This window comes from Vibrio sp. PID17_43 (assembly GCF_002608565.1).
In the GTDB taxonomy this organism is placed as follows: domain Bacteria; phylum Pseudomonadota; class Gammaproteobacteria; order Enterobacterales; family Vibrionaceae; genus Vibrio.
This window is the reverse complement of the sequence record NZ_LIXM01000001.1, coordinates 230,686-312,882: the sequence shown is the minus strand read 5'-3', so window position 1 is coordinate 312,882 and position 82,197 is coordinate 230,686. Positions and strand designations below refer to the sequence as shown.

65 protein-coding genes and 4 pseudogenes (1 of these 69 only partly in view) are annotated in these 82,197 nt (G+C 43.2%); 30 read left to right on the top strand and 39 right to left on the bottom strand.

The window, feature by feature from the left end; translation table 11 throughout:
* Positions 1–224: 224 nt before the first annotated feature.
* Both AK965_RS01415 and AK965_RS01410 read right to left on the bottom strand, forming a co-directional pair.
* Entirely contained in the window at positions 225–866 is a 642-nt protein-coding gene (locus AK965_RS01415; RefSeq protein ID WP_099077918.1) for a murein L,D-transpeptidase catalytic domain family protein, read from the bottom strand.
* A gap of 477 nt (positions 867–1,343) precedes the next feature.
* A pseudogene (locus AK965_RS01410) lies at positions 1,344–2,259 on the bottom strand (IS5 family transposase).
* 755 nt (positions 2,260–3,014) lie between these two features.
* Here AK965_RS01410 and AK965_RS01405 point away from each other — a divergent pair.
* Together AK965_RS01405 and AK965_RS01400 are read left to right on the top strand one after the other, a co-directional pair.
* Positions 3,015–3,773, top strand: a complete 759-nt coding sequence (locus AK965_RS01405; RefSeq protein ID WP_099077917.1) for a 5'-methylthioadenosine/adenosylhomocysteine nucleosidase — start codon at positions 3,015–3,017, stop codon at positions 3,771–3,773.
* A gap of 77 nt (positions 3,774–3,850) precedes the next feature.
* A pseudogene (locus AK965_RS01400) lies at positions 3,851–4,083 on the top strand (transposase); the annotation flags it as partial.
* A 43-nt stretch (positions 4,084–4,126) separates the two neighbouring features.
* Here the strand turns inward: AK965_RS01400 and AK965_RS01395 are convergent.
* The 3 genes from AK965_RS01395 to AK965_RS01385 form a co-directional block, all read right to left on the bottom strand.
* On the bottom strand, positions 4,127–4,282 hold the full coding sequence (locus AK965_RS01395) for a DUF3012 domain-containing protein (RefSeq protein WP_099077916.1): 156 nt from the start codon (positions 4,280–4,282) through the stop codon (positions 4,127–4,129).
* Positions 4,283–4,657: 375 nt separating this feature from the next.
* Positions 4,658–5,044: a Cu(I)-responsive transcriptional regulator gene (gene cueR, locus AK965_RS01390; RefSeq protein WP_099077915.1), complete on the bottom strand. Its 387-nt coding sequence runs from the start codon at positions 5,042–5,044 to the stop codon at positions 4,658–4,660.
* A 204-nt stretch (positions 5,045–5,248) separates the two neighbouring features.
* Positions 5,249–5,491 (bottom strand): YgjV family protein, encoded by a 243-nt coding sequence (locus AK965_RS01385; RefSeq protein ID WP_099077914.1) that lies wholly within the window; start codon positions 5,489–5,491, stop codon positions 5,249–5,251.
* Between the two features lie 317 nt (positions 5,492–5,808).
* On the opposite strand from AK965_RS01385, the gene AK965_RS20355 reads away from it, so the two are divergent.
* Positions 5,809–5,952 (top strand): hypothetical protein, encoded by a 144-nt coding sequence (locus tag AK965_RS20355; RefSeq protein ID WP_172438034.1) that lies wholly within the window; start codon positions 5,809–5,811, stop codon positions 5,950–5,952.
* A gap of 329 nt (positions 5,953–6,281) precedes the next feature.
* Here AK965_RS20355 and AK965_RS20350 read toward each other — a convergent pair whose 3' ends face one another.
* Together AK965_RS20350 and yccS are read right to left on the bottom strand one after the other, a co-directional pair.
* Entirely contained in the window at positions 6,282–6,443 is a 162-nt protein-coding gene (locus tag AK965_RS20350; protein WP_172438033.1) for a hypothetical protein, read from the bottom strand.
* Positions 6,444–6,595: 152 nt separating this feature from the next.
* Positions 6,596–8,749, bottom strand: coding sequence for a YccS family putative transporter (gene yccS / locus AK965_RS01375; protein ID WP_099077912.1), 2,154 nt, complete (start codon positions 8,747–8,749; stop codon positions 6,596–6,598).
* Between the two features lie 291 nt (positions 8,750–9,040).
* Between yccS and helD the strand changes: the two genes are divergently transcribed.
* Positions 9,041–11,110, top strand: a complete 2,070-nt coding sequence (helD, locus tag AK965_RS01370) for a DNA helicase IV (protein ID WP_099077911.1) — start codon at positions 9,041–9,043, stop codon at positions 11,108–11,110.
* 57 nt (positions 11,111–11,167) lie between these two features.
* On the opposite strand, the gene AK965_RS01365 is transcribed toward helD, so the two are convergent.
* Entirely contained in the window at positions 11,168–11,623 is a 456-nt protein-coding gene (locus AK965_RS01365; protein ID WP_099077910.1) for a methylglyoxal synthase, read from the bottom strand.
* A 64-nt stretch (positions 11,624–11,687) separates the two neighbouring features.
* Positions 11,688–12,731: a TMAO reductase system periplasmic protein TorT gene (gene torT, locus AK965_RS01360; RefSeq protein WP_259343741.1), complete on the bottom strand. Its 1,044-nt coding sequence runs from the start codon at positions 12,729–12,731 to the stop codon at positions 11,688–11,690.
* Positions 12,732–12,780: 49 nt separating this feature from the next.
* On the opposite strand from torT, the gene torS reads away from it, so the two are divergent.
* The gene (torS, locus tag AK965_RS01355; RefSeq protein ID WP_099077908.1) at positions 12,781–15,744 is read left to right on the top strand and encodes a TMAO reductase system sensor histidine kinase/response regulator TorS; all 2,964 of its coding nucleotides are present in this window, start codon (positions 12,781–12,783) and stop codon (positions 15,742–15,744) included.
* A gap of 112 nt (positions 15,745–15,856) precedes the next feature.
* On the opposite strand, the gene AK965_RS01350 is transcribed toward torS, so the two are convergent.
* The 4 genes and pseudogenes from AK965_RS01350 to AK965_RS01335 form a co-directional block, all read right to left on the bottom strand.
* Complete coding sequence (locus AK965_RS01350) at positions 15,857–16,048, bottom strand: hypothetical protein (protein WP_099077907.1); 192 nt, start codon at positions 16,046–16,048, stop codon at positions 15,857–15,859.
* Positions 16,049–16,066: 18 nt separating this feature from the next.
* Positions 16,067–16,455 (bottom strand): annotated as a pseudogene (locus tag AK965_RS01345) (fatty acid cis/trans isomerase); the annotation flags it as partial.
* Positions 16,427–16,591 (bottom strand): fatty acid cis/trans isomerase, encoded by a 165-nt coding sequence (locus AK965_RS01340; protein WP_253252643.1) that lies wholly within the window; start codon positions 16,589–16,591, stop codon positions 16,427–16,429. The pseudogene AK965_RS01345 and the gene AK965_RS01340, both read right to left, overlap by 29 nt.
* Before the next feature lie 309 nt (positions 16,592–16,900).
* The gene (locus AK965_RS01335) at positions 16,901–18,472 is read right to left on the bottom strand and encodes an arylsulfatase (RefSeq protein WP_099077905.1); all 1,572 of its coding nucleotides are present in this window, start codon (positions 18,470–18,472) and stop codon (positions 16,901–16,903) included.
* 344 nt (positions 18,473–18,816) lie between these two features.
* Here AK965_RS01335 and AK965_RS01330 point away from each other — a divergent pair, with 344 nt between their 5' ends.
* From AK965_RS01330 to AK965_RS20585, 11 genes and pseudogenes are all read left to right on the top strand, one after another.
* A complete protein-coding gene (locus tag AK965_RS01330; RefSeq protein WP_099077904.1) occupies positions 18,817–20,364 on the top strand; it encodes an arylsulfatase in 1,548 nt (515 codons plus the stop codon).
* Between the two features lie 158 nt (positions 20,365–20,522).
* Positions 20,523–22,829 (top strand): multiheme c-type cytochrome, encoded by a 2,307-nt coding sequence (locus tag AK965_RS01325; RefSeq protein WP_099077903.1) that lies wholly within the window; start codon positions 20,523–20,525, stop codon positions 22,827–22,829.
* Positions 22,830–22,928: 99 nt separating this feature from the next.
* Positions 22,929–23,912, top strand: coding sequence for a MoxR family ATPase (locus tag AK965_RS01320; RefSeq protein ID WP_099077902.1), 984 nt, complete (start codon positions 22,929–22,931; stop codon positions 23,910–23,912).
* Positions 23,913–23,924: 12 nt separating this feature from the next.
* Positions 23,925–24,887, top strand: a complete 963-nt coding sequence (locus AK965_RS01315) for a DUF58 domain-containing protein (RefSeq protein ID WP_099077901.1) — start codon at positions 23,925–23,927, stop codon at positions 24,885–24,887.
* Positions 24,888–25,439 carry a DUF4381 domain-containing protein gene (locus AK965_RS01310; RefSeq protein ID WP_099077900.1) on the top strand — a complete coding sequence of 184 codons (552 nt, stop codon included), beginning with the start codon at positions 24,888–24,890 and terminating at the stop codon, positions 25,437–25,439.
* Positions 25,432–26,523, top strand: coding sequence for a VWA domain-containing protein (locus tag AK965_RS01305; protein WP_099077899.1), 1,092 nt, complete (start codon positions 25,432–25,434; stop codon positions 26,521–26,523). Before AK965_RS01310 ends, AK965_RS01305 begins: the two co-directional genes overlap by 8 nt.
* A complete protein-coding gene (locus tag AK965_RS01300; RefSeq protein WP_099077898.1) occupies positions 26,516–28,267 on the top strand; it encodes a VWA domain-containing protein in 1,752 nt (583 codons plus the stop codon). The genes AK965_RS01305 and AK965_RS01300 overlap by 8 nt, the downstream gene beginning before the upstream one ends.
* Positions 28,264–29,583: a BatD family protein gene (locus AK965_RS01295; RefSeq protein WP_099077897.1), complete on the top strand. Its 1,320-nt coding sequence runs from the start codon at positions 28,264–28,266 to the stop codon at positions 29,581–29,583. Before AK965_RS01300 ends, AK965_RS01295 begins: the two co-directional genes overlap by 4 nt.
* Positions 29,584–29,717: 134 nt before the next feature.
* Positions 29,718–30,143, top strand: coding sequence for a bifunctional diaminohydroxyphosphoribosylaminopyrimidine deaminase/5-amino-6-(5-phosphoribosylamino)uracil reductase RibD (locus AK965_RS01290; protein WP_099077896.1), 426 nt, complete (start codon positions 29,718–29,720; stop codon positions 30,141–30,143).
* 138 nt (positions 30,144–30,281) lie between these two features.
* The gene (locus tag AK965_RS01285; protein ID WP_099077895.1) at positions 30,282–31,184 is read left to right on the top strand and encodes a LysR family transcriptional regulator; all 903 of its coding nucleotides are present in this window, start codon (positions 30,282–30,284) and stop codon (positions 31,182–31,184) included.
* A gap of 52 nt (positions 31,185–31,236) precedes the next feature.
* Positions 31,237–31,398, top strand: a pseudogene (locus tag AK965_RS20585) (lipid kinase YegS); the annotation flags it as partial.
* Positions 31,399–31,454: 56 nt separating this feature from the next.
* On the opposite strand, the gene AK965_RS01275 reads toward AK965_RS20585, so the two are convergent.
* The 3 genes from AK965_RS01275 to AK965_RS01265 all read right to left on the bottom strand — a co-directional run bounded on the left by AK965_RS01275 (position 31,455) and on the right by AK965_RS01265 (position 34,475).
* Positions 31,455–31,790: a YgiW/YdeI family stress tolerance OB fold protein gene (locus AK965_RS01275; RefSeq protein ID WP_099077929.1), complete on the bottom strand. Its 336-nt coding sequence runs from the start codon at positions 31,788–31,790 to the stop codon at positions 31,455–31,457.
* A 159-nt stretch (positions 31,791–31,949) separates the two neighbouring features.
* On the bottom strand, positions 31,950–33,647 hold the full coding sequence (locus tag AK965_RS01270; RefSeq protein WP_099077894.1) for an alkaline phosphatase family protein: 1,698 nt from the start codon (positions 33,645–33,647) through the stop codon (positions 31,950–31,952).
* Between the two features lie 39 nt (positions 33,648–33,686).
* Positions 33,687–34,475: an SUMF1/EgtB/PvdO family nonheme iron enzyme gene (locus tag AK965_RS01265; RefSeq protein WP_099077893.1), complete on the bottom strand. Its 789-nt coding sequence runs from the start codon at positions 34,473–34,475 to the stop codon at positions 33,687–33,689.
* A gap of 176 nt (positions 34,476–34,651) precedes the next feature.
* Between AK965_RS01265 and AK965_RS01260 the strand changes: the two genes are divergently transcribed.
* A complete protein-coding gene (locus tag AK965_RS01260) occupies positions 34,652–35,974 on the top strand; it encodes an anaerobic sulfatase maturase (protein ID WP_099077892.1) in 1,323 nt (440 codons plus the stop codon).
* 10 nt (positions 35,975–35,984) lie between these two features.
* Positions 35,985–37,037, top strand: a complete 1,053-nt coding sequence (locus tag AK965_RS01255) for a tetratricopeptide repeat protein (protein WP_099077891.1) — start codon at positions 35,985–35,987, stop codon at positions 37,035–37,037.
* A gap of 2 nt (positions 37,038–37,039) precedes the next feature.
* Here AK965_RS01255 and AK965_RS01250 read toward each other — a convergent pair whose 3' ends face one another.
* From AK965_RS01250 to AK965_RS01235, 3 genes are all read right to left on the bottom strand, one after another.
* Complete coding sequence (locus AK965_RS01250; RefSeq protein WP_099077890.1) at positions 37,040–38,674, bottom strand: VRR-NUC domain-containing protein; 1,635 nt, start codon at positions 38,672–38,674, stop codon at positions 37,040–37,042.
* Positions 38,675–38,770: 96 nt separating this feature from the next.
* Positions 38,771–40,003, bottom strand: a complete 1,233-nt coding sequence (locus tag AK965_RS01245; protein ID WP_099077889.1) for an OFA family MFS transporter — start codon at positions 40,001–40,003, stop codon at positions 38,771–38,773.
* Between the two features lie 612 nt (positions 40,004–40,615).
* Positions 40,616–41,740, bottom strand: coding sequence for a fatty acid desaturase (locus AK965_RS01235; RefSeq protein ID WP_099077888.1), 1,125 nt, complete (start codon positions 41,738–41,740; stop codon positions 40,616–40,618).
* Between the two features lie 271 nt (positions 41,741–42,011).
* Between AK965_RS01235 and AK965_RS01230 the strand changes: the two genes are divergently transcribed.
* Positions 42,012–42,560, top strand: coding sequence for a GNAT family N-acetyltransferase (locus AK965_RS01230; RefSeq protein WP_099077887.1), 549 nt, complete (start codon positions 42,012–42,014; stop codon positions 42,558–42,560).
* A gap of 68 nt (positions 42,561–42,628) precedes the next feature.
* Here AK965_RS01230 and ylqF read toward each other — a convergent pair whose 3' ends face one another.
* Positions 42,629–43,573, bottom strand: a complete 945-nt coding sequence (gene ylqF, locus AK965_RS01225) for a ribosome biogenesis GTPase YlqF (protein ID WP_099077886.1) — start codon at positions 43,571–43,573, stop codon at positions 42,629–42,631.
* A gap of 396 nt (positions 43,574–43,969) precedes the next feature.
* On the opposite strand from ylqF, the gene AK965_RS01220 reads away from it, so the two are divergent.
* From AK965_RS01220 to AK965_RS01175, 10 genes are all read left to right on the top strand, one after another.
* A complete protein-coding gene (locus AK965_RS01220) occupies positions 43,970–44,176 on the top strand; it encodes an AlpA family transcriptional regulator (RefSeq protein WP_099077885.1) in 207 nt (68 codons plus the stop codon).
* A 134-nt stretch (positions 44,177–44,310) separates the two neighbouring features.
* Positions 44,311–44,652: a hypothetical protein gene (locus AK965_RS01215; RefSeq protein WP_099077884.1), complete on the top strand. Its 342-nt coding sequence runs from the start codon at positions 44,311–44,313 to the stop codon at positions 44,650–44,652.
* Positions 44,653–46,420: 1,768 nt separating this feature from the next.
* Complete coding sequence (locus AK965_RS01210) at positions 46,421–47,158, top strand: integrase domain-containing protein (RefSeq protein ID WP_172438032.1); 738 nt, start codon at positions 46,421–46,423, stop codon at positions 47,156–47,158.
* 106 nt (positions 47,159–47,264) lie between these two features.
* Entirely contained in the window at positions 47,265–48,278 is a 1,014-nt protein-coding gene (locus AK965_RS01205; protein ID WP_099077882.1) for an integrase domain-containing protein, read from the top strand.
* A 3-nt stretch (positions 48,279–48,281) separates the two neighbouring features.
* Positions 48,282–48,584: a hypothetical protein gene (locus AK965_RS01200; protein ID WP_099077881.1), complete on the top strand. Its 303-nt coding sequence runs from the start codon at positions 48,282–48,284 to the stop codon at positions 48,582–48,584.
* 398 nt (positions 48,585–48,982) lie between these two features.
* Positions 48,983–49,324 (top strand): hypothetical protein, encoded by a 342-nt coding sequence (locus AK965_RS01195; RefSeq protein ID WP_099077880.1) that lies wholly within the window; start codon positions 48,983–48,985, stop codon positions 49,322–49,324.
* 8 nt (positions 49,325–49,332) lie between these two features.
* Complete coding sequence (locus tag AK965_RS01190) at positions 49,333–50,271, top strand: DUF726 domain-containing protein (protein WP_099077879.1); 939 nt, start codon at positions 49,333–49,335, stop codon at positions 50,269–50,271.
* Between the two features lie 265 nt (positions 50,272–50,536).
* Positions 50,537–51,660 (top strand): IS3 family transposase gene (locus AK965_RS01185; RefSeq protein ID WP_099077878.1). Its coding sequence is split into 2 segments (ribosomal slippage): positions 50,537–50,789 and positions 50,789–51,660, totalling 1,125 coding nucleotides; the frame shifts between segments, so codons are not numbered across the junction.
* A 278-nt stretch (positions 51,661–51,938) separates the two neighbouring features.
* Positions 51,939–52,727, top strand: a complete 789-nt coding sequence (locus AK965_RS01180; protein ID WP_253252641.1) for a Hachiman antiphage defense system protein HamA — start codon at positions 51,939–51,941, stop codon at positions 52,725–52,727.
* The gene (locus AK965_RS01175) at positions 52,717–55,884 is read left to right on the top strand and encodes a DEAD/DEAH box helicase (RefSeq protein WP_099077876.1); all 3,168 of its coding nucleotides are present in this window, start codon (positions 52,717–52,719) and stop codon (positions 55,882–55,884) included. The genes AK965_RS01180 and AK965_RS01175 overlap by 11 nt, the downstream gene beginning before the upstream one ends.
* A 724-nt stretch (positions 55,885–56,608) precedes the next feature.
* Here AK965_RS01175 and AK965_RS01170 read toward each other — a convergent pair.
* The 3 genes from AK965_RS01170 to AK965_RS01160 form a co-directional block, all read right to left on the bottom strand.
* The gene (locus tag AK965_RS01170) at positions 56,609–60,547 is read right to left on the bottom strand and encodes a WD40 repeat domain-containing protein (RefSeq protein ID WP_099077875.1); all 3,939 of its coding nucleotides are present in this window, start codon (positions 60,545–60,547) and stop codon (positions 56,609–56,611) included.
* A gap of 3 nt (positions 60,548–60,550) precedes the next feature.
* Positions 60,551–60,913, bottom strand: a complete 363-nt coding sequence (locus AK965_RS01165; protein WP_099077874.1) for a hypothetical protein — start codon at positions 60,911–60,913, stop codon at positions 60,551–60,553.
* A gap of 1,196 nt (positions 60,914–62,109) precedes the next feature.
* Positions 62,110–63,342, bottom strand: a complete 1,233-nt coding sequence (locus tag AK965_RS01160) for a tyrosine-type recombinase/integrase (protein ID WP_099077873.1) — start codon at positions 63,340–63,342, stop codon at positions 62,110–62,112.
* Between the two features lie 1,357 nt (positions 63,343–64,699).
* Here AK965_RS01160 and AK965_RS01155 point away from each other — a divergent pair.
* Positions 64,700–65,506 carry an RbmA protein gene (locus AK965_RS01155; protein WP_099077872.1) on the top strand — a complete coding sequence of 269 codons (807 nt, stop codon included), beginning with the start codon at positions 64,700–64,702 and terminating at the stop codon, positions 65,504–65,506.
* A gap of 62 nt (positions 65,507–65,568) precedes the next feature.
* Here AK965_RS01155 and AK965_RS01150 read toward each other — a convergent pair whose 3' ends face one another.
* The 16 genes from AK965_RS01150 to AK965_RS20875 form a co-directional block, all read right to left on the bottom strand.
* Entirely contained in the window at positions 65,569–66,699 is a 1,131-nt protein-coding gene (locus tag AK965_RS01150) for a glycosyl hydrolase family 28-related protein (protein ID WP_172438031.1), read from the bottom strand.
* 457 nt (positions 66,700–67,156) lie between these two features.
* Positions 67,157–67,600 (bottom strand): low molecular weight protein-tyrosine-phosphatase, encoded by a 444-nt coding sequence (locus AK965_RS01145; protein WP_099077870.1) that lies wholly within the window; start codon positions 67,598–67,600, stop codon positions 67,157–67,159.
* Positions 67,593–68,915: an O-antigen ligase family protein gene (locus AK965_RS01140; RefSeq protein ID WP_367379297.1), complete on the bottom strand. Its 1,323-nt coding sequence runs from the start codon at positions 68,913–68,915 to the stop codon at positions 67,593–67,595. Before AK965_RS01140 ends, AK965_RS01145 begins: the two co-directional genes overlap by 8 nt.
* A gap of 275 nt (positions 68,916–69,190) precedes the next feature.
* A complete protein-coding gene (locus AK965_RS01135) occupies positions 69,191–69,652 on the bottom strand; it encodes a hypothetical protein (RefSeq protein WP_099077868.1) in 462 nt (153 codons plus the stop codon).
* A gap of 80 nt (positions 69,653–69,732) precedes the next feature.
* Positions 69,733–70,152, bottom strand: a complete 420-nt coding sequence (locus tag AK965_RS01130) for a VanZ family protein (RefSeq protein ID WP_099077867.1) — start codon at positions 70,150–70,152, stop codon at positions 69,733–69,735.
* Positions 70,145–70,777 (bottom strand): hypothetical protein, encoded by a 633-nt coding sequence (locus tag AK965_RS01125; RefSeq protein ID WP_099077866.1) that lies wholly within the window; start codon positions 70,775–70,777, stop codon positions 70,145–70,147. The genes AK965_RS01130 and AK965_RS01125 overlap by 8 nt, the downstream gene beginning before the upstream one ends.
* 171 nt (positions 70,778–70,948) lie before the next feature.
* Complete coding sequence (locus AK965_RS01120) at positions 70,949–73,111, bottom strand: choice-of-anchor A family protein (protein WP_099077865.1); 2,163 nt, start codon at positions 73,109–73,111, stop codon at positions 70,949–70,951.
* An 83-nt stretch (positions 73,112–73,194) separates the two neighbouring features.
* Positions 73,195–73,929, bottom strand: coding sequence for a WecB/TagA/CpsF family glycosyltransferase (locus AK965_RS01115; protein WP_099077864.1), 735 nt, complete (start codon positions 73,927–73,929; stop codon positions 73,195–73,197).
* Positions 73,916–75,100 (bottom strand): aspartate-semialdehyde dehydrogenase, encoded by a 1,185-nt coding sequence (locus AK965_RS01110; protein WP_099077863.1) that lies wholly within the window; start codon positions 75,098–75,100, stop codon positions 73,916–73,918. The genes AK965_RS01115 and AK965_RS01110 overlap by 14 nt, the downstream gene beginning before the upstream one ends.
* Positions 75,100–76,173, bottom strand: coding sequence for a glycosyltransferase family 4 protein (locus AK965_RS01105; protein WP_099077862.1), 1,074 nt, complete (start codon positions 76,171–76,173; stop codon positions 75,100–75,102). The genes AK965_RS01110 and AK965_RS01105 overlap by 1 nt, the downstream gene beginning before the upstream one ends.
* Complete coding sequence (locus AK965_RS01100) at positions 76,173–77,513, bottom strand: phenylacetate--CoA ligase family protein (protein WP_099077861.1); 1,341 nt, start codon at positions 77,511–77,513, stop codon at positions 76,173–76,175. The genes AK965_RS01105 and AK965_RS01100 overlap by 1 nt, the downstream gene beginning before the upstream one ends.
* Before the next feature lies 1 nt (position 77,514).
* Positions 77,515–78,015, bottom strand: coding sequence for a serine O-acetyltransferase (locus AK965_RS20825; RefSeq protein ID WP_099077860.1), 501 nt, complete (start codon positions 78,013–78,015; stop codon positions 77,515–77,517).
* Between the two features lie 37 nt (positions 78,016–78,052).
* A complete protein-coding gene (locus AK965_RS01090; protein WP_099077859.1) occupies positions 78,053–79,255 on the bottom strand; it encodes a VpsF family polysaccharide biosynthesis protein in 1,203 nt (400 codons plus the stop codon).
* Entirely contained in the window at positions 79,248–80,678 is a 1,431-nt protein-coding gene (locus AK965_RS01085; protein WP_099077858.1) for an oligosaccharide flippase family protein, read from the bottom strand. The genes AK965_RS01090 and AK965_RS01085 overlap by 8 nt, the downstream gene beginning before the upstream one ends.
* Positions 80,671–81,819: a VpsD family glycosyltransferase gene (locus AK965_RS01080; protein WP_099077857.1), complete on the bottom strand. Its 1,149-nt coding sequence runs from the start codon at positions 81,817–81,819 to the stop codon at positions 80,671–80,673. The genes AK965_RS01085 and AK965_RS01080 overlap by 8 nt, the downstream gene beginning before the upstream one ends.
* Positions 81,820–81,827: 8 nt before the next feature.
* Positions 81,828–82,197, bottom strand: the 3' portion of a protein-coding gene (locus AK965_RS20875; protein WP_099077928.1) for a serine O-acetyltransferase. The gene runs 167 nt beyond the window's last position; only the last 370 of its 537 coding nucleotides appear in the window; the start codon falls outside the window, past its right edge; it ends in the stop codon at positions 81,828–81,830.

Here is an 82,197-nt window from a genome sequence, read left to right as displayed (position 1 = left end):
CAGCGGTTCTAGAAAGTCTATCTGGAAACAAGAGTTAATAACGTGGGTGGGTCAGTTTTACTTCGGCGATAACGTCGATAAGTGGATCAAATTTAAACTGGCGTTGACAAGATATCATCATAAAGGGTATTCCTCAGACAACATTTGCAAAAAAGGCGCTATCACAGCGCCTTTTTATTCATCCTGTTTGCCTAGGTTTCTGACTTGATGACACGAGCCGAGGGTTAGGCGCTAGCGTAAATCACGCTGCCACCTTTGATGGTATCGATGATCTGGCGTGATAGATGTTCAGGTAATGCAGGGCAGCCCCAACTGCGGCCTAAATACCCATTCTTTTTAATAAATGACGGGTTGGCGTAATCCGCACCATGAACAACGATATAACGTTCACGAGCCTTATCGTTCACACCAGAAGTCAGACCGTCTAGGCGAAGTGAGTAGCCGTTAGAACCATAATAGGTGGTATCGGTCAAAAACGTACCTAACGAAGTTTTACGTGAATTCACAATGTTAGAAAACTTAGTAGCGGTCTTCAAACCACTGTTTACCCCATGAGAAACGTAAGTGTTATAGATCAGCTTATTTTTCTCAAGGTCGACCACGTAAAAGCGTTTTTCAGTCGATGGCTTGCTATAATCGATGATGGTTAGCACCTGCTTTTTTCGATTTGGTGTTTGGTTATAAGCCTTAAAAGCATCACTAAATAGCTCATAGTCAATGACACCGTTCAATTTGGCTTCTTTATATGTATTTTCAACAAGTTGTTGAGTGAGGTTATTTTCCGTCTGCTTCCCTGTCTGTTGCGCAAAAGCAAAAGGTGAAACTGATACTGATACCCATATCAATAATAAAAATAGCTTTTTCATTTTTACTAATATAACTCTTGGTGTTACAAACTTATCGATTGCTTCATGCATTCTTTAATACAACATGCACATCAAATTAATTTTATTCTCGGTGTTTCTTATCATCTGAACGCATAAATTCCACGATGGACAGAGTACTTTTGCTGTTCGTTGATTTAAATTACTGATTTTAATCAATATTGAGGCGTTAATCGAAGAATATAAAAACTTCAGAGCAAATACTATCTTATTTGGTTAATTAATAAAACTGTGTTTAACGACATTTACTTAAACTGACAGTTAATAAAACAATGTGTAATTAACATTTCGCCGGAAATTTCATTTTATTCCAAAGAGATTAGGGGTGATTTTTAAGGAAAAAATAATTTTCATCTCGCGATCTGACTTGTAACAAAATGTTGCATAAAAAAGAGGGGCTAAACAGGCTTTGTGGCGGAACTCAGCTTCAGAGCGAACGCTAGCTAATTCGTTTGCATTTTAAACGACATACTGAGTATCAGGCATGCCTATCCCAGTCATGTTGAGTGCGTTGATCATGGCGTAAGTCTCCCCAACTTATGCGTTGTAATTGCGAAGCGTGAGTGACGCCCGAGTAGCGGTTTTACACGATACATAGCGGTATCCGACAATGAACGGTTATGGTAACCATACTTCTGTTTCTACTTTTTGTTCGAGCCGTAGAGTTTTTGGCAGCCAACCGCTCGATTACGTGGATGCCCCTTTTCCCAGAAAGCTGCCCCTTCACGTGGAGGGATTTAGAGGTGTCGCTTTCTTAACCCTAATCGCCCTGTGGTACTCCCTTGTATCGTACGCACCATCTCCTGAAATTTCTTTGATGGTTCGGCGTGTTTGCTTAAGTAAATTAGGGAGTACTTCCACATCTGTCACGCCTGAAAGTGTCAGTTCCGCTGCGATAATTTCATGAGTACCAGTATCAACAGCAAGATGGAGTTTACGCCAGACTCGACGCTTACCATCGATTCCGTGCTTTTTTACTTTCCATTCACCCTCACCGTATACCTTGAGCCCAGTTGCATCGATAGCTAGGGGCTAGATAGCATCTCGTGATGAGGCTTTGAAATTAACCTCAACATCCTTAGCTCGGCGACGGATGCAAAAATAGTGGGGACAAACCAGTGGGACGTCTGCCAATCTAAAAACAGAATCGATGAAGCCTTGTAGGGCTCTTAAAGTAAGGAAAGGACGCGCTTTACCATCGAGCGGTTGTGATAGTGAGGTCACTAAACAATCGTGCTCGACCACGTCTATTCTGTCTGGGTTGCTTCCACTCAGCTATCGCTTCTTCGTCAATCCAAAAGGCGAGTGAGCCTCGGTTGACCAAGGCGTTATTGCACTTGCGCCAGTGATTGGTTTTGTCGCGAGGCTTCGGCATGAAATCAACGTCAGTGAATGAATGTTACTGATCTGATCGTAATATTCTGATTTAGTTCATTCGATTTCTGCAACAAAGCTCCATTGCGTTGCTAAATCAAAAAAATGGATATTGGAGTGATATTATTTTTCTTGATTGAAATTAGTAAGAGGTGTCCAATGATGAATGTTATATTTCACACCTAAATAAATTATATCAATGAAATTAATGGTCAGTGCTTATTGAATTGGAATTGGGTTGGTGAAATTTAAAAACAATATTAACGCTTAAACTTATTAAGTATGACTTTTTATTAATTAATAGGTTTGCAGTTGGTTTAGTTATTATTGTGCATTGTTATTTTATGATTCAAGTTCAATTGGTTTTTAAAATTATACTAATTTTTATATTTTTCATGTTCTTATGGGAATGGTTAGATTGATAAGAAAGATGCACGCGGATAAACTAAAATATTCACGATTTGAGCGTTCTGAGTGGAGTCCTGAGATGTTTATAAGACGTGACTTTACTAGGAGTGGGCAGTTATCGCTTATGTATGCGTCAATAAAGTGAGGCTGAAATATCACCAATGCAACGCAGTGTACAGAGCTGTTTTTAAATCAAGAGCGATGGTGATTAAATAATCATCATGGATTGAAAGTTATTTAATCAATCAGTCTTGAATATTCAAAGCAAACGATTGCTCTTGTTTTGGGGTGTTGTATAATCTGAGCTGCGTCACAAATTGGTGGCTCGTATTACATTTCAGGACTCATATGTTGAAGAAATCACTTGCTCTTATGCTTGCAGCTTACTCTCTACCTTCCATTGCAGCATCAACCATTGGTATCGTCGGTGCAATGGATGTAGAAGTTGAAGCTCTATTACCAAAAATCCAAAATCAACAAGTAAAACAAATTGGTAGGCACAGTTTTTACACGGGTCAGTTAGAAGGCAAATCAGTAGTCGTAACTAAGTCTGGCGTTGGTAAAGTGAATGCCGCTATGACAACCACATTGCTTATTGAGTCATTCGGTGTAGACCAACTGATTTTTACTGGTATTGCAGGTGCAAGCGATCCTAAATTGGATCCGTTGGATGTGGTGGTATCAACACGCCTTGTTCAACATGATGTCGATTTAACACCTTTTAATATGCCGAAAGGTCTATTACCAGACTATCAAGAGCGTTACTTCTACGCAGATAAAACGCTACAAAAATACGCGTTTGAAGCTGCGGTCGATACGTTAGGTAAAGAGAGTGTTTATCGAGGCATTATCGCTTCAGGTGACCAGTTCATAGCAAGTAAGGTAAAAGTGACCGGAATATATCAAGAGTACAATGCCATGGCGGTGGAAATGGAAGGGGCCGCACTTGGTCAAGTCGCAGATGCATTTAAAGTTCCATACGTCGTGATCCGTACGATTTCGGACAAAGCGGATGGATCTGCAGAGATGGTATACTCTGATTTGAAGAAAGCCACGGCTGACAACTCAGCGAACATTACATTGAATATGCTAAAACGCATGCAGTAGCATTACAAATCAAAGCAGCGCCAAGAGTGCTGCTTTGTTCTGCAAGGACAAAGATTGCGGGCTTCTATTCTCTTTTTTGGAGGACGCATTGGGAGAACCTTAATACCCTGTTTAACTACCCAGAGGATATACGTCGAGCAATTTACACGACTAACGCCATTGAGTCACTCAACAGCGTTATTAGAAAAGCGATTAAGAAACAAAAAACTGTTCCCAACAGATTAGTCAGCTCGAAAGGTGATTTACCTAGCGACAAGCACTGAACCGCTTTATGATTATGTTCGAAGACCGACTCACTGAATATATGTAACGCCGACAGTTACACAGAATTATTTACAGGGTCTAAGGTATTGTTAGAACACGCAATGTTTAGCGAAGTCTGACGCTTCGTTGGCCGTCCATTCGCCTTTTGGTTTTTCTTTCATATCGTTACACCATGCTTCGCTGCCTACTTCAGTACACGCCATCAGTTGAGCTGTAACAAACACGATCAATGCTAACTTTTTCATTTTCCATACCTTTTAAAGTTGTCCTTTTCATGAAGTATAAACATTCAGTTACTGAAGTAATGTCAAAATTAAAAATTTGAGCGAATGATCTCACTTTAGAAGGACGTGCAACTTGAAACTTTGAAGGCGTGGAGAAGCCTCGAAACTGGCCTGTTTTGATTGCTCGGATGATGGTTATTTAACCTCAACTCGGGACAAGAAAGTCTACATAGCCCAATTCATGAGTCACTTAAGCTGATATAGGAGTCAGTACAGCTATTTTAGATGAATAACAAGGCAAAATGACAAGTCAATAGTGAGTCTATTGCGGTCATTTTAACGACGTTAGGCGCTAAAAGCGCTGTGCTGAATGGCTTAGATTGTCTCGAGCTGAGGTTATTTAGTGAGCTCATCAATAATTGGGCAACAGCTTGTGGCGTCACCAGGGCAGGAAGTAACCCAACTCTCAAGTTGCTTTTTGATTTCGACAAGGTGAGCTATCTTGTTTTCAACTTCTTGTAGTTTCCCCATGGTTCGAGCTTTAACTTCTCTGCTTTTTCGGTTTGGATTATGCGCCAACTGCACAAACTCTTTACATTCTTGAAGAGAGAATCCTGCATTTTTTGCTCGAGAAATTAGATTTAACTCTTGGATGTGCTTGTCTGAATACTCTCGATAACCCGAGTCATTGCGTGCTGGCGGTGTGATGATGCCTTTATCTTCATAAAGTCGGATAGATTTGGAAGAAAGCCCTGTCAATTCAGCAGCCACACCAATATTCATAGATAGCCTCTACATTCGAGATGATGTTATCGCGAGTATATACCGAACGGGCGTTAAGGTGCAGTACTGAAGAGACTTTTACTTATCCGTGTTCGTGTTCATGACCTTTCATATCTAAGTTGTGTTAAGTAAGTTTTTGAATAATTAAGAAAAAGCCCGAAAGAACAGTACTTTCGGGCTTTCGTTATTCAATATATTTAGACATTACTCAGTGGCGAAACTTTTTTTTTCACGCTGCATTTTTGCTAGGAAATACACGTTTACACAAGCAATAAACCCGTTAGTTAGCACAACTGGCCATGAGTCAATCATCAGACCGTATGCAGTGAACAGACCACAGCCGATAAAGTTAAGAATACGTAGCTTAACGATATCTTTCATTGTAAGTGAAATCGCGACCATGATTGAGGCAGCGTAGCCTAGGATTTCAACCATATTCATCTCCATAATTTGACCCTCTTAAATCTGCCGATTGTTGTCGGTACCAATTCTTCTCTTCTTGAGATTAGTGAGGAAGCTCCATGCCTCGAATGGTCTTTTTCGTTTTGATGGGTTAACTATATCAATGGAAAAACCGTGATGAAAGCCTCAAAACAAGGTTAAGAGAAGGTTAGCGATTACGCAAACGTTTAGGTCGCCAATTGTTGAAAATTTACTTATAAGTCTGATTGATGATAACGATGATATTGATGGGCAAACGCGGACGGACGAGCGCATGGAATGGCATGCCATAATAAGGATAATCGTTACTGTTGGGCAAGGCTATGCTTGGTGTCTCTTTCCAAATCATGGACTTGAACGACTCAGCGATCGATATGGATGAGTTACTGATTCAAATTCAGGTAGATTATGACCCATCAATGGAGGCTGTTTCATTAAATATCACGACTGATGTCAATGTGCATTAAACGATTTTGGTTGAGAACTATTTCAACGGTATGTCATCAAATGATATTGCGGAGTCGCAATTGCATAATAACGTAATAGCTAATGGTGAGTTTGGCTAAGCAAGCCTGAACTGACATTCAAAAAACGTGGCAGTCTATCAACTGTCGCGCTTTTTTACAGTGCCTTGTTGAATGTCATGCGCAGCATCGTCAGCCACCTTCTGTGATAACTGAATCCGTTGATACCCAGACCGAATTCCAGACATAGACATGGCATTACACTCTTCATTATGCTTTCTTGAGCATAAAAGTGTTGAAAAATGTTCGAGTGTTTTTGTTCAACGGCTTGACTAAGTAAACAGTTTTGACAACATTTCTTGTTCTTCACTCGACAAAATTGGCGCACTCTTCTTGCTGAGTGTTTGGCTAATTTGCCCTTGCAACGAACGCAGTTGGCTTGCCGTTAACTCATTGATTTTTTCTTTTAAGTCGTTAAATTGCTGAGCAGTCATTGTTATCTCCGCATCTTGATTGGGCTTTTCCATCATTAACCCGCTGCGCGGCTCTCATCGCCACTGAAAACCCGATACGTCTAGCTTAGATTTTGACTGGTGTTTTTTTGTCCGAGTAATGTCAGTTAGTGTTTAACAATTGGTAAGAGCTTCTAGTTTACGCGGACTGCAAATTTGGAAGCCAGTGAATGGAGTTCTGGCAACATGCGATAGATCAGATGAAGCTGCTGCAGTACCATCCTAGCTGAGTGATCATCTTCTTCACGCCATTCATTCAGTCTTTGTTCCAGATCAGCATCATCCATTGACGATAAATCATACTCTTCACAATGAGGGTGTAGCTGACGATGCAGTACATCCAAATGTTGATGAATACAGCGATGTGCATCAAGTACGAGTTGGTGAATCGCTTCGTCCTCAATTCTCGTACGGTGAGCGCCAAGCGCAGAGATGTAGCTCAGCATTGCGTGGTTAAGGGTTAAAAAACGGAAGCTTTCATCCACCGCAGTACGATATTTACCAGGCTCAGCCAACATAGTACTGATTGCTAAAGATAGGTTCGCATCATTGTTGTGTGCCTGACGTCGAGCGATACGATAGCTTAGATTATCTTTCTTGCCGATACGGTATTGACCGATGATTTGCCCAAGATACTGTTTGTTAGCGTCAATCGCATCAGACATCACTTTGTGCAATCGTTTAGATTGCCAATCGGGCAATATCACCATCACTGCCGCAACAGCTAACACACAACCAATTAAGGTATCGGCTAAACGAGGTAATACGACGGCATGGCCTTCTCCTAATTGGTTAAATAGAAACAGAACCAGTAGTGTGATAAAGCCCGTAGCATAACCGTAATTGTTGATTCTAAATGCAAAAAACATGACACCAGAGAGGACGATAAATACTAGCTGACTTTCTTGAGAAGGGAAGAAGGTCAGTAAGGGAACACCAATTAACAGGCCGGCTAAGGTGCCGATAACACGCGCCGTTAATTTTTGTCTGGTAGCGCTGTAGTTGGGCTGACATACAAACAGGGTGGTGAGCAAAATCCAATATCCACGGTCGATATCAAACATCTGAATGATACCGTAGCCTACGGTCAGTGCGATGGACATGCGCAGGGCGTGACGAAACAGCATTGAGTCTTTGTTTAGATTTGCTGTTATTCGTTGCCACATCGCTTTGAGAGTGTGTGGATTGGTGTCGTCAAGTGTCCCTTCTTCTAAACGCTCTGCGTCCGGGTTGTTGATGTTACTCAACTGCTTTTCTACCGTTGCTAGGTTATTGAAGAGGTAAGTCAGTTGCGTGAGCAGGCGTTTCCAATGGTTTTGTTGCTGCTCTTCTAAATAGGCTAGTGAGTTTTGCAGTTCGGCCAAAGCAAGAATGGATTGATCCGTATGGACATATTCATTTCCAAGACGAATTGCATGCGCGATATCACGACAAGCTTGCGCTTGTGATTCAAGCAAATATTTAAAGCGAAATAGCACATCAGAGCGTTCAAACTCGGTGGCGAGATCTTGATAGCGGTAGTGACTTGAACTGACACGCTCATGAATATCTTGAGCAATAAAGTAGATATTCAGGAACCGGTCACTTGGGCCATCGATATGGCCACGTTTAGAGCGGCTGAGTAGGGTCGCTTTACAAGCGTTCAACGAATTCACTGTCGCAGCATTGAGTTTGGCGGCTTCAATACGAATGGGTTGAGGCACCAAATTCGTCACCGGGTGAAATAGCTTTGCTTTCGCATCAAGATAATTAGCGATCTGGAGGAATACGGCTGCAAGACTCTGCTGAACGGGTTGTAGCGGCCAAAATATCTGCCATATCATCGACATGAAGTAGTACCACGCCGCCCCTGCGAGCAACAGTGCGGGTTGGAACCAAAGGTTAGTACTCTCATGGGCGCCCAGCATGGCATAAATCGCGATGAGTAATGATCCAAAAGCGATGCTAGCATATTTAGGGCCGATGGCGCCGAGCATAATAAAACCAAAGGTAGAAATGAACAGCCCGATAGCGAACGCCCAAGGAATGTTAAATAAGATTTCTATCGAAAGTGCGGCAACGGCAAAGCAGAGAAAAGTGAGGAGCAGTGCTTTGATGCGTCCTGTGAAACTGTCATCACTTTCAGCCAATGCAGCAGCGATTACACCTAAAATTAAAGGGGTAATTAACGTATTTTGTTCAAAATACCAAGCCGGGACGACTACGCCTAGTAAGGTGATCAAAATGAGAATACTGTAGTTGATGGTTTTGTTTGCCCAATAGAGGCGAAGTTTTAAAGCAGTTTGCACAGTGCGCCTTTCGTTGCCAGTAAAAACGACAGAATTTTAACAAACTCACTATAGCGCGTTTATGACCTAATTTAATAAATATTGTCATTTGGTTAGAAATTAAACAGGTGCGTCATTGACTTACAGTGAGTGTACTCATTAGATCGCAAATTATTGTTTGCAAATTCAACAGTAATGTAATTTTTAATTGAGAATACCGAAAGAAGCGCATTTTGTCTCAATCCCCTGCTACAACTTGGCCGTCTAAAATGATATAAAATGAGAACTTCTCTATCAAAAGGCGCCTCTTTCATGCTGCTCACAGCCTCTAATAAAGCACAGTTTTTTATTCAAAATGAGTATTTCCAAGTTGAAATAAAAGAAAACAGCGTTTTATTAACATCAATTGGCAGCGAAGAGCACATTCCGTTCACGATTTGGAACGGAAAAGTGAGCGTTAAGCGTGGTTTACTTTGGAGCTCGCTGCAGTTTTTTGCTCACGAACAAGGTGGCAAGCAGCAAAGCTGGTTAGTACAAGGTTTGCCATGGCCCCAGTGTCGTAAGTTTGCACTTGAAGCCGTACGCCAGTATCAAGACTGGCACAATAGCCAGTGTCGTAAACTCGCTGAATATTTACCTCGGTGGGAAGATGAGCTGTATCAGCTCAAACATCTACCAGCTTATTTATCTCACTCAAAAGTTCAAAGCTGGGCTGACCAACTTAATAGTGAACTTTTTGACATCAAAACCAGTTTGGCTGAAGCAAAAATGCGTATGCCGAATCGTATGGCTGAGATAGAACCTTGGTTGTCGGAGACTTCGGCAACACTGGCTGAACGTAATCATGAGTGGCTGGAAAATGAGCGTCCGAACTGGGAAGTGCTATTTAATCGTATTGAATCTTCTCCATTGAACCTTTCGCAGCAGCATGCGGTGCTACTTAATGACGATCATAATTTAGTGTTAGCAGGTGCAGGCTCGGGTAAAACGAGTGTTTTGACTGCGCGGGTGGCCTATTTACTTCAAAGCCATCAGGCTCAGTCGGAAGAGCTGCTGTTGCTGGCGTTTGGCCGCGATGCAGCAACCGAGATGAAAGATCGATTAGTAGACAAAGTGGGTATGGCTGCGGAAGGCGTACGTGTAAATACCTTCCATCAACTTGGCCTACGCATTTTGAACCAAGTTGAACCACAAGCCGTAGAAATTAGCCCGGCCGCTTTGGATGACAACCAACGTACTGCTTGGTGCATTGATTGGTTGAAAAAACATTGGATGACGCCGACTAACTTTAAACGTTGGCAGAAACATTTGGATAAGTGGCCTATCGCGTACTTAAAAGGGGATGACGAGCTTGGCAGTCACTCAGAGAACCCCAAGCTGATTGCATGGTTAGATTCACAGATATCTCAACTGGCCTTGGTCGGGTTAACCAAGAAACAAGTACAGGAAAAGTTGGTTAATCATCAAGATTACACACGCTTGAATAGTGAACTTGCGTTGTGTTGGCCGTGCTATAGCGCTTGGCAAAAAATGCTAAAAGACAGTAACCAAGTGGACTTTCCAACCATGATCAGTCGCGCGACAGATTATGTGAAGTCTGGAAAGTTTGTTTCACCATGGCGTTTTGTGATGGTTGATGAATATCAAGATATTTCGCCAGATCGTTTGGCTTTAATTGAAGCACTGTGCGAATCGACAGACAAGCAGTTAGGAGCAACCTTGTTCGCTGTAGGGGATGACTGGCAGGCGATTTACCAGTTTGCCGGGGCAGACGTAGATCTGACCACCGGTTTCCAAACGCGTTTTCAACACTCGACGGTTCATTATCTCGATACCACTTACCGTTTTAATAATCAGATTGGTGAGGTAGCGAATACCTTTGTGCAGCAAAACCCTTCGCAGTTGCCAAAAATATTGAATAGTCATAAGCAACGTAAGCAGAAGAGTGTGCATACTGCGCCAAGCAATCAGGTTGAGAAAATCCTTGATCAGTTGAACCAACAGGCGAAGAAAATTAAGTCTGTTCTGCTACTTGGTCGCAATCATTACCATAAGCCAGATTTGTATGATGACTGGGTGAAGCGTTTCCCAAATCTGGACATTCGCTTTATGACTTGCCATGCGAGTAAGGGAAGGGAGGCAGATTTTGTTATTGTACTCTCTGTAGATGAAGGGCAATTCCCAGCGAAGAAGAAGCATGCACACATTGATGGAGCCTTGACTGAGTCGAAAGACAAATTCCCATATGCAGAAGAGCGTCGTTTATTCTATGTTGCAATGACACGAGCAAAAGAGAAAGTGTGGATTACGCACACGGGGGCAGGATCTGGTTTTGTTCAAGAATTGGTCAGCGGTGATTATCCAATCGTTAGCTCAAAATAAGCACAACAAAGGCGATACAGGGTATCGCCTTTGTTTTCTATGCTTTACACACCAAGATCAAGTGCGCTCGGCTAAGTAAGCTTGATAGTCAGGTACTTCAATATCGACTTCTTGATCAATCAGCGGAGAGGCGAAAAGAAATTTTGCACTTGCGCGGTTAGTCGCGACTGGAATGTTCCAAACACTGGCGATGCGAAGCAGTGCTTTTACATCGGGGTCATGTGGAACGGCGTTAAGAGGATCCCAGAAAAACACCAAAACATCGATATCGCCTTCAGAAATCAGGGCGCCAAGTTGTTGATCGCCGCCCATTGGGCCGCTTATCAAACTCTTAATGGCTAAGCCCGTTTCTTTGCTTAGCATGTGACCTGTTGTACCTGTCGCGTATAAGAAATGGCTTTGTAGCTTTTCTTTGTTCTCTTTAACCCAACGAAGTAGTTCGGGTTTACAGTTATCGTGGGCAACCAATGCCACATGTTTGTGCGCTGGCATGGTACGGGTTGTTTTTTGCATCAAGTGATTTCCGTTTTTATGATTTTAAAGTAGCAATCATCCAATAAAATACGTTTTTTATTGATCAATCAACAGCCTTAACACTGAATGTCGGTCTATATTTTGATGGAGATAACGATTCTTGAATTGTGCCATCATGAAGCGTGCTAGGTGTCAGTGGTTTAATGCCTGGAGACGCGTGCTTTTCGTATGGTAGTTGACGTAAATAGTGAACGGCTTGTCTCACAGATAAACGGCCTTGTTGAACCATTTTGTCGGTTGGGGCGAACAATACCTTGTGGCGAAGTAAGCCTCGGTAAACGCCATGACTGAGATAAATAGAAACCAAGCCGATTTCTTTCGTTTTACCAACACTGCGCAATTCACTGATAGCCGCTTCAATAGCAACAGCGTTACCTACGATATAGTCAATATTATCCAAATCAATGACACGCTGAATAAGGTTTCGCTGTAACTCCTTGTCATTGTCGGCCCAGAATGAGTCAACAATGTGAATGTCGCTACCTTTGATGGCATCGTAAAATCCCGTAGTGACCGGTTTTGTTCCGCCACTGGTACGTGGGCCAAGTAGTAGAGCAATATTGGTTTTACCAGATCCTTTAGGGTGCTTCTCTGCTAAGAATTTCCCCGCTTCATATCCCATCCAGTACCAATCAACCCCAACGACACCTTTGAGCAATTCGTTTTGCTCTTTATCGAGATCAAGTTGATTTACCGTTGCAAACACCGGGGTGTTACCCACCCAGTTCTTGAGGTTGTGCTCGTAAGCTTGCGGCTCTACCGTACCAAGAATGATGGCATTGGCTCCCCATTGAGTACACAGAGCCAGTTGTTGCTTTTGGCGGTCATTATTTAAATAACCACCAGCCTCAAGAACGCGCAGATTAACACCGAGTTTTTTCGCTTCGGAAACCATTCCATAGTTTACTGATAGCCAATAGGAGTCCTTAAGGTGGGGGTAAATGGCACAGATTTTCTCTGCCGCAAAAGATGGCACTGAAGCGAAAAGTGACATTGTGAGTACAGAGTGCTTGAAAATTGTACGAAATGAACGCTGATTTATAACCATGAATAAAGTTCGTTGGCATAGATTAAGTAAACACTGCAAAATATAACGTAATATGTCGCAGAACACGAATATTAAGGTTAGGAAAAATATGTTGCTAGCTACCGCAAGCATCGGGCGAAAACTGTTGTTGTCTTTTATTGCCATGGCAATGTTGGTTATGTTGTCGGTGCTTATCGGTGTATCAGGCTTTTCACTGGTAGCAAAAACAGAAAGGAATGTTGTGGATTCAGCCATCCCGGCAATGATTGAAGCAAGGCAAGTTTCCGAGCTAAGTACACGTATTATTTCCTCAGTCCAGATGCTATTAAACGCTCAGAACGAACTTGAGCGCAAAGAGGCGGGCCGTATACTGTTTGAACAATTGGAATCTCTGCTTGCCCACATAAAAGCGCTAGGAGGAGAGTCGTTCGATTCTAAGTTACTTGAAACTTTGGAAAACAATGTTCAGAACGTGATCAACAACTTAGCTGAGTTGGGGGTAACGGTTGAGCGGAAGCTATGGTTAGCAAAAGAGATCGATACACGTGTCGAAGAGATGCGTTTGTTGAGTGAAGAACTAGAGCAACTCACGCGGACTCAAGTGCAGAATACCGCCACCATTGCGGTCGCTAATGTCACACACATATACGATCTATTGGAAACGGATAAAAAAAATCAAGTATATCAAGCGCTCGATGGGTTAGTGGAAGTCGATCTCGATCTGATCGAAAGGCTCCATGAATTACATCTCCTTGCGTTTAAAATGCTCAACCAAATTGAAGAAGCACGCACGTTGAGCAACGTAGAGCGTATCCAGCAAATCCAAACCGCATTTGAAGATAACCTTAGGATAATGAAACGTCGGGTGTTGGCAGTAGAGGATCCAACTCGTTCAAAACAGATGGGCCAGTTATTGACCGAGCTTGGCAAACGCCAAGTGGTTTTTACGATTTTGCTTCAACAGCAAGAGAACAATGAACAGTCACAAGAACTCATGCATGAGACGTTAAATCTGTTTTCTGGATTAAATAGTACGGTAAACAAGCTCGTTGATGACTCAAACAAGACGACACATGTTGCGGTTGAACAGCTCACCAGTACCTTGAAGTTTGCTCAATGGTCACTGACTCTTATTTCCATTATAGGTTTAGTGGTTGTGGTCTTGATCTTATGGCGTGTGGTTTACGTGTCGGTGGTGAAGCGTTTGGGGGAATACTCTGCAGCGTTGCTTTCTGTGGCTCAAGGTAACCTTGCTGTGGAGCTTGAAGTGAAAGGGAAAGATGAACTGGCTCATATGGGGCAGGCCATTATTACCGCGCGCAACACCGCACAAGCGTTAAAAGTTGTTGCCGAAGGTGAAGCACAAGCGAAGCGTGATCTTGAAGAACACAAAGAACACCTAGAAGAGCAGATAGAAAGACGCACATCTCAGTTAAAACAAGCAAACCGTCGACTCAATGAAGAGGTCCTTAACCACGCGGAAGCACGAAAACAAGCGGAACAAGCGAATCGTGCTAAATCGGCGTTTTTAGCAACGATGAGCCATGAAATCCGTACACCGATGAATGGGGTTCTGGGTACAGCCCGTTTACTGATTGATTCTGGTTTGAATTCAACACAGAAGCGCTATGCCGAAATCATAAATCGTAGTGGTAAAAACCTATTAGCGATTTTGAATGATGTATTGGATTACTCGAAAATTGAGGCCGGTCATTTGGAAATTCGTAACTTGGGGTTCGATTTGCACCAAATGACCGAAGACACCTTCCAGCTCATGAATGGTAAAGCGCAAGAGAAAGCATTGTTGTTCTCTTACCACATTGAAAGTGATGTAGGGCGCTACTGGAAAGGTGATGTGACGCGAATCAGTCAAGTACTTAATAACCTGGTTGGTAACGCAATTAAGTTTACCGACGAAGGTGAAATTGATATCTATGTCAGCCTAAATCCAGAGGATGAATCGCAAGTGCTGTTTGAGGTATCGGATACGGGCATTGGCATTGCGAAGCATGATCAAAAACGCCTGTTTGATGCTTTTACGCAAGCAGAAAGCGGGCTAAGTCAAGCTGGTGGGACAGGCCTAGGCTTGGCGATCAGTCGCCGTATTATTGAAGCAATGGGTGGACAATTGGATGTGGATTCTGATGAGGGCGATGGCAGTCGCTTTTGGTTCTCAATTCCGCTGGAGGAAAGCGAACCTGTGGAAACCGTTTCGATTGCGAGTGCACGCTGCAAAATAAAAGTTAAAGTACTGCTTGTCGAAGATAATCCGGTAAACCAACTGGTGGCGGAAGGTTTCTTAGAAAGCATGGGACATGAAGTCGTGATCGCCGAAGACGGTCGACAAGCTGAACACATTATCGACAGGCAAGATTTTGATATCGCCTTGGTTGACATTAACCTGCCTGACTGTAACGGTGTGGATTTGATTCATCGCTTAAAATCTATTGAACTCAAAAAATCTGCAGATAAAGGATTGATGCCAACCCCAATGATAGCGGTCTCTGCACACGTATTTGCTGAAGAAGTTGAAAGCTATTTAGCTGCCGGTTTTGATGGTTATCTACCCAAGCCAATGGAAAAAGAAGCACTAGCCGCGATAATCCTAGACATGTTAGACGGAAAGCAACTTTTGTTGCCACAAAATGAACAGCGTGTACTGCAAGAAGAAACAATGACCACGAGTCAAACTAGTGAAACGTTGGTCGAGAAGGGAGAGAGAGCAGAGGAGCCAGTAATGGTTATCATCAACCCGAGTGTGATTCAATCTGACATGAAGATTCTAGGCAGAGAAAAAATGCTGTATATCATTAACTTATTCAGACAAACCAGTGCTGAGGTACTAGAGCAGATGGAAGCAAACGCAAAGCGAGGGGATAGTCGCGAGATTAAGAGCCTAGCGCATAAGCTAAAAGGCAGTGCCGGGAGTTTGGGATTACCTGCTTTGATGGATACTTGTCAAAATATTGAGATTGCACCGGAGCCATTAGATATTTACTCGCAGAATCAACTTACGCTCAAAGAGCAAGTGAGTGACTCGGTGAAAGCCCTTGATAATCTGATGAATGTGTAAGCATTTTGACTCGATATCCAAGCCATTCCCCCTGAATCAAACATCTTGAGGTTACTTGGGTATACTCTCATTTAATTAAACAAAAACCTCCGAATTAAGCCGGAGGTTTTTTCTATCGGGTCGTATCGTCTTCCCACTCGAACCGAGTGTCTAGCGCATAAGGATCATCATCTAAAGGATGCTCAACCCTGCCACGTAAGTATTCGAGTTGGTGTTCAAGCATATTGACTGTATCGTAGTCTCCCTCTGAGCAAGCGACATAAATTTGTTGCTCAAGAGCGGCAATGTTGTCTCGGATACTCATGAGAACCCCCTTCAATCATCATCGATTCTCAAAACGATTATAGTCAAGTAAACCAAATTCGATCGGTTGTTTTTTACGATACCAATCGTGGACGCGCTCGCTAAATGGCCAAAACATTTCAGAGCTTCGACGAATTGCAAAACTATCCAACAACTTAACGTAATCGGACTCTGTCCTAAAGGTAGTAAACTGAGTGACAAAATCTTTTACTGTGTTACTTCTATCGAAAACAATGCGACGGGATAACTTCCAACCACGCCTCGAACAATGGTGATGCCATCTTTAGCAAAGTCGCGATTGCTCTCTTCATTGAATAAGCTCGAGATATTGGTATGAGCGTTATTGTGCAGCAGGGTAAACAGCTCATCCTTACCTGACTTACTGCGTACCATTAGCATGTTGATCTGAGAAATCAATAAACGCTGTCATTGGGCTCGCGGCGACTTCAGGTTCATAGTTTGGTAGGTTTTCAACTTGATAATCGGCTTCGATAAACCATTTCTTCCAGTTGGTGATACGTGTCACATCAAGCGTAAGCGGCATATGAGTCTTGTCCACAATCGTACCTTGCTCAGTCGGTGGCAAGTGCGCATTCACGTACGTATTCGGGGCCAAACGGTGAAACGTAGTTTAGTCCTGCGTATGCAGCGCAACCCGCAAATATAGAGGCCATACATACAAAGAAAATTAATTACAAAATCATAGGGTTATTTTAAGTAAATTGAATTTACTTTAATTAAAGCAAAATAAGTCGACAAATACCAAACAAAGGTCAACACGGCCGGGTGGCGAACAGATAAAGGAAACCCACCAAGGCTGGCTGGTGGGCTTTTTCGGTAGCTGAAAAAGAAACTATTTCATTTTATTCACTTCTTGTTGAAGTTGATTGAGCTGTTGCATCTTTCCTTGGAGACCAAGTGACTGGTAGTTTATGCCCGCTGGGTTTATCTGAAGACCTTCTTGCATTGGGTACTGATGAATGGTGCTGAAAAAGTTGGCCAGAACATCCTGAACAGGTACGAACAACCACATATTGTCGGCCATCCAACGCAGATACATGCCTGATTCGTGTGGCGCTTTCTCGAATGGGTCAGCTCGTAAATGGATGATTTGAGGCCAGTTTGGTTCGAAGCGAACGGCATCGGTGATGTTGCCTTCAAATGTAGCGAAGTGTAGCTTCCAATCGTTCCAGCGAATCGCGTTCAACTCACCATTGGCTGTAAAGTACATGAGTTCTTCGCGTGGACCATTTTCTGTCTTACCTTCGAAGTAAGGTAGGAAATTGTGCCCATCAATGTGCACGCGCCAATCTTTTCCGTTAGCGTGGTAACCTTTGTCCGACGCGAGTTTTTCTTTGATGTTCGGTTCACCAGCGGCTGCCAATAGCGTTGGTAGCCAGTCTTGGTGTGCCATCATGTCATTGATGCGAGTGTTCGGCTCAATAACGCCAGGCCATTTTACTAACTGAGGTACACGGAAGCCACCCTCCCAAGTTGTACCTTTCTCGCCGTGGAATGGTGTCGCCCCACCATCTGGCCATGATACGGTTTCCGCACCATTGTCGGTTGTGTAGATAACGATGGTGTTATCAGCGATTTTTAGTTCATCAAGCTTGTCGAGAAGTATTCCGACATGTTCATCGTGCTCTAACATTCCGTCAGCATAGATGCTGATCCCCGATGCGCCTTGCCATTTCTCTTGTAAGCGAGTCCAGACGTGCATACGCGTTGAGTTGTGCCAGATAAAGAACGGCTTATCAGCTGCGACTGCGCGCTCCATGAAGTTCAGTGTGGATTCGAGAAATTCTTCATCCGCCGTTTCCATGCGCTTACGAGTCATTGGACCCGTATCTTCGATCTTGCCATCAGCATAAGACTTGATGACGCCACGTGGACCGTAGTTTTTACGGAATTCAGGGTCTTTAGGGTAGTAGTAAGTCTCTGGTTCTTCTTCAGCGTTTAAGTGATAAAGATTGCCAAAGAACTCATCAAAGCCATGCTCAGTAGGTAGATGTTGGTCTTGATCACCAAGGTGGTTTTTACCAAACTGACCAGTCATGTAACCTTGTTCACGTAGTAGATCAGCGAGAGTTGGTGCCCAATCAGGAATGCCATGTGTTGACCCCGGTAGGCCGACAGTGAGTAGACCAGTTCGAAATGGCTCTTGGCCTAAAATGAATGCTGACCGACCGGCTGTACATGATTGCTGGCCGTAATGGTCAGTAAATAATGCCCCCTCGTTTGCGATACGGTCGATGTTCGGGGTTTCGTAACCCATCATACCTTGGTTGTATGCACTAATATTCCAGTACCCAACGTCATCACCAAAAATTGCTAAAATGTTTGGTTTGTCTGCCGCCGTCACTGCGCTAGAGGTTGCCAGTACGCCGAGACCGACAGCCAGCTTACTCATTTGGTTAGCCATAAAAACTCCAAATTGGTTGAAAGTTGGAAGAGAAGCAAAGAGACCGCCTACGCTTCGTTGGTTATTAAGTTAATGATGTACCTGAAGAATGTCGCTTTATAGTGTTTATAACCATAAGTTATGTGGCGACTTAATTTATTGTTTTGTATGGATTTTCATTAAGTTTTTATCAATGAAAGAAAAACTGAAGGGAGACTCAGGCCACGTTAATTCATCACTGCTTTGTGGATGCAAGGCATTAGTTTTTTGCGTGATTTATTTATGCATATTGATTCGCATTAAACTGTTTTGTGAGCTATACGTTTTTGTGCAGGAAGCACTTTTTAATACAGACAGAGGTTTATATGACAGCGAATTATGGCGTGAAACGCCGTCTAGCGATTCTTGCCGCTGCTTTAGTTGGCGCGACAAGTACTACTGTCGCAGCAGAAAAACCGAATATTCTGGTCATCTGGGGGGATGACATTGGCCAATCCAACTTAAGCGCTTATACCTTCGGCCTAATGGGGTATAAGACCCCAAATATAGATAGCATTGCGAAAGAAGGTATGATGTTTACCGATTACTATGGGGAACAATCTTGTACGGCAGGGCGTTCAACGTTTATTACGGGTCAGTCGGTCTTGAGAACGGGTTTGAGTAAGGTTGGCCTTCCCGGTGCCGATCTTGGTTTGCAAGCCGAAGACGTAACGATTGCTGAACTTTTGAAGCCTTTGGGTTATATGACAGGGCAGTTCGGGAAAAATCACTTGGGTGACAAGGATGAACACCTTCCAACCAACCACGGTTTCGACGAATTTTTTGGCAACCTTTATCACTTGAATGCCGAGGAAGAACCTGAGAATGTGGATTACCCTAAGGATCCGGAATTCCGCAAGAAATTTGGCCCACGAGGTGTTATTAAATCTTATGCTGATGGCAAGATCGAAGATACGGGTCCGCTGACACGTAAGCGTATGGAAACGGTCGATGAAGAAACGTTAGATGCGGCACTGGACTTTATGGAGCGTGCGGTGAAAGCAGATAAACCATTTTTTGTCTGGTGGAATGCAACGCGAATGCATTTTCGTACACACGTGAAAGAAGAAAACTTAGGCAAGACGGGCATCAGTTACTACGCAGATGCAATGGTTGAACACGATAACCAAGTTGGTCAATTGTTGAAGAAAGTCGATGAGCTAGGCGTAGAAGATAATACGATTGTCTTTTATTCGACGGATAATGGTCCTCACATGAACACTTGGCCAGATGCAGGGTTGACGCCATTCCGTGGTGAAAAGAACACCAATTGGGAAGGCGCTTACCGAGTGCCTGCGATGGTTCGTTGGCCAGGTAAGATTGCGGCGGGTTCAGTCTCCAATGAAATCATGCACCATATGGACTGGTTACCAACGCTGCTAGCGGCAGCGGGCGACGACAAAGTAAAAGAGAAACTGTTTAAAGGCGAATCAGTTAATGGTACAGATTACAAAGTGCACCTAGATGGTTACAACTTCTTGCCATATCTCACAGGTAAGGAAGAGAAAGGCCCTCGTGAAGAGATATTCTACTTTTCCGATGATGGTGACTTGACGGCGTTACGTTATAACAATTGGAAAATTGTTTTTATGGAGCAGCGTGCTGAAGGGACGTTACGCATTTGGGCCGAACCTTTTACTGAACTTCGCTTACCAAAAATTTTCAATTTGCGTATGGACCCGTATGAAGTGGCAGATATTACATCAAATACCTACTATGACTGGATGTTAGACCGTGCTTACATGCTGGTTCCTGCACAGGCTTATGTTGGTCAGTTTTTGGAAACATTTAAAGAGTTCCCACCAAGACAGAAAGCCGCGAGTTTTTCTCTTGAGCAAGTAATGGAAAAACTACAAGAGAATCCAAATAAGTAACTGGAATTGAATTGATTGCAACTAAACGTGGGGCTCTTCGGAGCCTCTTTTTTGCGCCTCGTTTCAGTTTTTCTTAAAACTCATGTAATTGCTTGTCTAAAAAGAAAAAAGACTTCTATCTTTGAACAGAGAATAAAAAGAATCACACAAGGACAGTTATGACTCACTGGGCAAGTTGGCAGCAAACCTTAATTGGTCTTGCAGCGCTCGTCAGTTTTTCTCTGTTTGCGCAGGAAACGCCGCAATCAACCGAATCATCAATGCTGACTTACGTAGGCAGTGAAGCTTGCGTAGATTGTCACCAAAAAGAAACCGAAGCATGGCAAGGATCTCATCATGATATGGCGATGAGACATGCTGATGTAGAGTCTGTATTGGGTGACTTTAACGATTACACGTTTACATTCAAAGGAAAGCCAAACCGTTTTTACCGAAAAGGGGACGAGTATTGGGTCAATATCCAGGGCCCAGATAGTGAATGGCATGACTACAAAATCAGCTACACCTTTGCGTGGGAGCCGCTTCAACAATATATGGTTGAGTTTGAAGATGGACGACTCCAACTCATTCCTTTTGCATGGGATTCCAGAGCCAAAGAACAAGGCGGTCAACGCTGGTTCCACCTTTATCCAGACACCACGCCAACCGACGAATTCTACTGGACCAATACCGGTCAAAACTGGAACTTCATGTGTGCCGATTGCCACTCAACCAATCTAGAAAAGAACTACGACGCCAAAGCGAATACGTATTCGACGACTTGGTCTGAAATCAATGTCGGTTGCGAAGCGTGCCATGGCCCGGCCAGTGAACACGCAGAGCTTGCCAAACAAGCGGAAAAATCTGGGAATGCCTTCGCCGCAACGAACCATTATGGTTTTGACCGAGATATTGGCATGGCAGTAAAAGAGTGGATCTACCAAGAAGGGCACAGCACGCTCCAGCCAAAAGAAATTGCGATGACTCATCAAGTTCAGACTTGTGCGCAGTGCCATAGTCGTCGTACACAATTAAATGAAAGTGCAGACCACGTTAAAGGCTCTTTCCTAGATAAATACCGCCTCAGCTTAATCACTCCAGAACTCTATTATCATGATGGTCAGATTTACGATGAAGACTACGTTTACGGTTCATTTTTGCAGTCTGACATGGCAGAAAAAGGTGTAACTTGTACCAACTGTCATGACCCTCATACCGCAGAGTTAAAAATTTCTGAAGAAGCCGTTTGCGCGCAGTGCCATATTGCGTCTGACTACATGCCAGAGAATCACACTTTCCATGAGGCAAATACCGAGGCATCCAAGTGCACCACTTGTCATATGCCAGAAACGACTTACATGCAAGTTGACCCACGTCGTGACCACAGTTGGCACGTGCCGCGTCCAGATTTGAGTCAGCACATTAATACGCCAAACGTCTGCACGTCTTGCCATGAAGATGAAGCTAACCAATGGGCAGATAAGAAGATAAGCGAATGGTTCCCGAATTCGAAATACCGTAATCAACAACACTTTGCTGTCGCGTTTTATGCCGATGCCATTGGTCACCGCGGCGCGTCTGATGCCTTGGCGTATACTGGTCAAGACGCATCGCTAAGTGACATTGTTCGTGCCTCTGCGTTAGAGCGCATGGGCGGCAATACTGGACAAAACACCTTGGTATCACTAGCTCGCGCAGGAAAGCATGAGAGCGACATGATTCGTCTGGGCTCAATCGCAGGATCTTCTGGCTATGACTTCAGTGACCGTTGGCAAATTCTTGAACCATTACTAAATGACCCAGTGTTATCCGTTCGCGCCGAAACTGCGGGTGCTTTGGTTCGCCACTACTCGGAAATGAATCCGCTGCAACGTGACAAGATTAAAAAGCCGTTGGAAGACTATATGGAAATCCAGCGTTTCAATGCGGATCGAGGCTTTGGGCGAACCAATATCGCCAACGTGTATCGAGACTTAGGCGAAACGGACAAAGCAATAACCTCTTACCAAAAGGCAATAGAGATTGAGCCTTATTTCGAGAACAGCTACGCTAACTTGGCGGATTTATATCGTGTGCAAGGCAATGACATTAAAGCGTTGGAAACGTTGATGGTTGGTATTGAAGCGCAACCGAAATCCAGTGCTTTGCCATATAGTGCGGGGTTAGCTTGGCTTCGGGTGGGTAATAACGTTAAAGCGAATCAATACCTGAAAAAAGCGGCCGAAACGGCAGAGCGCAATCCGCAGTATTGGTATGTTTATGGCCTGGCGTTAGAGAAGACCGATACTCTTGCCGCTAGCAAGGCTCTAAACATGGCGTATACCGTGGGTGGAAATCCGCAGCATTTATACGCCGAGTGTGAGGTGTTGGCGCGTAACTACCAGCAAGGATCAATCGCATTCGCGTTTGAACAGTGCGTTGAGCAGTTAAAGCAAGTGGCGCCAGATGAAGTGATTCAACAATTAAGAACTCAGATCAGACGTTAATACTTGTCGCTATGCCTAGGCATGAAGTCTATAACCAATAGTTATGGTGTTTATGGGTAGGATGTATAAAGCAATAGATTGAACCTTTGAGGAAACCTTATGAACCATGCACAGCAGGCAATCAATGAGCTCATTAGACAAACAGAACAGAGTGTTATCGGTCAAAGTCATGTGGTTCAGGCGTTAGTTGTAGGCCTGTTGACCAATGGTCATGTTTTGCTAGAAGGCTTACCGGGTACGGCGAAAACCCGCTCAGTGAAGTCGCTTGCCAACCTACTTAACACCAGCTTTGGTCGTATTCAGTTTACTCCCGACTTATTACCTTCAGACGTAACGGGCACCGAAGTGTACCAAGAGTTAGATGGTAAGCCACAGCTTCACTTCCAACCGGGTCCAATCTTCAACAGCATTGTATTGGCGGATGAGGTGAACCGTGCTCCAGCAAAAGTACAAGCCGCACTGCTAGAAGCCATGGCAGAAGGTACGATTACGGTAGGTGATAAGACGCATGTATTGCCTGAGTTGTTCATGGTGCTTGCAACGCAAAACCCAGTTGAACAAGAGGGTACTTACCCACTGCCAGAAGCGCAGATGGACCGCTTTATTATGAAAGTGACCGTCGACTATCCAGAAGATGAAGCGGAACGTGACATCATTCGTCTTGTTCGTAGCGAAGAGTTGGGTTCAGAAACCAGCAGCGAATTGGTCACGCCAAAACACATTGAGCCAGAGCTTGTGATTGAAGCTCGACGTCAGTTACCGAACATCATAGTCTCTGATTTGGTAGAGAGCTACATCGTGGCACTTGTCATGGCGACACGTAAACCAGAGCGTTACGCAGATTCTCAGCTGCAAAAATGGATTGAAATTGGCTCAAGTCCTCGAGCATCAATTTCGTTAGACAAATGTGCTCGTGCTTATGCGTGGTTACAAGGGCGTGACTATGTAACGCCTGATGATGTGCGTGCAATGGTGCCATCGGTGCTGGGACATCGCTTCTCACTTTCTTACGATGCACTTGCTGATGGTGTCGATCACCAACGTGTGGTGCAAGAGCTGCTTGATTGTGTAGAAATCGGATAAATAGGAGGGACGATGGCAAAGCCAACGCTTGCTCCTAAATCCCAAGGGCTCGACCCTCGCTTGTATTGCGATTACTCCCGCTTAGTACGTTTACAAGCGCAAGCCGAATCCTTCAGTTTACTGCCTCATCTAAAAGCGGGCAGTGTACTTTCTGGTCGTCATAACTCATTATTTCGTGGGCGTGGCTTGAACTTTGAAGAACTACGTCATTACCAACTAGGGGACGACATTCGAAACCTAGATTGGAAAGTCACCATGCGCACAGGCAAGCCTCATGTGCGCAGTTACACCGAAGAGAAAGACCGCAATGTGATTGTATGTGTTGATCAGCGCAGTGCGATGTTTTTCGCCTCTACCGAGGTCATGAAATCCGTAGTCGCTGCGGAAGTCGCGGCTATGTGCGGCTGGCGAGTATTGAAAGACGGTGACCGGGTTGGATTTGTTATCGCATCTGACGCTGCTCTATACCACAGCAAAGCCCAGCGTTCGCAAAACGATCTACTCGCTCAACTGAAACGACTCTCTCAAGCCAACCAGCGCTTGAATGCGGACTCGTTGGATTCAGACAAAGTAACGTTCAGTAAATGGATTGAACTCATCAAACGCATGAAGCTAAAACAATCCACGCTGATTTTCATCAGTGATTGGCGCGATTGTGAAGAACACCACCTTGATCATCTCAAGCAACTTCAACAACACAACGATCTGCTTGCGGTGATGGTGAGCGATCCGTTAGAGCAGTCGCTTCCTCAAGATTTAGCGAAAGTGAAATGGGTGATTGGTGACGGCCGTTACCAGCTCAACTTAGACAGTAAAGCCAAAGTCGATGCAGCCAGTGCTAGCTTGGTTGAGAAAGCGCAGTTAAAACGTCAATCACTGGCTCAGTTAATGGCAATCAAAAAGCTCCCTCACATCGAAATCGATACATCAGGTGACCACATTACCCAATTCCAAAAACTCGTTGGAGGTCGATAAATGACAGACTTACACACGCCTCCAAGCACGTATATTCTGCGTGAGCTGCATGACGTCGCGGTGCCAGAAAGCGTAAGTTGGGTACCACAAACCATTGGTTGGAAGATCCTTGCCGTCATTGGTGCGATTGTACTTATGTATCTGGGCTATCGACTGGTGCACCATTGGTGGGATAACCGCTACCGTAAAGAAGCTATTGAAGCCATTTCTCGCTTGAATCCAGATGACGCGAGTATGCCCAAAGCACTGTTCTCGATTTTGAAAATGGTATTGATTCATCTCGATAGCCGTACTGCTCGCTTGTTTGATACGGCGTTTCTGCGCAAGTTAGATGCGCTTAATCCCAAGCATAAAATGTTTGATGACGAAGTCTCCAAACGATGGCTGCAAAGCATCGTTGACCCAAGTGTTGAACTGGAAAAAAAAGAGCGTTTACAACTGATTGAGCGCGCCACTAAGTGGGTGAAAGAGCACGACGAGAACGCTCACAACATTGAGAAGCGCACGCTTGCCTACAAAGCGCGCGCGTTAAAAGGAGGTCGCCATGGGTGATCTTCTTGCTTCATGGCTTGGCATGAGCCGTTTTGAGTTTGAACATCCGCTGTGGTTCATCATCTTGCCGCTGCCTTTAGTGGTGTATTTCGTCGTACCTGCTTACCGCACTAAGCAAATGGCCATCAAAGTGCCTTTCTTTAGTCAGCTCGTGGATGCCATCGGTGAAACGCCATCAGAAGGTGCAAGCCAACTGACTCCGAACTGGTGGCAGCGCGCGACGCTGATTATTTCTTGGCTTTTGGTCGTGACCGCAATGGCAAAGCCGACAGTACTTGGCGAGCCACAGGTGCGTGAAAGCTTAGGACGTGATGTCATGGTTGTGGTCGATTTGTCTGGCTCAATGGCAGAGCAAGATTTTACTTCCAAAACCGGAGAAAAGATCACTCGCCTTGATGCAGCCAAAGAAGTGTTGAGCGACTTTGCTAAAACGCGCAAAGGCGACCGTTTAGGTCTGATTTTGTTTGGCGATGCGGCATTTGTGCAAACCCCATTCACGCCCGATCAAAAAGTGTGGTTAGCGCTCCTTAACCAGACGGATGTGGCGATGGCTGGGCAAAGCACTCACTTAGGTGATGCAATTGGTTTGGCGATTAAAGTGTTTGAGCAAAGCGAACAGTCACGTACCGACGTAGAAGAGAGCAAAGAGAAAGTCGCCATTGTGCTAACGGATGGCAATGACACGGGAAGTTTCGTGGAGCCGATTGATGCTGCGAAAGTCGCGAAAGCTAAAGATGTACGTATCCACGTGATTGCCATGGGTGATCCACAAACGGTGGGTGAAACCGCACTCGATATGGGTACTATAAAACGCATTGCGAAAGAGTCCGGTGGGTCGGCGTTTGAAGCGTTGAACCGTGACGAACTTGCTCAAGCCTATGATGAGATTGGTAAGTTGGAGCCACAGCTTTATGAAAGCACCACGTACCGTCCGAAGCAAAGCTTGCATCATTATTTAATGGCTTTGGTCGTTGCGATGTACTTAACCGCGTTCACGTTGGCGACATTTAAGCGTCGTCGACTATCAGTAACCAGTGAAGCTTCTACACAAGCAGAAAACGGAAAAGGAGAGCGCCATGTTTGATTCTCCTTTCTCTAGTATGGGTCTTGAACAGTTTTTCACACAGTTCCATTTCATTCGTCCAATGTGGCTATTGGCGTTCATCCCAATGTTTCTTTTGCTTTGGTTAAGATGGCGAGAAGAATCCAAACCAAGCTGGAAAGACATTCTTCCAGAGCACTTACGTAAAGCCCTTACGATTGGCGACTATGGTTGGCGAAAGCAACTGCCGCTCAAGCTACTTATGGTGATAGTGGCGATTGCCATCATCATCTGTGCAGGACCTTCGTGGGAGCGCCAAGCTTCTCCATTTGGCGAGGATAAAGCCTCCATGCTGGTGGTGTTGGATAACAACGATTCGATGTTGCAAAAAGACCTTCCGCCAAGCCGTTTGGAACGCTCTAAGCAAAAGATCCGCGACCTCTTGGCAGCAAGAAAAGGCGGCAGCACTGGGTTGGTTGTCTATGCGGGCTCTGCACATGTAGCGATGCCTGTGACGCAAGACAGTAAAGTATTCGAACCGTTTCTTGCGGCGATAACACCAGAAATCATGCCGGTTGAAGGTAAACTTGCTGAAACGGCGCTGCCTTTGATTGACCAACAATTACAAGGTCAACCGGGCTCTACGGTTCTGTTGGTCACGGATGGGGTTAATCCTGCAACCATCATCGCTTACAAACACTACTTTGCAGACAAGCCGTATCAATTATTGATCTTGGCCGCGGGTAACTCGAGCATTGTTTCTGATAACCCTGTCAATTTGGATTCGTTGAACAATCTTGCCAATGCGACAGGAGGACGCCTTGTTGAAGTGACGGTAGACAATAGTGACATAGAGAAGCTGAATCGCTTTGTTGAGCGAAACATGCAACTCAATGGCGAATCATCAATGCCTTGGAAAGACATGGGCTATCAACTGTTGTTCCCAATTGCTCTCATCATGATGCTTTGGTTCCGCAAAGGGTGGCTAGTGCAATGGTGTGTTGTCGCGATGGTGTCAACGTCTTTGTTTATGACGCCAAAAGCAATGGCGGAAACCGTCTCGCTCAAAGCGGATAAGTCTGAAGTGGTGCAAGAGGTCACGGTTTGGGATAAAGCGTCTCAATGGTGGTGGGATCTGTGGCTCACGCCAAATCAGCAAGGTCAGCGCCTGTTCAACAAAAACGAATACCTTGAGGCAGCAAAGCACTTTACGGAGCCGTTGCGAAAAGGGACGGCTTATTACTACGCAGGCGAATACAAACTGGCTCATACGGCTTTCTTGGAGATGCAAAACGATCCATCAGATGCGGTAAAAGACTATGGCTTGTACAACGCTGCGAGTGCGTTGGCGCGTCAACGTGAATACCTGGCGGCGCGTAATTTGTTGCAAACACTGGCAGACAAAGACACCTTGAGCGAGCAATTGCGACCAGACGTTGAACATAACCTAAAAGTCATCGGCAGCATTGTTGAAGAGATTAACCGCACCAGTGAAAGTCAAGCAGGGACAACAGATGGACCCGAAGAGTCGTTTGAACTGGGTGACAACCCGCAAACGGCAGATGGAGCGGACGAAAAAACCGCCGCTGAATTAATGCTGAAAGAGAAGCTCAATGCGAATGAAATCCTCGGCAGTCAAGAACTGGCCGATAAGTGGTTAAAACGCGTAGAGGCCGATCCTAAGTACTTCTTGCGCGCTAAATTCCAAATTCAACTGCGTGAGCCTGTGAAAACGGAGCCGAAGCCACAACCGCAACTACAACAAGAAGAGGAGCAAGCACAATGATGAATGTATTCAAACTTGGCGCTGACTCTATGATTGGGCGTCTGAGCACTATATTGATGATGTTCGCTTTGTTTTTTACTGGTTTGGTGAACGCACAAGATATTCAAGACTTGCAGCGCAGCAATAACGTTGAGCTGTTAGCGTGGGTTGGCAAGCAGGGTGTAGATGCAGATACGAAAGAAGCGCCTAAGTTCAGCGTGAATGAACAGGTGATGTTGTACATCGAAGTCGCAACGCCTCGCTGGTTCACAGGTGGTACACGCATTGGCAGCGTAGAAGTCCCCAACGTGATTGCGAAGCAGCGTAACCAATTAGCGACCAACTATACTGAGCGCAAAGGGGGGCAAACGTGGTCTCGGCAGCGCTGGGAAGTTACCTTGTATCCGCAAGTATCAGGGCAATTCGTGATTCCACCTGTCGCTGTAGGTGTGCAAGTTTCTGCGCCGGATGGTTCGAAAGTGGCTGGTACGCTTTATACACCGCCAATTAAGTTCGGAGCGTCTATACCTTCTGGCTTGCTCAGTGATGAGTCTGCATGGTTTACCGCGACGAAAGTGAGTGTGGATCAGAAATGGACAACGTCTAACGATGAACTGAAAGTCGGAGATGCGATCACTCGCACCATTACGATCAATGCACAAGACAGCTTATCTGTGCTACTTCCAGACTTGTTATCCAATGATTCAACCGCCAGTTATCAAGCATACCCTCAACCAAACCGCTTAGATGATAAGCAAACACGTGGCGATTACCAATCGAGTCGCATTGAAGAAAGCGCGTACGTTATCCAACAGGGCGGTGAGTTCACCTTGCCTGAACACAAGTTCCAATGGTGGAATAGCAAGAATAAACAGCTGGAAACGGTGGTAATTGAGGGTAAGAGCTTCAAAGCCAAGCATACATTTCAATCGTTTGTTAGAGCTTATTCTGGCTGGTTGATTGGCAGCGCAGTGACGCTATTGGTTCTCGTTATCGCCGCCTTGAGCATTCACCGTTATTATCGTTCTCGTCCTTCGCCGCCATGGTTGGTGTTCAGAAAAATGGTGAAAGCGAAACGATGGAGCGCAGCTCGAGCAAGCTTGTATAAGCAGTTGAGGAGTAACACAGGCAAGCTCGAAATGAGTAAAGCAAGTAGCTCTGACGTTTGGCAGAAGCGTTCTCAGCGATTGCAAGAGGGGCAGGAGGACGCAAGCTTGATGAACGCATTGTGGAGAGCGATACAAGCATTTAAGTCTAAACGCTTCAAGTGGGGGATACCCAAAACGCTACCGCAATTGGATGAGCAGCGAAGTAGGAAGTCAACACAGGCTAGATAAACACTAGTAAGAAGAATCAGCTCAGCTCTCTGCATTTTACAACGTGAAGTCATTTGTCAATCTTTGTATGGAAGCGCAAGCATGCTAGCGCTAGAATCGACTATCAAAATTTTTTTAATTGAGAATCCTAGCCAATGAATGAAAAATTTATGCTGCGTGCGTTGGAAGTATCACGTAATGCGCTTCCTGCTTGTCAACCAAATCCACCCGTCGGCTGCGTACTTGTCAAAGATGGTCAAATCGTATCAGAAGGGCATACGCAAGCCATTGGCGGTAACCATGCAGAAGTCGAAGCACTAAATGCTTATGTTGGTGATATGAGTGAAGTGACGGCGTATGTGACATTGGAGCCGTGCTCATTTGTTGGTCGTACGCCAGCTTGTGCTAAAACCTTGGTCACTTACGGAATTAAAAAAGTGGTCGTAGCGATGCTGGATCCAGATCCTCGTAACGCTGGTCGTGGTATCGATATCCTCCAAGAAGGAGGTGTTGAGGTGGAAGTCGGCTTGTGTGTTGAAGAGGTGAGCGCATTTTTAACCCCTTACTTAGGAAAATCCTGAGTTGTTTTGACACACTTCTCGTCAGTATAAGGTCAATTCTCACGAAAACATGCATTGACGCTCAAATCCGATGTTCTGAGTCGTTAAAGATCAAACTGTTAGCTAAAATAGTCTCATCTCCTGTTTTATGTGAACAAAATGAAGAGCACCGACTTAAACCTCATCCCGATTTTTGTGGCGATTTACGAAGAGCAGAACCTATCTAAGGCGGCTGCTCGTCTTGATATTAGCCAGCCAGCTGTGAGCAAAGCACTTGCTCGTTTGCGTGATATCTATGACGAACCACTGTTTCACCGCAGCACATCGGGCGTAGAGCCAACCAGTTTTGCCATAGATATCTATCCGGCGATGGTCGCAGCACTGAAAAACTTCACGTCTACTTTATCCGCTTCTAGTAGCTTCGATCCTAAAGTGTCTAATCGTATTTTTTCGATTGCTTGCGTCTCGCTGGCGAGCTATGAGTTTATGCCTCAACTTCTGCGTCGAATCCGCAAGATAGCACCAAATATTGGGTTGGAAGTACACCCCTTATTTACCGAAGATTATGAAAGTGATCTGCGTTTGCAAAGGTACGACTTGATCATTGATATGGCACCGCGAGGACGAACGGTATTGAAAGTGGAACCAGTGTTTTCTGAGCGTCTTATGGTGGTGTGCAGTGCGGACCATCCTCGCATTCATGACACCTGTTCTGTCGAGCAATTCTTGGCAGAAGAGCATGTGGTAGTCTCGCGTTGGCATGCACGTAAGAGCCTGATGAGTGAAGAAGATATCGAAGATCTAGCGAAACGTAACATCGTTTATCGAGCGTCCGGGGCGATGGAAATGTTACCTGTGATACACGATAGTGACTATATCGCCATGCTACCATTTTTCACCATCAAGCACTTCTCTAAAACGTATAATATTAAAGCGGTGCCGCTTCCTTTCAGTGACAAAATTCATGATCTTTGCGCGATTTGGCACTCTAGCCGTCACAATGAAAGTGCTCATCAATGGTTAAGAACGCAAATCAAGCTAGTAGGTAAAGCGATTAATTAAACGGGAGCCGGTATGAAGACAATACGCACTATTCAAGACGGTAAGAAAGCGGGAGTATACTCAGGCAAGTTGGTTGGAATTTAATTTCCCCAAAACATTGCTGTTGAATCTAGATGGTGAACCGTATCGTTCCAATAAGATCCGCTTTGAGGTTCAACCAAAGCGCATACGTTTGTTTCTTCCTCCAAACTGCTCTTGCTTAGCGGTACATTAACCTCATACAGAAAAGCCACCAAATATGTGGTGGCTTTTGTTTAATAGATATCTCTATTACAGTTTTTGAACGGTATCAGCATCGATTTGTGATGTTGTCCACTCTGAATCGACTTCACCACGGATGACGACTTTATCTTGTGGGGAGACTTCTTGCCCCTTCCAGTCTTCGTTGTCGATTTCAACTTCGATTGCACCAGTATCATCTTTAAACAGGTAAGTTTCGTTACCCAATGATTGCACAATATTGCCTGTCAAAAGAACAAAACTATCATCTGACGCGTTTTGTGCTTCTTTCACTGAGCTAATTGCAGCGGTTTCTGGGCCATTAAAAGCGGCCAATGCTGAGCCTGAAAGTAGGGTAAGCATGGACGCAAGAATCAGTTTGTTCATGCTTGCTGCTAGGGCTGATTTGTTCATTTAATTATTACCTCTTGGAGTTGATGAGAGGCATTTTGAGCGTAGAGCCGTGAAGCAATCGTGAAAAATCGAGGACAAATTGAGAAAACTAATAATAACTCCCCGTGTTGGGGAGCTTTAATAGCCTGAATTTTAGTGGGTTGACTGAACGATTTCTCTTAGTACATCCCCGGTTGCTCCGCTTGGTTGGGTGATACCGAGCTTGTTGGATAGTGTAGGAGCGATGTCGTATGGAGTAATAGGGCGAGCGGTTTTCTTCGCTTTAATATCAAACCCAGCAAAGAGTACAGGCACATGCGTGTCGTAACGCCATGGTGAGCCATGAGTTGAAGCTATGGTAAGCCCATCCATATCATTGATATATGAACGAGGCCCAAAGATCACATAGACATCCCCGGAACGCTGAGGGTGATAGTTGTTTTCAACCAATTTCATTACACGAGTGTTTTGAATGCGGTTATGTTGAACATCAGCACTTGTTACCGCATAAGCTACCCCTTCTACTTTTGACACTTCATCAGCAATTACCGATTGTACGGCATCGAGGTCGATCTTTTTCTCTGCGATGAGTTCATGGTTGAGATAGATATAAGGCTGAGCGTAGAGGCGAATTACTTCTTTATCCAAACCAAACTCGGTTTTTAGTCTTTGTTCTAAGCCTTGGGATAGCAGTGTATTTACATCGAAGTATTTTGCTTGTCGTAAACCAAGTTTGTTGGCTACGGGAGAGGCTTCTGGAACACCATGGTCTGCCGAAAGCACAATCAGAGTGTTCTCTAAACCAACCTCCTGATCGACAGACTTAAATAAATTGGCTAACGTTTTGTCCAAACGAATCAAGTTGTCTTCGGTTTCTAAGCTATTTGAGCCGTACATGTGGATAACATAGTCATTTGAAGAGAAGCTCACTGCGAGATAATCGGTGAATTTGCCTTTGCCTAGCTGTTCTTGTTTAAGTAAGGTTTGAGCGAAGTCTGCAGTGATTTCGTCGCCTGCCGGGCTGAGTGTTAACATGGTCGAATAGTACTTAAAGCTCGACGGACCATACGGGTGGGGGAAAGTTCGAGCGAAACCAGCAAGATCAACTTTATAGTCTTCACCAATCTCTTTCAAAGTGTATTGCTCACGAGGAAGTGATAGCTCCCAGCGCTGTCCGGAGTATTGATTCGGAATCTTTTTTTCGTTCCAGCGCATCACCCAGTTTGGATATTTATCGTAATAGTAATCACTTGTGGCAAATTCTGAAGTCGCTTTAGAGAACCAAAATGCCTTACCGGAATGACCACCAAGAGAGATCGCACCACGATCTTTTACTGAAACTGAGAAGATTTTCGATTTACCATTGCTGGCCATTGCCAGCTCATCACTAAATGTCGTGGTGAGAATGGGGGCAGGTGAACGCCCATCCTTTTGTGCCGTTTTTTGTGTTGGGTCTATTTCGGTCGATTTATCTACCCCTGCACCACTGGTCAACATGGTGTAGTTTTCATCTTCTACGTTATAAACCAAGCGTTCTTTTGCTCTGTCATACCAAACATTTCCTACCATACCATGTACAGCTGGCGGGGCGCCTGTTGCCAGGGATACATGTCCAACAATCGTTTCGGTATTTCCATGCTGGTAGTTGGCATTGGTATAGTAGACCCCTTGTTCCATGAGATATCGAAATCCATCATCACCAAAATTATGTTTATAGCGTTCGAGCAGATCTGCGCGCAATCCGTCAACGGTGATTTGAAGAATAAGGGTCGGTTTAGATTGCTCTGCAGCAAAAGAAACCGGTGTAACCAAGCATAAAAGTGTGGCACTTGCTAGCCAGACTGACTTCATATTTCATCCTTCTTATTTTTGGTTCGGGATAAGAACTGGTTATTGCGAATCTTTGGCGAGTCGAAGCCCCATGTCCGACATAATTATAGACTGGCTGGCGAAGTCTCGACGGAAATTCTCTGATTCATCAGAGTGATAGGCAAAACTGCCGCCTCGAACTGACTTGTGCGCCAAACCTGTTTTTTCATCTTTTGCGTTATTTGGATTATCGGTTGGACCGAAGCGGTAGAAGGTGTCGTCGTAAGCGTCGATAACGAACTCACCGACGTTACCCGTCATGTCATAAAGACCAAGTTCGTTAGGTTGCTTTTGACCCACAGGGTGCGCTTGGTTCTTTGAGTTGTCGGCGTACCAAGCAACATCAGCAATGTTGTTTGAGCCTGCGTAAGTAAAACCTTGGCTCTTATTTCCGCCTTTTGCAGCAAACTCCCATTCAGCTTCTGTTGGTAAGCGGTAGCGCTCACCAGTAAGTTCGTTCAACTTCTCGACGAAGTAGTTCGCCTGTTGCCAACTCAAGTTATTAACCGGAATGTCTGCGCCTTGGAAATAACTCATCGAAGAGCCCATGACCGATTCAAACAACGCTTGAGTGACTTCAAATTTGGAGATGTAGAAGCCGTTTACGGTGACTTCGCGTTCCGGAGTTTCTGCCTTCTTGGCGGAGTCGATGTTTGATCCCATGATAAATGAACCGCCTTCAACCAACACCATGTCTTGATTAATATCGAGCGCGATAGGGTGAGGTGATTGAGTCGCACAACCACTCATTAATACACTGAATGATAGAATGGAAAGTGCAGATAACGATTTGCTTTTAAATGATTTCATCAATAGTTTCTCGCCAAAAAAGTCACGGAATAGATTAGCAAAGATCGTTATGAAAAAAGGTTATAAATGGTATAACAAGCCACAGTCATTAATGAGATTTATGATTGAGTAATCAAGATGGGAATGGCACTACTATAGTCTGATTCAGCGAAATTCTACTCACGAAAAGGTGACTTATGCATATTACTCAAGGTCCTCAATTCAATGGTAAAGCGTCTAAGCGTTTACATGTCATGGCAAAGCCTATCGGGGCGGCCTGTAACATTGATTGCACTTACTGCTACTACCTCAGCAAACAGGATTTACTTGAGTACAAAAAAGGCTGCACGCCAGTGATGGATGAAGAAACACTGGAAACCTACATTCGTCAGTACATTGAAGGGCAGAATACACCGGAAATCATCTTCTCATGGCAGGGAGGTGAACCAACAATGTTGGGTTTGGAGTACTTTCAGAAAATTGTCGAATTTCAAACCAAGTACAAGCCTGAAGGCGTGATCATTTCTAACGACTTACAAACCAATGGTACATTGCTTAATGACGATTGGTGTGCATTTCTCAAAGCGAACAATTTCTTAGTCGGGCTGAGTATCGACGGGCCAGAAATGATGCACAATGCCTACCGAACCAACCGCGCAGGTCGTGGAACGTTTAACCAAGTGATGAAGGCTGTTGAGTTGCTACACAAGCATGAAGTGAAGTTCGCAACACTGACCTGTATAAACAACCTGACCAGCCGTAATCCACTTGAGGTGTACCGATTCCTGCGTGATGAAGTGCGATCACCACAAATGCAGTTTATTCCCATTGTGGAACAGAAAACTTTCCGCACGACTGCGCCGCAAACATGGCAACCACAAGAGCAGTTAAAGCAGGGGGACAAGCGCCTGACCCCCGGGCATAAAGATTCAGTCGTTGAGCCTTGGTGCGTGGCTGATGAGGCATGGGGTAACTTCCTTATCGCGATTTTTGATGAGTGGATTCAGCACGATATTGGCAAAGTCTTTGTTCAATATTTTGAAGCGAGCGTAGAAACTTGGATGGGGCGAAAGAACCCGCTTTGTACGCTAGGCGAGATTTGCGGGAAGGGCTTGGCAATGGAGCCAAATGGCGATGTATTTGCCTGTGACCACTACGTTTACCCTGAATACAAGATTGGCAATATTCATCATGAAAAGCTTGATGACTTAGCGTATAGCCCAGAGCAGCAAAAGTTTGGTTTTGCAAAAACGCGCACTCTGACCAAGCAGTGTCAACAATGCGAATATCAGTTCGCTTGTTACGGCGAGTGTCCGAAAAACCGTTTTATTCGCACTAAAGATGGCGAGCCGGGTTTGAACTATTTGTGCGCAGGTTGGAAAAAGTTCTTCTCTCATGCTGATAAGGCAATGGCATACATTCTTCGTGTAACGGGTAACCCCGTCGCACATGGCAAATACAGTGATGCGGTGTTACGCCAGCAAGCGGCGAAGCGTCCTGTGTTCGACACTAAATTTTAAGGGGATTGATATGACATTCTCAAAAACGTTATTGGCAATCGCATTCGGATTAACCGTAAGCAATTCTGTTGTGGCGCAAGACCAAGTTTCTGACGCAAGTGTGGCTAATGATCAGGAAGTGAATTCTGCTCAGATGTCGCCACAACAAGTGGTTGCAAAGCTGTCTTATCAAGCCCAAGACATCAAACAACCAACAGAAAATCGTATTCAAGCCCTGCATGAATTAGCTAACTATCCAAGCCAAAATGCGTTGGTGGCTGTAGCGCGGAGTCTTCAAGATCAAGATCCTGCGATTCGTAAAGCGGCTGTTGTGGGTGCTGAACCGTACAACATTGAGCACCGTTGGCGCATGATTGAGCCGCTTTTAAGTGATTCTGAGCCCATGGTTCGTATCACCGCGGCAACTAATTTGGTGAGAGATTTTTCTAATGTGAGCAGCAAGCAACAACAAGCATTAGCAGCGCCTATCTCTGAGCTGATCAGTTTTCTACAAGCCAAGCAAGATAATGACTCGAAACTGCTGTTGGCGGATGTATACCGTTGGCACTATGAGTGGGAAAAGGCCGATAAGCTATACCAAGCTTTGATCACTCAAGCACCAGATAACCTGCAAATTTGGTTGAGTTTAGCGGACAACTACCGAGCGCAGCAACGCGACGCTGAAGCCGTAAATACGTTAGATACGGCAATAAAACTGCATCCGGATAACGCTTCTCTGCATTACTCGAAAGCACTGACGCTTGTGCGTTTGGATGACAAGGAGAACGCTGCATCAGAAATCGAGAAAGCAGCCAACATGGCGAAAGACAACAGCTACTTCTGGTATCTCAATGGTGTACTGCAAGAAGACTACAACTTAGGCAAATCAGTGAAGTCATTTGAGCAAGCGTATTTGATTTCTGGCGCGCCAGAGCAGCTCTACGCGGTGTGTGATATCTACGTTCGTTACGATAACCTAAAAACGGATGAGTGCTTGGACGAGTTAAAGAAAGTCGCACCAAGCTACGTGATTGATCAACTTAAAGAGAAGAAAGGGCAGAAGAACGCCAAAGTGAGCAGCTAAGACTATTTCGATGCTCGTTCTAAATCTTGTGCCGTTACATAACACACTGAAAACGGCACATTGAGGCGATTGAACTCCTTGATCCAACGCCATTGGTTATCTTGAAGTTTATCGCCCGGACCTTTCACTTCTATCCATTCAAACTTCCCATCTTTAAATGCAATTAAGTCCGGCATGCCGTTTCGGTAGAGTTTCAGGTCGCTTAACTGCACGTTAAACAGCTCGACTAACAGTTTATTAGGGATGTGTTTAAGTGCTAGGGTTAATAACTCTTCACTGACGTGCGTCCAGCTGACGAAGGGATTACTGGTCCCAACTTTGTTTCTGTAGGTATCAAACAACGCCTGCGTGTTGCCTTGTTGAACTTGCTCAAGAATGTTACCGATAAGTTGCTTTCTCTTATCGGTAAAATCTGCGTGATACAAATCCAAAGGTCGATGTTGATAAGCGTTGATGAATGCGCCTTCTATTGGTGCAAATATCGCATCCCACAAGGTTAAGCCCAACAAGCTGTTGAGTAGGGTATTCTCGGAGTAGAAAACGGTCCAACCTAAACTTTCGAAATGTACTTTGGTTGCTAGTTCGACACGTTGCTGGGATAGATCCAACTCGATGTGATATTCACTGCACTTAGGTTTAGTTGTTCTTGGGGCTTTTAAGCCTTGTTTACGCTTTAAGCGTTGTTCGAGCTTTTGTGCCACTTCAAGCTCGGAGGCATCAAGAGGGTAAACTAGCATATCAGTGACAATGTCACTAAATAAATTGTTTTGTTCTAGCTTGTCGTAGATGCGAGCACGACGCTCTCGGCTTGGGGCGAGCGTCGTTGTCTTAAACAATGAAATCGCAGTCTCAAGCTCGTTTAAGCGTTCGTAATCTCGAGCAATGTCGTTAATCATGTGCTCACGTTTACGGTCGACGTAATCATGCTCAACGCGCTCTGGCATTTCTGTGATAAGCATATCGAGGTTGGCTTTTTGCTTTCTATCGCACTGCCAATAGAGATTGGAGAGCTGGCCGAGCGCGATAAGGCGATCGATTTGCTCTCTGCTCTCAAAGAATCGACGGGCTTTACTTAACTGGTATTGTTCGAACTGGTGTAAGCCTAAATCGTCTAGTACAAATTGACTGAGGTCTTGATGGGTATTGGCGAAAAACAGCGTCAGCAAAACATCAATCATGTGTGACGAGTTAAGTTGAATCACCGTGAAATCCAGAGCCTCAAATTGATCAAAACTCTCTTCACTTAAGCACGCCACTAATGCCTCTTTCTTGAGGGATTTAGGGTGCTGAGGGTAGAGCATTACGATCTCTGGCTTGGTTAGTAGATTTGCAGCTAATTCTTGTATTGTTAGCTCAGGGGAGGGTGACACAAAATCATGAGCTGCCAATTCATCTAAAGCAGACTGGATATTTTCGATTTCTTGATAGTTTAGTTTGTCGCTACGAAACCAACACCCTTTACGGCTGTATAAACGAACCAGAAGACACTGAGCAGATTTGCTTAATTGCTCAAAGGCTGACAACCACTGATGCTCGTCTGAAGTCAATAAATCACCGTACCATTGCGTTGCGTGTTGGATGAGTTTGAAGAAGTTATCTAAATAATAATCAGGAGCGAGCTCGACACTGTTTTCCATAACCGACCGACATAAAAAAAGGCTTGACCCTTAGGTTAAGCCTTTTTCGAATCAATTTCTGCAACTCTATTAAGGTCTGCAGAACTTTTAAGCTGATTATGCGTTTTTCAGCTGTGCTACTTTCGCTTCAGTCAGTGGCTTAGTGATGAACGCTAGCACGATACACACCGCCATCATTACTGCTGAGATAGTGTAAGCAAGACTGTAGCCGTCACCGTTAGTCATTGAGAAACCAACAACAGCAGCACCGATTGCACCACCGATACCCCATGCTGTGTATAGCACGCCGTAGTTAGTACCGTAGTTCTTCAGACCGTAGAACTCAGCTGTTAGAGTAGGGAATACCGCTAGAAGCGTACCGTAACCTACTGCTGCGATTGCTGTACCGATGATCAGCGTGAACTCAGTTTGGAACGTTGCGAACAGAACCATGTTGATGCCCTGTAGAACGAACGCTAGAAGAAGAGTACGTACGCCACCGATCTTGTCTGCAAGCATACCTGCTGCTACACGACCGCCAGAGTTAAATACCGCAAGGATAGACGCTAGGTAAACCGCGTTTGGTAGGTTCGCTTGAACACTTGCGATAGTCGTGATGTTACCGATGATCATTAGACCAACAGAAGCTGCGAACGCGTACATGATCCATAGAGAGTAGAACTGTGGCGTTTTAAGCATTGCTTTCCAAGTTAGGTCGTCAGACTTTTTCACAACCTTAGGCGCTTGGCCTTCTTTTACTTTAGGTTCAGCTGGCGTGTAATCTGCTGGTGGGTTGTTGATCGTTGCTGCTAGAGGAACAGCGATAGCAAGGATACCAACACCAAGAACTAGGAAGCTTGTTTGGATGCCCATACCGTCGATAAGTGCAGAAGTCAAAGGCGCAAGGTAGATAGCTGCAAGGCCGAAACCTGCTGCGATGATGCCGTTAACCATACCTTTCTTAGATGCGTGGAACCACTTCATTGCAGAAGGAGAAAGACACGCGTAACCAAAACCGATACCTGCACCAGTAATCACACCGAAAGTGATGTTCAGCATTAGTGGTGAGTTAACAAAACTAGACGCGATCATGCCTAGACCTGTTAGAACAGTACCTAGGATAAGGATCAAGCGTGGACCCATACGGTCTTGAAGAATACCTGCAACAAGAAGACAGATAGAGAAAGTGATAGTAGCAGTTGCGTAAGGTGCAGATGCTTCTGCCGCGCTCCAGCCTGACTCAGTCACTAGTGCTTTGTTGAATACACTCCAAGCATACAGGATGCCAAGACAAAGGTTGATACAGAATCCTGCTAACAGGATGCGCATAGCTTTATCAATCTTGCTCATTTTTGTTCTCAGTAATACCTCTTGGCAGACAGCAAAGAGGGGTTGGTTTAAAGATAGGGTTAATCAAAATAAGTTTGCGTTTTTCAACACATAACGCAATGAGCGCGGATTATAACCAATAAATGTGTGATTGGAATCTCTTTTTACCCTGTTAAATAAAAATAATTTGAAACATTAAAAATGTTTGTTATGAGCGGGTTTTATGTATGAAGAAAATGTTAAATCGGCGTAAAGGTGCTTTGGTTTGGTAGTGAGATCCTAAGTGAAACAAGGTTGGTAGCTGACTGTGAATGTTTGGCTCACAGTTTAAGCAAAAAGTGTCAAAACATTTAAGTGTTAATGTCGTGTAATAAAAGTGGTAAAAATAGAGACTGTTTTTTGTAAATGCAGGATCTAAAGAGTTTATAAACTTGATAATGTTAACCGGTTGTAATAATTCAATTTTAAAGCCAACAGCGGCTCATCTTCGGTGACAGATTGATAAGATTTTCTTTAGATCAGCTGTCACCGATTTGTAGTTCTTCCAAGGGACGTATTTCACCGAGATTCGCACCATATGTACGATGCAGAGTTGTATTTGAGTCTCGAGGGTTCATTAATAAAAGTTACACGTTATGCATAGCGACGAACTAAGAGCTTCCAACTGCGTTGTTGGCGTTCAAACTCTTCCTTAATCTGCTCGTATTTCAGCTTAGAAACGGAATGTTCGTATTTCTTGACTACTGTAGCAGCCTTCTCCCCAAACACTTCTTTACGAACTTCGTAGTACTCTTGCATGTGATGCACCAGGGCATCAAATTCACACTGTAATTGATCGCGAATCGACTGACTATTTGGCTTAGCTTCTAGCTTTTCATTCGCTTTCTTTAATAATTGCGTAGCCCGCGCTTTTTCGATTCGGAATGTCGAAGTAGTACGGAGCTTTGACGTAAGTCCTAACCACGAGCAGGATTTGATCAGCCATTTCGTCGGGTCGTAATGCCACCAGTACACGCCGTTACGGTAATCATTCTCGAAGATATGATGGAAATTATGGTAGCCCTCACCAAAGGTGAAGAAGGCTAAAATGCCGTTATCACGAGCGGTGTTTTTATCGGTAAAGGTTTGTTTGCCCCAAACATGTGCCAACGAGTTAATAAAGAAGGTTGTGTGATGGCTCAGAAAAAGACGAGCGGCACCGACGATCAAAAACATGCCTAAAATGTCACCGTAGATAAGGCCAAGCACCAAAGGGAATCCAATATTGGTCGCGATGGCCAAAGGAACATAATACTTGTGCTGCCATGTCACGATCTTGTCGCGTTTTAAGTCGCGGCAGTTTGTGTATTCGTTTTCTTTTGATTTGTTGTAGTCACGAAGCATCCAACCGATGTGAGAAAACCAGATCCCACGTTTTGCTGAATAAGGGTCTTTATCATTATTGTCGACATGCTTGTGATGTACGCGGTGATCAGAAGACCAATGTATTGCGCTGTTTTGTAGTGAAAATGCGCCGCCAATGGCAAATATGAAACGTAAAATCGGATGTGCTTCATATGCTTTATGGCTCCATAAGCGATGATAACCGGCAGTAATGGATAAATTGGTAAAGCTAAACGCAATAATTCCCCAAATGAGGTGAGTCCAACCCAGCCCAAAATGGTATGCGTACCACGGGAGAATTGTAAAGGAGAGAAAGAAACTGGCAGAAAAGATGAATACATTCAACCAAATGAGTGGTGGTTTGTTTTTTTTCACAGTGTGCATCCGACTTTGAGCTAACAACTGTTCGCCAGAATATCAGCGTACACTTGTAAGTCAAAGTAAAGTTAACATGTGGTTACATTTCTTGTGAGGTCAAACTAGCATTGTGGTTGGGATATTTTGCTTTTAAATGAATTATGAGTAGTATTAAAAGGTGAGTTGTTGCTATGAGCACATAATATCTACCAATAATTAATCGATAAGCTGGTTAAATATGTCATAGCAGAGTGTAAAGGCAAGAAAAGTAAGAATATAGGAATACGTAATGGAGTTACGATTAGCGGAATATAAGGATTATGAACGCATTGCTCATCTTCACGTGCAGAGTTGGAAGTGTCATTATCGTGGGATTCTAAGTGACGGCTATCTTGAAAGCGAAGCTATCGATGATAAATTACTGATTTGGCAAACTCGGTTGACTAATCCACCCTTTAATCAGCACATTGTATTAGCTGAAGAAGGAGGCCTGCTTCTAGGTTTTGTTTGTGTGTTTGGGAATCACGATTTCGAACGCGGCAGTTTTATTGAAGCATTACATGTTGATGACAGCTATCGTGGACGAGGTATTGGTACACAATTGTTACTAGCCGTAGCAGAGTGGCAGCAGCAGTACTTTAAGGATAGTGGACTGTACCTTGAAGTCGTGTCTCAAAATGAACAAGCAGTTGAATTTTACCAGCATATCGGTGGCCAAGAAGGCCAAGAACGTAGTTGGAAAGCACCAGGTGGAAATGAAGTGTTGGAGAAAGTCTTCCGTTGGTCGAATGCACAATCGTTAGTTAGTAGTATCGAAAGGCATGTCATCTATTCATAGAAACTGTACGTGGCGACAAACAAAAAAAGCGCGAAGTTTCGCGCTTTTTTACAATTGATAGAATCAAATTATCGTTTGTTACGTAGATAACGTTTACGACGTTCCTCTTTGCGTTTGGCTTTTTCTTCTTCTTTACGAGCCGTTTCGATTTCAACTTCGATCAGTTCTTGAGTAATCATCTCAGGCCGTTCTAGCGTGATTTGCCCAAGAGTACCTTGACGCAGTTCATGTAACAGGATCTCAGATACTTTATGAAGATCCACTCGACCACCCGCACGAAGTGCACCACGGCGGCGACCAATTTCTTCCATAATTTCAATATCAGACTCAGGTAATTCGTCGATTTGATAGCGTTCTTTAAGTTTCTCTGGATAGTGAGCTGCTAGGTATTCGATCGTGTAGAACGCAACCTCATCGTATTCCATTGCCGTATCTTTTACAGCCCCAGTCGCAGCTAGTCGGAAGCCACTGTGTGGATTTTCTACTTTAGGCCATAAAATTCCAGGTGTGTCAGAAAGCACAATCCCGTTTTGAAGGTTAATGCGTTGCTGGCGACGTGTGACGGCAGGCTGGTTCCCTGTGATTGCAATAGTACGACCTGCTAACGAGTTGATGATAGTCGACTTACCCACATTTGGAATGCCCATAATCATGGTGCGTATGCTCTTACCAACCTCTTCACGGTGTGGCGCGAGCTTACGGCAAAGCTCCATGATTTTGTGTACTTCACTCGTTTCATTTGTCGTGATAGCCATCGCTTTCACATTTTGTTCTTTTTCTAAGTGGTCAATCCACAATTGAGTCAACTCAGGATCTGCAAGATCACGTTTATTCAGTACTTTTACGACTGGTTTATCACCACGTAGTTTCGAAATCATAGGGTTTTCGCTACTGAATGGAATACGTGCATCAAGTACCTCGATGATCACATCAATTTGCGGGATCGCTTCGGCAATCTCCTTTTGTGCCTTATGCATGTGACCAGGGAACCATTGAATACTGTTGTTAACCATTTGAAAAATATGCCTTTTAATTTATGGTTAGACTGGTGGGGTATCAGGTGGGGTATCAAGTTGCAAAATTAGTTTTTTGGGGGGTACCAAAGGAACTGTTCAACTTTCCCATAGCCGCATCAGCCATTAATGTGATAATGATAACATTGACTAGTAAATGCGAATAGTAGAAACGAGATCGTCAGAAAGGCCGAAGAAGTAGGGGTTGCCTGATTTGGTAACGGAAGTAAACATATAAAACACGTCAAAATCGTTATTCGTTCGAGCGTGATCGCAAAACAGTAAGTGAATTACCTTTCAAATAAGTAGGCTCGCTACGTTATTGAATAAATCAAGCCCACGGGCGCCAAGCTTTATGCGTTTGGTATTCAGTATTTTTGATTGCGAGTCAGCCTCATGAGATTTTTAAGATTGAAAGAAGTAATGGATAAAACCGGATTAAGTCGCTCGGCTATCTACAGAAAAATGAACGATGACACTTTCCCTAAGTCAGTCAGCCTAGGTGACCGTTCGGTTGCCTGGTTAGAAAGTGAAGTAGATGATTGGATGGAAAGTCTTGTACTAAAGCGAAAAGCAGGAGAGGAGGGGTATCCTCTGGGGTGACGAATCATCGTTCTGACAGTGATGAGGCCAACGACGTTAAAGCAAAAGCTGAAAATGAATCCGCTAATTGAGGAGCTGTTCTCATGAAGAAGCCTATGTCCCTCCCATCAAAGAAAACCAAAAAAGAAGAATAGTTGACCATTCCCGACTTGAGCGCGGAGCAAGTTGAATCCTTTGCCGCGGGGTCAGAGACCGAGGTAAACAAATCGCAGGAAAAAAATAAACCTATCGAGACGAAGCCTAAGGCGCCTGAACCGAAACTGGTGAAGCGTGATACCTTTTCGTTCCCTGTTGATGATCATGCGATTATCGCTGACTTGATCACCAAGTTTGCAAAGCGAGGTATTGTTCTCAACAAGTCAGAGGTGGTTCGAGCTGGCTTGCACGTCCTCAACGCCATGAAAGCGAGTGGGTTAAGGGAAGCTGCAGGTGTTATTGATAAGGTAAAGGTAGGCAGGCCAACCGCCGTGGAATGAGATTAGCGTAACGCACGGAAAGCTACGTTCCTGGTGCGCGCAGATATAAAAAGCCTCGCTATCCGGCCACTTCACTAACAGTGGCGTTCATTTAACGAGGCTCTACAATAGTAATGTACAACATTACTATTGTAGAGCCTCAACAGTGACATGGCAAAATTGCCAACACCTTAAAAACAGTATTAACGGTTTTTACTGTTCATACTGTTAGCAATCCTCTTTGCAAAAAATCACCGCATCACCACCGCACACATCAAATCAAAGCCCTAGACAAACTGATAGAACTGGTATGTTTTGGTTGCTTTTCAATCCAAACCTCAAGTAGTGGTAATTTGTGGTAAATGGCTTACCACAAGCCACGTTGGACACTGCCTCCTCTCTCGACTCCACAAAGCCGCGCATTTGTGCTGATTTGACACTCTAATAAGCAAACAATCCCATGCTATTTTTCGGAAGTCACTTTTCAGGGCCATCAATGCTAAATTTAAGCGTTTATCCCATGAATGAATATATCTTGTTTGGTTTCTAGGAACGAAATCCGAAAAAGAGCAGGCTCAGCCTTACCATGGCCCGTCTAATGAGTGTTAGACGGGTTTTTCTTAGTCATGAAACAAGGATGTTGTTTTCTGCTTTGCGTATCAAGAAATACTTTAGCTACAATTTAATTTATTGGATTTTAGTGGGAGAAATCGTATGGATATGATGCTAGCGTGGTGTTTCATTGCTCTTATACCTGTCGCATCAGGCCTCTTAACGCTTTACATGGTAAAACGACGAAGTCGAGATGAATAAGCTTGCTGACGAAATTGACGTTGTTTATTACCACACTGTACACTTGCCCCTCTAATCTGTTCCCTCGTTCGTTTGCATTGATAATCGACTCATCGCTGTAAATGCGGTTCCCACTTGTCATTTTTCACTTGTCACTTAAGTTGCTTACTTTTTTATTGAGGCAACAAATTCTAGCTTCCTCTCTCCTTGGCTTACTTCGAGCGTTAACGCCTAAGCGTTTAAAAACGCGCTCCACAGCGCAAAAGGAGAAGCCATGAAAACACAAAAAGTATCGCCAGATTCACGATTAGAAGTTCCTACTTTTTTGAAGCGCCGCAGAGTGACAAAGAAAGTTTTTAAATCGAGAAGAGAAAAGAGTGCGATTTAAAGATGTACTCAAGTGCCTCACCACTTCGTCTAATTTCATTTTAGAAATTAGACGAAGTCAGCCAAGCCGCCCAGACGTAGCCATACCAAGACCTACGGGCATTCTGGCTGAAAAGTACTTGGAAGTTCGAGCATATCGGGTTATTGAGCAGGTAGCAGGCAATGAAAATTTGGCGCTGTTATCTCAACTGCCATCTCAATACATATGCACAATAACGAACAAAAAGTAATCATACATAGTGAAACCGGTGGAGGATGCAATAAGCCAAAACGCAGCTGTCGACTGCGCCACCGAGATTGAGCGGCCCTCTGCTCACATAAGGGGGGAAGCGTTCATATCAACATTTGGTGAGGATTCAACCAACCCACTGACCTCGCAACGAGGGAGCATCAAATGCTTAAATCGACGTAATCATTTATCGCCACGGCCATTGGCTGCGCATTCACTATGTAGATTGCTTCCATTTAGATTAGAGAACCATTATTGATGCTCGTGTTTCATCGCTATCACAAACGCGATAATGGTATGTAGTGACATAAAAAAATCACAACTCAAAATGCTATCACTCTGAACGTCATATTAAACTTCATGAAAGGAAGAGATATTTGTATGAAAAAGAAGTTATATATTGAACATGATGCACTTGACGAGCGAGACAATATGCTATTCGCACCGGCTAAGGGCAATGAGTTATCGACGTCAGATCAAGTAAAAAGTGACCATTCTATGTATGAGGAGGGACAAGTCAGTTCTATTTTGCCAGTCTCGCAATCATTGCATATCAAAGTCTTTTGTGAAATGGATTTGGAAGCGATGTATATCATGCAGCTAGCACGATTGTTTGGCTTTCGACTTAAAGAAGCCGCGCATTTTGATGCCAATAAAGCATTGGAAGTCCACCTGTTAGGCCAACCTATTTTACTGCTTGAAAATACAAAAAATGATAACCCTCGACGAGTATTAGTCAATACGGTTGAGAAACTAGCATGCCTTTGTAATATTGCGCAGTACCAGCAGTTATGCAATAAATCGACGTTAATACCTGCCCATCTTAGTTACGATTCTTTCCGTAAGTCATTTTGGAAGAAAACCAACGCAATTGATCTTCAGTACAACATTGGTGGTGAACGCAAAAGCTTTGCGTGTGATCTCTATTTACTTTTGGTCGGTGTACTTTGCCCGCTCCAATCCGGGATACCACGAGGTATTCAACATTATCAGTATATAGCGACCCAGTTAAATATTAGTCCTGCTGAGGCAATTGTGCGTGATACTGAAGCCCGTCTGGAAATTGCAAAATGGCTCGGTCATCGTAGTATTGAGTCTACCTATTATTATCTTGGTTAAAGTTGATGCTGTGATCATTCTTCCAATGTGCGGCTACATAATGGGCTCAACATATTAATGATCACGTCATGTTACACATACCTCTCTCATGTAGAGAGGTATGTTTATGAGAAAAACACAATACATTGGTCATTTAACGAGAGGTGCGCGAGACTTTTCTAAGCCTAATTTTAACCTGGGCTCTAAAGACATGCGCAAAGCGCTCATTAATGCCAGTTTTGAAAATCAAGCTGGGGTGGTGTCAAATACGCATCGAGCGCGTTTGCCTGCAATCAAATTATTTGTTGAATACGTTAAAACGAATTTCGCGATTAAGCGACTCAATGACATTGATCGTTACCATGTGATGTCCTTTGGTCAAGCACTCAAAAATAATGTGGAAACCGGCGTATTCAGCTCCGCAACAGCTCGAGATTATTTATCACACATAAACCGGAGCTTAGCCCAAGCAAGGGGTGATGAACAATGCGTAGTAAACGCAACAAAAGATCTTGGATTTACCCCTAGATCTGGGATTGCTCGTGAAGATGCTTCCGTTCCTGAAGCTCTGCATAAGTATGTGCTTCAATACGTCACTGAAGAGGTTCGGTTGATCATGCAATTGCAGCGCACTTTTGGCTTTCGGTTTAAAGAGGCTGCATTGTTTGATGCCACGCAGGCGTTAAAAGAGTTAGACAAAGGGAATACTCCCATTCTGTCGCGAGGCACAAAAGGAGGGCAACCGAGAGCATTCTTTGTCGACACACACCAAAAGCACCAACTTCTGCTGTTAGTCTCAAATTATCAGAAGTCGCTAGGTCAAATAACGCTGATACCCAGTAGCCTTAGCTTTAAAGCCTTTCAATGCCATGCGTGGCTGCAAACACAAAAAGTTGCCCCTGAGTATCGCAGCCATGGTGAACGTAAACACTTTGCTTGTGAAATCTATTTTTCATTGATGGGGGTACGGTGCCCTGTTCAGGCTAATATTGCGCATGGACAAGCGCACCATCAGTATATAGCAAAGCAATTAGCAATCAGTGTGCAAGAGGCCAGAGTTCTAGATAAAGAAGCAAGGCTCATTCTCTCCGAGTTACTTGGTCATCACCGAGTGAGCATCACCAACGCGTATATCGGGTGATGCATGAATCTCCAGACGAAAAAGCAGATCCTCACGATCATGGCTCCTTATCATAAACGCGGTATCCCATACCGAAGAAAGCAGATCAAGCGTCTACTGATGATTTTGGATGACATTTTCAAGCATGAGCCCTATGTGGCAGAGCAGCTAAAAAGAGTAGGGCGGCGACAAATCATTGGCTACTGGCAGCGCACAAAGCATGAGAGTGCGCAGGTTCGCAAAGAGAAGTACGCCATCTTGAAGTTGTTTTTTGAAACGGCAAATTTGAAAGGGAACGTGCCAAGGCCAAAGAGTGACTTAGATTAGTTTGGTCATGATTTGGTAGCACCATTTCTAATGCAAGCACATGTCATTGAATAAACGAGCTGACACATTTCTGCCCCATTCCTTTTCAGTGATGCTCAATTACTTCAACCACAATAGTGTGCTTTTCCATATTTTTTCTTATGTCTCAATTTTTTTGAAACCCATGATGACCTTGTCTCTTTGAGTACTAGTTTTTTCAGTCCATTGCGTTGAGGGGGGGCACGATGCTGAAGATGAGTAAAATCCAAGCAGACTCATTTTTCCGACATTATTGTGTGCCTAATTCATAGGTTTTATATTACTATTGATGTACTTACAGAGATTTGGCTCGGTTGCGATTTTCCAGAAAAACGAGCCCGCCTACTAGTTAATTGTTAGGGCAATCACAGGAAACTGAAATGAGTGATAAAAACGTTTTAAGTGATAAGCGAATAGCAGGGATTATTGATTACTGTATCAGTGACATAAAAGGTATATTTAGCTACTACGACGGTTACAGCTCGACGGATATTATTATGCGTTGGATGTTTCGCTTAACGATTGCGCTTTGCGCTTTAGGTGCTCTAGCATTAGGCTTCAAGCTTTATGTTATAGGATTGATTGTGTCACCGGTTATATATGCAGCGTTAGTGACACTGTATAAGATATCGGCAGAAATTGTCGTCCTAACCACAATGATGTGCTGGACACTAATTGTAAGACCAATCTTTAGTATATTGATTTCAAGAATTGAACGATAGGGTGATCCGTGACTTATCAAATAACCGAGATTCGTAAAAGCTCAGGTAGTGGTCTCCATGTCATTGCAATAAATGGGTTTCTCTCTGAAGGTAACTTTGAATCAGATGACTGGATTCAACTGATAGATCAACGATATCCTAGAGCACGAGTTAGCCATTTCCATTGGCCCGCCAGCAACTTAACTAAGATCATTGGTAAGTATGCGCGAGTTGGCCCTACAGATTACTTAAATAGCAGTATATTCGATCGCTTTAAGCCAACTACATACGAAAGAGATCAACAACTAGAATGGTATAGATCGATTCAACATGCAGCGAAAGCAGGACGACATTTAGCAAAATGTATTGATGTTCTAGAGCATGATTTTGTTTTGATGGGACACTCTCTTGGTGCAAGGGTGATTTTCAACGCTCTAAAAAATACAACTAAACTAAATAAAGTGAATGCGGCATATCTTTTTGGTGGCGCGGTATCAAGCAGCGATAGGTGGGATCGTATCTTAGAGAGAAACCGCTCCCTAAAAATCGTAAATTGTTACTCTAATAATGATATGGTTCTAAAGGCGGCATATCAACTGTCAATTGGCTTCAAACACGAACCAGTTGGTTTGCAACCAATTGATCAAGGATTTAAAAAGCAGTTGTATAACGTGAACTTATCTTCAATCGTTAATGGACATACCAAATATAAAAAAGAAGAAGTTGGTCGCCGCCTCAGAAAAGTGAAATTTAACGACCAGGGTAAGCAAGCTCGAAGAGAAAAGTGGCTGCGAGAGAATTGCGAAGGTGCATATGAAAGCCAAGCTGACATCATTCAAGCTCGAACTAAGCCGGCAACTTCAAGTGTTATTGCAAATGTATCAAGAAGTAAACAAATAGCTTTAGCTAAACTGAGTGCCACACTACTGCTAGTGTCTAAAACGGGTTTTAATATGGAGAGTGCATGAAAAACCAGAAATAAATCGATCATAATTGTTTAAATAAGGTGTTTGAACGCCTGAACTACACCACTTAGACTAAGCACTTAATTAAGTGAGTTTGTCATACCTACACTAATTAATTGCTAATTTAGAGAAGCCAGTGACACACTTCTGTCCATACTTCGAGCTAGCGACCCCTCGCTAGCTCAGATCAGAAGTGGTCCCCGATTTTCGGACATGACTTTAAGTGATTGATCTGTTTTGATAGTACCCAGAAATACTGGAGCAGATTATGAATAGAAAACGCAGAAACCACTCTCCCGAATTTAAAGCTAAGGTGGCATTGGCTGCCGCTAAAGGTGATAAAACTGTCGCTGAGTTAGCACAGAAGTACAACCTGCATCCCAACCAGATCTCAACATGGAAGAAAGAGCTGCTTGAAAATGCAGCCATGATCTTTGCCTCTGAAAGTCAGTTGGGCAAAGACAATTCTGAAGAAGTGGACAAACTCCACGCTAAGATCGGTCAATTGACCATGGAAAATGATTTTTTGGCGAAAGTGCTCGGTCGTTAGATCGAGCACAGCGAAAGAGTTCGCTGGATAAATCCACCCAACTACCGATAAAGCGCCAGTGCGAGCTTCTCAATATTGCTCGCTCTACGGCTTATTACCAGCCCATCGGACTTTCTGCTGAGGAGATTGAATTGCGTCGTATGATTGACGAAATTCACCTTCAATATCCGTTCATGGGCAGTAGGCGTGTTCGAACTGAGCTGGCTAAAAAAGGCCATAAGGTTAATCGCAAGCGTATCGTTCGGATCATGCGTGAAATGGGCATTGGAGCGATTTATCCCAAGCCCAAAACGACACTGGCGAACAAAGCACACAAGGTTTATCCCTACCTATTGCGTGACATCGAAGTTACTTACCCCAACCAGGCGTGGGCAATCGATATCACGTATGTCCCGATGGCTAAAGGGTTCCTCTACCTTGTTGCCATCATCGATTGGTATAGCCGTAAGGTGCTGTCTTGGCGGTTATCTAACACCATGGATACTAGCTTTTGTATCGAAGCTCTTGAAGAAGCGCTTAAGCACTACGGACCACCCGATATCTTCAACTCAGATCAAGGCAGTCAGTTTACCAGCACTGAGTTCACACAGAAGTTGATCGACCATAATGTACGGATCAGCATGGATGGGAAAGGTCGTTGGATCGACAATGTTTTCATCGAACGATTATGGCGAAGCCTGAAATATGAGGAGATTTACTTAAAAGCTTATACCACACCTCGTGAAGCCGAGCTTGAAATCGGTCACTACATGGTGTTTTATAATGAGGAGCGTAACCATCAGGGACTCAATAACCTTACCCCTGATGAAGCCTACTTCGGCAGGCAGAGATACGCAGCATGAGCTGGATCAACCACTTAAGGAATTAGCTTATGTGTCCAACCATTGGGGTCCACTTCTGATCTGCCCCAAAATCATTTAGAGCTTGCCCCCTATTTTTGTTAAAAGCATCAAACTTGGCATAGAAAAAGTAATGTTAAGATCCATCTCGTATCAATTAGCCTTTATTAAAACATGCTCTAGTGTACAGAAATTAAATCTAGAACATGATACTTTCTTCCTAAAATTCAGTTAAATATATAATTGGTTGAAAAATGCATACGCCATGGACCAACGAGCACATGCAGTGGCTCCAAGACACAGGAAATAATCTAACATTAACATGTGGCCGGGATGTTAAAGTTTTTCGTTTTCATCATGATGTTAGTGACCAACAAAAGATGACTGCATGGGCGAAGCACTTTAGGAATCACTATTGTAATGATGCTCAGATAGATTTGCTCAAAGCTCCAGGGCAGACTCCTACAGATTATTTACTCTCAATGAAATTTCCTAGTGCTTCTGTTGCCCCTGGGCCCAGTATTCGTGCTGGAGACTTTGCGGAAATTTTAGTTGCTGATTATTTAACTTACCTACATAACTATACTGTTCCCAGAACTCGCTATGACCGAAAAGGGGTACCTAACGAATCCACCAAGGGATCAGATGTTTTGGCCTTTAAGCAAGCAGTCGGAAGAGCGAGTGATGATGAACTGTTAGTGTATGAAGTAAAGGCAAAATTAAGCCATGGAGCAAAATCTATGCTTCAAGAGGCTATTGATCATTCGGCGAAAGATCATTTGCGCTTAGCTGAATCTCTCAACGGTATCAAGCAACGTATGATTGACCGAAATGAATTACAAGGTGTCGGATTGATTAACAGATTCCAAGACTCTGTTAATCAGCCTTATAAGTTGAGGTTTGGTGCAGCAGCAGTTTGTTCTGATAGTGCTTATGACCCCGAGGTACTTGCTGAAGCGAACACCACCATACACCCATACGCTCAAGACCTCGAGCTTCTGGCAATTCAAGGAAGTGAGTTAATGACCCTCGCACACGCACTATACGATAGGGCTGCAAATGAGATTTGAAAATCAATCTTCTAAGTTACTTTCTATCACCAAGTCGAAATCCAAAATGTATGAGTTCGGCTTAGATGAAGAACATCACATTCATTTAGCAGAATCCCCTACGAAGCTACTGTTAATGACAATTGGGATATTAGGTGATTTGTGTCGAGAAGAGCTTTCGTCTGAGAGAGATGCTGAAATTTATGCACAAAGAAAAACTGAGCTCAGAAATGTTGCGAGGTATTTTGACGCTTTAATTGGGTCGAAGTTGCAGACAGATTATGACTACTACCTTTGCTTGCTAGGTGTCGCATCTTATTATCTGGCTGACATGCCTGGTAGTGCCTCTGTCCTATCAAAAAAGCTAGAGCAATCTAGGGTTCAAATAACTCAAAGTGGAGTCGAGTTTCTACTTGAACTCGTTATCCGTTTCCATGACCAGCCTAGTACAGCTATTTTCCATAGTTATGATATCCGATATAAGCAACATCCAGAGCACATACCAATCCCTGATTTACCAATATTTATGGAAATGGTGGCATTATTGACTCATTTTTTCCACACAGAGAAAAATGGCGAATTTATTGAGAATATAGAGAAGAAGCGCTTTTTATCGGTAACTAATAATATCCAGAAATATTTTTTTGAAAATGGTTCTGATAGAGAGTTACTTATTGCCCAAGTTTTAGCTGCTATTATTCAAAAAAGATTGAGTAACTCAACAAAAATTCTGTTGCCAACTTACACTGGCTTAGAATGGAGCTTTTGGTCGGAAGCTTCCAAGAAACCAACATTTACCAAAGAGCTTTGGCCAGCACAAAGGTTACTTGGAGATGCTGGGGTTTTCAGAGGTAGGTCTGCTGTCGTTCAGCTTCCAACAAGCGCGGGGAAGACTAAATCAGCAGAGCTAATTATCCGTTCGTCTTTTTTGTCTGGAAGAGCATCTGTCGCCGTCATTATCGCGCCTTTTCGATCTCTGTGCAGGGAAATCAGCACTTCATTATCCGTTGCATTTACTAATGAAGATGTTTTAGTCAATCAGCTCAATGACATTCCGCAAATAGACGATTTTGACGTTGAATTATTTACGCAACTATTTGAGCAAAAAGATAATCATACTACCCCGACAATTATTGTTGCTACACCAGAAAAACTTGTCTACCTGTTACGTCATAAACCAGAGTTAGCAGAAACGATATCTTTGGTTATCTATGACGAAGGGCATCAATTCGATACAGGGGGGCGAGGGGTTACTTATGAGCTTCTTCTAACAAACTTGAAGCGAGGTCTAAGCGGAGAAACGCAACATGTTTTGATTTCTGCTGTTTTATCAAATGCTGAAACTATTGGTGACTGGTTGTATGCGGGTAATGGAACTGTAGTTAACGGTTCGGAGTATTTGTCCACTGAACGGAGTATTGCGTTCGCTAGTTGGAAATCGGGACGCGGGCAGTTTCACTATGTTGAGCCCTTTAACATCAATACAGAAGAGTTCTTTGTGCCACGAGTGATTCAGTCACTCGAGATTCCAAGAAAAGGTAACGAAACTGTACAAAGGTTGTTTCCTCCGAAGGAGGATAAATCACTCATCGCTGCATATTTGGGTATCAAACTCTCAGAAAGTGGTCCAGTAGCAGTTTTCTGCGGACAAAAAAGTTCCGTTTTAAAGATTTGTCGAGAAATAGTTAAGCCGTTAGATCGTATTGAGCAACTTGACGCACCAATCGCGTATAGCAATCAAGATGAAATCAAGAAAATCGGCAGGTTGTCTGAATTGCATTTGGGTAGCAGTTCAGTTGTTACGAAGGCGATAAAGCGAGGAGTTCTTCCACATAGCGCAAATATACCTAATGGATTGAGAATATCTGTGGAATATGCCATGGAAAACGGTCTTGGCCGCTGTGTTGTGTGCACATCAACATTGGCGCAAGGTGTTAACCTTCCGATCAAGTATCTTGTTGTATCGGGAGTATTTCAAGGCGAGAAACTTATATCAACTAGAGACTTTCACAATCTTTTAGGGCGAGCTGGTAGGGCTGGCAAGCATACAGAAGGAAGCATCATCTTCGCAGATACAGAATTGTTTGACCAACGTCTTACAACTAAACGATGGCAATGGTCTCAAATGAATAACTTATTAGACCCTTCTAACTCTGAAAGCTGTTCGAGTAGCCTTTTGAATCTAGTACAACCTCTCTTCGACGGCAATTACTCCATCGATCCAATGATGTTTTTAGAAAAACCTTATGAATATGAACAACGTTGTATTGAACTAGAGGGGCAGGGAAACAATGTTTCAGGGCTACTTAAACAGATACAGCAAAGAATAGGTTATGTGGAAAGTCTTGAGAGCTTCTTGCTTGCTAATTTAAGCAGCGACGAAATGCTTGAGGGCGAGGCACTATCCGAACTTTGTAGTGGGACTTTTGCTTTTAGCCTTGCTAGTGATGAAGAAAAGGAAAAACTTGCCCAAGCATTCAGAATTGTTGCTGATAGAGTTAAACAAGTTGAACCTGAAAAGCGTCCTTGCTATGGAAAAGCATTATTGGGAATTCGGGAATTAAACTACCTAGAGGAATGGTTGAGAGAAAATATCGGATCATTAGATGAAGAGTCTGATATCTTGCATGCACTGGAGTTTCTATGGTCTGTCGTAGAACATCTTGGCATGAGTAATAGTTTGGGTAAGTTGATAGGTGAAGGTGCTGGACTATCTATTGCCAAGCAGTGGTGTTCAGGTGTTTCTTATAACGATATTTTGTTGCAAGCGAATAAGGATGGGTTCAGGTTTAGAGCTGGTATCCAGCAACGTAACTTGAAAATCGAAAACATCACGGATATTTGTGACAACAGTCTTGGATACGAAGCCATGTTGATAGTTGGTGCATGTGCTGATTTATTAGAGAATTTGTTTGATAATCGATCTCATAGCAAGTTGGTCAGACAGTTGCAGATGTCTTTGCGTATTGGATTAAATGAAACTCTTGCAACAGAGCTGTATGCACTAGGATTGGCTGACAGAGTTGTAGCATCTGATATTTCAGCCAGTCTTACCGATTCTGGAGAAAAGTTGACAGGATATGGTAAGGAAATGGTTATAGCTCACCGCCAAATTATCGAACAGCAACTAAGAAATCACCCGTCAGTTTTCTTCGAGGCTCTTTATGGAACTGGCTAAGATAAAGTCTTGTTGGCAAAGCTTCTAGGATTTTCGATAACAAAAATAACATATTTGTGTCGAATGAAAATGACAGGAATACACCGATTCTTGTTCTTACTACGCCAGTTCACCTGGCGTAGACCGTAATCCTCACCAAGTAAGATGGGGAGTGGTCAACACATATCAGTCTTTCTCCGAACAGTAGGTGATAGTATGTCCTGACTGCGCCAGAAGCCAATGCTCTCGAACAACCAAGTTGTCTACTTCGTTTTCCCTACCTCAGCTTATCCAAAACTAGTGGCTTAGAGTACCGACCCTAAATTATTTCTGTCCAGAACCGTTACAAATGGCACTTCGTAACTCCGAAGTGCCCCTTTTCTTGTTAACGCAATTGCTCAGTAGCAAATCGCGCCACTGAAAACACCATACTTTTTTTCATGACTGACGGTAGAGGGGCGGTGTTCAGAAATCCAAGAAATATGCATAGACGGAGTTTTTAACCAGTAACTTTGACCTGCATCAGTATGCAAGTTCACTGGGAGAAAACTATCCGTAGGATAACTTATGGTACCCCAAAATTAATCAACCGCCGTTATTCACCATTGGTTGATTTGCTACATGAGAATTTTTAGTTTTCATTGTTTTGTTCTTCATGCCGCGATATTTACGTTTATCAATCCATTCGTAAGCATTTAACCGGATATACCAATGGAATCAATTCCTTACATAATTTGGTGAATTTTCATTCTTCAGAATCCAAGAAAAATTGGATACGCTGTTTTGGGCTTAACCTACGAGGTAAAATACTATTGGCATAATCAATCAAACTTTGCGTATCTTTGAAAACTCCCCAAACACGAACGGTCCCATCCCATGATGTCGTAACGACTCGGGTGCCATCGGGGCTAAATTGGGCTGACATCACGCCGCCATCACGTTCGACTAATACGGCCAACGGGGCACCGGTGGCACTGTCCCAGAGACGGGCGGTCCCATCCCATGATGCCGTAACGACTCGGGTACCGTCGGGGCTAAATTGGGCTGACATCACACTGTCATCATGTCCGACTAATACGGCCAACGGGTCGCCGGTGGCGCTGTCCCAGATGCGAGCGGTTCCATCCCATGATGCCGTAACGACTCGGGTGTCATCGGGGCTAAATTGGGATAATATCACGCCGCTATCATGTTCGACTAATACGGTCAACGGGTCGCCGGTGGCAGTGTCCCAGAGGCGGGCGGTCCCATCGTCGGATACCGTGACTATCCGGGGAACGTCGGGGCTAAATTGGGCTGACATCACACTGTCATCATGTCCGACTAATACGGCCAACGGGTCGCCGGTGGCACTGTCCCAGAGGCGGGCGTTTCCATCCAATGATGCCGTGACTATCCGGGTACCGTCGGGGCTAAATTGGGCTGACATCACACTGTCATCATGTCCGACTAATACGGCCAACGGGTCGCCGGTGGCACTGGCCCAGAGGCGGGCGGTCCCATCGTCGGATGCCGTGACTATCCGGGTGCCGTCGGGGCTAAATTGGGCTGAATTCACAACACCATCATGTCCGACTAATACGGCCAACGGGTCGCCGGTGGCGCTGTCCCAGAGGCGGGCGGTCCCATCGTAGGATACCGTGACTATCCGGGGAACGTCGGGGCTAAATTGGGCTGACATCACACTGTCATCATGTCCGACTAATACGGCCAACGGGTCGCCGGTGGCGCTGTCCCAGAGGCGGGCGGTCCCATCGTCGGATGCCGTAACTATCCGGGAACCGTCGGGGCTAAATTGGGCTGAGTTCACACTGTCATCATGTCCGACTAATACGGCCAACGGGTCAAGTGTGGCGCGGCCCCAGAGGCGGGCGGTCCCATCCCATGATGCCGTGACTATTCGGGTACCGTCGGGGCTAAATTGGGCTGACATCACACCGTTATCATGTCCGACTAATACGGCCAACGGGTCGCCGGTGGCACTGTCCCAGAGGCGGGCGTTTCCATCCAATGATGCCGTGACTATCCGGGTACCGTCGGGGCTAAATTGGGCTGACATCACACTGTCATCATGTCCGACTAATACGGCCAACGGGTCGCCGGTGGCACTGGCCCAGAGCTGGGCGGTCCCATCGTCGGATGCCGTGACTATCCGGGTGCCGTCGGGGCTAAATTGGGCTGACATCACACCGTTATCATGTCCGACTAATACGGCCAACGGGTCGCCGGTGGCGCTGTCCCAGAGGCGGGCGGTCCCATCCAATGATGCCGTGACTATCCGGGTGCCGTCGGGGCTAAATCGGGCTGAACTCACTAAACCACCATCATGTCCGACTAATACGGCCAACGGGTCGCCGGTGGCACTGTCCCAGAGGCGGGCGTTTCCATCCCATGATGCCGTGACTATCCGGGTACCGTCGGGGCTAAATTGGGCTGACATCACACTGTCATTATGTCCGACTAATACGGCCAACGGGTCGCCGGTGGCACTGGCCCAGAGGCGGGCGGTCCCATCGTCGGATGCCGTGACTATCCGGGTGCCGTCGGGGCTAAATTGGGCTGAATTCACAACACCATCATGTCCGACTAATACGGCCAACGGGTCGCCGGTGGCGCTGTCCCAGAGGCGGGCGGTCCCATCCAATGATGCCGTGACTATCCGGGTGCCGTCGGGGCTAAATTGGGCTGAATTCACAACACCATCATGTCCGACTAATACGGCCAACGGGTCGCCGGTGGCACTGTCCCAGAGCCGGACGTTCCCATCGTCGGATGCCGTGACTATCCGGGTACCGTCGGGGCTAAATTCGCCAGAGGTACGGCCCTTAGGGCCCCTTAGAATGCCGTGCTCAAATAAAACCTGTAAAGCGGAGTACAATCTGAATTCAGCGGCATGAAGATAAGGGCGCTGAACACCAGCACTACTATCAGGTAGTGCTTCCAGTGCTAAAAGCGCACCAGTAACAGCGTCACCTGATTCCGTGGCCTGCCTTGATAAATCTACAAGGTATCGAGATTGATTGCGCAACGCATTATTTTTTTCATCGACAGCTACCGTATTTGCTTCATAGAGTTGCCAGCCAATCGCTGATGTCACAACGACTGTCACAACCGCGATGATGGCAATAACTTTATTTCGTATCGTTACCGCTTTGGCTTGCCTGAGCGATTTTTGCCGACGAACTTCCTCTTCTTTTGCAAGGACGTCCCTTGCCTTTGTGCTTGACTCAATAAATTCAATTTCAGAGGCGCTAAAAGAAGCTGCTCGTTGCTTTTGCCACTCCTCTGCTTGGCTCAGAGCTCCCCCTCTCAGCAGTTCGGATTCTTGACGATGGTGGTTTTCCCACTGACTCAACAGAACTCTAAAACTGTCTTTCCACATAAGAAACTGGCGGTCTTCATCGACCCATTGCTTGAGTCGCCCCCAGTGCTTAATGAGTGCCTCATGTATCACTTCCGCGGTTTGTGTCTCTTGAGTCGTGGTGTTAATCACAACCAGACGATGCTTCTCATCCGCGAGTTTCTGAACTGTTGGCCACAACTCATCAAAGTTCTCTTTGATAGCTACGCGCCGAGTATCCTCTGTACCCAAGCCCAGTTTCACGAGCTGCTTAAATATTTCGCGAGCCTGCTCTTTTTCCTCATCGGCTAAATGTTCATAAATAGAATCCGCATGATGGGTAAGCGCACCAGCTACGCGACCAATCTCTTGATAAGTCGCTAAGGTCAACTGTTTGTCCATTTGACCTTGCCAAAGTAGGCTTAGAGAAAACTCAAGTAGTGGCAGGTTGCCGGGGTCTTCTCCAACATCATCAAGAATCGTTTCAACCAATCCATCCTGAAAATGAACACCTTGAGTCTCGGCGGGCTTTTCAATGACTTCTCGAAGCTCACCGACTGACATGGAACCAAGAATGTAAGAGCTGGTATTTATTGCGTCGGCAAGAGGGCGGTGTAGCGCTGCGACGCCTAAAAAATCGGCACGGATGGTAATGACCAGTGACAATACATGGTCGGCGGTGCTGGTTGCGGTCAGTAGCAGGTCAATAAACTGCCTTTGTGCTGCCAAATTAATATTTGAGGTATATAGCTCCTCAAACTGGTCAGCGATTAACAATACGCGCTTATTTGGATGATTGCGTCTGATGGTGTCTAAGACATCTGTGATTGAAATGTCACGTTCCCTTAAGGCTGCTCCCAGTTTTCTACGCTGAATTAGCTGTTCGGTTTTATTGAGCACGGGGGCATAAAGGGGCAGCAAGGCCTGTGCTAAAGCTAGACAAGGGTCTTTTTCGGTACTGTCAGATACACGAAAATAGGTGAAAATCCATTCCCCGCTCGTATTTAGCCTAGGAGCAAGGCCTGCCAGCACAACCGATGACTTTCCGCTACCGGAATACCCAGATAACGCCACAAAGCTATTGTGCTGAACCGCATCCACTAAGTGACTGATGGTAGTCTCTCGCCCAAAAAACAACGCAGAATCAGTTGGCCCAAAATGGGCTAATCCTTTGTATGGATTGTCAGGAATTTTATCGCATCGCAAGCCTTTTTCTTCTTTGGGCTTAGCGGAAGCGTAGTTATATATGATGAGCTGCTGAACATTGACCTCACCACCAATAATGCCCTGGACGTTACCACCGTCTATTTGAGTTTGAACACTAGGAGGCTCTTTTCTGGACATGGCTTAGCTCTTTTTTGGTGAGCCAAAACACATTTTGTCAACATTCACTTCCCCGCCGACAACACCCTGTACGGTAGCGTTGCCGCTAACAGAGACGCTGATTTGGGTTCTTTGAGTTAAGGCTGATATTGCCTGCTGAACGTCCGCATCGTGCTCTAAATTCAGCATCTTAGCTTGTTCATTAAGCACAGCTTTCCTAGCCGCGGAGTCAGGTTCTTTTTCCAACGCTTCAACGGCCACCGAAATCTCACTGGTATCGCCAAACTTTTTACACAGCAATGACTTCAGTGAGGTGTACGCGTCATTGATTGCTTGCTCACTTAATTTGCCCAGCGCTCCCATGATTGCCAGCGTAATTGCTTCCATTACATCCTCCGTAAGCCTAATGTTGACGTGAAACTGTCAATAACGAACTCAATCCAATATATAGAAGAATAGAAGAGTAATAGATGAGTTATCAAGCATTCACTCAGTAAGCTTTAATAAAGGGCAGGATATATCGGCTCAAAACCGCACTGTGGTGCGAAGGAAAAAAGCTTTTTGTTTGCATACTCTATCACACATTTCGCATAAGGTTGTTCTGATAGCTTGACACTGGCGTGAAAGGAATTGTCCATTTGCGTTCACGGATGACACTTTATGAAACGGTGCCGTTCTGCCTTTTGTTATACCAAAAGTTATCCGTGAATAGCTAATTTAGTAAACTCACTGACACACAAATGTCCAGAACCTTCATGGCGTGCACTTCCAGCTCTGTGTGCTTCTAGTTATATGATAATGAGCGTCAATGAAAGGTCATTGTTAAACTATGCTCCCTGGGATAAAAAGCGAACAGACCATTATATGATATGGTCTGTTCGCATTTTAGACCCATTAGCTGTATTGCTAGTAAAATGGTGGGGCACTTACGTACGGATAGCCAATCCCATTATTTGTATACTCATAAAAAAATGATCAGACCTATTACTAGACCTACCAAACCTCCAATTCCCCAAGCCGAAAGAGCGGCAAGAAGTGGGTGAGCATCTATCCAATCACCAAAATCCATCTTCCCCCCTCTATTGTTATATTAAACTAGTTACACTTTGGGCAGTATAATAGCGTAATAAATTGTCAACATGATACGCTTGCGCTTCGATATCTTTAATTTTAACTCATCACGCGCGAGTTTTCGCTCCTAGGTAAAGGTTTGGGGTACGACTATCAAAACAGTCGCGCGAGGGCATGACCTGTTGCCTTATCATTGCCGTCAAAGTTACCGAAGCAGTTCCAAGCTGTGACTTTGATGCAACCAGTGTTTCTTTGTCCATGGGGCTCGCAGCTAGGGATGCGGCTCGAATACAAACAACAAATAATAAATTTTTTTTGGTTGGTATCATAGTCATCTAAATCTTGGTGCTTTGTTTAGTGGAACAGATCGTAAGACGCAAGCCGAGTTTTTTTAATCAAAACTATCACTTGGGGCTGGTTATCGAACCTATTGGAGATGAAGAGTGTTGGTTCGTGGGGGAAAGACTCGAAATCGATCTCACTCGATAATATCTGTGGGTGTTAACACACATCTACCTATTTGAGTCTCCACCCACTTTATAAGCTTTTTCAATATACTCACTCCACCAGCACATGATTTCTTTTCTTTGCTCGAAGAAGTCTGAACGATTGTAGCTTGCTCTAGTCATATTTTCATCCTTATGTGCTAAACAAGCTTCTATGTGCAGTGTATCGAACCCTTGCTCATGCAATACAGTGGAAGCTATCGCTCTTAAACCATGTGAAACGAGTACACCTTTATAGCCTAAACTCCGTTTTAAAGCAGCATTAGCAGTGGAGGAGCACATATGGTTATCAGGATCTCGTTGATTTGGAAAAACAAATTCTTTGCCTTTGCTTTGTGCCTTGATCTGCTCAAGAATATTCATTGCCTGTTTGGTCAGAGGAACCCTGTGTATTCGTCTTCCTTTCATCTCTTCGGCAGGTATAGTCCAGCATTGATGTTTTTCATTGATGTCTTTCCAGCGTGTTCTCACCGCTTCTTTTGGGCGGCAAATCGTGTGCAACTGCCATAGTATGAGCAGTTTGGTCTTATCTTGGAGGTTTTCATTCTGAAACAATCGAGTCATTAGCTCACCTAGTAGTTCGGGGTGTATAGTCGGCATATTTTTAACTTTATGTTTCTCAAATGAATCGATCATCTTGGTTAGTGGGTTAGCGCGAATCACATCACTAGCCACCGCGTACTCCATGATTTGGTTTAGGCTTTGACAAATTCTTTTAATAGTGGATAGTTTCCCAACTTTTTCTAGAGGACGTAGAATTTCAATTGCATCACGTCGAGTAATAGCACTTACCGGAAGGGACCCTAAGTTATCAAATACGTATTTTTCAAGTGTTCGCCAGATTCGCTTAGCGTGATCAGGGCTGACTGACTTACGTTTCCTCTCAAACCACATCGTTGCGACTGTGAGAAAATTATCGTTGTGCTTTTGTAATTCTTCGATTTTTTTATTTTCTCTGGAACGTTTTGGATCGATACCTTCTGCCATTTGTTTGCGGTATTCGGCTGCTTCGAGTTTCGCCGCAGCAAGTCGAAGTGAAGGATAGGTACCCATTGAAATTTTGGTTATCTTTCGAGTTACAGGGTGACGGTACTTAAATTGCCAAGCCTTAGTACCTTTGCCTTTACTAGATCGCTTGGGGCGCAAACGTAACTGTAAGTTTTCGTCGACGGTGAACGTATATTCTTTATCTCTTATCTCGAGGGCTTTGATCGTTGCATCAGTGATTCGTTTTGCCATGGCCATTGATCTTTGAGGTGATTACTTGAAGAGTATTGTATAGCAAATTGATTTGGTGGGGTACCCGGTGGGGTATCAGGTGGGGTACCAAAGTTATGGTTTTTAGTGATATTTGGTGGGACGCTATGGAATTGAAGTTCTGACTAAGTTTATGATATTAATAGCTAATGTGGATTTCTTGGTAAGTTGTGGGATTTTAATGAGGGTGACCAGGGAACCACTGGATAGAGTTGTTAATCATTTGAAAAATAAACCTTTTGTTATCAATTTGAAACGAGTTTTAATCTTTGGGGTATCCCAAAGCGCACTAATATGTCGTATCAAAATCAGGGTAATAGCTGCAACTTGTGAGTGACGCATTAGTCACATACACAAGTTTGCTGAAATCATACTGTGAGTTTACCACTTTTTGTGTTTTGAAGAGGCTATAAATCGAGTAAAAGAGGTAACATATTCTATTTGTTTAGAATATCGCCAGTTGTCTTGGGTATTGATAGCCGAGCGTCTTGCGGGTATTCGGCTATCGATTACGAATTATCGAGTTCTTGATACGAATAGTCCTACTAAATCCTCAAATAGGAGGTCGCGGAGGCAGCCTGTTTACATGCAAGCACTCAGTGGCAATACGAATGATGCTTAAGCGTTTTCTGAAGTGACAAAGCGCCATCCAATACAAAGCATGAAAGTTGTGTGTCAGATATTTGTAGCACTACGATTCGAAGCCAGCCACCACATTGAGAATGACAGGTTATTCTCTCAAAATGATGTGCTGTGGATAATAAGCCACACAAGCGATGTCAAAGAGAGGTATGGGTATGATAATCCACTGCACTAAACAAAGCTGGAGTGTGGTGACCGTGGCATAGCTACTTCAATTTGCTCACACGACATGACCATAAGTTAATTCAAAGCATACATGTTTAAGAGCTGAAGATATCGTACTTAGGTATTATCGTTTTTAAAAAGTGATTAATAAAAGTAGGGAGGTTTATTGAATTGAAGAATAAACTAAAGTTTATTCTTATTTAAGATGGTTAAAGGAATTAGTATTAATTTGATAATTAAATCTTAATGTTTTTATTGTCAATTGTCACTTAGTTAAGCTAATTTTGTATAATCGCAAAATAAAGTCATGGAAATCTTCTCAAAAAAGAGAATGTTGTGGATGTATACCAAACTTTTTGTGTTATTTGATAAAGCTAGTATACCATAAATAAGTAAGTATTAATTTGATTGAAGTAAATCATGAACAGTGAGAGTGATGTGTTATTATAACCTCCTACGGTGATAATGATTAAATTATCAAAATTTACGCTTACATTACCATTTATTTGTTTATGTAAAACTTGGAGTTACAATGAATATTAGGTTTGGTTCTTATTTTTCTGCTTTTTTACTATCCATATCACCTTTTGTTACGAATGCAACTGAAACACCAACGTCAGAAAGTGCTTTTGCGTTAGATATTTCAATAGAGCTTTCTAAAGAACAGGTCGATAATACTGGTGGTTATGTGTCTGCATCAATTGGCATGGAGAATGTTGGAGAGATTGATGCGAATATTAAATATTGGGTATCTGTCACGGGTCCGCAAGGGCTATCATTTCCAGCTAAGTCTGTCGTAAGTGCTAATAGTTCTGAATTTCAAGTGGATGATGTTGAAGAGGGGACTCGTCTCAATTTCAAACGTGGAATTTGGGTTCGTGATTACATGAGTGATGGTATTTACGAGGTGAGTGTTGAAGGTGTTAATATTGATACCGGAGCTCCTTTTAAACAATCAGTACAGTTCACAAAAGGTGTTGATACGGATGGAGGTAAAAGAATTAGTGGTCTAACCATTCAATCAAAACTTTTAAGCGCCGATAATTTTGGCTCTGAAGGTGGCTATGCGTTAATATCCATGGATATACAGAATACTAGCTCTCAACCAATCGAAGTGGAGTTTTGGGTAAATGCTGTAGCCGCAAATGCTTTTGACATTCCCGTTCACGCACGTGTCACTCGCATTATTGCACCGAATTCTACTGAACAAATTGTTCGAGGATTTTGGCTTGACGCAACATACCCAGATGGTGAATACGTTGTCACTCCTCAGTTCTTTGAAACGGTTTCAGGGGAGCGAGTTGATTTTCAGTTAAAACTCTTTAAAGGCGCTCTATAGTATGCTTAATGGGTAAAATAAATAAGACCTTGACTTTATAGGTCTTATTTTTTTCTCCAAGCTTAATCAATGACGACGTTTCTATCCCTAGCATCGATACCCAAGTAATCACATCCTTCATTCGAAATTAAGCTATTATTGCTGATAAAAACATTTTCAAAAGACAATGTTGGATTTTGGCTATAGGTTCTTATCAGTTTCTTGTAGTTGGTGTTGTTTGTGCCTTCACAAGTGATTTCGTCAAATCTATTATTACTTATCATTAAATTTTGAATCGGTTGGGTTGGCGTCTCGGTAGCCGAAAAACTTTGTAGTCTGATTCCTAATGTAGAACGGTTAAAATCGTTATTTGTTATCGCGATATTACCCCATGCAACGTGCCCTTCAGCGCGGCTATTCGGGTAAACGTTGATCAAAAAACCGAGGATATCGTTGAATTGATTATCAGCAATAACGATATCACTGTAGTAACTTGCTTCAATTGCTGTTCCGCTAATATTGCTAAAAAAATTGTCGATGACCATCGCTCCTTTCGTCGCTTTTCTGGCAGATAATTTTAGCGTGCAGTTATCAAATTTATTCGATTGAAAAACGATATTGTGTGTGCTAACAACGTTAGAGTTACTGGTCGCTTGTGTCGTGGTTACCTGAGCACAATTTGAGAACTGATTGTTGAGTACAACGTTATTACGTGATTCGACGGCGTCTTTACTTGGGCTTGTGGTGATCCGAAGAGCGGCATCGCCAAAGTTACTAAAACGATTATATGTAACAGTACTGTTGGTTGTACTAGCAAGATAAAGCCCTTGCTTCCCCCAGTTTGGTGTGTCTCCGCCGTTAAATAAGCCATGAAAGTTTATGTTTGAAATCGATAACTCATCACCGTTCCTAATGTAAAGCAAATACTCGTCACTGAAATTGTTGCATTTTTTAAGAGTTGTACCTTTAGACCCAATTAAAGAGAGGTTTTTCTTATGGAGGAGAAATACAGTGTTACAAATGTCGTAGTTTCCGGGAGGAATGAATATGACGATTCCATCTTCGATAGAAGAAAAAGCATGATTAAATGCTGGGCTATCGTCAATATTATCGTTCGGGACAGCGCCAAATTCTTTGATAGTGTAACTTTTATCATCAGTGAAATGAGCTACAGATGACATCATTGACAGTAACGCAAGTGTTTTAAGATACATAACCATCTCTTGAATAAATTAATGGGAGTTGAGTTTAAGTCTAAAAGTAGCACATTGTCACCAAAGGTAAAAATATGGCATCCACATGTTTTTAGAGGGGAGTATGATTGTGTATAGAATTTATTTAGAATTGAAATGTTTTTCTTGAATGTTTGTCATAATAAATAATGAGTCATGGATTATTTTCGAAAATACATTTAAAAAATCGAAAGTTACTACTAATTGGTTATTCCAATTGTTTATTCTAATACGTAGTTATTAGTCATGTTAACCAAATAATTCTATGTGACTTACTCATATTGGTATTCGCTAATCTGAGAAAGAAACGGTTGTGTACATATGAGAAAATTATCGTCGTCTATAATCAGAATAGATAATATGCCGTGATCTCAGTATTTCCCAAAGGGTTAATCCAATAGAAAGATAATCGTTCTGAAATTGGGCTCCCACTACCACGCTATCGCACTTTCTTTACCCATGAGTGAGTTGCGCGAACCAACGTCTTAAATAAATGAGCGAACGATTCTTTAGGCTGGTGGATGGGATCGGCTATCTCCCCTTGACCAATCCAATGACCTAATAGCATTGTTTTGCATCGTGCGCGTGGACAAAGTTGCGCCACTTCTTCGATCTGTTCATGCGACATGACTAAGACCAAATCAAATGGCGCACATATCTCAGGACTGAGCTGGCGGGCCGCATGGGAAGAGATATCTAAGCCATTTTCTGTACATACTTGCAGTGAATATTCGTGTGCACTGGCATTGCTTAAACGACTTGCTGCTACCGCCGTCCCCGCCGATTCAATGGTGTGGTTGGGTAAACTTGCTTTTAGGAGGGCTTCTGCAATCGGGGAGCGGCAGATATTTCCGGTGCAAACAACCAGGATTCGATTAAACATGTTCCGCTCCTTTGGTATGTTTTAGTGGATGTTGGTTAGCTTGTGTCGTAGTCAATTGACCTGTCGCTGGCAATACTGCGGTCGCATTGGCGAGAAATAAAATGAGAATGAACGTGAGGGCATTCGCCATTGGCTGGAGGTTAAAGTCAACACTAATGTGGAGCAACATTCCAATTATCGACATGATGCAGCCTAACGCGATCCCCTTCATTGTTTTACTGTGCCGCGTTCGAATGGTTACAAAGGCGCGCCAAAACGCGTAAAGCACGACAAAAGCTAAAAGAAGTGTGGCTGGAATGCCGGCCTCGACCATAAACTGAATGTAGTCGTTATGTGCGTGGTCATAGAACCCTATGTCAGCTCTTGAATACATAGGGAAAACCGTATAAAAACTTGCCATACCAGTGCCAGTAAAAGGGAAGTCACGAATGATGTCGAGTGACCAAACGACCACTTGATCGCGGGATTCTATCGCCAGTGAGGTTTCTACTAAGCGTTGTTTCACTTTCTCAAGACCAAACAAAGCACCGACAATAATCGTATCGATGGCGATGACACTGCCGATGAGTACGGTTAACGCGCGTGGTTTGTTTTTATAGAAAATCAGCGCAATAATTCCGCCAATAGCCGTCGCGGTAAAAAAGGCGGTGTTGCCCATTCTAGAACGGGTCATGACTAACGCGATAACCATAATCACCAGACACAAACGTATGTACATTTTCCGGCTGAGAATGCTTTCCAAGAGTCTTTTTATAAACATAAAACGCGAATGTGAAGGGCTAGTGTGAAGTTGAGCCACAATCAAACCTAACCCCATACAAAGTGCCATCATAAGATAATTGGCTAAATGGTTTTTGTACACAAACGAGCCTGTTGCAATGCCTTTTTCGACCAAACCAAACACAGGGCTTTCAGTAATGTTGAGTAGCACCAACAGAGCGGCATAAAAGGCTTGTAAAGTACCACTGATGACGATCATCAAGACGACTTGCTTGATGCGCGGGCTAGAGTTGATCAAAAAAATAGCATTGAGTGCAAATAATGTGTATGCCATTCCTTTAAACAGAGAGGTCAGCGTCATGCGTGAATCAAGGGATATAAATCCTTTAGGCGCACCAACGAGTTGATATATCTCAACACTTTGACTAGAAAAGAGTTTGAGTATTTCCCATGGAAGCGGAAGCGTTTGCAATAATACCCAAACTTGAAACAGGCCTAGACCAAACAGCAAACATGTGTAGCGCTTTATATGGGTAAAGGGCAGATTACCACGGTAGGCAATGAGCAGCGTGAGTGACTGAAGGGCGATCCACATTTCTGCAATGGCCCAAGCCCAATCTCTATTGCTACCGAGTGGGATTGGTAACCAGATGATCAGTGCAAGTAGGGAATAAAAGGAAAATTTCTCTAGCCTAGACATGTAAAAACTCATGATGAGAATACGACAAAAAGCCCAACATGCGCTGGGCTTTATTAATACCAATTCATTTATTTTTGGTTAGCCATCAGCGATAAAATGAAAAATACCACTAAAAGTGAACATTTGATGGAGAAATAACCTTCTGCTAGAAGGCTAACCTTGAGAGATGGCTAGTTGGGAGAAACTACGTCAGTGCCACCACCACCTTGTCCACCTACAGCCGGAGGTGAAGGAGGAGTCGGTCCCGCTGACGCAGTTTGAATACCCGCCGCTGTCGCTTCTGCAATTTGTGTCGGGTCGACACCAGCTAGTAGCGCACCAGAAGTAATGGCTTCGTTACTGACACCGGCGTTACGTGCTGCTTGCGCAATTTCTTGCGCTTTATCTGGTGCCGCTCTCATGGCTGCTTCAACGGCACTTTGGGGGTTAACACCATCTTTACTAAGTAGCATAGGTAAAATATTCGGTGCTAACTGCGGATTCGATTGGAATACATTTTGATAAGTTTGCTCACTGGGTGCATCCCCCAGTTGCGAATCGATAGCAGCACGTTGCTCGTCACTGTCGAATGCGAAGCTGACTGATGCAAAAGTTAGAGAAGCGATACCCAGTATGGCAGAGGAAATCTTCATGGTTCTTCCTTGGAATTAGCACTATGTAATTGAATAAAAAGACTATAACAGAACGAAAAAAATAAAGAACGTTGATTGAATTAATTGTCGTTTTTCTCAAAGATAAGACGATGTTCCAAGATAAAGGCCCAAACGCTCATAATGATATTGACAAAATATGTCCCCAAAAGCACGCCGAGCAGATTGGCGAGTATGTCCATCCAAGAAAAACCGCGTGAAGCAATAAATAATTGAAGTAACTCATCGATCATTACCAATGCAAAAGCAACCAGTGTTGTAGGCGGTAACGCGAATAAGAGGTTCTTCTTCGTCACTAGACGGCAAAACCCACCCATAAAAAAAGAAGCGCAAAGATGCAGATAAATCGAGCCGCCTATAGTGGTTTCGATGGTACGTATTTGTTCAAAGAACAGACCCGATGACTTAAATACAGAGGCTCCGCCAAAGACGAAAATGGACACGATCAATATGATCAAAGGCACCTTTGATATTCTATCCACAAGCCTTAACCTTCAGATTATTGAACGCGAGCAGATTACACATCCGGAATTTGCCCTCGGAATAGGTAATCATCGTGTTAAGGGCCGGTCGATGACGCCAAATGCGTGCGATGGTAACGAGGTACTTCGAGGCTTCTAATTGTTGTGTTACGTCACTTTCTGGCCAGTTTGTAAACGTGTGATCAATCATCAATAATTGGCTCGATGGCATATAAGGACCAAAATGTAGAGCCAATTGCTGATATTCATGAGCCAACTCAGATTTGTTGGATAACTTAGCAAGCTCAACATACGTGTTTGACCATGTTGGTCTGATATGGGTGCTTGTGGTCAGCAATGAAATAGACTCTAAAGAGTGTGCTTCATGACCATTGAGATAAGACAGCCATTGGTTGAACAAGACAAAGCTATTTAAACCGTGAGCAGGGGACGTCGAGATATTCGGGTTAAGTTCACCCAACTTTGCATCATTCGGTCTAAGAGTAGGGTTAGAATGAGAGGAAAAATACTCCAGCCGAGATTCAATCACATTTGTGGTTAATGCACTGTGTAATGATAGGTAACCCAAATACAATAAAATCAGTGCAAATGTTACCCATAATGCACTAAACCAATTAACTTTCATTGTTAATAATTTTCTCTTTGACCTTAAGAGGTAAGGTTTGAAGGGATGATTCAGTAATACATCAAAAAACGAAGTTTAGATTCTTTTATGATGCTGGCAGTTGTTACTGCAAAACATATCAAAATTTGGTTGAGCTTGGTCGCTAATATTTACCAAACTCAACAGGATCACTTATCGAAGCGTACTGGAACGATAAGAATTATTCAAAAGCCAACTCGGTTTTTCAACCACAGGCACTTTACCATCTTGTGAAATATTAGTTTGATGGTAAGAATGCTGATTCCAAATACGGGTCGCATTTTTCCATGGTTTGTCTGCAGATTCAAAGACGCGAACACCTTTATGAGAGTTCCACTTTGACGAGTAATCATTAGACACGAAAATTAATTCAGCATTATTATCACCCTCTAGGTCGGCAACGACAGGGTACTCCCAAAGTGTTCCGGTAGAGTTTGCTGTTTCAAATAATGTCTTACCGGTTAGAGAATCCACAATGGCCACTTTATTATGATCTTGATAAATGACTTCATCACGACCATCTCCGTTGAAATCGAAGGCAGATACCCCAATTTTACCACTGCCAAAATCATCAATGGTGATATCCCAAACAAGCTCACCACCCGCATTCAGCATCATTAGCTTTTCATAGCCAGAATAGGCAATACCAGGCTTGCCAGCATGAAGAAAAGCCCCAACAGCTTGAGCACCACCGCCATGGGCCGAAATGTTTCGTTTTTCCCATTTTACGCTGCCGTCGTGTTCCAATACGGCTAATGAATGCGAAGTGGCAAATAAACCGGGAATAGAAACAACAACTTCTGGTTGAGGATCTTGGTCGAGATTCGCGATTGAAGAAAACCATGCCACATCATGACCTTCGTATGACCAAATTAGATTCCCTGATGCGTCATAAAGCGTACCACCGGCAAGGAAGTTCTTAATGCCATCTCCATCGGCGTCAAATACTGAATAGTCAGGTTTCCATCCATCGAGAGTGTAAAGCAAACCAGAGGAGTAATTATAGACAGACGTAGCTGTTAGAATTTCAGTAACGCCATCACCATCGAGATCGGCAATGCTAATACTCCCGGTTTTTTTATCATTTCTTACGAAAACTTTTTTGATCTCGCCTTTATTTGAAATAATGCGAATGTCATTCGTTGCTTGATCTGAAACGACGATGTCAATTAAGCCATCATTATCTAAATCGCCTAACGCAGGTGTATGCCGAGGGTCTGAGTAAATCGCGCCATTTTTATAATCCCATAATTCCCTACCATCTATGCCGCTCAGCGCGCGAACGATACCGGGCCTGGTGTATTTGCTCCCCTCGAAAGTAACCACAATAACATCAGCAACATCTGAATGGTCGATAACACCATCGTTATTGTCATCATTTAACTGTGCCACGAGTGGGGTTGCCATTATCTGATTCGCTTCAGGCATAAAATCGCCACCTTGCCAGTGCCATTTCAATTCAGCGTCAATCGGCTCTGGTTCTTTTCCCGGAAGCTTACCGTTAAAGGCGTGATAATCTAAATACATGGAGCCTTTCCAACTATTAGCAATAATGCCAACATAAGAGGAGCCTGATGGGGCATATATATCCGCTTTGGGTGCTAGTACCATACCTTCAAGAGCAACACCTGAAATCACTAATGATGTCGCTTCATAGAGATTAAAGATGGTCTGTTGGCGATGGGGAGTGAAGTCAGCCAAGCTAATATTGCTTAAGGGCTTAAAGTTAGGTTTGTCCCCACTAATATTGACTATAACGGTCGCATTCTCAGGAACACACGCGAGCGCTAACGTATGCGCTTGCTCTAGTTGATAACCATCAAGGTTAAACACTTGAATATCACTGTGGCAATCACCATCTAAGTACAAGCCCCCCCACTGCTGTGTTACCGTGCCGACATTTTCTTCTTGGCTTAATAGCAATGAATATTCTATGTTGCTTTGCTTTAAGTTATCAAAGTTGATCGGTAAATCAGAGGAACTGCTTATCGTCGCGCCTTGTGCTAGCCCTAAATGGACAGTTTCGGATACTTGGGAGATATCGCCTTGTACGACCACACTGCCTTGATATACACGCCCACTTTGATAGGTGAGATTTCCGCCGACGATTAATGAGTAATCATCAGTTGGAAACTCTGAATTATCATACAGAACGCTATAACCATTTAAGCTTCCATTGTTACCAATGGCCAAAGGTCCCATACTTGCAGAGTGAGGGGAGGTAAAATCACCAAACACTAATGCACTGTATTGCGTTGTTACTGCAGTAGCCTGAGTACTGAGCAACATTAAACTCACACTAAGTAGTTTTTTCATTTTAATCCTTAAAATAAAAACGTGGCAGACTTAGCCTATTGAACGCGAAAATGTAAACGGAAATAGACTGGGGGAGTTAAAAATCATTTTCGAGATAATTTTCTTTTTAAAAGCAACCAACCGAACGTTGAATTTGTTACCAAATAACGCTTCCACATTCTTCCTGGCTCCTGAATAACGCGATACAACCATTCTAATCCGGCATTTTGCATCCATTTCGGTGCTCGATTAACTTTGCCGGCAACAACATCAAAAGTGCCACCTACACCCATGACAAAATCCACTCCTAATTTGTCTTTCCACTTGTTGATAAAGTTTTCTTTTTTGGGTGAAGTAATCGCAACAAATAAAAGCTTAGCGCCGGAGTCCCTAATTTTATTTACGACTGTTTCTTCGTTATCCCAAAAATAACCATCATTAATGCCTGCAACCTGCAAATTAGGGTAAAGTGCTTGTACGGTTTCGTTTGTTTTGTTAACGACCTCTTCTGTCGCACCTAGCAAAAATACAGGGAAGTTTCGCCTAGCACTCATTTTTAGTAACTCGTGAAATAGATCAACGCCAGCAACACGCTCGGGGATGTCATGACCTAAAAAACGAGCACCAAATACAACACCCATACCATCAATATTGATGACATCACAAGCTTTGACTGATTCAGCCAATGTTGGATCTTTTTGCATGTTGACAATTTTGGCCACGTTGACGACAACGTGTTGCAAAAAGTTGCCCTGTGCCACTTTATCTTCAATATGAGACACCGTCTCATCCATTGTTGCTACATCCATTGGTGAGCCAAGAAAATCAATCCTCTTCATGCGAGTGTCCGTAGTTGTTTAAAAATGAAAATGAATAATAAACCCAGGCTTGGGTCCATCTTATATAGCTAATGTTATTGCTAAAATGACAATGCTTTTGATATGAGAAGTTCTTTTTCCTAGGGATATATAAATTTTCGATAGACTTCTTAACTACCTTCTTAGTAAAAGCAAGATCCTCATCAGTTCTTCCAACTTTTATTAAGGTAAATATCGCCTGTGACACACAGTGCATATCAAGTGGGTACTTGTTGGTGTTGTAATATTTAGCGGTACCGTCAGCTTCAAATAAATGTTCTTTGTAGTAACTTAATCCTTTGTCAATGGCTTCAGAAAAATCTGTAATTTGTAGTGACTCACTTAATAGATGCAAAGCCTCTAAGTTGTAGCCAGTGTGAAAGCCATCAATAAATTGATGATGATGACGAGCACCATAAACCCATGAACCGTCAGGCTGCTGGTCTTTTACTGATTGATGGGCTACGTTGAGTGCTAAATCACGATATTTATCATTGTGTGTAAGACTTGCTACACGGGCGACCCAGGCCGCTCCCCATAAACTCGCATTATGGACAAAAGCGTCTTCACCTGGAATATAAGCAAAATATTGACGGCCATTTAACTCGGTATATAAAATTTTCACAATAAAATTTGCGCTATCAAGAGCGGGTTCCCGATATTTACTTTCGTCAGTAATTTCACTCAAAGCATATAATGCCTGTGCGACATAAATTGTGGTGATAACATTGGGCTTGCCTTTTGGTACAAAAAACGCGCGAGCTTTCCAATCAAAATGATAGCCCCAACAAGCGTGTTTCCATTCATCCTTGTTACTCTTTTGTGTGAGCAACCAATCACCTAGCGCAATAGCGTGATTTAAGTAAACGTCATCGTTCGTTCGTTGATAGTCCTCGAGTAAACCCATCAAAAAAAGTGCTACACCTTTTGGGTTCCGCTTTTTAGGCACGCCAAGTAGGGGCCTAAGATTAACGGTTGAGCGTTTATTAAACTGAATCCAAGCTAAACCAAAGAAGCCTTTTTTAAGACGTGGAAAAAGGGAGAAAAAAGTACTGTTCAAACCATCGAAAGGGTCATAACCGGCGAATTCATTTTGCTTGGCAGATTCGAGCGTACTTTGTGAAATAGCCTGGACCTGATTATAAAATTCCATTACTTATTCATTAACTCCGTATAAATCTTATCTAACTCAGGAAAAACTGCTTGCTTACTAAAGTTATTAGTAAATTTCTTTTTTGCTCTGGCAGAATAGGCTGTATTTAAGGCGCGGTCGCTGATCATAGTTTTTAAGTGAGTCGCTAACATTTCAACATCACCTGCCTCGATTAATAGGCCATCAACACCATCTTTAATCGCATCGGGAATGCCGCCAGCGGTTGAAGCAACAACAGGAATACTTGCTGACATTGCTTCAAGCACTCCCACAGGGAACCCTTCATTGTAACTTGGCAAACAATAGACATCGGCTTTACTTAACCATAGATTTTTTTGCTCACCAGCAACCCATCCTAAGAAATCGACATTGTGTGAAATTCCAAGCCTTTCAACCTGTTGTTTGAAAGTGTCTATAGCACCATCTCCACCAAGGGTTAAGCGGGCATTAGGATAATTTTTCACCACAATAGCAAAGGCGTCAATGAGGTCTTTGACACCTTTTCTTTCACCGAGCCGACCTAAAAATAGTATTCGGCCTTTTTCTACATCATCTCGGTTGAGATCTAAAGTTTCAACCGCGTTATAGACAACATGGACTTTACTTGGGTCGCTAACGATCGTTTTCATCCACGAATGCCATTGCGTAGACAATACAATGACAGCATCGGCGAGATCGAAAGTCTTGCGAATATGAGCCTGTTTTTTAAAAGAACATTCGTTATTGTAAAACTCTTGGAATTCAGCACCATGAAGATGAAGAATAGTTTTAGCTCGAAACAATTTTGCTAGGCGTATAATTACAGACTTACGCTTATAACTTCCTCGTGAAGCCATGTGAACGTGGATAATGCCAACGTTAAAAAAGGTTAGATAGTAAGAAATTTTAATAAAGGAAAATAAAAATAGAAAAATCTTATTTAATCCGAACCAATATGTATGGTTTGTATGTGTGGTTATATGACGCATATTCCAGTTGTCATTAAAACCGCGGCTGAGAACATTAAGAACAGTCGCAATGCCTCCCATCTCTTGCATGCCTGTCGCGACTGTTATATTGATCTTTTTCCCCATTACATATCCTTGATTGTACAAATAGCCTGGCGAGTTTTACCATTTTTTGTTTTTTGAATTTTGTCGACAATAGTGATAAATACGTCCATAGATCTACCTAGACGCGCTTTTGTATTGTCTATAAGTATTCTTTCTTGCTGTTTATCAAAAACTTGGGCGTTGACGACAGCTTGAACTTCGATTTGGTTTGGATGAGCTTGCTTAAATTGTGTTGCAATGAGTCCTTTAACGCCTTTTGGAATATGATTTAAGATATGAACTTTTTGTCCATCTTCACCGATTAAGTAGTCTCCAATGCGGCCATCAATGCGATCTATAATTGGAAAAACTCGTCCACATGGGCAAGAGGTTTCATCTGATAAATACACATGGTCGCCGGTTCTATAGCGTATGAGAGGTTGGAGATCATTATTAAAATTGGTGCCTATGATTTCATGCCGCCCATCTCCGATGTCCTCAAGCTCGACGTGAGAATAATCAGTTAAAATATGATAGCGTCCATGTTCACAACTGCCTATGGCAGCCACGCGCTCAAATAACCCATACCAATCAAAAACAACACAACCAAAACGTTTTTCAATAAGTTGCTTGTCTTCTTTGCTGAGTGACTCAGAAGAGGTTACGATAGATTTTAAATTACCTGGATAATATTGGTCATGAATGTCTAGATGTTTTGCAAGGGTCACGATCGAGGATGGGTAGGCCTGTATTACCTCTACGCCATAATCCACTATGGCATCAATGTAACTTTGCAAGTTATTTGGTGACATATGAAAAGAAGAGAGCATTATCATATTTTCAAACCAAGAATAGCGCCAAAAAGGCCCCTCTTTTTGGCTTAGAGGTACAATCATATCACCACGGATCCAGGCCCGTTTATCGCCAGATTTAAAGCCTGCCCACTCAAGATGCCGAGCAACAAAGGCTTGTTCACGAACCACGGAAGTCATATTTTGTTTAATCACCAATGGGGTTCCGGTAGTCCCACTTGTGGCTCCAGAGATGACGACCCCATGATGATTGTCAGCTAAGAAGTCATCCCCTTTTTCTCTAAGATCTACTTTACTTATGATTGGAAAGTCAGCGAGTTTATGTGTTAATGACGGTATGATGCCTTTGTAAAATGGGACGTGTTTTACGGTTTGTTTCAATGTATGAATTAATTGATTTTCAGAAAATGTCTTCATTACTGAAGCATCAAACTCATTTTTTTTAATGTCACTTAACAGCGTAGATTGCTTTTTCCCCTCTCTTAATATCTTTCTGATTAATGCTCTACAAGATAATAAGCCATTTTGGATAGGGACAGATGATTTTTGATATATCCTATTAGTAAACATTTTAGTCCTTATTTGTAGTCATATATGGCGCTATATCATCAAGGTAACTTTCATTCTTTAAAATGTCATACTCTAAATCGTGAATGCTTCCAATGATTTTTGCAGGTATTCCTCCAACAATGGATCCACTTGGTACACTTTTAGTAACAACTGAGTTAGGCGCAATAATGACCTTGTTTCCTATTTCAACAGGTCCAACAATTACCGATCCTGGGCCTAAAAAAACATCATCACCTATATTTGGTACTCTTTTGTAAGGGCCTTTACCAACTATTTTACAACCAATGCCAATTCGACACCGTTTGCCTATTTTTGCATTATCAATAATAACAACACCGATGCCTTTTACGACCAAAAATGAGCCTTTTCCAATATCTGCTGTTGCAGGTACTTTCGAGTTGTATAGCAAAAAAATTAATAGTTGAATGATTTTTGGTAGTAAAGGGATTTTCTTTAAGTAAAGTGTTCGAGCTATATGGTAGAAAAATATTGCATTCGGCATAAGTACCTCTTTAAATATAACGAAATAAATGTGACATCTAATTTTTACTTCTTTCTTGCAACTTAAAACAAAGGTATAAGGCAGAAAACATAAAAAGTAATGCAGGTGTTTTTGTTGAAAGAGAGTTGTTTGAGATTGAAATAATTAAAAACGTTAATACAGAGAAAAAAGCAAAGCCACGCGCTTTGATAGCAAGAGATAAAAGAATTATCATTAACATTGAAAGTAAAGGGAGCATTCCAATTACGCCAAACTTATATATCCACGCAATGATAAAGTTTTCTATTACAGATATACCTAAATATAATTCAATAGCACTTTGTAGATTATTTGACGCTCCCCAAAACCACTCGCTAGGTGAGAGTTGTTCTAATAAATAAAATACAGTGAATCTTGCCGAGGCACTTCCATCAATATGCAGTTTACTCATTATCCTTTCAGTGATGCCACTTTCTATAAGTACGATACCAACAGCAATAATTGCAAAATAAAATAGGCATAGCACGACAGCAAATCGTTCTTTACTTATTTCAATGCCATGAGTGAAAAATCGGAACACATAAGGAATGCATGCTATTGCAGATATCATTAATAAGATACCAATTGCCGCACGACCACCAAAAGCAAACATAGCCAATAAAATAATTGCAAGGTAAATAATGTTTGGTATGCGAGTTTTATTAAAGACTAGTAATGTCAGGCCTGCAGTAATCAATGCGTTGTTTAATGGGTGAGTTAATAGTGCTGTTGATCGAAAGTGTGAAAATGATGAAAATTCAACATCAACAAGGCGAGAACTAGCGACAAACTCCAGCACAGCAAGAGTTGCATTGAATAAAAGAAGAACAGCAATTAGTGACAATAATCGTTGGCATTCATCCGTATTTAATCGTGATAATAACAGTAAGAATAATAATGGCGTTAAGAAGGTGTCAATAATATAAGCCATCCCCGACGTCCCATATCGGAATAAACCATAGAGAATAACAAAAATCACCATGATGACAGAGAATAACCAAGGGTTTGCTAATGTGTCTAGACGAGCAAGTTGCTCTTTAATTCCTTCTTTTAAGGTAAATAAACCTATAGATAACAACGTGACATAAGAATGGAAATGAATTTTTAATACAGGTGTGCCACCTTCTGATACATATTGAATTCCCATGTTTTCGAGCATGTATCCACCTAAAAAGAAGGCTAGGATAATAGAGGTTGAGCAAATAAAATAAGGGCTAAGCATGATATTTCCTTATTTTATTGGTAAGTGTTTTTCTTGAGTCCATGAGATTCATAGTAAAGGCAGAAAGTGCAAAAATTAAGATGCCAATGGCGATTGATACCAGAATTTGTAATGTATCAGATGTTGGCCAGATAAATGTGAATTGAATGGAGTACAGAGTGAAAGCCATACATAAAGAGGCGATGGTGATTTTTATTGTATCGTTGTTTAATCGATACTCATGCCCTGATTTTTTTGCAAAAAAGAAAGACATAATGAGCGCGATTAGGTTGCACGCTAAAGAAGCATAAGCAGCACCATAAACTCCTGATATAGGTAATAAAAAGAAAAGCATTACCATATTTGAAAGCAGTGAAGCACCTAATATAAAAGGCAATATATTGGTACGAGAAGCAAACTGTAAGCCGTGATCGATGTAATGCATTCGTAAATTAAAAATAAAAGCAGAGATAGCGAGAATCCAAAAAAGAGGTATCCCAGCGGAGAGGTACGCATCTCCCAAGAATAACCTAACTAAAGGTTCAGCAATAAAACACAGCCCAATCAACGCAGGAAGGCAAATGGTTAACATCATGATTTGATAACGTTGGTGTGCACAGAAAAGTTGATCCTTATCATCCGCTTTACGTGCAAGATCAGGGTAAAGAGGAAGGGCTACAACCATGAATACAAGCGCCATTAAGCCCAGTAGCATATTTGATAAAGCAGAGTAAATTCCGGCATCGGTGTATCCTAACTGTTCAGCAATAAAAAAACGGTCAATACGCGATCCTGCGACACCAATTAAGCCTGATAGCATGAGAGGGAAGCCATAGCTAACCAAGGTAGATATGGCGGATTTTGCTTGGTTGAATGAGACTTGAGAGGGTAAAAACCATACCAACGGAAGTGATACAAGATAGCTTAGCATTAAGCCTAATGTAGCACTGTCTACAGATGAATATCTTTCAAGCAGTAGCCAAGTGAATAGCATTGAAAAAATAGATTGTAAGGCTGTTGCTCTTCGATATTGAGATACGAGATCATTAAGTCTCGCCATTTCTTGGAAAAAAATGAAGAAAGACTTAATCACCAGTAACCCAAGTAGTGATGTTAAATTAAGCCAAGATGCCCCTTCAAAAAAAGCAAATAGAGCCAGAGTGAAAAGAGTACTGATGGGAAGGAAAAATCCAACAATACCTGAGAAAACAACACTAGCGTAAAGCGTTTTATTCGTTTTATCCGCCCCTGGATAATGTCGAATTAATGCGGTATTTAACCATTGGGAATACACGGTTCGCGTGATTTCTACAAGAACCAAATATACGGATAAAACACCGTAGGCCTCAACGCCTAGATAACGGGTTTGTAAAGCAATTAAGACAAATACACTCAGTGCTGATGCGATTTGTACCGGAGCATAATGAAGTAAGGTTTTAAGCATTTAATAACGTCTTATAAATATTGAAATACTGCTTATTGACTGTATTGACGGAAAATTCATTTTTTAAGGCATCGCAATCCACTTTTGGGAGGTTGTCTATAAAAGAAAGGACCTGAGAAAGTGATTCGTCTTCTTGGGTTGGGTCTATGATGCAGGTTCCGATAGAGGTAAAGAAATCTGTACGTTCTGCAATAATGCCAACGGAGCTAGAGATTAAAGGCAGGCCACTGGCTAACATTTCAAGAGGTGCTAGGCCAAAGGTTTCCTCTGAAGAGAGAAAGATACCTATATCCGATTGCTCATATAACGAGATAATTTCATCCGTATTTTTACTACCAGTAAGTGTGATGTATTGCTCTGCTTTTTCTTGTGTTACAAGGCGCTCTAATTCTTCAGCATATTGTTTATCTACCACTGGGCCAATGATGGTTAACTCAATACTAAGTCCTTGTTGATGTAGACGAGATGCGAGTTTAATAATGGCATCAATGCGTTTTTTTCGACTTAATAAAGCACAGGTAACCAATTTGATGCTTGATACATTAGGTTGATGCTGCTGGTAATTGGTAAAATAAATGGGGTTTAATGGGTTGCCAATAATGGATGCTTGGGTAGTTACGTCTTTTTGTAATTCTGATTTAAGCAGATCTCCAACACAGGTGTATTGGTCAACATAAAAATCACATAACCAAGGTAGGAACTTTGCGTAAACAAGATCATTCAAGAAAGAGACCGGTTTGCGACCTATATTTTTGTAACTATGCAATGTAGCAATACATTTAATTCCTCGTATCCCAAGTAACCAAGGAGCTAAATGGGAGTGCACAATGTCAGGTTTAAATGCATTTATTTGCCTCCGAATTCGAATTAGATTAGAGATAATGCTAGGTACTTTCATGCCATTTATTTTTTCTCTAATTGGAACGTGTAAAATATCGACATAAGGAGAAAGGAGTATTAACGGCGAATTACCACTTACTTTAGACGTTTGATCAAATGCCAATATACGAACATGGTAGCCGTCATATTCAGTCTCAATTATATCTTTTAGTAATATTTGACAGACTGAGTCGACACCACCTTTAGTGCTAGAGCCAAAATCTAATGTAGAGAGAGGCACAATCAAAAGTACTTTTTTCACTATTAGACCTATACGCGATTATTGATGTAGCAACCTACACTTTTTGATGGGAAGCTCCTTGCAGGATTCCCGACAGCGGTCGAGTTATCAGGGACATCTCGAATGACCACACTTCCGGCTCCAATGGTGGTGTTGTTGCCTAGTTTGATGGATTCAACAATGCAACAATTAGGGCCTATATAGACATTGTCTCCGATAATTGCCGCTTGGCCGTGGTTGGAACCGATAGTCGTAAACTGGCTTAGATTGCAGTTACGCCCAATAACAGCAGTGCTATTAATCATTACACTTGATGAGTGACCTAGATATAAGCCAGGTCCGATTTTAGTATTGGCAGGTATTTGAATTTGATATTTAATCGAAAGATGACGATGCATG

Excerpts from the sequence above, each read along its gene's own strand:
- AK965_RS01415 (WP_099077918.1), bottom strand. The coding sequence starts at position 866 with ATGAAAAAGCTATTTTTATTATTGATATGGGTATCAGTATCAGTTTCA.
- AK965_RS01405 (WP_099077917.1), top strand. The coding sequence starts at position 3,015 with ATGTTGAAGAAATCACTTGCTCTTATGCTTGCAGCTTACTCTCTACCT.
- AK965_RS01395 (WP_099077916.1), bottom strand. The coding sequence starts at position 4,282 with ATGAAAAAGTTAGCATTGATCGTGTTTGTTACAGCTCAACTGATGGCG.
- cueR (WP_099077915.1), bottom strand. The coding sequence starts at position 5,044 with ATGAATATTGGTGTGGCTGCTGAATTGACAGGGCTTTCTTCCAAATCT.
- AK965_RS01385 (WP_099077914.1), bottom strand. The coding sequence starts at position 5,491 with ATGGAGATGAATATGGTTGAAATCCTAGGCTACGCTGCCTCAATCATG.
- AK965_RS20355 (WP_172438034.1), top strand. The coding sequence starts at position 5,809 with ATGCTTGGTGTCTCTTTCCAAATCATGGACTTGAACGACTCAGCGATC.
- AK965_RS20350 (WP_172438033.1), bottom strand. The coding sequence starts at position 6,443 with ATGACTGCTCAGCAATTTAACGACTTAAAAGAAAAAATCAATGAGTTA.
- helD (WP_099077911.1), top strand. The coding sequence starts at position 9,041 with ATGCTGCTCACAGCCTCTAATAAAGCACAGTTTTTTATTCAAAATGAG.
- AK965_RS01365 (WP_099077910.1), bottom strand. The coding sequence starts at position 11,623 with ATGCAAAAAACAACCCGTACCATGCCAGCGCACAAACATGTGGCATTG.
- torS (WP_099077908.1), top strand. The coding sequence starts at position 12,781 with ATGTTGCTAGCTACCGCAAGCATCGGGCGAAAACTGTTGTTGTCTTTT.
- AK965_RS01350 (WP_099077907.1), bottom strand. The coding sequence starts at position 16,048 with ATGAGTATCCGAGACAACATTGCCGCTCTTGAGCAACAAATTTATGTC.
- AK965_RS01340 (WP_253252643.1), bottom strand. The coding sequence starts at position 16,591 with ATGCCGCTTACGCTTGATGTGACACGTATCACCAACTGGAAGAAATGG.
- AK965_RS01335 (WP_099077905.1), bottom strand. The coding sequence starts at position 18,472 with ATGGCTAACCAAATGAGTAAGCTGGCTGTCGGTCTCGGCGTACTGGCA.
- AK965_RS01330 (WP_099077904.1), top strand. The coding sequence starts at position 18,817 with ATGACAGCGAATTATGGCGTGAAACGCCGTCTAGCGATTCTTGCCGCT.
- AK965_RS01325 (WP_099077903.1), top strand. The coding sequence starts at position 20,523 with ATGACTCACTGGGCAAGTTGGCAGCAAACCTTAATTGGTCTTGCAGCG.
- AK965_RS01320 (WP_099077902.1), top strand. The coding sequence starts at position 22,929 with ATGAACCATGCACAGCAGGCAATCAATGAGCTCATTAGACAAACAGAA.
- AK965_RS01315 (WP_099077901.1), top strand. The coding sequence starts at position 23,925 with ATGGCAAAGCCAACGCTTGCTCCTAAATCCCAAGGGCTCGACCCTCGC.
- AK965_RS01310 (WP_099077900.1), top strand. The coding sequence starts at position 24,888 with ATGACAGACTTACACACGCCTCCAAGCACGTATATTCTGCGTGAGCTG.
- AK965_RS01305 (WP_099077899.1), top strand. The coding sequence starts at position 25,432 with ATGGGTGATCTTCTTGCTTCATGGCTTGGCATGAGCCGTTTTGAGTTT.
- AK965_RS01300 (WP_099077898.1), top strand. The coding sequence starts at position 26,516 with ATGTTTGATTCTCCTTTCTCTAGTATGGGTCTTGAACAGTTTTTCACA.
- AK965_RS01295 (WP_099077897.1), top strand. The coding sequence starts at position 28,264 with ATGATGAATGTATTCAAACTTGGCGCTGACTCTATGATTGGGCGTCTG.
- AK965_RS01290 (WP_099077896.1), top strand. The coding sequence starts at position 29,718 with ATGAATGAAAAATTTATGCTGCGTGCGTTGGAAGTATCACGTAATGCG.
- AK965_RS01285 (WP_099077895.1), top strand. The coding sequence starts at position 30,282 with ATGAAGAGCACCGACTTAAACCTCATCCCGATTTTTGTGGCGATTTAC.
- AK965_RS01275 (WP_099077929.1), bottom strand. The coding sequence starts at position 31,790 with ATGAACAAACTGATTCTTGCGTCCATGCTTACCCTACTTTCAGGCTCA.
- AK965_RS01270 (WP_099077894.1), bottom strand. The coding sequence starts at position 33,647 with ATGAAGTCAGTCTGGCTAGCAAGTGCCACACTTTTATGCTTGGTTACA.
- AK965_RS01265 (WP_099077893.1), bottom strand. The coding sequence starts at position 34,475 with ATGAAATCATTTAAAAGCAAATCGTTATCTGCACTTTCCATTCTATCA.
- AK965_RS01260 (WP_099077892.1), top strand. The coding sequence starts at position 34,652 with ATGCATATTACTCAAGGTCCTCAATTCAATGGTAAAGCGTCTAAGCGT.
- AK965_RS01255 (WP_099077891.1), top strand. The coding sequence starts at position 35,985 with ATGACATTCTCAAAAACGTTATTGGCAATCGCATTCGGATTAACCGTA.
- AK965_RS01250 (WP_099077890.1), bottom strand. The coding sequence starts at position 38,674 with ATGGAAAACAGTGTCGAGCTCGCTCCTGATTATTATTTAGATAACTTC.
- AK965_RS01245 (WP_099077889.1), bottom strand. The coding sequence starts at position 40,003 with ATGAGCAAGATTGATAAAGCTATGCGCATCCTGTTAGCAGGATTCTGT.
- AK965_RS01230 (WP_099077887.1), top strand. The coding sequence starts at position 42,012 with ATGGAGTTACGATTAGCGGAATATAAGGATTATGAACGCATTGCTCAT.
- ylqF (WP_099077886.1), bottom strand. The coding sequence starts at position 43,573 with ATGGTTAACAACAGTATTCAATGGTTCCCTGGTCACATGCATAAGGCA.
- AK965_RS01220 (WP_099077885.1), top strand. The coding sequence starts at position 43,970 with ATGAGATTTTTAAGATTGAAAGAAGTAATGGATAAAACCGGATTAAGT.
- AK965_RS01210 (WP_172438032.1), top strand. The coding sequence starts at position 46,421 with ATGAAAAAGAAGTTATATATTGAACATGATGCACTTGACGAGCGAGAC.
- AK965_RS01205 (WP_099077882.1), top strand. The coding sequence starts at position 47,265 with ATGAGAAAAACACAATACATTGGTCATTTAACGAGAGGTGCGCGAGAC.
- AK965_RS01200 (WP_099077881.1), top strand. The coding sequence starts at position 48,282 with ATGAATCTCCAGACGAAAAAGCAGATCCTCACGATCATGGCTCCTTAT.
- AK965_RS01195 (WP_099077880.1), top strand. The coding sequence starts at position 48,983 with ATGAGTGATAAAAACGTTTTAAGTGATAAGCGAATAGCAGGGATTATT.
- AK965_RS01180 (WP_253252641.1), top strand. The coding sequence starts at position 51,939 with ATGCAGTGGCTCCAAGACACAGGAAATAATCTAACATTAACATGTGGC.
- AK965_RS01175 (WP_099077876.1), top strand. The coding sequence starts at position 52,717 with ATGAGATTTGAAAATCAATCTTCTAAGTTACTTTCTATCACCAAGTCG.
- AK965_RS01170 (WP_099077875.1), bottom strand. The coding sequence starts at position 60,547 with ATGTCCAGAAAAGAGCCTCCTAGTGTTCAAACTCAAATAGACGGTGGT.
- AK965_RS01165 (WP_099077874.1), bottom strand. The coding sequence starts at position 60,913 with ATGGAAGCAATTACGCTGGCAATCATGGGAGCGCTGGGCAAATTAAGT.
- AK965_RS01160 (WP_099077873.1), bottom strand. The coding sequence starts at position 63,342 with ATGGCAAAACGAATCACTGATGCAACGATCAAAGCCCTCGAGATAAGA.
- AK965_RS01155 (WP_099077872.1), top strand. The coding sequence starts at position 64,700 with ATGAATATTAGGTTTGGTTCTTATTTTTCTGCTTTTTTACTATCCATA.
- AK965_RS01150 (WP_172438031.1), bottom strand. The coding sequence starts at position 66,699 with ATGTATCTTAAAACACTTGCGTTACTGTCAATGATGTCATCTGTAGCT.
- AK965_RS01145 (WP_099077870.1), bottom strand. The coding sequence starts at position 67,600 with ATGTTTAATCGAATCCTGGTTGTTTGCACCGGAAATATCTGCCGCTCC.
- AK965_RS01140 (WP_367379297.1), bottom strand. The coding sequence starts at position 68,915 with ATGTGGATCGCCCTTCAGTCACTCACGCTGCTCATTGCCTACCGTGGT.
- AK965_RS01135 (WP_099077868.1), bottom strand. The coding sequence starts at position 69,652 with ATGAAGATTTCCTCTGCCATACTGGGTATCGCTTCTCTAACTTTTGCA.
- AK965_RS01125 (WP_099077866.1), bottom strand. The coding sequence starts at position 70,777 with ATGAAAGTTAATTGGTTTAGTGCATTATGGGTAACATTTGCACTGATT.
- AK965_RS01120 (WP_099077865.1), bottom strand. The coding sequence starts at position 73,111 with ATGAAAAAACTACTTAGTGTGAGTTTAATGTTGCTCAGTACTCAGGCT.
- AK965_RS01115 (WP_099077864.1), bottom strand. The coding sequence starts at position 73,929 with ATGAAGAGGATTGATTTTCTTGGCTCACCAATGGATGTAGCAACAATG.
- AK965_RS01110 (WP_099077863.1), bottom strand. The coding sequence starts at position 75,100 with ATGGAATTTTATAATCAGGTCCAGGCTATTTCACAAAGTACGCTCGAA.
- AK965_RS01105 (WP_099077862.1), bottom strand. The coding sequence starts at position 76,173 with ATGGGGAAAAAGATCAATATAACAGTCGCGACAGGCATGCAAGAGATG.
- AK965_RS01100 (WP_099077861.1), bottom strand. The coding sequence starts at position 77,513 with ATGTTTACTAATAGGATATATCAAAAATCATCTGTCCCTATCCAAAAT.
- AK965_RS20825 (WP_099077860.1), bottom strand. The coding sequence starts at position 78,015 with ATGCCGAATGCAATATTTTTCTACCATATAGCTCGAACACTTTACTTA.
- AK965_RS01090 (WP_099077859.1), bottom strand. The coding sequence starts at position 79,255 with ATGCTTAGCCCTTATTTTATTTGCTCAACCTCTATTATCCTAGCCTTC.
- AK965_RS01085 (WP_099077858.1), bottom strand. The coding sequence starts at position 80,678 with ATGCTTAAAACCTTACTTCATTATGCTCCGGTACAAATCGCATCAGCA.